Genomic DNA, 92,729 nt, shown 5'->3' on the forward strand with positions numbered 1-92,729 from the left:
AGCCGTGCGCGGTGGCGCGGAACGTCGGCTGGGCGTTCTCCCACACGGAGGCACCGGTGGTCGAGTAGCGGGCGTGACCTACGGCGATATGCCCCTGGAGGGAGCCGAGCGATGTCTCGTCGAAGACCTGGGACACGAGCCCCATGTCCTTGAAGACAAGGATCTGGGAGCCGTTGCTGACCGCGATCCCCGCGGATTCCTGACCCCGATGCTGGAGGGCGTAGAGCCCGAAGTAAGTGAGCTTGGCGACCTCTTCACCGGGAGCCCAGACACCGAAGACGCCGCAAGCGTCCTGGGGGCCTTTCTCGCCGGGGAGCAGATCATGACTGAGTCGACCGTCACCACGTGGCACGGCACCGAGTGTAGGCGAGATCGACCACTGGTCCGAATTCGCGGGGAGTGGGCTTGATTACTCCGCTCGCGCCACGAGGCCCTCGCCGGAGGCCGAGGTGAGCGTCAGGGAGGTCTGTTTCTGCTGGTAGGAGACCTTGCCGGAGAGGATTTGGGTGAGCTCCCGCTCGGTCTTCATGACCGGCCCCGAGCACACCATGCGTGTGGTCGCGAGGGGGCCTATCTCGATGGTGCCGTCCTTGACGGTGGCCTTGGCGTTGAAGGTGTTGCAGCCGAGGCTGCCGGTGACGGTGTTGTCCTTGGTGAGGGTGAGATGCGCCTTGGCCTCGGCGGGCAGGGACTCGGCGACCGAGTCGTCGCTCGTCCCGGACAGCAGGGTGTCGATCGTCCACCGGGTGCCCTTGAGGGCCGGGCCGGTCTCGGCGGTGCCCTCGCGGAGGGTGATGCGGTCGCCGTTCTTGCCGGTCAGGGTGAGGGTCTTGGTGCCGTCGCGCTCCGTTACGGCGGCCTTGAGGTTGCCGTAGAACACACCGACGAACTTCTCCTCGAACTCCCCGACGGCTCCCTCGCAGCCGATCTCCGTCTGTGCGAGGTCGGAGACCTTCACGGTGTCGCCCTCGATCTCGACGTCGGCACCGAAGCTGTTGCAGCCCACCGTGCCGCCGGACTCCCCGCCGCCGACGTCCGGCTCGGCGGCACCCGGCTTGAAGGTGACATGGGCGTTCTCCAGGTCGAAGGAGTCACCCTTGGGCAGGGCGTAGTCCTTGCCGTCGACGGTCACCTGCTGCGGCACCCATGGGGTGTCCGCGATGGTCGAGATGTCCTTGACTTCCCCTTCGTTGCCGACGGCGCCACTGCCGCTGCCGGACTCCGTGCCACAGGCGGCCAGGACGGCGGAGCCGGCCAGGGCCGCGGCGGCGTACGTCATGGTCTTCGTCGTCCGCTTCATGGCTCTTTGACGTACGGAACGTCCGACGGGTTCGGTCCCGTTATGACTCTGTTGTCATGTGCCTGTCCGTCAGCTGAGCAGCGGCAGCAACGACCCGAGATCCGCCCGCTCCCCGCTGGCGCTGACCTTGGCCTCATGGAGGGCAGCCTTCCACTCCGTCCGCCCGGTCGCGAGCCGGATCCAGGTGAGCGGGTCGGTCTCGACGACGTTCGGCGGCGTACCGCGGGTGTGCCGGGGCCCTTCCACACACTGCACGACCGCGTACGGCGGGATCCGCACCTCGGTCGAGCCGCCGGGCGCCTTGGCGGCGAGCGCGTCGGCGAGGAGGCGGGTGCAGGCGGCGAGCGCCTGACGGTCGTACGGGATGTCGAGGCCCGGGACGGCGGCGTTCAGGTCGTCGGTGTGGACGACGAGCTCGACGGTGCGGGTGACCAGGTAGTCGGCGAGCGGCAGGGCGCCCGCGTTGGTCTGGAGCAGCCGGGTGCCGGGGTGGGTGTCGAGCTGCTCGGCGAGGCCCTGCGCGATGTCGGCGAGGTAGGTGTCGAGGTCGGGGTGTTCCTGGACGAGACGCCGGGTGAAGTCGTCGATGGCCGAGGAACTGGCGGCGGTCGCGAACGGCCAGTCGAGGAGCACGGCGTCCTGCTTCGGCGGCTCCGGCAGATCGAGCGAGCGCCCGATGGCCGTGAGCGCCATGCCGATGTGCGCGACGAGTTCGCGTACGGTCCACCCACCGAGCCGGGTGGGGAGCGCGAGTTGCCCGGGCGTGAGGCCGCGCACGGCTTCCTGGACGTGCGCGAGCTGGGCGAGGACCGCGGTGCGGATCCTGGCGGGATCGTAGGTGCGGGCGCGCTTCTTGGCCGGGGGCATGACGGCGAGCCTAGGCCCTCCGGATGGCGGCAAGGGGCTCGGTTCCCGCCCTCGGTCAGGGCTGGGGAACGGCGTCCGTGCCGTCGTCGGGAGGGTTGGGCGAGGCGTTGACCGCGTCCGTGGGGGTGGGTGACACCGAGGGGGTGTCCGCGGGAATCGTCGGTGACTGCCGTTCCCAGCGTGCCGACACGAGCAGCACAGCGGCCACCACGGCCGCCAGGGCCAGCAACGCCACGGTCCGTCGGACGGGTCGGCTGACGGGCAGCCGGAACCGCACCTGCCGGGCCGGCGGTACGGCGGGCCGCAGGTCGGACAGCTCCACGGAGTCGGTCCGGGCCCGCAGCGCGTCGCGCAGCCGCTGTTCGAGGGGGTCCGGGGGCAGGCCGGAGCCGGGGTCCTGTTCGATCATCGGGGTGCCTCCGGGATCACGTGTTGCTTCGTCACGGGGCCTCCATCTGTCTGCGCAGCGCAGCCAGCGCCCGGCTCGCGGTGGACTTGACCGCACCGCAGGACAGCCCCAGGGTCTCGGCGATCTGAGCCTCGCTCAGATGGGACCAGTACCGCAGCACCAGCACCTCCCGCTGCCGCCGGGTCAGTCCGTGCAGCGCAGCGATCACCTCACTGTGCTCCTCACGCAGCAGCACGGGTTCCTCGGCCGAGGGTGCGTGGCCCTCACGCTCGGGCACATGGGCCCGTACCGTGCGGCGGCGGCGCAGCACCGAGCGCGAGGTGTTGACCACACTGGTCCGCAGGTAGGCGTCCGGATTGTCCAGCCCGGCCAGCCGCTCACCGTAGCGGCGGTAGAGCGCCGCGAACACGTCCTGCACCACATCCTCCGCCGTGGGAAGGTCGTCCACCAGCAGCAGCGCCAACCGGACCAGGTGCAGTCGGCGGTGGGCGTAGAGCTCATCGATACCCGGCCGCTCATCGGCGTCCGACTCACCGAGGCCCGCGTGGACCTCCGGTGAACCCGGCACCGACGGCAGTCCGCCCGCCGGGGTTTCCCCGCCCCGGTACGACACCCCCCGCACCAGCCGGCCCCACGTCCGGCGCAGGGCATCGCCCCAGACACGCACCGAGCAGCCCGCGGGTCTGCACCCGCCCGCCGGCACACCGTGGACCGGGATCAGAGCCGAGGCGGGTGCCGGAGCGGCCGGGATCGTCGCTGCTTTCATGGATCTCCTGGACATCAAGGTCTTCGCACCCCCGCCCGGACCGGAACCACCGGACGCGGGGGACGGTGGAGCTGCCGGGCCCCACACCCGGCGGCTCCACCTCGGGCCGGACCGCCGAACAACCGAAGCCGGTCAGCGGCCCACGCCCTCCGTTCCCTGCCCGTCAGTGCTTGACGGTGCCGAACTCGACATCCACATAGGAGTCGGGCTTCCCGAGGTCGTCGCCCCCCGGCACCGCCTCGACCGGGTCCCCGACGGGCTCCGGGTCCTCGAAGCAGCCGTCGCCGGGCTCCGCGTCGACCGGGTCCTCGCCGGTGAACTCGTAGTTCTTGGTGTCCTTGGCGCCCTTGGCGTCCTTGGCGTTCCCGGCGGGGGCGGTCTTCCCACCCGGCTCGGCGTCGACCGGGTCCTCGACCGGGTCCGGCTCCGCGCACACGATGACCTTGATCTTGTCCGCCTTCTCGGGGGCGGGACCGGAGTTGTCGGCGTGGGCGGTGAACGTGCCGCCGAGGGCGAGCGCGGCGGCGGCAGCGGTAGCTCCCAGAGCGAGACGCACTCGGCGCGAGAGGAGGCTGCTTCGGGCAGTCTGACCTTCAGACATGTGATTCCTCGAATCGTCGATCGTGACCGGTTCTGGCGGGCCACCGCCACAGGTGGCTTCCCGTGGCGAAGGCCTTGGCTGGAGGCGCCTCCACCCGGACAGACGTTCCGACCCCACCGAGGTTGCAGGTGGGACGAGACTTTTCTGATCGGGGCCCGGGCACGGCGAAGGCCCCGGCCGGATTCCGGACGGGGCCTTCACCTACGTACAACTGAACAGCTACGTACAACCGGACAGCTGCGTACAACCGGACAGCTTCGCCGTTACGCGAGCAGCGCCGGGATCGTCGCCTCGTGCGCCTCGCGCAGCTCCGCCAGGGAGAGCGCGAACTCGCCCTGGACGTCCACCGAGTCACCGTCGACGACACCGATGCGGGTGACGGGCAGACCCCGCGCCCCGCACATGTCGTTGAAGCGGACCTCCTCGGACCGCGGCACGGCGACGACCGCACGTCCCGCCGACTCCGAGAGGAGGAAGGTGAAGGCGTCGAGCCCGTCGGGGACGATGAGCCGCGCGCCCTTGCCGCCGAGCAGCGCCGACTCGACCACGGCCTGGATCAGACCGCCGTCGGACAGGTCGTGCGCCGAGTCGATCATGCCGTCGCGGGAGGCGGAGATCAGGATCTCGGCCAGCAGCCGCTCCCGCTCCAGGTCGACCTTCGGGGGCAGACCGCCCAGGTGGTCGTGGACGACCTGCGACCAGGCCGAGCCGCCGAACTCCTCGCGTGTGTCGCCGAGGAGGTAGAGCAGCTGGCCCTCCTCCTGGAAGGCGACCGGCGTGCGACGGGCGACGTCGTCGATGACGCCGAGGACCGCCACGACCGGCGTCGGGTGGATGGCGACCTCGCCCGTCTGGTTGTAGAGCGAGACGTTGCCGCCGGTCACCGGGGTGCCGAGCTGCCGGCAGGCGTCGGCCAGTCCGCGCACAGCCTCCGCGAACTGCCACATCACCGCCGGGTCCTCGGGCGAACCGAAGTTCAGGCAGTCGGAGACGGCGAGCGGCTTGGCGCCCGTCGTCGCCACATTGCGGTAGGCCTCGGACAGCGCCAGCTGCGCGCCCGTGTAGGGGTCGAGCTTCGCGTAACGGCCGTTGCCGTCGGTCGCGATGGCGACACCGAGGCCGGACGCCTCGTCGATGCGGATCATGCCCGAGTCCTCGGGCTGGGCCAGCACCGTGTTGCCCTGCACGAAGTGGTCGTACTGCGAGGTGATCCACTTCTTGGAGGCCTGGTTCGGGGAGGCGACCAGCTTCAGGACCTGGTCCTTCAGCTCCGCCGAAGTCGCCGGCCGCGCCAGCTTGCCGGCGTCGTCGGCCTGAAGGGCGTCCTGCCACTCCGGGCGCGCGTACGGCCGCTCGTACACCGGTCCGTCGTGCGCCACGGTCCGCGGGTCGACGTCGACGATCTTGCCGCCGTGCCAGAAGATCTCCAGGCGGTCGCCGTCGGTGACCTCACCGATCACCGTGGCGATGACATCCCACTTGTCGCAGATCTCCAGGAACCGGTCGACCTTCTCCGGCTCGACGACCGCACACATCCTTTCCTGCGACTCGCTCATGAGGATTTCCTCGGGCGAGAGCGTGGAGTCACGCAGCGGTACGTCGTCGAGTACGACGGTCATGCCGCCGGAGCCGTTGGACGCCAGCTCGGAGGTGGCGCAGGAGAGGCCCGCCGCACCCAGGTCCTGGATGCCGACGACCAGCTTCTCCTTGAACGCCTCCAGGGTGCACTCGATGAGCAGCTTCTCCTGGAAGGGGTCGCCGACCTGAACGGCCGGACGCTTCGACGGCTTGGCGTCGTCGAAGGTCTCACTCGCCAGGATCGACGCACCGCCGATGCCGTCACCGCCCGTACGGGCCCCGTACAGGATGACCTTGTTGCCCGTGCCGGACGCCTTCGCCAGGTGGATGTCCTCGTGCCGCATCACACCGATGGCACCGGCGTTGACCAGCGGATTGCCCTGGTAGCAGGAGTCGAAGACGACCTCGCCGCCGATGTTGGGCAGGCCCAGGCAGTTGCCGTAGCCGCCGATGCCCGCCACGACACCGGGCAGGACGCGCTTGGTGTCGGGGTGATCGGCCGCACCGAACCTCAACGGGTCCACGACCGCGACCGGCCGCGCCCCCATCGCGATGATGTCGCGCACGATGCCGCCGACACCGGTGGCCGCGCCCTGATAGGGCTCCACGTACGACGGGTGGTTGTGCGACTCGACCTTGAAGGTGACCGCATAGCCCTGGCCGACGTCGACGACACCGGCGTTCTCACCGATGCCCACGAGCAGCGCGTCGCTCTGCGGGGCCTTCTCGCCGAACTGGCGCAGGTGCACCTTCGACGACTTGTACGAGCAGTGCTCGGACCACATGACGGAGTACATGGCGAGCTCGGCGCCGGTGGGCCGGCGGCCGAGGATCTCCACCACCCGCTCGTACTCGTCCTTCTTCAGGCCGAGTTCGGCCCAGGGCAGCTCGACGTCGGGGGTCGCGGCCGCGTGCTCGACCGTGTCCAGAGGCGTCCGGCTCATGCGTTGACCAGCTTCTTGAGGATCGAGGTGAAGAAGGGGAGGCCGTCCGTGCGGCCCGACCCGATGAGGGGCTCGACGGCGTGCTCCGGGTGCGGCATGAGGCCTACGACGTTCCCGGCCTCGTTGGTGATGCCGGCGATGTCCCGCAGGGAGCCGTTGGGGTTGAAGTCCACGTAACGGAAGACGACCCGTCCTTCCGCCTCCAACTCGTCGAGGGTGTACTCGTCGGCGACGTACCGGCCGTCCATGTTCTTCAGCGGAATGTGGATCTCCTGACCGGCGGTGTAGTCGCCGGTCCAGGAGGTCTCCGCGTTCTCCACCCGCAGCTTCTGGTCACGGCAGATGAAGTGGAGGTGGTCGTTGCCGAGCATCCCGCCCGGGAGCAGATGGGCCTCGGTGAGGATCTGGAAGCCGTTGCAGATACCGAGAACCGGCAGCCCGGCCTTCGCCTGCTCGATGAGCGTCTCCATCACCGGCGAGAAGCGGGAGATGGCGCCGGCCCGCAGATAGTCGCCGTAGGAAAAGCCGCCGGGCAGCACCACGGCGTCGACCTGATGGAGGTCCTTGTCCTTGTGCCAGAGGGCGACGGGTTCGGCACCCGCGAGTCGGATCGCGCGCTGTGTGTCCCGGTCGTCGAGACTCCCCGGGAAAGTGACGACGCCAATACGAGCGGTCACTTCGCGGCCTCCGCGACTTCCTCCACCTTGACGGTGAAGTCCTCGATCACCGTGTTGGCGAGGAAGGATTCCGCAAGATCATGGATGCGGGCGAGCGTGGCCTCGTCGACCGGCCCGTCAACTTCCAGTTCGAATCGCTTTCCCTGACGTACATCGGAGATCCCGTCGAAACCCAGCCGCGGCAGTGCGCGCTGCACCGCCTGGCCCTGGGGGTCGAGGATCTCCGGCTTGAGCATGACGTCGACTACGACGCGTGCCACTGGCACTCCCGGTGTGTGGTGCTGAGCTGGTTCCTTCAGACTACCCGCACAAAATTTCTACGCGCGTCGACTTGTAGGAACCTACGTGACTGCTGTCACGATCCGGCATCGGGAGCCGCGTTCACGAAAATTTCCGGGAAAGATCCCTGATCTACACCCGATGCCTATTGCGCTCGGACACGCGGAAGGATTTAGTCGGGCTTCACATTGCATTGCTGGGCACTGTACAAATGAATTGGCAAGTGCCGCATGAAGGGACCGATATTCGTGGCGCAGAAGGTCGTGGTCACCCTCTTTGACGACATCGACGGTTCCGAAGCGGCGGAGACGATCGCCTTCGGACTCGACGGCAAGTCGTACGAGATCGACCTGAATCAAACCAATGCCAAGAAACTGCGTAAGGCGCTCGCGCCGTACGTGGAGGCCGGCCGCAAGCGGTCGCGATCCGGCAAGGCATACCGGCAGACCGAGGTCGCCCCCGACCCGGCGGCAGTCCGGGCCTGGGCCCAGGCCAACAAGATGGAGGTCCCGGCGCGCGGGCGAATCCCGAAGAAGGTCTACGAGGCGTTCGCCGCGGCACAGTGACATCCCGCGGCCGTTGTCCTCAGGCAGTGTCAGCGGGCCCTGAGGACAACCGACTTGCGCTGCACCCCTCCTGATCAGCTAGAGTCTGGAGCACGCCGCCGGGCAAGGCCGAAAAGGCCCAGCTCACGGAGTACATGCGGGTGTAGTTCAGTAGTAGAACATCCCCCTTCCAGGGGGAAGGCGCAGTGTGCAATTCCTGTCACCCGCTCTGCATCGCCGTCCCGACCACTCTTGTGGATCAGGTAGGCTGGTGCTCGCGCCGATCGGTGAGAGCCTGTCGGATGCAATGCGGACGTAGCTCAGTTGGTAGAGCGCAACCTTGCCAAGGTTGAGGTCGCGAGTTCGAGCCTCGTCGTCCGCTCTCTTTGGAAGCCCCTCGGTCGATCCGACCGGGGGGCTTTTTCGTGCCCCCGTCCGTCCTCGGGACCGTCTGACATTTGTCACGCCGAGCGATGACAGCGCGCACTGCTGTCGGGCCCCGGCCGACGGGACGCTTGAGTCATGGACACCAACGAACACGATCACGTGATCGAGGTCACCGACCTGAGGCGTGTGTACGGGGGCGGGTTCGAGGCGGTGCGCGGGGTCAGCTTCTCCGTGGCCCGCGGCGAACTCTTCGCGCTGCTCGGCACCAACGGGGCCGGCAAGACATCGACCGTCGAACTGCTGGAAGGGCTCGCCATGCCGGCCGGGGGCCGGGTGCGGGTGCTGGGCCATGATCCGTACGCCGATCGGGCCGCCGTACGACCGAGGACCGGGGTGATGTTGCAGGAGGGCGGCTTTCCGTCCGAGCTGACCGTCGCCGAGACCGCGCGGATGTGGGCCGCCTGCACGAGCCGGGCGCGGCCGGTGGGGGAAGTGCTGGAGCTGGTCGGGCTCGCGCGGCGGACCGACGTACGGGTGAAGCAGCTGTCCGGGGGTGAACGGCGGCGCCTGGATCTCGCGCTCGCGCTGCTCGGCAATCCCGAGGTGCTGTTCCTGGACGAGCCGTCGACCGGGATGGACGCCGAAGGGCGCCAGGACACCTGGGAGTTGGTGCGGTCGCTGCGTGAGACCGGTACGACCGTGCTGCTGACCACGCACTACCTGGAGGAGGCCGAGCAGCTCGCCGACCGGCTGGCGATCATGCACGAGGGCCGGATAGCGGCCGCCGGGACGCCCGACGAGGTGACCGCGTCCCAGCCGTCCCGGATCTCCTTCGAGCTGCCCACGGGGTACTTCGTCGGGGACCTGCCGCCGCTCGCGCAGCTGGGGGTGAGCGGGCACGAGGTGGACGGGCGCGTCGTCCGGCTGCGCACACAGGAGCTTCAGCGGACGGCCACCGGGCTGCTGATGTGGGCCGCGCAGACCCAGGTCGAACTGCACCGCCTCGATGTGCGCCCGGCCTCGCTGGAAGAGGCGTTTCTGAGGATCGCCCGGGCAGCGGCCGACGCTCCCGCCGCCGAGAAGGAGTACGCGTGAGTACGGTGACCACTCCCGCGGGGCGCATGGCCGCCCTCGCCCGCGCCGAACTGACGCTGTTCGGGCGCAGCAGGGCCACACTCTTCTCGGCCGTGTTCGTGCCGCTGGTGGTGCCGATCAGTGTGCGGTCGGCGTTTCCGGAGTCGGAGCTCGAGGACGTCGGGCTCACCGTCGGGCTGGTGATGCTGAACGCGGCGATCGGCTTCTCGCTGCTGTTCGCCGTGTACTCGGCGCTGGTCGGCGTCTTCACCGCCCGGCGCGAGGAACTCGTCCTCAAGCGGCTGCGCACGGGGGAGCTGCGGGACGCGGAGATCCTGGCGGGGGCCGCGACGCCGGCCGCGCTGACGGGTCTTGTGCAGTGCCTGCTGCTGGCGGTCGGCTGCACGCTCCTGCTCGACATCCCGGCGCCCAAGGCCGTGTATCTCGCCGTCCTGGGAGTGCTCTTGGGTCTGGTGATGTGCGCGGCACTCGCAGCCGTCACCGCCAGCTACTCACGGACCGCGGAGAGCGCGCAGGTCACCACGTTGCCGCTGCTGTTCATCTCGATGCTCGGCTCCGGCATCGCCGTCCCGCTGGAAGTGCTGCCCGACCGGCTGGCCTCCGTTCTGGAGCTGCTGCCGCTGACGCCGGTGATGAAGCTGGTGCAGGGCGGCTGGAACGGGGAACTCTCGGCGAGCGAGGCGCTCGCCTCCACGACGATCGCGCTGGCCTGGACCGTACTCGCGGTGTTTGCTGTACGGCGGTGGTTCCGGTGGGAGCCACGCCACTGACGGACGGGAGCGAGGGAATGCGCGGGCCGGAGAGCTGGTGGCGACGGAAGAGCACGCCGGCGAAGGTGGAGACGTATACGCAGTGGTCGTTCCACTCCTTCGCGGTGATCGAGGTCGCGACGGTCGGGGTGGCCGTGTTCGCCCGGGTGGAGGGCCGGCTCGCGGCGTGGGTGTTCGTGACGGTGTGCGTGCACGCCCTGATCGGCACGTTCACCGTCACCCGGTCGCTCGACTGGACGCGCGGGCGCCGCCCGCAGCCTCTGCGGCTGATGTGGGCGCTGGGCACGGTCACGGCGCTGATCGGGATCGGAGCGCTGTTCTTCGTCCATCGCGGCCACTCCGACTCCGACTCGGAATCCGCGGCAGCCGGCCTCTTCGCCACGGTGGTGATCTACGGCGTCGGCATCATCACGCTCGGCATCCGCGACCGGCGGCGTGTGCTGATGCTGGTGGCGGGTTTCACCGTGGGCACCGGTGTCGCGGCGCTCCTGCTCGGTGCCGACGGGACCGGTGCCCTGGCCGAGGCCTTCGCGGTCCTGGTCGGGTCCGGCTTCCTGTCCTTCGCGTCCGTCTTCTCCGTCTGGCTCCTCAACGCCGTCTACGCGCTCGACGACGCCCGCGAGACCCGCGCCCGGCTCGCCGTCGCCGAGGAGCGGCTGCGGTTCGGGCGGGATCTGCATGACGTGATGGGGCGGAATCTCGCGGTGATCGCGCTGAAGAGCGAGCTGGCCGTGCAGCTGTCGCGGCGCGGCCGGCCGGAGGCCGTGGAGCAGATGATCGAGGTGCAGCGGATCGCGCATGAGTCGCAGCGTGAGGTGCGGGATGTCGTACGGGGGTATCGGGAGGCCGATCTGTCGGTCGAACTCGCCGGTGCACAAGGGGTGTTGACCGCGGCCGGCATCGACTGCGAGGTGTCCGGCTCGACCGAGGGGCTGCCGGTCGACGTGCAGTCGGCGCTCGGCTGGGTGGTGCGTGAGGCGACGACGAATGTGCTGCGGCACGGGGACGCCGCACGGTGTGAGGTTTCGGTACGGGTGAGGGAGGGGCGGGTGGTACTGACCGTGGAGAACGACGGGGCTCGTGCGACGTCCGGCTCGGGTGGGTCGGGGCTGGCGGGGCTGCGGGAGCGGCTGACGGCGGTGGACGGGACGCTGGAGGCGGGAGTAGTCGGGGAGGGTGTGTTCCGGCTGGTGGCCGAGGTGCCGCTGAGGTCGGCCACGGCCTCGGATGCCTCGGCCGCGGCTTCGGAGGCGTCGGCCGTGCGTGGAGTCACCTCATGACCGTGCGGCTGTTGCTCGCCGACGACGAGCACCTCATCCGGGGTGCGCTGGCCGCGCTGCTCTCGCTGGAGGACGATCTCCTGATCGTCGCCGAGGCGGCCACCGGGCCGGAGGCGCTGGCGATGGCACGGGCGCACGCACCCGACGTCGCTGTACTCGATCTTCAGATGCCCGGCGCGGACGGTGTGAAGGTCGCCACATCGCTCCGGGCCGAACTGCCCGGCTGTCAGGTCCTGATCGTGACGAGTCATGGGCGGCCCGGGCATCTCAAGCGGGCCCTTGCTGCCGGTGTGCGCGGATTCGTCCCGAAGACGGTGAGCGCACGGCGGCTCGCGGAGGTCATCCGCACGGTGCACGCCGGAAACCGCTACGTCGACCCGGAGTTGGCCGCCGACGCGATCTCCGCGGGGGATTCGCCGCTGACCGCGCGTGAGGCCGAGGTGCTCGAACTCGCCGCCGACGGGGCGCCCGTATCGGAGATCGCGGAGCGGGCCGCGCTGTCGCAGGGGACCGTACGCAACTATCTGTCGTCGGCCGTCTCCAAGCTCGGGGCGGAGAACCGGCACGCGGCCGTGCGGCTCGCGCGTGAGCGGGGTTGGGTATAGTTGCTCTCGCGCCACGGCGCAGTGCGGACGTAGCTCAGTTGGTAGAGCGCAACCTTGCCAAGGTTGAGGTCGCGAGTTCGAACCTCGTCGTCCGCTCTGTATCGAGACCCCGGTCGGAACCGACCGGGGTCTCCTGCGTTCAGGCCCAGCTCGTGCCGGTCAGCCGCTCGTACGCCTCCACGTACTTGGCGCGGGTCGCCGCCACGACCTCCTGCGGCAGCGCGGGCGGGGGCTGCTCGCTCTTCCTGTCCCAGCCGGACTCCGGCCCGGTCAGCCAGTCACGGACGAACTGCTTGTCGTACGACGGCTGCGCGCGGCCCGGCTGCCACTGGTCGGCGGGCCAGAAGCGGGAGGAGTCCGGGGTGAGGACCTCGTCGGCGAGGACCAGCGTCTCCCCCTCGTAGCCGAACTCGAACTTCGTGTCGGCGAGGATGATCCCGCGGTCACGGGCGATGTCGCGGCCCCGGCCGTAGACGGCGAGGGTGGCCTGGCGCAGTTGGGCGGCGGTGTCGGCGCCGACCTGCCGGGCGACCTCCTCGTACGAGACGTTCTCGTCGTGCTCACCGACGGCCGCCTTGGTGGCCGGGGTGAAGATCGGGGCGGGGAGCTCGGAGCCGTCGCTCAGCCCCTCGGGGAGGGCGAGTCCGCAGACCGTACGCGACTCGTTGTACTCGGCGAGGCCCGAGCCGGTGAGGTAGCCGCGGGCCACGCTCTCGACGGGGACCATCCGGAGCGACTTGCAGATGAGGGTGCGGCCCTCCCACTCGGCGGGGGCGCCGGCGGGCAGGTCGGTGCTCAGGACGTGGTTGGGGATCAGGTCGGCGACCTGGTCGAACCACCACAGGGAGAGCTGGGTGAGGACCCGGCCCTTGTCGGGGATCTCCGTCGGCAGCACCCAGTCGTACGCGGAGATGCGGTCGCTGGCGACCATCACGAGGTCGCCCGCCTCGTTCTGGTACAGGTCGCGCACCTTGCCGGTGTGCAGGTGCACCAGACCCGGAACCTGGAGGGGCTCGGGCTTTTCAACGAATCCGGACACGGTTCCTCCCCGTGGTGATGTCCAAGTGAGCTGATTCTCCCGTATGTGGGGGTGGGCTCGGACATCGGGGTTCAGTCGCGTTTGCAGATGCGGTCCAGGAGGTTTGCTGTGGCCCGCTGGATACGGGGGTCCACGTGGCCTGGGCGGTCCAGGGACGGGGACCAGGCGAACGTTCCGGACGCGAAGACCAGGGAGCCGGACGGGGCTCGGTAGAGGGATGTCTCCTGGTGACGTACGGCGCCCTCGCTGTCGGTGTACGGCGAGTGGGCGAGCAGGATGCGGTTCTCGTGCTCGGGGAGCGGGGTGCGCGGGAAATAGCGGTCGGCCTCGCCCGCGACCAGGCCGTCGATCTCGTCGCCCTCGTGCGCGCCCGTCGCCTCCCACAGCCAGTGGTCGGCGTTGCGGACGATCAGGGGGTGCGGCTCGGGGACGCGGCCCGCGTACTGGATGCCGACCAGTTGCTGCTCGGGCCGGTCGATCTCGCGCCAGAGCACCGGCCTGCCCGGACCCCTCCGTTTTCGGCAGGTGAGCAGCCGGTCCGGGACGCCGGACGGGGACGGGCCCAACTCCACCTGCCAGTACATGGTGTTGGCGGAGAGGAAGACCAGGGAGGTGCCGTGCTCACGGGCGAGTTCCGTGGTGCGGCGCATCGCCTGCGACCAGTACTCGTCGTGGCCGGGGAAGACCAGGCCTCGGTAGCGGGCGGGATCGATCCGGCCGGCGTGCAGATCGCGGGTGTCGGCGTAGGCGAGGTCGTAGCCGTAGCGCTCGGCCCAGCGGATGAAGTCGTAGGCGTGGCCGACGTGCAGGGGGAGGCCCGCGCCCGCGTACGGGCGGTCGAAGGAGACCGTGGTCGCGGCGTCCGCCTCGCCCAGGAGACGGCCCTGCTCGTCCCAGGCGTGGTAGAGGCTGGCACCCGTGTGGCCGTCCTCGGGGTAGAGGTTGTAGGCCTGCCAGGTGATGTCGGGCAGGAGGAGCAGCAGGTCCGCGGGGTGGTTGTCGCGGACGGTGAACGGCACGTGGGAGCGGTAGCCGTCGGCGGTGGTGAGGACGGCGACATAGGCGCCGATGCTCCAGTACGACGGGATCTGCAACCGCCAGGACAGCCACCAGTGGTGACAGGAGACGGTCCGGTCGGCGGTGAGCGGGGGCGGCTGGACGATGCCGGACAGCCGGGGGCTGGTGGTGATCTTCGCTGCGCCGTCACCGCCGTAGTGGCCGATGCGGTAGACGTCGACGCTGAATTCCTGGGGCGGGTCGACGGTGATGTGGAAGTCGACGGCCTCGCCGGGGGCGACCGCGCCGGTGGAGACGAAGCCCTTGATCTGACGCTTGACGTCATCCGCGGAACGGGGGCCGCCGGTGCCGCTGCGCGGGGCGGGGACTCTCGGGGCGTCGGCGGTGGCGGACGTCGACTGCTGGACCGGGTCCACATACCAGGGGACGACCTGGCCGGTGTCGTCGAAGTAGGTCTCGCTGCCACGCAGCCACGGGACGGGGCCCTGGCCGAAGGGGTCCGTCACCGCATGCGCCAGTGCGCCTGACTCCCAGCGGCGGATCTGCTGCGACCCCATGCTTGCTCCCCTCCCTGGTGCCCCCGTGTTCGTTCGTTGTGTTCGTGCGCTGTGTTCGTGCGTCGCGTTCGTACTTCGTGTGCGTGGTCGTGTGCGTGTCTTATGTCGCCAGCCCTTGCCATGTGCGCGATCGGTCCCAGCACATCACATAACGCACGCACCCTGTCACTATTCGTTGCGAATTGGCCGAAAGTGGAATGAGGGCTTCCGGTGGGACTCGGGTCCCGCGTTCGGCCTGGGCCTCCGGTGGAAGGTCCGGTGGGGGTCCGTCAGACGAGGCGGACCGGCTTCTCCGGGCGTATCCCCGACTCCACCAGCCAGGCCTGCAGTGGGGCCGGGTCGCCGTCCTCGATCAGGCTGAGGACTCTGGGGGTCAGGTCGGCGGCCCGCTCTCCGTTGACGATCAGGGACGGGCCGTCGAGCCAGTCGAGGCCCGGGGTCGCCCCCGCGGTGTCCATCGCAGCGCAGCACACCATCGCCGTGACGTGGTCGGCGAGCAGCTCACGGGCGGTGCGGGGCGGCTGCAGCGGGAAGAGCGGGAGCGTGCCGTCGTCCCAGAGCGCGGTGTCGGGGCCCTGGCCGGCGGCGGACCCGCCCTTGCGCTCGGCGGGAGCCGCGGCTTCCTCCCGGGCCAGCTCGGCGGTGAGGCCCGCGGCGAGCGCCGAGCTGCGTTCGGTGCCGGTGTCGCTGTCGCTGTCGGTCGGGTCTTCCTGCCGTGCGGGGGCTACGGAGGCGGTGTCGCTGTTGGCCGGGTCCTGTTTCTGGGCGGAGGGGTCGGTGCCGTTGGCCGGGTTCTCGCCGTGGGCCGGGTCCTGGCGCCGTGCGAAGGCGTCGGTGTCGGTGTCGGTGTTCGGTGGGTCCGACAGGTGGTCGAGGACGCGGGCGAGGGTCGGGCCGGCTGCTGCGTGGGCGGAGTGGTCGGGGGAGCGGCGGACGCCGAGGGCGTCCAGGACGCGGTGGAGGCGGGCCGCGTCGATGCGCCATTTGCGGTCGACGACTTCCTCCGGGTACTCCTGCCAGTCCACCGGGGCCCAGTCCGGGCCGGGCTCGGCGGGGCCGCCGTGGAAGAGACGGGCGGCCAGCAGCGAGGACGCCTCGTCCACCGCGCCGGGCTCTTCGAGCAGGTCACAGGCGGGGCGCTCGCCCAGCCGTGAGGCGAAGCCCTCGGCCAGCCGGTCGCGGCGGGACAGCTCGGTGAGGGCGGCCACGACACCCGCGTCCAGCCGGGACGGCCAGCGACCCATCCGCCAGGCGGGCAACGCGACCCGGGTCAGCAGCCGGTCCCAGCCCGCGTACGCCAGGCCGACCTGTTCCTGCGCGACGATCCGGAGTCCGTAATCCACAGCCTGTGCACGCTCGGCGGCCGCGGCGGCCACACCCCGCTCCATCTCGGCCGCGTGTCCCCGGCAACTGCGCAGCAGTAGTCGGGCGACCCAGCCGACGCCCGCGAGCACCGTGCGGGACACCGGGCCCCGGTGGGGCGCCGAGGTGACGGCCACCGCGGCGTCCAGCCCTCGTACGAAACGGCGGGCCGCAGCTATGTCGGGGTGCGCCGATGGTCCCGTACCGGCGACGACCGGGGCGAGGACCGCGCGCAGTTCGCCGACGCGCATCCACCACAGGAACGGGGAGCCGATCACCAGGACCGGAGCGGCGGCGCTGCGGCGGTGGGCGTGCCTGCCCAGGCCCGCCAGCTCGTCGCCGTCCGCCGGTGGAGGCGGGCCGTGGGACGGGTGCGTACGGTCCTCGAGCCAGCTGTCGCAGTCGGGGGTGAGCGCTATGGCGGAGGGGGCCGGGACGTCGAGGCGGTCGGCGAGGTCGCGCACCATCCGGTACAGATCCGGCGCCGACTCCTCCGCGATCGGGACGGTGGGGCTCACGGCGGGGCGGGAACGGGCGACGACCAGCGCGATGCCGCCGGCGGCGAGCAGCACGAGCACGGCGATCGGGATCACGACCCAGCGGACGGTGTGCCAGCCCGCACCCACGAGATGGCCCGTGGAGCCGCCGGCCAGCAGCACCACCGCGAATGCCGCGGGCAGCAGCGCGACGGCCAGCGCCCGGCTGCGGATGTGCAGCACGGCGAGAGCCCGGGAGCGCGCGGACAGTGCGCCCGCCTCCCCACCCATACCGGTCACGACCGGACGTCACCCCCTCCCTGCTGTCCCGTACGGCGGCATGTGCGGCGTCCACCGTGACGGTGTCCGTCACCGTGGTCGCCACCGACCACCCTGGCGTTGCTCACTCCCCCACTGTGGCACCCACCACTGACATCGCAATGCCGGTGGGCCAAGTGCCGGAACGCTTGCGCCGCACCCTAGTTGGGGCCCCGGCCCTCGTCAGCCGTATGGGGACCCGGTCACTCGATGGAATGGCTTTGGGGAGAGGTGGATGACGGACGGCAAGGATCAGGCCCCGAATCCATAGACGGGTTCGGGGCCTGAGAGGTTGGCCGATGGCGGGGTTTGGGTGTTTTTGGCTGATGCCGGGGGGCCGGGCTGTGCGGTCGGGTCGCGGGGGCGGGACGGGGCGGGGCGGAGTGCGGGTCGGGGCGCGGGGCGGGTCCCGGGCCGGGCGCGGGTCGCCGGGCCCGGGTCGTCAGGGGCGGACCGGGCACAGGTCGTCAGGGGCGGACCGGGCACGGGTCGTCAGGCGTGGACCTGGTCCCGAGCCGGGCGCGGGTCGGCACGGGCCAGGGCGCGGGCCGGGTCGCGCTACGCGCCCGCCACCTTCGCCGCGATGTCCGTGCGGTGCTGGGAGCCGTCGAGGTGGATGCGGGAGACGGCCTCGTAGGCGCGGTCGCGGGCCTCGGTGAGGTCCTCGCCGGTTGCCGTGACGGACAGGACGCGGCCACCCGCGCTGACGATCGCGTCGCCGGCGCGCTTCGTCCCGGCGTGCAGGACGTAGGCGTGCGGGGCGTCCTGGGCGGCCACATCGGCGAGGCCGGTGATCGGGTCGCCGGTGCGCGGGGTGGCGGGGTAGTTGTGCGAGGCGATGACCACGGTGACCGCCGCGTCGTCGCTCCACCGCAGGGGCGGGAGGTCCTCAAGGGTGCCGTTCGCCGCCGCGAGCAGGACGCCGGCCAGCGGAGTCTTGAGGCGGGCGAGGACGACCTGCGTCTCGGGGTCGCCGAAACGGGCGTTGAACTCGATGACCCGTACGCCCCGGCCGGTGATCGCGAGACCGGCGTAGAGCAGACCGGAGAACGGAGTCCCGCGCCGCCGCATCTCGTCGACCGTGGGCTGAAGGACGGTCTCCATGACCTCCTCGACCAGCTTCGGGTCGGCCCAGGGCAGCGGGGAGTACGCGCCCATGCCGCCGGTGTTCGGGCCCTCGTCGCCGTCCAGGGCGCGCTTGAAGTCCTGGGCGGGCTGAAGCGGGAGGACCGTCGTGCCGTCGGTGATCGCGAAGAGGGAGACCTCGGGGCCGTCCAGGTACTCCTCGATGACGACGCGCTCACAGGCGTTGGCGTGGGCCGCGGCCGCCTCGATGTCGCCGGTGACGACGACGCCCTTGCCGGCCGCGAGCCCGTCGTCCTTGACGACGTACGGCGTGCCGAAGGCGTCGAGGGCCTCGTCGACCTCCGCGGGCGTGGTGCAGACGTACGACCGGGCCGTCGGAACACCGGCCCCCGCCATGACCTCCTTGGCGAAGGCCTTGGAACCCTCCAGCTGCGCCGCCTCCTTGGAGGGGCCGAAGACCGGGATCCCCGCCTCGCGCACGGCATCGGCGACCCCGGCGACAAGCGGCGCCTCCGGGCCTACGACGACCAGGTCGGCGCCGAGCTCGGTGGCCAGCGCGGATACGGCCGTGCCGTCCAGGGCGTCGACCTGGTGCAGCTCGGCGACCTCGGCGATGCCGGCGTTGCCGGGGGCGCAGTGCAGCGCCGTCACGTCGGGGTCGAGGGACAGGGAACGGCACAGGGCGTGTTCGCGGGCGCCGTTTCCGATGACGAGGACCTTCACAGGGCTCAGCCTATCCGGCGGTGAGCCGCGTGAATTGTGCGGGTTGCCGAGGGGACGGGGGGTGTCGCCTCGGAGCTTCCTCCGAGGCGTGGCCGTGAGCACTCCGTTTGAGGCGTGGCCCGGTCCACTCCGTCTGAGGCGTGGTCATGTCCACTCCGTCTGAGGCGTGGCCAGGTCCACTCGTCGCCTATTCGTTGGTGAACTCCTCCACCACCGTTGCGCCCAGCTCCTTCACGATGAGCTCGTGGCCGGAGAGCGCGGACTCGTCCAGGTCGGGGTCGTCGTCCTCGGGGGTGTCGTCCTCGGGGGATACCGGGGGCGGCTCCGGGGTGGCGGACGAGGGCCGGCGGGTCGGGGCGGAGGGAGCCGGGGGCGGTGTGGGTGTGGCGGGCGTGGCGGGCGCGGACTGGGGGGACGCCGGGCGCGGGGGCGTCGTACCGCCACCGCCGTAGCCGCTTCCGCCACCGCCGTAGCCGCTTCCACCGGCGCTGCCACCACCGCCGTAGCCACTGCCGCTGTTGAAGCCGGAAGGGCCGCCGGAATCGCCGGACGGTGGGGGTGCCGAGCCGCCGGACGGGTCGACGATGGCCTCGATCTTCCACTGCACGTTGAACTGCTCGGCCAGCGCCTGGCGCAGCACGTCCTCGCTGCCGCTGCTCGCGAAGTTGTCCCGCGCACCGGCGTTGACGAAGCCGAGTTGGAGGGTGGTGCCGTCGAAGCCGGCCACCTGGGCGTTCTGACTGAGCAGGATCCAGGTGAAACGGCGGCGGTTCTTGACGGCTTCGAGGATGTTCGGCCAGACCGTGCGGGGGTCGAGGCTGCCGGGCGGGGCGGATGCGGGGGCCGGTGGGGGTGGGGTGTACGGCTGTGCGGGGGTGGACGCGGGTGCGTCTGCGGGTGTGGGCGTGGATGCGGGTGGGGTGCTGGGGGTGGTGGGGGGCTGGCCGCCGCCCGCCGGGGCGGCAGTGGGCCAGCCGCCGGGGCGTCGGCCGCCGCCGGCGGGGGTGGCGGTGGGCCAGGCGCCGGGAGGGGTGGCCGCGGGGGGCGGGGGGGGCGGGGGGGCGGGGGCAGCTTGCTGGGGTTGCTGGGCCTGCTGCGGTTGCTGGGCGTGCTGCGATTGCTGGGGCTGCTGCGGCTGACCGGCACCGCTGGAAGGGGCGCCGGAAGCGGCGCCGGTCGGGCCGGTGGTCGCCGGCGGAACCGGCCCTGCCCCCGACTCCGACCCCGACGCCGGCCCCGACGCCGTACCGCCGTCAGGGCCGGTGACACCCATCGCACCCGGCCCAGGACCGCCGGAGCCCTGACCGGTTCCGACACCTGCACCGACACCTGGACTGGCTCCGGCTCCGGCACTGGCTCCGGCAGGAGCCCCCGAACCCCCCGCCCCCCGCACGGCGGCCCGAGCCGCAGCGGCCCCGCCCCCCGGAGGGACCGCAGCGCCCATGGCGCCGCTGCCGCCGGCATCGGCGTGGGCCTCGGGCCCAGGCACGTATCCCATGGCGGGCGCCGCGCCCCCCGCCGAGAAGTTCACGCCCCGCTCGATCCGGTCGAGGCGGGCCATCACGGACCGCTCGTCGCCGTAGGCGGCGGGCAGCATCACGCGTGCACAGATCAGTTCGAGCTGGAGTCGGGGGGAGGTGGCGCCCCGCATCTCGGTCAGGCCTTCGTTGACGAGGTCGGCGGCGCGGCTGAGTTCCGCGGCACCGAAGGTGCCGGCCTGGGCCTGCATACGCTCGAGCACATCGGCGGGGGCGTCGATGAGCCCCTTGTCCACCGCATCCGGAACGGCGGCGAGGATCACCAGATCCCGCAGCCGCTCCAGCAGATCGGCGACGAAGCGACGCGGGTCGTTGCCCCCCTCGATGATGTGGTCCACGACCTCGAAGGCGACGGCCCCGTCACCCGTGGCGAAGGCCTCGACGACGGAGTCGAGCAGCGAGCCCTCCGTGTAACCGAGCAGCGAGGTGGCCATGGCGTACGTCACACCGTCGGCACCGGCGCCGGCGAGCAGCTGGTCCATGACGGACATGGAGTCACGCACCGACCCGGCGCCGGCCCGCACTACGAGCGGCAGCACACCGTCCTCCACGGGGATGTTCTCCCGCCCGCACACCTCGCCGAGGTAGTCCCTCAGCGTCCCCGGCGGAACGAGCCGGAACGGGTAGTGGTGGGTCCGCGACCGGATGGTCCCGATGACCTTCTCGGGCTCGGTGGTGGCGAAGATGAACTTGAGATGCTCCGGCGGCTCCTCGACGACCTTGAGCAGCGCGTTGAAACCGGCCGACGTGACCATGTGGGCCTCGTCGATGATGTAGATCTTGTAGCGGCTTCCGGCGGGCCCGAAGAAGGCCTTTTCCCGCAGCTCACGGGCGTCGTCGACACCACCGTGCGAAGCGGCGTCGATCTCGATGACGTCGATCGATCCCGGGCCGTTCCTCGCCAGGTCCCGACAGGACTGGCACTCGCCGCACGGGGTGGGGGTGGGCCCCTGCTCGCAGTTCAGACACCGGGCGAGAATCCGCGCGCTGGTCGTCTTGCCGCACCCGCGCGGACCGCTGAACAGGTACGCGTGATTGACCCGGTTGTTCCGCAGCGCCTGCTGCAACGGGTCGGTTACATGCTCCTGCCCGATGACCTCGGCGAACGACTCCGGGCGATAGCGGCGGTACAGCGCAAGAGACGACACGCCTACGAGGTTATAGGCGCCCACTGACAACACGCCCCGCCCACCGACCCCGGCCCCCAGAACCTACGAGGCCCTACGACGCCCACCGGCCCCCGGGAACACAAGCGCCCCCCACGCACCCGCCAGAGCCAACCTACCCTTGCTGCCTTCCGGCCCTGGGGGAGTTCAGTCAGATAGCGCCGCGTGAGGGGCTGCGCCCACAGTACCCGATGCCGGCCAGGGGGAACGAGTTCGCTAGCACTCCTCAACGTCTTGTATTGTTTGCGGCGGAGGATTCGCCTAGAGGCCTAGGGCGCACGCTTGGAAAGCGTGTTGGGGGCAACCCCTCACGAGTTCGAATCTCGTATCCTCCGCCAGTGCCTCACCGGGCACTAACAAGGTGGCCCTGATCTGCGGAAACGTGGATCGGGGCTTCTTTGCTTGGTGCTGGCTCGTGCTGCGGCTCACCTGTCCGCAGGTCGCTACGCAAGACGCCTCGGTAACTGGCACTTGTCTAGCGGCTCAGCACGAGGAGCCAGCAGACATGGCACGTAGCCCTCTCCGCAGCCAGCAGCGCACCACCAGCACGACGACCGAGACAGCCGCACCCGCAGTCAGGGCGGTACGGGCTGTGAAGGGCTCTGAGGATGCCCGGCTTGCTCTGATCGATGAGCTTGAGCTGCACCTCAGCACGACCACCAACAAGCACGGACGGCCGTTCCAGCGCCGGACGATCAACGCGTACAAGTACGCAGCCACTCAGCTTCACCACTGGCTCACTGCCCAGACGGCCGGAGACTTCACTGAGGTCGACACAGCGACGCTCAACCGCTTCTTCCGCTGGTACTACCAGGAGCACGACGTACCCAAGTCTCAGGATGGCAAGGGCGGTTACACGGGAGGGACGAACACCGTGCAGCGCAACTTGCGTGCACTGTTCGTGTACTTGGCTGAGGAGTACGACCACAGCAACCCGTACGACGACCCCAAGCTTCAGCGGTACGCGACTCCCCCTCTCGGGAAGCCCAAGACTCTGTCGACTGACTTCGTGGCCGACATGCTCAAGGCCACTGGGAACGGCTCAGCGAAGGTGCGCGACTTCCAGACCGTGAGGGATCACGCCATCATCCGTGTCCTGACAGAGGGGTTGAGGTCTGACGAGTTGCTGAACCTTCGGGTACAGGACTTGGACCTTGCTCGGGGAACCCTGGTAGTCGTCCCGATCAAGATGGACAGGAACTCTCTGGACGGCCGAGTCATCCCGCTTCAGCCCAAGACCGTCAAGGCTCTCTCTCGGTGGCTCAGGGTCCGGGCAACCCACAAGCGAGCGAACACGGATGACTGGCTCTGGCTCGGCACACGGAACCGCTCACGACTCCTGTACGCAGGACTTCACAGCCTGGTGAAGAAGTGGGCGGAGGTAGCCGGTTACGACCCTTCCTCCGTGTCCCCTCACTCGTTCTGCCACACGTGGGCCGACGACCTCAAAGCGGCTGGAGTCTCGGGAGAGCACATCATGGCTATCCGTGGTTGGAAGTCTCCCGCCATGCTCCGCAGGTACGGCGCAGACATGGCCTCCACAAGGGCTGTAAACGCCGTACAGGGCTTGGGAGACAGGTACTGACCCCAGACAGTAGAGAGCCCCCGCCGAGTCATTCGGCGGGGGTTTCCGCTACCCACGGGAGAGCCTCTCCCTGGGACAATTAGAGGTGAGGGGAAGGAGCCAGAACACACGAGCCAGAGGAGACAGACATGGAAACAGGACCCGGGCAGCCGCACGACATGGACGCCATTGACGCCATGGGGCAGGACACAGCAGCGCGCAGCGAGGAAGGGGCGGAGAACATCGGAGACGCCATCCGTAAGGCTTTCCCCGCCCCAGAGAGCCGCACAGCAAGCTTCGGGCAGGGAGTAGCGGCCGGACGTGAGGCATCCGCTATTACGTAGCGGGTGAGATGCGTCACATACCCAACTAACAGTAGTAACTCGACCCCTCGAATTGCCCGATTCGGGGGGTCTACTCATTACCACATGTCCGACTGACTAGGAGACAATGGAGTCAGAGGGGAGGTTCACGCATTGGACCGAACCAAAGGATGAGTAATGAGCAGTATGAGAAAGACCAGGATCGAAGATCTACCGGTCTGGGATACAGACCTTACCTTGGCGGCGAAGTGCCTATGGCTGTGCCACTACAGCGAGGCAGATATTTCCGCCGAGACGGTACGCGGAATTTCCGCAATGATTCCGCAGCCGGATGCGTACGAATTTGAGCTTACGCAGGCCGGATGGATTACATCTGAGGGAAGAACGCTGCGTTCCGTCGTCCCCGTATTGGCGTAAGGAGTACCGGCGTGCCCGGAGAGAAAGATAGTCACATAGGCGAGAAAGGAAGACATGCCGGAAACAATCGAGACGCTGGTGAGTCTTGTACAAGACGAAGAGTTGAGCCTCAACGCAACGGTTCTACTGCTCTGGCTGAAGAGCCAGACAGAGAAAGGGCGTACAAGATTCACTCAGCCAGAACTCACAAGGATCATCAACGTGAAAAGAATCGAGACCCTACAGACTGCCGTCTTCGAACTCGAAGACACAGGACGTCTGAGTGTCGACAGAACCGTAAAACCGCACGACTACCAAACCATCTAGCAGAGGAAAGAAACTATGAACAACCCCAACGCATTCACTTTCGGAGCGCAGGAAAAGAGCTTTTGGCAGCGCGCTCTTGACCCTCAGTACCAAGCTGAGAAGAGAGCCAAGCAGGAAGCCATGGATGCGGAACAACAGCGCATGGTTCAGGTGCACCAACAGCGTCAGCGCAGAGAGGCCGTTCTGACACAGAGCGGTCCGGCCATCATTGAGATCGTCAAGGCATACGACGCATACGAGAGACCAACCCCAGCAAAGACCAGTGAGGTAGAGAGACAGTTTGCCGAGCACTTCCCCAATGCTGCGCCTGGTGAGTTCCGCAACGTACTGGAAGAGCTAAAGGGAATGGGCGTACTTCATGAGGTGACGTCATCCATCGGATTCATGGGAGCACGAGACACAAACCTCCACTACATGGGTGGATAGGGGAACGGATGAAAGACCCGAGTGAACTGAGTTTTCCGGCGCAAGCCGTCTATTCTGAGCTGGAACGAACCGGCGAGATCATGCCAAGAGAAGAGTTCTGCAAAGAATTCGATGATGACTATGACGAGATTCTCCGAGAACTAAGCAATGCAGGAAGAATGCCGGAACCGTCTTCGAGTTCTTGGAGAAACCCAAAGGGAGTTCTCTTCAAATCCGAGAACAGAAACACTCTCTACAGCCTTGAAGTCCATTAATGGCAAGAACTACACGCGACAACGACAAAGCCCCATTATCTCAATCGAGATAATGGGGCTTCGGAGGAGGAATGCGCGAAAGAACTATGCAGTGCACCGGATCGTAAACCAGAACCAGCAATCGAACTCAAACCCAAGCGAGAAGATTGCCGCAGTCAAAACCTTCGGACGTTGACCGTCCAGATACATTCACTATCTACAACAAGGGAGCCAACGGGCTCGATTGTTCAGAACTACCTTAAGGATACAGCAATGACAGACACAGTTAGAAAGGAACTCATCGAGTTCACCGACACCCGTCCGGGCTACGAAAACAGACCAGGACAATTCATCACGGTTCCCAAGCAGGTAATGAGAGATCCTAATCTCTCTGATGCCGAGAGAACCATCCTGCTATACCTCCACGACAGAGCAGGAAACCCCAACATCGAGCTATACAAGGAGAAAGACAAGCAGTGGTGCCGTATCGCTTTCCCTGAGTACCCGACCATTGCCGAGGACACCAACCGAGGTGTTCGCCAGACAAAGGAAATCGTAAAAAGCCTGCGCATCAAGGGATACCTAAAGATCTCCAAGCGCAAGACTTCCAAGGGAGAAAACAATCTCTACCAAATCCAGTTCCCAGCTTCCTACCAGGCGCTGAACAACGTCAACACCTTCACCCTCCTAGTAGCCACTGGCAAGAACCTTGTCAAGGATGAGATCACCGCAGAGGCAGGTGCGGATACTCGCACTCGGCCAAGTGCGGATACTCGCACATCCTCAAGTGCGGATACTCGCACTCTAAATAGCTCCATTGAAAGTAGCTCCATTGAAACAGGTACAAGTACGCTGCTGACGCAGCGAAGCGAAATGGATACAGATAGTAGTTCACCAGGAGAAGATCCGGCTTCTCCTCTGGCGAGTACTAATACCGCCTTCGGCGTAATGGGTATCCCTGGTGAAGTAGATAAGGAACTAGAAGAGATTAGCAAGAGTCTCCCCCTGGTTGACGTAGTCGACGCTCCCGCGTCTCCTACTCGTGGTTCTTTCATCGCAAAGAAGAGAATTGATCGAGTACCCGCCCCTTCCCAGACACTCACCTCTTCACAGCGTTCTGCCAAGCGGGCAGCGGCTCACAGAGCCGAGCAGACGGCCAAGCAGGAGCTTGTACAGGCCCGTAGGGAGCAGTTCCGTGCCGACTTGGCCGAGTTCCCCCAGGAAGCCAGCAAAGAGCCGCAGACGGCCACACAGAGCGTTCGCTCGGTGCAGCAGTAGCGCCGATTGGGTGGCTCTATACACTCCCCCTCCAATCCGGTATGATCACTCCGTTCACGGGGAGGGGGGTAAGGGGGGTGGGGTATTCGGTTAAGTGCAATAAGCCGAATACCCATTACTCAACTAATTAGCACCCCGCATAACCAATAGCCATATATCCCCAATCAAAATAGCCGGTAAATCGCAATTCAGAATAGTCGTGGATTCAATGGCATTTGAGGCTACTGAATCATGAATTCCATAGCTATTCAGCCCTGACACCTGCTTTTCTGGGTACTTCCGTAGGTATCTCGACTAGAAGGAGTTACTACTGTTGACCCCCTAAATGAAAGAGGCCGATACCTCCGAGTTTGGAGATACCGGCACTTCTCTTGACGAGTTACTGCTTTGGATAGTGCATCGTCATGACACGTCCAGTCTTGACGACCATCTTTCCTGCCTTGTACAGCGATAGAATCAAGCACTTGGTTCCTGACTGGTTCGTCCCTGGCTCGATGGACAGAATCTCTACTGTCTTCCCATTCCAGAGCCTCAGATGGTCACCTGCCTTCAACTTCCTCGCTGGCTTACGTGGTGGTGTGTTGATGTTGTTTACCTCCCTTCCTTTGAGGTACTTCCATCATCTCACTCACCACTGACAAACAGACATGAGTCATTCCGCTTACGGACACAGATAAGCGCCCGGCCCCGACAGGGGAGACGAGCGCTTATCTGGAACCTGTGGAAGACGAAATCGACAGATGATTAGGAAGTCTCGGGTCCCTCCTCAGAGTGATGCAAACCAGGGAGGCCCTGAAGCCCTACTGGGAACATCTTTTGCAACTCCTCTTCGTGCGAAGCCAGGTACTCGCGTGACAACCACTTGCCGCGCACCTTGTCTCCGTTGGTGAGGATCACTTGCAGGGTCATGCCGTCCCAGACAGGCGGCAGAGCATTCCTGTCCTCCGTTACTTCCCACTCAAGACCTCCGAAGGCGGGGAGATCCATGTCCGGCGCTTTATATCCTCTGGACATTGCGATGGGCGGAATTTCTAGATCCTGAGCAATCGCGCCATACCGCTTCGAGAGAAGGTCGCCGAGCAGCGTCGGGGCGCGCTTCAGGCGATACCTGGTCACCAGTTGTAGCTTGCGGACCTTAGCGGCCGTGGGGCTGAGGTTCTTTACGTGCACATCAAAGCCGACTCGGCCCACCCCGCGCGAGGCTTCTCGTACTGGGGCGGCCCCGAGCAACCCCCATTCATAGGTAAGGCGTACGCGTGGTCTCACTCTGCGGTAAGTCAAAGCAGACACGAGCATGTTGGTCCCCGTGAAAAGGGCACTGACGGATGCAACGATGATCGCGATCACTGGAAGCGACATGGGTCAAGGATGCCCAGCAGCAACCTCGTTGGACCGCAACTTGAGAAACATCAGCGGTTGGGCTCTGAGCGCCCATCAGAACCGCTGCGCGCCTCTCTGTGGGGCGTTGGGGATGCCGTCTGCCGAGGGCGCTTCCACACTCCCAAGCAGCGCTCAGAGTCCCTGTCGAGCCGGTTTCCTGTTGCGGCAACGCAACCCCCTTGTGCCCGGGGGTTGGTGCTAGCCAGCATCGGGCAGGGACACGACGCAGCAGACCAGGGAGGGAACCCTCATGAAGTTGACCAAGCTTGCGACTACCTGTGACCTCAAGGACTGCCCCACCATCTACGCCACGGACAGGGGCACGCTGCTCTTCCAGGGGGAGACTCCTGCCGACCACGGGCTAGAGATTCCTGCTCACGAAACCGTGGTTGAACTGCCCGTGGAACTGATCAGGAAGGCCATTGCTGATGGGCTCATCTAAGAGCCTCGCTGAACTCTTCGACACCTTCGAGCGGGAAGCGTTCCGGCTGGAGACCCTGGACGACTACAGCAACTCGGGGAACACGGACGCCTATCGGGCGTTCCTTGCTGGTGAGTCTCAGCCGGACGGCTACAACGATGGCTGGGTGGAGGAAATCCGCTCCCACACAAGCAAAGGCAAGCGCGTCTACCGGGTACACATCCTCTCCCGCCCTCTCACTCCGTATCTTCGGTTTGAGCTTGGGTGGGGTTACCGGAAGAACGCGATGGGTGGTGAGGAGTTCTTCATTCTCGACACCACCGACAAGCCCAACCAGATTGAGAGAGTGGGAGACTTCTGGCTCTTCGATTCCGTGAACGCTGCTGTCATGAACTACGACGACAACGGCACGTTCACAGGGTCTGAGATACTTCCGGACAGTCGGGCACAGGAGTTCATCGGCTACCGGGACAGAGCGCTCTCTCAGGCTGTTCCGTTCGCCGAATGGTGGGCAAAGTACGAGGAGTGAACAGAGGAGAGCTAGGCGCGGCGCTGCGGGCACTACGGCAGGCATCCGGCAAGGAAGCCAAGACCGTGGCCCGCAGCTCTCTCATGTCCACCAGCAAGCTCAGCAAGATCGAGACAGGCAAGGTTGCCCCTTCTCTTGCCGACGTAGAGAGCATCCTCACGGCTATCGGTGTCTCCGATGAGGTCAAGGCCGAGTACCTGGAAGTTGTCCGGGCAGCTACAACGGAAACCACAGCATGGCGTCTCGTCCGTCGTATGGGAGTCCATAAGGCTCAGCAGCAGACCAAGGCTCTTGAGTCTCAGATGACTCTGCTGCGCCTGTTCCAACCGGCCTTGATACCGGGACTCCTGCAAACCCCCGAGTACATCCGGGCGATTCTGTCGCGGCATGACCTCAGTGAGGACGTTCTCACCCGCACCACTACAGCCCGTCTCGAACGGCAACAGGTGCTCTACGACTCGACCAAAGAGCTTCACTTCGTCATCACTGAGAACGTCCTGCGTTGGCGCATCGTGTCCGGCACGAGGATGGCTGAGCAGATAGGCAGGCTCATTTCCCTGTCTCGTCTGCCCAACATTGACGTACGTGTGATTCCCTTTGCTGCGGAACAGAGAGACATTGCCAATCATGCGTTCGTGATCCGGGATGACAGGACAGTTACGGTCGAGACAGTTCACGCTGAGCTAGTGGTCACGGATCCAAGGGACGTTACCCAATACGTTCGGAAGTTCGAGGGGTTCGCCTCTGTGGCGCTCTCTGGCGATGACATGCGCTCGATGCTGCGAAGCGTGCAAGACGACTTCTTGCGCGAACAGGAAACTCGGTAGGTTGCGCTGCGCGGTGTCCCTAGCCTTCTGGGCAAGTGACAGAGGCCCCAGGGAGCGCACCGTGAAGACAACAGCGCCGGAGGATACAGAGACACCAGACGTGAAGGAATGGCGTTGGGCACGTTCCAAGGCTTGTGCGCCACTATCCCGGAAGATCCTCAGAAAGTGGCTGGCCGGTAGAGACGCCTCACAGTACGAAGAGGACGCTTCCCTACTCTTCATGGAGTTGTTCTCCAATGCTCTCCGCTTCTGTCCTCCCGGCAGGCAGATTCCCACTCGATGGATGCTCTATCAGGACAGGCTCAGGGTCGAGGTGGACGACGCGACAGCCGAAGAGCCGGTTATCAGGGCACAGGGGGATGATGCCGAGAGTGGTAGGGGTCTCATCCTGGTGACGCTCCTTGCCGACGAGTGGGGAGTTCGTCCCAGGGTCTTCAATGACGGGAACGGCAACTACATCGCCGGAAAGACCGTGTGGTTCGAGCTTCGCAAGTAAGGGCTACTACGCTACGCGGCTACTGCCTGAACCCCTGATAGCCCTAGGCACTCGAAAGACCGGGGTGCCCCGTTCGGATTTCCGAACAGTGAAGGTTGGGGGGTCTGGATTCAGCTCAACGAGCATTGCTAAACAAGTCGCCTAGGGCGTTCCGGGAAGCTTGACTTCCCGGAAGAGTCCAGGTCAAGCTGTGGGTACCGCAGCGCCTGGACGATACGCTTGGAAAGCGTGTTGGGGGCAACCCCTCACGAGTTCGAATCTCGTATCCTCCGCCAGTGCCTCACCGGGCACGATGTCGAAGGGCCCCGCTGCTTGCAGCGGGGCCCTTCGTCGTTGTCCGTCTCAGTTCGCCTCGGTCAGCTCCAAGATCGACTCCAAGCCATCCCGAGGATCTTGGCCACGGCCACATCTACGGCAGTCGTCTGCCGCGCGACCTCCTCCGCGCTCAGCCGTATCTACACGACCGCCTGTTGCCAACAACGCCCGGAGCACAGGCCACCGGGGCGCAGATGCGCGGATCTGGAGTGGGACAGGACACCTGTCCGGGAATCGCAGACCTAGCCGGTCGAGGGTGTAATAAATGCAGGTCAAGCAGGGGTTGTGCCGCTAACCCCCGTGTCCCTCATTCTCGCCGTGCCGTCGGAAAGCCCCGCGGGCCACAGAAGGGGTGGAGCACAGCGTGCGGTCCGTACGCTGGGACAAGAAGGACGCTTGACGCCCCTGGACACGCTCGTACTCGCCATGGTCGTCGTCCTTCTGACGCTGCTCGTGGCCCTGCTACTCGGCGGGCTGGTGCACCAGCCCCGACGCTGACCGGCCCCGGTCCAGGCCGCGATGACCGGCATGACGGCGATGATGTCTGTTTTCGTGGCTGTCACCCGCGCCAGCCAGAAGGACTCACCTTTCGGCCTTGTCCAGGGTTCCACCGACCCACCTGGGCAGACGAAGGCGTCGAGCGCCAGGAGGGACGAAGCCGAGCACGGCCCGGGGCCTGGGCATGGTTGGCGCGATCGTCCACAGGGCCGTGATCCATGCCAGCCATGGCGGTTACACCGTCACAGCGGAACTCTTCACCCACGCCCGCCCGGGAGGCCACCCGTGCTGATCGAGAAGCCGCAGCGGGGCTATAGGTGCAAATGCTGGACCGAGGACCTCCCGGGGCGTCATCCCTGCTCGCCCTGCGGCAGCCCGCCCATACGGTGTCCTGATCAGCGGTAGTCCACCCACAGCGGCGCGCGCCTCGCAGCGCGCCGCGAGCTACGGCCCATGGCCGAGGCACTAAGGAAACGGTGCGCATCGTAGGCGCCTGTCGCACAGGGTGGTCGCTGCCGTATCCGCTCCCGCGAAGAGACATCGGGCGGCGCCGCGGCCCCGAAGCACCGCCGCCCCGGCCGGGGAGCAGAGCGGCTGCTCAAGGCCCCGCCGACCTCCCCCATCGGAACCCGACCCGGTTCGGCAGCGGATGGCTCCACGACGGACATCGATCGTCGCCGGTAACGAGAACCATCTGTCACCCCCTCCCGTATCCACGGCGTCACGAGCCTCCTGCCCGAATGAAAGGGCTATGGTATCGATGGCGATAGTATCTCCGTGGATACTATCGCCATCGGGAGGCTTACGTGCGTCGTTTCATCGGGCGGGACCGCGAACTGAGCGTGCTCGACAACGCCTTGCAGGCTGTGCAGGAGGCCGCCGGGTCAGTGAAACCGGGGCAGTGCATCCTCATGCGGGGAAGGCGGCGGGTCGGCAAGTCCAGCCTCGTCGAGGAGTTCCTCCGGCGTACCGAGACGCCATACCTCTTCTTCACCGCGGCGGGTGGCACGGCGGAGGACGAACTGTCGGAGCTGCTCGACGCCGTCGCCAGATCCACCCTGCCGGAGCGGGGACTGTTCGCAGAGGAGACCCCAGGGCAGTGGAACGCGGCGTTCAGGCTGCTCGCGGAGATCCTTCCCGACGACAGCCCGAGCGTGGTCGTCATCGATGAGGTTCCGTATCTCATGGACCGCATCGATGCCTTCGAGGGAATGCTGCAGCGGGCATGGGACCGTCTGCTCAGCCGCAAGCCGGTCCTTCTCCTCCTGGTCGGCTCCGATCTGTCGATGATGGAGGCGCTGAACAGCTACGACCGTCCCTTTCACCAGCGCGGTCGGGAGATGGTCATGGGGCCCCTGAACCCGGCAGACATCGGCGAGATGCTCGGCCTGTCTGCGGCGGCCGCGTTCGACGCCGCCCTGATCACGGGTGGTCTCCCACTGATCTGTGCCGAGTGGCGGGCCGGAGCCGATGTGTGGGAGTTCCTCCGCGACTCGCTGGACAACCCGATCTCGGCGCTGCTGGTCTCCGCCGAGCGCTCACTGGCCGCGGAGTTTCCACCACAGGCGATGAGCAGGGAAGTCCTGCGGGCGATCGGGTCTGGGGAGCGAACCTTCACCAACATCGCTCGCGCAGCCGGCGGCATCGCCCACACCACTCTCACCCGCGCCACTGACGTCCTGACCGAGAAAAGGGTCGTGGCCGCTGAGCTGCCGCTCTCGATGAGGCCATCGAAGGAACGCCGCTACCGGGTGGCCGACTCCTACCTACGCTTCTGGCTCGCGTTTCTGGATCCACACATGGCGGAGATCGAGCGGATGCGGGGAGATCTCACGCTGAGTCGGATCAAGGAGCAGTGGACGAGCTGGCGGGGCCGAGCGATCGAGCCCCTGGTCCGGGAGTCCCTCGCCCGCCTATTGCCGGACGGGCTTCTGCCCGTCGCGCCGGCGATCGGCGGGTACTGGACTCGCAGCAACGACATCGAAATCGACTTGGTCGGCGCCGACCGGCAACCGGTGGCCAAGCAGTTGCTCTTCCTCGGCTCGGTCAAGTGGCTGGAGAACGCCGCGTTCGACAGCCACGACCTGGCCGCACTGCAGAAGCACCGGGCAGCGATCACCGACGAGCCGGTGCCGCTCGTCGCGGTCTCCCGCAGCGGGGTCGGTTGTTCCGGCCTGCAGGCGGTGTACGGGCCCGAAGAACTGCTCGGCGCCTGGCTCAGGGCGTGAGCGGGAACTGAACTCCGGTTTCCCGAACCCCCGGCCGAACAATTGGAAAGCGTGTTGGGGGCAACGTCTCACGAGCTCGAATCTCGTATCCGGAGATGCCTGGCCTTCACCCCATGATCTGATCACCGTCAACCAGTCCCGTGTTCGGGGGGCGTCCTCGTGAGCCGTCCTCGGCTATGCCTCAGCCCACCGAAACGTCCGGGGGCGGTACGCGGTCCGGACTGGGGACTGCATCACGCTGCCAGCCCCCCGCCGAGGGCGGCGGGAAGCAGGGCTGGAGGTGACGTTGGCGTGTATTCGTTCGCCAGCATTCGCCACCCCAAAACCATCGCTTGCGCTACTGGAGCGCCGGTTAACTTGCGGGAGTCCGATGCATCTCTCCCCGCGCACCCGCCTGAATCGGGCGGGTCCCAACGCTGTTGGGAACGTTGAGAGATGGGAGATCGGATCAGATGGAGCGATCGACACGGAGAAGACGGTGCCGCAGGCCAAGCCAGTTACCGGACTGGGTTCAGCTGGCGGCTCTGATTCTTACGGCGGTCAGTGCCATCGCGGGGTGTGTCGAGCACATTGTGTGATGCGCCAGAGGCAGTCCGGACGGCTGGTTGGGCGGCAAGCGGGCCCGGCCGTTACCTATTCGGCCGGACCCGCCTGTAGCCCCGCATGTGAGCCTGGCTTCGGGGTGTGGCCCGGAGCCAGGCCCTATGCGCACTCGGGGAGCCTTTCGGCCCCATGACGAGCAAACCCCAAGTCAACGGGAGCATCAAGCTTCCAAGACAGAATCATGATCCAGATCATGGCGAAAAACCCTGGTGAGACATGGCGTTGAGGGGTGGCGCGGGCCCCATCGGGCGTAGATCATTTAGAACTGCCTGATGAGCGGCGTGTGGAGGGTGGCGAATCCTGGCGATTGCTGCCAGCAGCCGCGATCACGGCTTCGGCTTCGTCTCGGGGAACCACAAGCGGGCGAGTTCGTTGGCGTCGCACCTCGCGTCCAACGTTCACCGCCCTACGCTCACCCCGTCCGACCTGCCCCGTGAGCCCCCACGGAAAGCGCGTTGGGGGGCACCCCCTCTCGATTTCGACACGTACACGCCAAGTGGTGAGTGTCATTGAGCGCCCGCACCATGGCCGTGCCGTCCCCCTCGTACGTCACCGTCGACAGAGAACCTGCCGCGACTTCCATGCGGAAGACCGTGTGAGGTGGGGCCTGGAGGGCCAGGCGGATCAGGGTTCTGAGGGGGACGACGTGGGAGACGATCAGGATCGTGGTGCCGGTGTGCCGGGCCAGGAGGGCGTCTCGTGCGGTGGTGACGCGGCGGGTGATGTCGTGCATGGTCTCGCCTGCGCCCGAGGGGGGACTCTCGGGTGAGGCGAACCAGGCGTTCAGGTCGTCCGGGTAGCGTTCGCGGACTTCGTTGAAGGTCAGGCCCTCCCAGGCGCCGAAGTCGGCTTCGCGCAGGTCTCGGTCGATCTGGACGTTCAGGCCGAGGCGGGCGGCGACGGGATGGGCGGTCTCCCGGCAGCGCCGCATCGGTGATGTGACGACGGCCGCGATGTCGTCGCGGTGGGCGAGGGCTTCTGCTGCCGCCTGGGCTTGGCGGCGTCCGGCCGGTGAGAGGCCCGGGTTGGAGCCTCCGCTGCCGGAGAGGCGCCGCTCGGGGGTGAGCAGGGTTTCGCCGTGCCGCAGCAGTACGAGCGTCGTCACGTCACTCACTTCGCGGGCTGCGCGAAGTGGTCTCGTACGGCGTCGGTCTGCTTTTCCATGACGTCGATGATGCCCTCGACGATCTTCAGGTCGGCGTCCTCGGCGATCTCCAGGACCCGGGACCAGTCGAAGAAGCTGCGGGCCGGGTCGTTGGTGATGGGGAACACGCGGATGGTGGCCTCGTAGCCGGCGACTCCGCTGGTGGGGGCGACGGCCCGGTAGGACTGGGTCCTGTTGATCTCGTCCCGGGCGGCGATCTCCTGCTGGACGACCTTGCCGCTGAGCGTGAGCTTGAAGTCGTAGCGGGCCGGGACCGTGTCGACCGAGGCTCCGTCCACCCACGTGACGTCCCTGTGGATGTCCAGGTCGCCGGGGGAGACCATGTCCAGGATCTGCATGGCGTCGCGGACGGTCGCCCACACGGTGTCCGGGTCGGACTCGAGGATCGTGGAGTGGTACATGGTGTGCTTGCGCTGGATCGTCGGCACGTGGTGCTCCTTCTTGTCGGTTTCTTCTGGTCGGTTTCTTCTAGTCGTTGGCGCGGGGGGTCTTGGTGACGAGGTGGTTGCCGAGGATCAGGTAGTCGATCTCGGTGCCCAGGAAGCAGTTCACGGCGTCGGTGGGGGTGCAGACGATGGGTTCGCCGGCGACGTTGAACGAGGTGTTGATCAGGCACGGGGTGCCGGTGAGTTCGGTGAACTTGCGGAGCAGCGCCGTGAGTCGTGGGGTTCCCTCGTCCGTCAGGGTCTGGACACGGGAGGTGCCGTCCACGTGTACGGCGCCGGGGATGCGGTCCCTGTACTCGTCGCGGACGGGGAAGACGAACGTCATGTACGGGGAACTGGTCTTGCGCCCCATGTCGAAGACCTTCGGGGCCTGCTCCTCCAGGACGAGGGGAGCGAACGGGCGGAAGGGTTCGCGGTGCTTGACCCGGGTGTTGATGATGTCCTTGATGTCGCTGAAGCCGGGGTTGGCGAGGATGCTGCGGTGCCCCAGCGCACGCGGCCCGTGTTCCATGCGGCCTTCGAACCAGCCGATGACGACCTTCTCCGTCAGTAGCCCTGCCACTTGGTCGATCAGCTTGTCGTCGTCCAGGCGTGTGACGACGACCTGGCCGGTGAAGTCTTCGAGGGCCTTCTCTGTCGCGGCCTCGTCGTACGCCGGGCCCGCATAGGGGGTGACGGGCTCGGAGGTGGCGGCGAGGATGTTCGCGGGGGTCGTGTCCGGGTGGTTCAGCCAGGCGTGGGCCGCGGCTCCGATGGTGATGCCGGTGTCCGAGGCGCCGAAGCTGACCTGCATGTCCTCGAAGCGGGAGCCTTCGAACATCGGGGTGTTGTTGAGGCAGTTCAGGGCGACTCCGCCTTCGAACAGCAGCCGGTCCAGATCCGTCCTCTTCGCCAGGTGGCGGACCTGGTGGGCGGTGGCGACGTTCAGCATCTGCTGTGCTGCGGCGGCGACGCGGGCCTTGTATTCGAGGGTGTCTTCGAAGGGTCCGAAGTACTCCTCGAACAGGGCGTCGTGACTGTGCAGGTTGTCGGTCCGAAGGGGCTCGGCGAAGGTGTAGCGGCCGTCGTCGTGCAGCGTCAGGAGCTTGTCGATGAACGGGTTCGGCGTCGGCGGGGTGGTGTATCCGGCCAGGCCCATCACCTTGTACTCGTCGTTGTTGGGGACGAAGCCGAGGAAGCGGGTGATGACGGAGAACAGGGTGCCGATGGAGTACTGGGCGCCGGTGACGGTGTCGTCGAAGACGGTGACCCGGCCGTCGCGGATCTCGCCCGTCAGGGTCGAGAAACGTTCGGCGCGGCCGTCGCTGACCAGGAACGCCGAGTCCTTCATACCTGCGAGGTAGTAGCCCGTCGTGGCGTGGGCCAAGTGGTGGGGAACGAAGCGGACCTTGGCCGGGTCGGGGCGGTGCCCGGTGCGGGCCTTGAAGTCCGCGAGGATCGCTTCGTGGCTGACGACCTGGTCGAACAGGTCCGCCATGTCACACATGAGGCGGGTCTTCGCGGCCTGCGGCATCGGCGAGGTACGGATGCCGTCCAGGATCTCGTTCAGGACCTGGGTGGACCAGTTCCAGGGGAAGGCGAACAGGTCGACCTCATCGAACGTGACGCCGGCTTCCCTGAGGCACCAGTCGATCGCGTTCGCGGGGAAGTCGGTGGTCTTCTTCTCCCGGTTGAGGCGTTCTTCCTCCACCGCGGCGACCAGGCGGCCGTCGATCAGAAGTGCGGCGGCGGCGTCATGGCCCAAGAGGTAATGCTTGTTGATGCCGGTCGCGCCGAGGCGTTCGGAGAAGAACTCCGACACCCGGCTGAAACCGTTGCACCCGAGAACAATCACGGCATTCTTTCCTGTTGTCGACTTTTGTGACCCGCTATGGCTCGTTACTGCCCGCTATTGCCTGCTGTGGCCCGTTGTTGGGCTACTTGGCGATCAGCAGGTCGCGGAGCTGCTCCCCGGCCGCGGGTGCCTGGCACAGGCCCGCGCCGGTGAATCCGGCCGCGTACAGGAAGCGGCGGGTGGGGTGTTCGCCGATGAAGGCGGTGTTGTTGGGGCCGGCGTCGAAATCGCCGCTCCACGCGCGATGCAGGCCGATGCCGTCCAGGGCGGGGAACAGAGCTCCGAGATGGCCGGCGATACGGCCGAGCCAGGTTTCGCGGGTCTCGCCGGCCTTGGGTACGCCCATGGCGAGGAGGATGCGGTCCTTCCATGAGCGGATCCGCAGACCGGACGCGGCGTGCATCGTCATCGGCATCTCGTGGTGCGGGGAGGGCGGGACGTCGGTGAACAGCATCTCGATCGTGTGGGGTCTCATCGGCAGGTCGACCGACGCCATGGATGCCACCTCGCCGGACCAGGGCCCCGCCGTACACACGATGCTGTCCGCCCTGACGCGGCCCTGCGGGGTGTGGACGGTGTTGTCGTCGTCGATGCCCGTGACCGGTGTGTGGGTGAAGAGCCGGGCGCCGTGGTTGCGGGCGGCGGCGGCGTAGCCGCGGACGATGTCGAGGCCGTCCACGTGGTACGCCTCGGGAGACCAGGCGGCGGCCAGGATGGCGCGTTCGTCGATCAGCGGGTTGAGCCCGGCCGCTTCGCGGGCGCTGATCAGGCCGACCTGGACGCCGGCGGCCTGCTGGGCCTGATGGCCGGCCTCGAAGTCGGCGATCTGCTGCTCGTCGGTGAACAGCGCCATGAACCCGAGCCGTTTCAGGGCGAGGGGGGCCGCGGTGTGGTGGGCGAAGTCGTGATACGCGGTCAGGCTGCGCACGGCCCTTTGCCCGGTGGACGGGTCGCCGGGGAAGTAGGTGCGGACCATGCCCGCCGTATGCGCGGATGCCCCGCCGCCGAGGCTTCCCCGTTCCAGCAGCACGGTGTTCACGCCGGCTTCGGCGAGGTGGTAGGCGGCGGAGGTTCCGATCACTCCCCCGCCGATGACGACGGCGTCGGCGTGGACAGGCAGGGCGCTCATGGCTACGCGCTCACCTCGGCGCCCTGCTGGCGCAGATGGTCTCCGGTCTCCCACGGGTACAGCTGGAGGTTCCAGCCGCCGAGGCAGTTGATGTAGAGGGCCATCTGGCTGGTGACGGCGTAGAAGTCGTCACGATCGAGGTCGTCCAGGACGGCGAGGAAGCGCTGGGTGAACGTCCACAGCTGCTCCAGGCCGCAGTAGCCCAGGAACTCGGCGGGGACTCCGACCAGGAGACGGGTCATGTGCACCAGGGAGTCCATGGGCATGCCCTGGACCGCGGCGCGGACGAGTCCGCCGTAGGCGGCGTAACCCAGGGGCCGCGTCTCGCCGTTGACGAACAGCAAGGTGGGCAGGACGGTGCCGAAGTTGCCTGCCTGGGAGGGGATGATGCCCTGGTGGAGGTCGTCCAGTTCGCCCGGGGGCGAGAGCCAGATCCTCTCGGTCTCCGCGACGATGTCGGCGATCAGGCGGCCGACGTCCGGGTTGGTGGCGTGGAGCATCGGAACGCGGTGGCCGCCCGGCTCGCCCGCGCGGCGGACCTCGGCGAGGATCTGCTTCTTCGTGGAGTAGACGGCGTCCCAGATCGCGGCCCCGGCTTCCAGCAGGGCGGGCAGGTCCGCCTCACGGATCCGGCCTACGGGGGTGGCGGGCATCGGCTCGGTCAGGGTGCCGTACTTGATGCCCAGGTGCTGAAGGCCGGAGCAGAACACGGTGCCGTCGGGGGCCTCGCGCCGGTCGGGGATACGGGTGGCGTGCGGGGTGTGCAGCAGCGTGGGTATCGGCGCCACGTGGTAGAGGTGTTCGCCCGCGATGAGGGCGTGGCCCTGGAGGCTCTGGTAGGGCAGGGACTCCCACAGTGCGTCGGCGAGCGCCGGGTTGCGGTCGTCCAGGTCTGCGGTGACCGTGATGCCGAGGTCGGGCCAGGAGATTTCGATCTGACGGCCAGGGAGCTTCTCAGACAAGGCTTTTCCAGTTCGTCGCTTCGGCTTGTCCGATGAGTTCATCTCCAACAGGCCTGTTCCAGACAGGCGTCAAAGGCATGAAACCTTGATCGACCTGAGTTCCGCAGTTCGTATGTTTCTACGGATCCGCAGCTCAGGCGGGCTTTTACGATCGACGTGAAGTCGAGTGCACAAAAGCAGAAAAGCCAACGAGGCCCCCGGGCAGCTGTGTTGAGATGCCAGACATCTCAAATCAACAGCCCAGGGGCCTCGTTCAGATTCCGCGGTGAAACGGGATTTCAGTAGTCGATGCGGTCGGACTTCGCCACCCACGCGTCGAACGGCGCCGTACGGTTCGGCATGTCCACCCGCTCGATGGCCATCGGCCACAGCTCCGAGGGCTGCTTTTCGAAGAGGTCGTAGAACCTGCGGTCGTCGAACCCGGCCACCGCGGCGTCGTCTCGATCAGCGGCGAAGATGATCCGGTCGACCCGCGCCCACAGCGCGGAGGAGAGACACATCGGGCACGGCTCGCACGAGGTGACCAGGACGCAGCCCTCGAGCGAGAAGGTGCCCAGCTTCCGGCAGGCGGCACGGATCGCGCTCACCTCGCCGTGGGCCGTCGGGTCCAGGTCCGAGGTGACCTTGTTGTTCCCGATCGCGACGATCTCGCCGTCCTTGGCGATCAGTGCGCCGAAGGGTCCGCCGCCGTTCCGCACGCTCTTGGTGGCCAGGCCGATGGCCTCGTCCATCCAGACGCGCTCGATCTCCTGGATGCTCGCTTCTTGGGTATGCGCGGTCACGGTCACTCCTCTTTGGGCAGACGGCGGGAACTCCCCGTTGCTGTTTGTGCGGAACAGCGCCAGTACACCCGCCGGGCCCCGTCGAGGGTCAGTCACCGAAACCATGAAGGAGTCGGCTGGTCGGCCGACGCCTCTCGTAGATTCGTATGAGGACTCAGTCCTCGCCGGCCTCGAAGGTGCGCAGCACATCGGCGGCCACGCTCACGGCAATGGTCGCGGGTTGCTTGCCGGTGATGTCGGCCAGCCCGATCGGGGTCTTGATCCGATCGATGGTGGCCTCGTCGTGACCACCCTCGGTGGACAGGCGCTTACGGAACCGCGCCCACTTGGCCGCCGAGCCGATCAGCCCGATGGAGCCGAGGTGATCGGTGCGCAGGGCGGCGTCGCACAGCGCGGCGTCCTCGGCGTGATCATGGGTCATGATCAGGACGTGCGTGCCGCGCGGCAGGTCCTCCAGGACCTCCTCGGGCAGCAGCGGCGTGTGATGGACGTGCACCTGCGCCACCGCGTCCGCCAGCACATCGAGCCGCTCCTCGGTGAGGATGTCGGAGCGGGTGTCGATCAGATGGAGGTCGAGGTCCTGACGTGCAAGGATGCGCGCCAGTTCCAGCCCGACATGGCCGACGCCGAAGATCGCCACCGCCCGTACCACCGGCAGCGGTTCGAGCAGCACCGAGACCGTGCCGCCGCAGCACTGCACGCCATGCCGGTTGCTCACCTTGTCGTTCAGGGCGAACTCCATCAGCTCCGGCTCCGGCTTGGCCGCGGCGATCATCTCCCGGGCCCGGTCGATCGCGACGGCCTCGACATTGCCGCCCCCGATCGAGCCCCACGTCTCGGTCAGCCCCACGACGAGTTTCGCACCGGCCTCACGCGGGGCATGGCCGCGCACGGTCGCGACGGTCACCAGCACGCCGGACTCCCGGCGTGCCCGCAACCGTGCGACCGCGGCGATCCATGTCATGTCAGACACCGCTCAGCGCTTCGGCGTCGGTCCTGACCTGGTCGGCAGCGCTCCTACGGGCCTCCTGGACCGCCCAGTACACCGCTTCCGGCGTCGCGGGCGAGGCCAGATCGACGCTGACCCCGCTCGGCCCGAACGCGGCGGCGGCCTGCCGCAGCGCCTCGCGCACCGAGAACGCCAGCATCAGCGGAGGCTCGCCCACGGCCTTGGAGCCGTAGACCGCGCCCTCCTCCGTGGCGTTCTCCAGCAGCGTGACGTTGAACTCCTCCGGCATCTCGGAGAAGCTCGGCAGCTTGTACGTGCTCGCCGCCTGGGTCTGAAGCCGTCCGCGGTGCGGACCGTCGCCGGTGTCCCAGCGCAGGTCCTCCAGCGTCAGCCAGCCCGCGCCCTGCACGAAGCCGCCCTCGACCTGACCGATGTCGATCATCGGGGAGAGGCTTTCGCCGACGTCATGCACGATGTCCACCCGCCGGATGCGGTACGCACCGGTGAAGCCGTCGACCTCCACCTCGGTCGCCGCGGCGCCGTAGGCGAAGTACTTGAACGGCGTGCCGCGGAAGGACTTCGCGTCCCAGTGCAGCCCCTCGGTCCGGTAGAACCCGGCGGCCGACAGCTGAACCCGCTGGAAGTACGCGGTGCGCACCAGGTCGTCCCAGGCCAGCTCCTTGTCGCCGCCCAGGACGCGCGCGACGCCCTCGACGATGCGGACGTCGGAGGCGTTGGCGCCCAGCTGGGAGGCGGCCACCTGGAGCAGCCGCCCGCGCAGCTGCTCGCAGGCGTTCTTGATGGCCCCGCCGTTGAGGTCCGCTCCCGAACTGGCCGCGGTCGCCGAGGTGTTGGGCACCTTGTCGGTTCGCGTCGGGGCGAGGCGGACCTTGTGCAGCGGGATGCCCAGGGTGGTCGCGGCCACCTGGATCATCTTGGTGTGCAGGCCCTGGCCCATCTCGGTGCCGCCGTGGTTGCTCAGGACGGAGCCGTCCTTGTAGATCAGCACCAGCGCGCCGCCCTGGTTGAAGGCGGTGAGGTTGAACGAGATACCGAACTTGATGCCGGTGATCGCGAGCGCCCGCTTGGTGTGCGGGTGCGCGGCGTTGAAGGCGGCGATCTCGCGCCCCCGGTCGGCGATGCCGGCGTTCTCCTGGACCTGCCGCCAGACGGTGGTGATCCGGTCGGCCTGGGCGACCGGCTGTCCGTACGGCGTCGTCTGGCCCTGGTCCGGCTGGTAGAAGTTGCGCTCGCGCAGCTCCATGGGGTCGAGGCCGAGCCGGGGCGCGACGCGGCCCAGGATGTCCTCGATCACCAGCATGCCCTGGGGTCCGCCGAAGCCGCGGAAGGCGGTGTTGGAGACCGTGTTGGTCTTGGCGATGCGACCGGCGACCCGCGCGTTGGGGATCCAGTACGTGTTGTCGATGTGGCACAGCGCCCGGGCGAGGACCGGCTCGGACAGGTCCAGGCTCCAGCCGCCGTCCGCGGTCAGCGTGGCGTCGAGGGCCTGGATACGGCCGTCGGCGTCGAAGCCGATCTTCCACGAGGCGTGGAACCCGTGCCGCTTGCCGGACATCGTCAGGTCCTGGGTCCGGTTGAGCCGGAACCGGACCGGGCGGCCGGTCAGCTTGGCGCCGAGCGCGGCGACGGCCGCGAACCCGTGCGGCTGCATCTCCTTGCCGCCGAAGCCGCCGCCCATCCGCAGACACTGCACGGTCACCTCGTGAGCGGGCACACCGAGCACATGGGAGACGATCTCCTGGGTCTCCGACGGGTGCTGGGTGCTGCTCTGGATGAAGATCTGCCCGTTCTCGTCGACCTGGGCGAGGGCCGCGTGGGTCTCCAGGTAGAAGTGCTCCTGGCCGGCGAACTGGAACTCGCCGGTGAACACATGCGCGGAGTCGGCGAAGCCGGCGCCGATGTCGCCGGTCTCCATCAGCGGCCTGGCACCGTGGTAGCTCTCGGCGGCCATGGCGTCCTGGAGAGTGATCAGCGCGGGCCGCTCGTCGAGCTCCACCTCGACGGCCGCAGCACCGAGCCGGGCCGCCTCCAGGGTCTCACCGAGCACCCAGGCGACCGCGTGGCCGTAGAACATGACCTCGTCGGGGAAGAGCGGCTCGTCGTGCTTCATGCCGGCGTCGTTGACGCCGGGCACGTCGGCACCGGTCAGCACACGGACCACGCCGGGGACGGCGAGCGCGGGCGCGGTGTCCAGCTTGGTGATCCGGCCGTGGGCCTTCATCACCTGCACCGGATGGGCGTGCAGCACGTCCTTGGTGCGGTGGACCAGGTCGTCGGTGTAGAGCGCGGCGCCGGTGACGTGCAGGACAGCGCTCTCGTGCGGCAACGAGACGCCGACGACGGGCTTCTCGGGTCGCTCGGACAAATGGCTCATGACGACACCGCCTCGGTGGTTTGCGCGTGCAGCTTCAGCAGGCTCTGGCCGAGCATCGCGGAGCGGTACTCGGCGCTGGCGCGGTGATCGTTCATCGGCGTGCCCTCGGCCCGCAGCAGCCGGGCCGCGGCCTCGACGGTCTCCACCGACCAGGGCCTGCCCTCCAGGGCCGTCTCGGTGGCGCGGGCGCGGATCGGGGTGGCGGCCACGCCGCCCAGGCCGATCCGTGCCTTGCGGACGATCCCGTACTCGATGTCGAGCGCGAAGGCGACCGCCACGCTGGAGATGTCGTCGAAGCGCCGCTTGGCGATCTTGTGGAAGGCCGCGACCGGCGACAGCGGCAGCGGGACGCGCACCGCGCGGATCAGCTCGCCGGGACGGCGCACGCTCTGCCGGTAGCCGGTGAAGTAGTCGGCCAGCGGGACCTCGCGCTCACCGTCGGCGTCGGCGAGCACCAGCGATGCGTCAAGGGCGAGCAGCACCGGCGGGCTGTCACCGATGGGCGAGCCGGTACCGAGGTTGCCGCCGAGGGTCGCGCCGTTGCGGATGAGCCGGGATGCGAACTGCGGGAACAGCTCCGCCAGCAGCGGGACGCTCCCGTCGAGGCGGCGTTCGATCTCGGTGAGCGTCAGCGCCGCCCCGATCTCGATGTGGTCCGACTCGACGCGCAGCTCCCTCAGTTCGGGCAGCCGGTCGATGGCGACCACGCAACCCTCGCGGCGGGAGCGGATGTTGACCTCGACGCCGTAGTCGGTGGAGCCCGCGACCACCACCGCGTCGGGCCGCTCACGCAGCACCCGGAGCGTTTCGGCCAGGGTGCTCCTGCGCAGGAACGTGCTGTCGTCCCGGGCGTATTCGGTGGCGACCGGTGCGGGCGGGGACTGCTCGCGGCGCCGCGCCAGCGGGTCCTCGTCGGTGGGTTCCCCTACGGCGAACGCGGCATCGCGAATGGGGCGGTAACCGGTGCAGCGGCACAGGTTTCCGCTCAGCGCGTGCAGGTCGAAACCGTTCGGACCGTGCTCGGCGTCGGCGGCTTCGGTCGCGTCGGCGCCGTCGGCCGGGGCCGCGTGCGCGCAGCGGCCCGGCCGGTAGTACTCCGCGGCCATGCTGCAGACGAATCCCGGTGTGCAGTAACCGCACTGGGAGCCGCCGCGGACCGCCATCTCCTCCTGCACCGGGTGCAGGGCGGGCGGCGTGCCGTCCTCGCCGACGGTGGCGAGGCCTTCGGAGGTGATGACCTCCTGGCCGTCGAGCGCCGCGGCCGGGACCAGGCAGGCGTTGACCGCCACCCAGTCGGTGGGCTTGTTCACCCCGGGTCGGGCCACCAGGACCGAACAGGCGCCGCATTCGCCCTCGGCGCAGCCCTCCTTGGTGCCGGTGAGGCCGCGCTCGCGCAGGAAATCCAGCACGGTGGTGTGGGGCGCAGCCGGTGAAATCGGTGTTTCTTTCCCGTTGACCGTGATCCGCGCCTCTGTCATGACAGCTCTTCGTTTCGATGCGTGACAGGTCGATTCATGATGTTCGCCAATTTCAGGCAGCTTTCTGTGTTCAGGCGCGCCACAGGAGAGGAGCGGGCGCAAAACGGCACGCAACAGAGACGTACCGGAAGGTGGTGACGGGAAACCCGGAATGTGCCACGGAAGGGCACATCAGAACGGCGTACTCAGCAGCCGTGCGCGATCCGACCCGGAACCCAGACCGTGCGCTGGGCGAGGCGACCGAGATCAGAGCTGGTGTTCATCCGCTGGTCGCCTCCTTTCGGTGATTATGGGTCGACGTTCACCGCAAATTAGTGGCCGGGGCGACCGGGGTCAAGGGGTCAGTCGCTGAGCTGCGCTTCTTTGCGCGCCGGCTGGCGCCGCAGACGCGTCGTGAGCGGCGGGACCGGGTGCGGGGTGGTCCGGGGCGCCCGTTCGAAGCGGCTCGGGAACGGATACTTCCGCTTCAGGAAGGCGCCGATGGCGACCTGGGCCGCCGGTCTGGCCGCCGGGGCGGTGTCCACGTCGTTGAGGCAGAAGAAGTCGATGTCCTCGCCGGCGGCGAGGCGGGCCAGGCGCCGCCGCATGTCGGGGGTGCCCAGTTGCACATAGCGGAAGCGGTAGTCGGCCGGGACGGCACGGCCGGTCGCGATCGCCCAGTGATGGTGGAGCGTGGACGCCGGGGCGACGTCGGAGGTGGAGCGGAAGCGTGAGTAGGCGGTCCGCTCCAGTTCCTCGATTCCGAGGCTCTCCATCTCCCGCATGACCGACAGCAGTTGGGGGTGCGGGGTGTGCAGCGACTTGTTGGTGATGTGTCGGCCGTGGAAGCGTCTGATCACCTCGCGGGCGTTCTTGCCCGCGGAGTTCGGCGCCGGCTCCAGCGGATGCGGGGCGCCCACGCCGAGTTTCAGCGGCGACAGGGGGATGCGGGCGATGCCGTTGCCGTGGAAGAAGTGCTCCGCCCGGACCGGGCGATTGATGAAGACGTCGTCGTTGAAGTAAAGGTAGTGCTCCGACAGGCCCGGTATGTGGTGCAGCCTGCTCTCTATCGCATGCGAGTTGAAGACGGGGAGCGCGTCGGCCGGGAGGATGTCCCGGTGGTCGATCACCGTGATGCCTTCCGCGTCCGGGTCCAGCCACGCGGGGATCTGGGAGTCGGTCACCAGATAGACGTGCCGGACGAAACCGGCGTACATCTCCAGCGAGCGAAGGGCGTATCTCAGCTCGTCGTGGCTGGTGTAGCGGGAGGCGCCGGTCTCGCGCGGGGCGATGCCGTTGTCGGAGAGCGCCTGATGGGCGCGGCGCTTCGAGGCCATCGCCGGGTCGTCGCCGTCGACCCAGGTGTACACGGCGTCCACGGGGAAGCGCACCTCGTCGATGCCCGGCTCGGCGAACGGCGCGAACGTCGGTACGTTGCGGTGGCGGACCGCGACCGCGGCAGGGCGCTGCGCCGCCGCCGGAAGCACTTCGGACACGGGGTTGCGGCGCGGAGCGACGAGCGCCGAGCCGTAGACGTCCGGCAACCGGCTGCCGGGCACGGTGAGCCAGGAGGGATCCTGGGCGGTGCCGAGGTCCCGGCCATGACGCCAGAACTCGATGTCGCACCCCGTTTCGAGGCCGGTGAGCACCTGCCCTCCCGGGCCGAGGCGGACCACGCCGGTGCGCAGTACCGCGGCCCGCCGCAGCGCCCGCGGCAGCTTCCCGTCGGTCCACAGCGCGGCGTTCGTCACGGCACCGTCCGGTCCGACGGCGCCGACGTACCCGACGGTGCCGGCGAAGCGCTGGGCGGCCCGGTCGAGGACCGCGTCACGGTATGTCTCCTCGACGCCGATGACCTTCCGCGCCGCACCCTGTCCGTGGTCGGCGGGGACCAGGAAGTACGGGACGCCGAGCCCCTCCAGCAGGGAGCACACCCGCTCGAGATCCGCTTCGACGGCGTCCACGGCCCTGTAGCCGGCGACTGTACGGCCGTACAGTCGCGTCGCTCCGAAAGCGACCCGGCGCAGTCCCGGAACAGCGGCCCGCAGGCGCCGTCGGGCCCGGACCGCGCGCAGCGACCGGAGCCGGGCGGCCAGCCAGAGCCCCAGCCGCACCAGAAGGTCCCGGACCGCTCGGATGCCCCCCGGCACCCCGAAACGGTGACGGATGTCGATGCCCCCCATGTTCATCCCCCGGCCCCCGCTACTTCTGCTTCTCGTACGGGCTCGGATAGGGGAAGTAGTCCTCCAGGAACTCGTTCATCCGGACGCCCACCTGCTCACGTTCCTCGGGCGGTACGTCGACGTCGTTGAGGCAGAAGAAGTCGAAGCGGCGGTTGCGGCGCAGGTCGCGCAGCCGGGCGTCGGCGTCCGGGCGGCTGATGTTGACGTACCGGAAGCTGTACTTCCCCGGGACTCCGCGGCCGGTCATCAGCGCGTACTGGTAGAGCAGCGGGGCCGTCAGGGCGATGTCCTGCGGCGCGCGGAAGCGGGACGCGGTGGTGCGGCGGATGTCCTCCGCGAAGAGCTCTTCGAGCGCTTGCAGCGTCTCTCGCTGCTGCGGCAGCGGGGTGTGCATGAAGTTGTTCGTCGTGATCCGCCCGAACTTCTCCAGCAGCAGCCGGCGGACGTTCTTGCTCGCGGAGTTGGTGGCCGTCTCCTCGGCGTGCGGCTTGCCGACGCCGATCTTGAGCGGGGACACCGGGATCTTCATCAGACCGCTGCCGTGGAAGAAGTGCTCGGGGGTGACCCGGCGGCCGACGAACACGTCGTCGTTGAAGTACAGGTAGTGGTCCGACAGGCCCGGGATGTGGTGCAGGCGGGTCTCGATCGCATGGGAGTTGAAGACCGGCAGGACACCCTCGGGGAAGATGTCGCGGTGGTCGACGACCGTGATCCCCGGGGCCCGGTCGTCGAGCCAGTGCGGCTTCTGCCCGTCGGTCACGAGGTAGATGTGCCGGACGAAGTCGGCGTACATCGCCAGCGAGCGCAGCGAGTACTTCAGCTCGTCATGGCTGGTGTAGCGGGAGGCGTTGGTCTCCTTGGCCAGGATCTCGGCGGTGCCGCGCTCCTGGTACCGGGCCCGCTTGGCGCGCATCTCCGGCTGCTCGCCGTCGACCCAGGTGTATACGACGTCGACGGGGAAGGTCACGTCGTTCACGGTCGGCAGGGTCAGCGGGACGAAGCTCGGCAGCTCCCGGTCGCCGACCTGCACCGTGGCCGGCTTCTGCTCGGACGCCGGGAGTACGTCCGTGATGCCGTTGTTCCGCGGCGCGATCAGGGAGTCGGCGAAGATGTCCTCGGATGCCTGCGGCTGCACCTTGGCCAGTCGGCGAGGCCCGTCGTCGGAGGCGAGGAGCTCTCCCCCGTCCTCCCAGAACTCGACGTCACAGGCGAGTTCCGGCCCGGCGAGCAGCTGGCCCGAGGGCCCGAGCTGGTTCTCCCCGATCCGCAGCGCGGGGGCCGTACGCAGCGGGGTCGGCAGTACGCCGTCCATGAACAGTGCGGGGTGCTTGAGCTTTCCGCCGGGCAGCGGTCTGCCGATGAACACCGCCTTCCCCGCGTTCTGCGCCTCGAGGGCGGCGAGGAAGCGCTCCCGGTCCACGGCGTTCATGCCGACCGTGTGGCGCGTACGGGAGGTCGGCACCAGGAAGTAGGGGATACCTTCCTGCTCCAGCGCGGCGACGACCAGGCCGAGGTTGGCGGCGGTTGCCTCAGCGGCCGTGAACCGGGTCACGACCCGTCCGTAGAGCTGCTGGCCGCGCACCCTCACCGGGCGGAGCTCCGGGTCCGTGACCGCTGCCATGCGGCGCCGTCGCATGGTGCGCAGCTGCCACACCCTTTCGGCGGCCTTCCGCTCGACCCGCGGACGCATCCGCCGGGCAAAGGAACGCACAGTCACGTTCTAGGCTCCTCTTCGTCAACCTCTGCATATCCCTGCGTTAACCAGACAGACACATGGGGCGGATGGTTGTAGAAGAGTTCTCCGAAAATTAATGGCCGAAGCACCACCCACACAACAGGTCAACAGCTGCACGTGGTAATGGGCCGGACCACGAAAGTGGCCCGGCCCTCTGGTGTTCGTCCGTCTGTGCCTCCGCCCCCTACTTCGGGTCGCGGTCGAAGGTCGCCCTGGACCAGAAGTAGCCGAGTACGGCCAGCCCGAGGCACCAGGCGACGGAGAGCCAGCCGTTGTGGCCGATCTCGGTGCCGAGGAGCAGACCGCGCAGGGTCTCGATGGTCGGAGTGAACGGCTGGTACTCGGCGATCGGCTGGAACCAGCCCGGCATCGCGTCGACGGGGACGAACGCGCTGGAGATGAGCGGCAGGAAGATCAGCGGCATCGCGTTGTTGCTGGCCGCCTCGGCGTTCGGGCTGACCAGGCCCATGCCGACCGCGATCCAGGTGAGCGCCAGGGCGAACAGGGCGATCAGTCCGAAGCCCGCGATCCATTCCAGGACGGTGGCGTCGGTGGAGCGGAAGCCGATGGCCACGCCGACGGCGCCGACGAAGACCACGCTCAGCAGGCACTGGAGCACGCTGCCGATGACATGTCCGATGAGGATGGAGCCGCGGTGGATCCGCATCGTACGGAAGCGGGCGATGATGCCCTCGGTCATGTCCATGGACACCGACACCGCGGTGCCGATCGTGGTGCCGCCGATGGTCATCAGCAGGATGCCCGGCACGAGGTAGGCGATGTACTCGGACCGGTCGGCTCCGCCGCCGCCGATGCCCGCGCTCATCACGTCGCCGAAGAGATAGACGAACAGCAGGAGCAGCATGATCGGGGTGAGCAGCAGGTTCAGGGTCATGGACGGGTAGCGCCGGGCGTGCAGCAGGTTGCGGCGCAGCATGGTGGCCGAGTTGCGCACGGCGAGGGAGATCCGGGTCGGGTGGGCGGGAGCCGTGGTGGCACTCATCGGACAGTCTCCTTGGGCTGGTTGGAGCCGGTCAGGGCGAAGAACACGTCGTCGAGGTCGGGGGTGTGCACGGTGAACTCGTCCGCCTCGATGGAGGCCGAGTCCAGCCAGTCGAGGATGGAGCGCAGTTCGCGCTGGCTGCCGTCGCTGGGCAAGTGCAGTGCCAGTGCCTCGTCGTCCCGGGTGGCCTCGCGCAGCGCGGAGGCGGCGGACCGGTAGGCGGCCGGGTCGGTGAAGCGGAGCCGGACGTGTCCGCCGGGGATGAGTCGCTTGAGCTCGTCGGCGCTTCCTTCGGCGGCGATCTTGCCGTCGTTGAGGACGGCGATGCGGTCGGCGAGTTCGTCGGCCTCCTCCAGGTACTGGGTGGTGAGGAAGACCGTGACACCACCGGTGACGAGTTCGCGGATGATCTGCCACATGTTGTGGCGCGAGCGCGGGTCGAGACCGGTGGTGGGCTCGTCCAGGAAGATGATCCGGGGACTGCCGACCAGCGTCATGGCGATGTCCAGACGCCGCTTCATGCCACCCGAGTAGGTGGAGGCGGGCTTCTTCGCGGCCTCGGTGAGGTCGAACCGCTCCAGCAGTTCGGCGGCGACCCGGCGCCCCTCGGACTTGGACAGCAGGTGCAGGTCGGCCATGAGGAGCATGTTCTCCTCGCCGGTGATCAGACCGTCCACGGCGGAGAACTGCCCGGTCACGCCGATCGCGGCACGCACCCCGTCCGCGGAGGTGGCGATGTCGTGGCCGGCGACCTGGGCCTGACCGCCGTCGGCGGTGATGAGCGTGGACAGGATCTTCACGGCGGTGGTCTTGCCGGCGCCGTTCGGCCCGAGCAGCGCGAACACCGAGCCGGCCGGGATGGTGAGGTCGATGCCGTCGAGGACGGTCTTGTCGCCGTACGACTTGCGCAGACCGACGGCGGAGACGGCGGCCGGAGAGGGGCGACCGTCACCCCGACTGGACGTGGGCATGACAGAAGAAGGCATGGGGCCCTCCCATTCGAAGGCTGGAGTGACTGGGGAAGTGGGGGGAGTAAGGGGATGGAGGCCGGGCTCCGGTGGGGTCAGGCCTTGGCGCGGCGGACGTCGATGTTGCCGTGCCGGGTGCGGGCGCGGATCTTGACGGTGTCCTCGGTCTCCTCCGGGGTCTGAGACGCGGTGAGCGTGTTGCGCACCTGGCCGGAGCCCGAGTTGACGTCGAGCCAGGCGGCCGTGCCCTCGCGGACGCCGACGTCGATGGCGCCGAAGTTGGTCTCCAGCTGGACGGTGCCGCGGGCCACTTCGTCCACCCGCAGGGTGCCGTGGGCGGTGGTGGCGGTGACCGAGTCCTCGGCGCGCCGGATCTCGATGTCGCCGTTGGCGCCGCTCACCCGCAGCTCGCCGGTCGCGGCGCCGACGGTCGTGGTGCCGTGCGAGTTCTTCAGGACGGCGGGGCCGTCGAGGAAAGCGACGCGCAGGCTGCCGGAGCTGGTGGTGATCTCGGCCGCGCCCTCGACCCGGTCCACGGTGATCGAGCCGTGCGACGCGGTCAGGTTCAGCGGGCCGGTCGTGTCGAAGCGGGCGTCGCCGGCCGAGATCTTCACGCGGACCTCGCCGAGCCGGCCCTCGCCGAGCACCTGGGCCCAGGCGCCGGTCATGTCGATGCGCGAGCCCGTGGGCAGTTCGACGCTCACATCGACGGTGCCGGTGCGGCCGAGGCCGAAGAGATTGCCCTTGGGCGTCCTGATGGTCAGTGCGCCGCCCGCGTAGGTGACCTGGGTCTGGTCGGTCGCCCGCACGTCCAGGTCCCGCTTCGGGTCGCGGGGCCGCACCTCGACGACCGTGTCGAGGCGGTCGCCCGCGGTGAACTGGATGGAACCGGCCTCCACGCTCGCGGTGACCGAGATCGGTTCGGGGGTGTCGAAAGTAGGCATGGCTGTCCCGTCCTCTTGGGTCTTCAGGGCGTCCCCGCTGGTGGGACGTGGTGTGGGTGCTGTGCTCAATCCTTCTGGGGCGCGGGCTGGGGGCGCGGCTAGCGCACCCAGCCCGTGAAGCTCTGTCCGACGGTCTGGGCCTTCTCCGTCGTACGCGGCCGGGTGCCGCCGTCGACCGCGGCCGACACGGCCCGCACCAGCCACGCGTTGACCGACAGGCCCTCGCGGCTCGCGGCCTCTTCGGCGCGGGCCTTGAGGTGGGCCGGCAGCCGCAGGTTGACGCGGGCGGTGCCGCCCTCGTCGCCTTCGGCCGGGACCGAGGTCCTGAACGGTTCGACGGGCACGTCCGGCTCCACGGAGGCACCACCGTCGGAGGGCGGCGGCGTCACCACGAAGTCGGGGTCGAGCCCGCGCAGCCGTACGTCGACCGAGCCGGGGGCGAGTTCACGGGTGATCTCGTCCATCGCGGCGGAGAGCACGTTGAGCATGGTCAGCCGGGTCGCCGACTCCAGGGGAGCGGTGAGCCGCTCGGCCAGCTCGCGGGCTTCGTCGCCGCCGGCTTCGGCGGCCACCGCGAGTTCGCGGCGGAGAGTGTCGACATACGGGGTGAGGTCCATGACGCCATCATGGCACCACTATGGCGACATGTGCAAGCTTCCATGGCGCTTCACGTCGAGCGAACCCACAAGGAAGGCTCTGAGCTGTGGAAACGCAAGGAGAAGACCCTGAGTCACTGTGGCGCCACGCCCGCCCGGGTGACATTCGGAGCCCCGAATGGCGCCACGCGGTGCCAGATAGCGCCAAGCGGCGCCACATGACACCACCCATCCGCCCCCTACTCCGACCTGAACTACCTCAAGGACCTCGGCGTCGACTTCGTCGAGGGCGAGAAGTCCGACGAGTGGTGCGAGCTCCCCGCAGTCGAGGCCGGCCAGACCACGCCCTGGTCGATGGAGGAGCGCTTCAGCTACGCCGGTTTCGCCCCCGTCGTCGAACGCCTCGCCGCCGCCGTGGAGAAGTCGAAGAAGCTCACGAAATAGCGCCGGGCCGCTTCCGGCGGAAAGCGGTCACGCCCCGATCCGCACCGTCGCCGACTCACTCACCTGATCGATCTCGGACACCCTGACCGTCACCTTCATCGTCCACGCCCCGGCCACCGGCAGGGTGAACGAACCGTTCCCCCAGTAGCCGCCCTTGTCCGTCAGCTCGGCGTCGAGCGGGCCGATGTCCTGGGCGGGGAGGGTGAAGGAGAGACGGAGTTCGGGAACGGTGGCCAGGCCGCCGTCGGCGCCGTAGACCACGGCCTCGACGGTGTTGTCGCCGGTGCGGCCCGGGTCGAGGGTGATCTGCACCTTGCCCTTCACACCCGCGGTGCCGACCTCGAAGGGGACGGTCGTGACGGACGCGGCGGGCAGCGCGCCCGCCGCTGGCGCCTGCGCCGCCTCGGTCTCCGCGCGGCCGGGCAGCGTCCCGGTGAGCACGGTCGTGATCAGCAACACCACGGCGGCGACGCCGACTTCGGCCAGCACGGACCGGCGCAGGGCTCGCTGATCCGGTGCGGCCGGCGGGGCGGGGGGCGGGGGTTCCGGCAGCGACGGGCCGCCGCCGACCGGCTCCGGCACCCGTTCCCATACGTCCTTCTCCGCCTCCAGGGTGACGGCCCGTGCCGTCCATCGCCGCGAGTAGCCCGCCGCCGCCAGCAGCAACGCGACCGCGACCAGCTTGGCGAGGAGGAGGCGACCGTACGAGGTGTCGGTGAAGGCGTTCCAGGAGCCCAGCCCGCGCCAGGACTGGTAGACGCCGGTGACGACCAGGACGGTCACGGAGGCGAAGGCGAGCCGGGAGAAGCGGGCGACCGTCAGGGCCGATACGGGTTGGCGCAGCGTCATGAGCAGGGCCACGAGCCCGCCCAGCCACACCGCCGTCGCCAGCAGATGCAGCGCGGACGAGGTGATCGCCACCGGCACCTGGATCCCGGCGGAGGCGTGCTCGGCCGCCGCCCAGGTCAGCGCGAGGCCGCCGGCGATCGCGGCTCCGGGCACCACCGGGATGCGCCTTCGCAGCAGGACCGCGGCGGCCGCCAGCAGCCCCACCCGCGCCAGCAGCAGCGCACCCGGCCTGCCGGTCATCGTCCGGCCCAGCGCGGAGGCGTCGAAGGCGGTCGCCGGTCCCGCACCCGTCTCGTACGGGGCGCGCAGCACCAGCAGGGCGAGGGTGGCGCCGAGCAGGGTCCACCAGGCCACCCACAGGGGCTTGGCCAGGCGCTCGGGGTGCGGCGGACGGCAGACCGCGACGAACACCGCCGTGCCGATGAGCAGGGCACCGGCGAGATAGGCGAGATAGCGGGCGATGTCCCAGAGCTTGCCGGTCACCGGGTCCTCGACCGGGCCGGTGTCCACCGTCGCGCTCGTCGCGGAGGGCTTGCCCACGGAGAAGGTGAAGGCGCCCGACACCGGATGGCTGTCCGCCGACACCACCCGCCACGCCACCGTGAACGTCCCGGTGGCCGACTTCGCGGGCAGGCTCACCCGTACCGCGTCCGAACCGCCGGCCACATGCTCCGCCTCGCCGAGGCGCAGCCGGTGGCCGGTGGGGTCCAGGATCCGAACGGAGTCGTCGAGCAGGCCCACGGACTCCGTGAAGGTCAGGGTGATGTCACCGGGGGCTGACTTGAGGACGGTTCCGTCGGCCGGGTCGGTGGAGCGGAGTGCGGCATGTGCCGACGCCGTTCCCGCACCGCCGAGGACGAGCAGGACCAGCACGGTGCATAGCAGCACCAGCCCTTGAACTCCTCGCCTTCGGACCAACTCGCATCTCCGTCTTCCGACTCTTCGGCCACTCCGATACTTACGTACACGACGGCCCCGGTGCTCACCAGGTCGGCCGGGCGGACACTCCTCCGTCCACGACCAGGTCGTGTCCCGTGATCCAGGACGCGAGGGGGGACGCCAGGAACACACAGGCGTCGCCGACGTCCTCCGGCCGCCCGAGCCGTCCGGCAGGCGCCGCACGTTCCCATCGCGCCACCCCGTCCGGCCAGTCCTCCGCGAGCCCCTCCCGCTCGATCAGCCCGGGCGAGACCGTGTTGACGCGGATCCCGAACGGCCCGTACTCCAGGGCCGCGGCCCGCGCATGCATGACCACACCCGCCTTGGACACGGAGTAGTGCGCGTGCAGCGGAGCCGGACGGTGGGCCTCGATGGAGGCGATGTGCGTCACACTCCCGCCCCCGGCCTCCCGCATGATCTCCGCGGCCGCCTGCGTACACGCGAACACACTCGACAGGTTGGTGTCCACGACCGCCCGCCACTCCTCGGACGTCATCCCGGGCAGCGGCTGCGTCGGCTGTACGCCCGCGTTGTTCACCAGCGCCGTCAGCACCCCGCCGGCCCACTCGGCGGCCTCGCGCACGACCCGCCGGCACTCGTCCGCGTCGGACAGATCGCCTTGCAGTACGACGGCCCGCCGGCCCAGCTCCTCGATCCGGTACCGCACCGCACGCGCCTCCTCCACCGCCGTACGGCAGTGCAGCGCGACCGCCGCGCCCTCCTCGGCGAACCGCAGTGCGATCCCGCGTCCGATGCCGCCGCCCGCGCCCGTGACCAGGGCGGTCTGTCCCTCGAGCAGAGTCATGGACGGCACAGTTCCACGATCCGGGCGGCCTCGGCCGGGTAGCGCGCCGTGAGGTCGGCCACGTCCCCGTGTTCGTAGTCCTGGTAGGTGAAGCCGGGCGCCATGGTGCAGCCGAAGAGGGCCCACGCACCGCCCGCGGCCACCCGTGCGCCCATCCATGTGCGGGCCGGGACGGTGAACTGGTGATGCTGTCCGCCGAGTATGTCCGGCCCCAGGACGACCGTCCGCGAGGTGCCGTCCGGGGCGAGCAGCAGCAACTGGAGCGGGTCGCCCCGATAGAAGTGCCAGACCTCGTCGGTGGGCAGCCGGTGCAGGGCCGAGAAGCCGTCCGGTGCGGCCGTCAGCAGGGCCACTATGGCCGTGCCCTCGGGCCGCCCGTCCGCCCGCTCGGGCCCGGCCCAGGTCTGCCGGAACAGCCCGCCCTCACGCGGGATGGGCTGAAGTCCGTAGTGGGCGATGAGGTCGTCAGGGGTCACCCGCGGAAGGCTACCTCCCGGGTGAGAAAGGCCAGTTGGGCGTGTTTCTCGGGCAGATACACATCAGGGAGGTCGATCTCGGGCAGCACGACGACGGGTCCTGCCGTGAACCCCTGCCTCAGGAAGCGGGCGACCGCCTTCTCGTTGCGCACATCGGGATCGACCACGACCCGGTGCCGGTCCAGACCGAGCAGCACGTACGAGACGAGGGCGCCGAGCAGCGCCGCGCTCCAGCCGGGCCGGGCGCCGTGCGTTCCGGCGGGCGCGAGCAGCACATGCACGCCGATGTCGCCGGGCTCGACCCGGTAGCACTCACCGACCCGGTCCGCCGCCGGCTCGTACGTCTGGAGCAGCGCGACCGGTTCGGCGTCGCACACCACCAGGAAGGCGTGGTGGGTGTCGAGCGTGTCCATGTGGGCGTAGGTCTCGGCCACTTGATCCCGGGTGAGGCCGTTCATGCCCCAGAAGGAGGCCCGCTCCTCACTCACCCAGCCGTGTACCACCCCGGCGTCGGCCTGCGCGTCGAGAGGCAGCACGCGGAGCGTTCCGAGGCCGGCGACCGGCTGTTCGTGGACCGCCTCCCGGGCGGGGGCGTGGGTGTCAGACATCGGTTTCCTTGTCGAGTCGGTCGAAGTCGGTGACGACCGGGACGAGATCGCCCCCGGTCCACAGCGGCAGCTGGTCACGGTGGTGGGCCGAGCCCGGCATCCCCCAGGCACCGAACGGCACGACCCAGAGGCTGTCCTCACGGCGGGCCAGATCCCACACATAGCGGGCGGCCGGCCCCCGCGCGGCCAGATCGGTGATGCCGGGCACGGCCGAGGTGCACAGCACACAGTCGTGATCGCCGGACAGGCCCGGTTCGTCGTACGAGGTGTCGGGCAGCGCCCGCCAAGGGGCCAGCCGGTGCGACTCCCCCCAGGTGCCCGGCTGCTGTGCGGCGACCTCCTCGACGGCCGCGCGGACGGTCGCGGGGCGGTCGATGCCGTACAACTCCTCCGCACGCAGCAGGTGTTCGAGCGCGAAGCCGATGCGCGGGACAAGCCCGAGCCAGGGGAGGAAGACCTCCGGGTAGGCCGGCGGGACGGCGAGTGCGGCGAACGCGGGGTGTTCGGCGAGGCGCCGCACGACGGCCGAGCGCACCGCCGCATAGGCGGCCGCCTCCGTGCTGTCCGCGTCCATCCGCCGGTCCCAGCCCAGCAGCCGGTCCCGCAGTGCGGCGGCCTCGGGGGTGAGGTCGTCGAGGGCGGCGAGGTGCTCCAACAGGGGTGCGGCGGAGCCGAGGTGGGTGTCCATGTGGATCGCGGGCATGTCCCCCGCCGTCCACCGCTCCTTCTCCTTGAGGAGGGCGGCGATGCGGTCGGCGCGGTGCGGCGGGGCGAACTCGACGCCGAGGGGCGTGGACGGGCCGCGCTGGTTCGCCATCACCGCCGTGCCGTCGGTGAGTTCGCCGTACGGCGTCTCGTGCCGGCCCCGCCACTCGTGACCGGGCTCCCAGGCGGGCACGAGGCGGATGCGGTTGGCCGGGTCGCGCAGCGGCACCCTCCCGGCCACCCGGTGCAGCAGTCCACCCTCGGTGTCGGCGGCCAGCACGACGTTCACGGGCTCGGCCCAGCGGTCGAAGGCACGGTCCACGTCGGCGACCCGGCGGGCCCGGAGGAGGGGGAGCAGGGCCTCGAAGCCGAGCTCCGCGGTGACCCGGGGCGGGTAGCGGAGGCTGACGGCGAGGGGGGTGGCGCCGTCGAGTCCGTCCAGGCCCTCGGGGCCGCCGATGATCACCGGGCCGCGTCCGGTCTCGATCACCTCGACCTCGACGGGTTCCTCGCCCGCGACCTCGACGGTCTCCGTGTGCCGGGTGGCACGGGTCCAGGTGCCGTCCGGGTCCAGGGCCTCGACACCCGCGCCGGTACGCCGCAGCCGCTCCCGGTAGAGGTCGTGATAGTCGGCCATCGCGTTGGTGATGGCCCAGGCGACCGTGCCGGCGTGGCCGAAGTGGGCGATGCCGGGGACGCCGGGGACGGCGAGGCCGACGACGTCGAACTCCGGGCAGGAGAGATGGATCTGCTGGTAGATGCCGGGATCCTCGATGAAGCGGTGCGGGTCGCCGGCGATGACGGCGGCACCGGTCGCGGTCCGCTCGCCGCCCACCAGCCAGCCGTTGCTGCCGGAGGTGCCGGGCCCGTCGGCGGCGAACAGTCCGATCGCGTCCTCGCCGAGATGCCGGGCGACCTGCTCGCGCCAGAGCTTGGCCGGGAAACCGGCGAACAGGATGTGGACGGCGATCCAGACGGCGAGCGGGGTCCAGGGCTCCCAGCGGCCGGGAGCGAGGCCCGTACGGGCGAACTCGGGCGCATGGCGGGCCCCTTCGACGAGCCCTTCGTTGACACCGTCGACGTAGGCCCGTACCCAGTCCGCCGTTTCGGAGTCCAACGCCTCGAAGCACCGTCTCGCGGTGTCGTCCAGCCGGGCCCGTCTCGCCAACAGGTCCCAGGGCAGGGCGCCGGCACCGAGGAAGGACGCGGAGGTGCCCTGGGCGCGGTGCCGTTCGACCTCCAGCTGCCATGCCCGGTCGCGTGCGGTGACGTGGCCCTGGGCACGGGCGAGTTCGCCCACCCGGTCCGCTCGCAGATGCGGGATTCCCCAGGCGTCGCGGTAGATCTCGGCGGTCACACTGTGCTCCCTCTAGATTTTAGGTTAGCCTTACCTAAGTAAGATCGTGTTGGAATCGTACGTGAGGGGTGGAGAGACGATGGGGCAGGGGCACGGCTGGGAGGGTGCGGTCCTCAAACTGCTGCGCGCGAAGGACTTCGTGTTCACCGTGACGGGCGCCGAGGACGTCACCCCGCACTACCGGCGGCTCCACCTCACCGACGGCGGCATGCTCGCCACAACCGGCGTCCACCCCACGATGTGGGTCCGCCTCTGGTTCGACAACGGGGGCAAGCCGCACCAGCGGGCGTACACCCTCGTCGACCCGGACTCCGCGACCGGCACCTTCAGCCTGGAGTTCGCCCTGCACGAGGGCACGGCCAGCGACTGGGCGCGGACCGCGAAGCCCGGCGACACCGTCGAGGCGACCGTCCACGGCACGGGGTTCGAGGAGCCGGCCCCTGCCCCGACCCATGTCTTCGCGATCGGCGACCCGGCCTCGCTGCCCGCCCTCAACTCCCTGCTCGGCGCCCTGGGTTCGGCCCCGGCCACCATCTGGTTCGAGGGCGGCGCCGACGACCTGCCCTGCCGCGCCGACCCGTCCCGGCACGAGCTCCGCCAGGTGCTGCGGCTGAACTCCGGCACGCACCTGGTCGAACGGGTGAAGGCGGACCTGCCCGAACTGATCGAGGGCACTGCCGACCCGTATGTCTGGATCGCGTGCGACACGGCGACGACGCGCAGGCTGAGCGCATACGTCCGCAAGGAACTCGGCGTGCCCAAGGAGCGGATGCACGCGCTGGGGTACTGGCGCGCGTCCTGAGCGCGCACGCGGCATCATCGACCCATGGACGTCACCCTGCATCTCGCCCAGGACCCCGAGGCCGACGCGCTCCTCGGCCGCAGCCCGCTCGCCGCGCTCACCGGCATGCTGCTGGACCAGCAGGTGCCGATGGAGTGGGCGTTCAAGGGCCCTGCGACGATCGCCCAGCGCATGGGCGCCGACGACCTCGACGCACACGACATCGCCGCCCGCGACCCGGAGGCCTTCGCCGCGCTGCTCTCCGAGAAGCCGGCGGTGCACCGCTACCCGGGGTCGATGGCCAAGCGCATCCAGCAGCTGTGCCAGTACCTCGTCGAGCACTACGACGGTGACGCCGAGGCCGTCTGGAAGGGCGTCGACAGCGGGACCGAGCTGCTCAAGCGACTCCAGGACCTGCCCGGGTTCGGCAAGCAGAAGGCCCAGATCTTCCTCGCCCTGCTGGGCAAGCAGCTCGGGGTGGCGCCGAAGGGGTGGCGGGAGGCCGCGGGGGCCTACGGCGAGGCGAAGTCCTTCCGCTCCGTCGCCGACATCACCGGCCCGGAGTCACTGGCCAAGGTCCGCGCGCACAAGCAGGAGATGAAGGCGGCGGCGAAGGCGGCGAAGGCCGCGGGGAAGTAGCCGCCGACACGGCCTCCAGGACCTCCGGGAAGCCCTCCCGGAAGTCCTACGGGAAGTCGTACGGAAATTAAGCCGGTTGGCCCACGCCAGGTGGCATTCGGGTCCCGTTCGGTCAAAGCATGAAACATGACCGAGGCACCGAGCGGTTCCCCCTGGGGTCCGGAGTACGACGACCGCCGGGTGCATGCCGCCGCGCGCGAGCCCCGCCCCGGTGGCGCCGAACCGCCGCTCGAAGGCCCCCTGCACGTCCTGTCCCGCACTGCCTGGCAGGCCGTACTGCTCACCGGCATCGCCTCCCTGGTCCTCGGCATCCTGATCCTGGTCTGGCCCGGCCAGTCCCTGCACGCCGCCGGAATCCTGTTCGGCCTCTACCTGCTGGTCAGCGGCGTACTCCAGCTGGCCTCCGCCTTCGGCACGCACCGGACGACATCCCTGCGCGTCCTGGCCTTCATCAGCGGCGCCCTGTCGATCCTGCTCGGCCTGTTCTGCTTCCGCGGCCCCATGCAGTCGATCCTGCTGCTCGCCCTGTGGATCGGCATCGGCTGGCTGATCCGCGGGATCACCCAGACCCTGGCCGCCGTCCACGACGCCTCGATGCCCGCACGCGGCTGGCAGATCTTCCTCGGCGTCCTCACCTTCGTCGCCGGCGTCGTGCTGATCGTCTCCCCCTTCGAGTCGGTCGCCGTCCTCACCCTGGTCGGCGGCTGGTGGCTGGTCGTGGTCGGTGTCGTCGAGATCGTCACGGCGATCGGTATCCGCGGCCGCGCGAGTCGGGTGCCACGCGAACTGTGAACGCCGTACGCGCCTGGTCGCGGGTCCTCGTCCTGCTGCTCGCCCTGCTGGTGCCGGGCGAGCACACGGCGCACGCGGTGGCGGTCACGGCGGAGAGCAGCGCGGCGGTCGTCGAGTGCGACGACACCGTCGTACGGTCGCCGGCCCGGGCCGGCCGGCCGCACGTCGTCCCCCTGCGCCCGGCACCCCGTCCGCGCACGCGGCTCGCCCCGCCGCCGCCCGCCCCGCAGCTCCCGGTGCCGTCAGGCACCCGGCCCGTCCTGCACACCCTCCGCACGGTGGTCCTGCGCTGCTGACACGAGCCGTGAACTCCCCGGCCCATCAGCACCCCTACAGCAAGGACGACACAGCCATGCCCAGCGACCCGTACGCGGTCCTGCGCGCCCTGCTGCGCGCCGAGGCCATCCGCAACACCCCCAAGCCCAAGCCCCAACCCCAGCAACAACCGCCCAAGCAGCCGGAGCACGGCTGACCGGACGGCGCCCCGCGCCCCGTCAGGGGCGCGGGGCTGTATCAATGTGCGGCTCCGCCGCGGGGGCGCGACAAGCCCCCACCGACCCGCAGCCGAACAACCCGCCCGTCCAACGGGGCTAAGCCGGGCGGGGGAAGTCGGCTGCGGTTCGGCAGTGCCCCGAAGGGGCGCGGGGAACTGCGCGACCAGCCACGATGGCGCCGCAGTCGACCGACGGCGCATCACCGCACTTCCAGCGGAGCGCTTAGCGTCGCCGCCGAGCCGTCCCGAAGACGGACCGGGTGACCTCACGCCCGATCTGCGTACCGATCGACCGGGCCAGCGACTTGAACATGCCGCTGCCGACGACCTGTTCGACGACAGAGCGCTCCTCTTTCGCCGCGCGTCCCTCTTCAGCCGCCTCGCGCTCCTCTTTCGCCCCCTTGCGCTCCTCTTTCGCCGCCTCGGGCGCCTCGCCCATCTCGTCCGGCCCCTTCGCCCCGCGGGGCGCCTGGAGCTTCTCGTAGGCCGACTCTCTGTCCACAGCCTGTGCGTAAGTTCCGTACAGCGCAGAAGCCTTGACCTCCTGGACCAGGGCCGCCGCCTCGACCGGCCCCATCAGCGACTCGGGCGCCCGCAACCGTGTCGCCGCGACCGGAGTCGGCGCACCCTTCTCGCTCAGGACGGTGACGACGGCCTCCCCGGTACCGAGACCGGTCAGCAGCTCCTCCAGGTCGTACGCCGAGTTCGGGAAGGTCTTCACCGTGGCCTTCAGCGCCTTCTGGTCGTCGGGGGTGAACGCCCGCAGCGCGTGCTGGACACGGTTGCCGAGCTGGGCGAGGACATCGGCGGGTACGTCCTTCGGGGTCTGCGTCACGAAGAACACCCCGACCCCTTTCGAGCGAATGAGCCGCACGGTCTGGGTGATGGCCTCCAGGAACGCCCTCGACGCGTCGTTGAAGAGCAGATGCGCCTCGTCGAAGAAGAAGACGAGCTTGGGCTTGTCGGCGTCACCGACCTCCGGGAGATCATGGAAGAGGTCGGCGAGCAGCCACATCAGGAACGTCGAGAACAGCTGCGGTCTGTCCTGCACGGCGGGCAGTTCGAGGACCGACACCATGCCCCGCCCGTCGTCGGCCGTCCGCAGGAACTCGGCCGTGTCGAACTCCGGCTCCCCGAAGAAGTCCCCCATGCCCTGCGCCTCGAAGGCGGTGAGGGAACGCAGGATCACGCCCGCGGTCGCCGTCGACAGCCCGCCGATGTTCCTGAGCTCGGCCTTTCCCTCGTCGGAGGTCAGGAAGGCGACGACCGCCCTGAGGTCCTTGAGGTCGATCAGCTCCAGGCCCTTCTGGTCGGCGAAGTGGAAGATCAGGCCGAGGGACTGCTCCTGGGTCTGGTTGAGCCGGAGCACCTTGGACAGCAGCACCGGGCCGAAGCTGGTGACGGTGGCCCGGACCGGGATGCCGTGCCCCATGCCGCCCAGGGCGTAGAACTCGGCGGGGAATCCGCTCGCCGCCCACTGCTGGTGCACCTCGGCGGCACGGGCCCGGACCTTGTCGTTCGACACGCCCGGCGCCGAGATCCCGGACACGTCCCCCTTGATGTCGGCGAGGAACACCGGCACGCCCTGCGCACTGAGCTGCTCGGCGATCAGCTGGAGGGTCTTCGTCTTGCCGGTGCCGGTGGCGCCCGCGACCAGGCCGTGCCGGTTGAGCATGGGCAGCGGGATGCGGATCTGCGCGTCGGGCAGGCACTTCCCGTCCCACATCAGGGCGCCCAGGTCGAGTGCGGGTCCGGTGAAGGCGTAGCCCGCGGCAATCTCCAGAGCCTGCTGGGGGAGGGCGGGAGCGCTCCCCCGTGTCTCGGGCGTGGTGGCCGCGCGCACGGTCTCGCTGTCACTCATATCGGACCCCTGCTTCCGTTTTGCACAGGTTTACGGCATCTTTTCCAGCGTCGCACTCCCTCTCCATGGCTGCGCCCGGAAGGTCTTGACCGGTAGGCTTTCCGTGTGATCTTCAAGCGCATCGGAAACGGCCGGCCGTACCCCGACCACGGCCGGGAAAGCACCCGGCAGTGGGCGGACGTCGCACCGCGCCCGGTCCGCCTCGATCAGCTCGTGACGACGAAGGGCCAGCTCGACCTGGAGACACTCCTGGCCGAGGACTCGACCTTCTACGGCGATCTGTTCGCGCACGTCGTCAAGTGGCAGGGCGACCTGTATCTGGAGGACGGTCTGCACCGCGCGGTCCGCGCGGCGCTCCAGCAGCGCCAAGTGCTGCACGCACGCGTCCTCGAACTGGACTAATGGCCAACCGGTGGCCCTAACGGGTTGAACTGCGTGCCGGCAATGATCATCTAGTAGGAATCACCGCCCGCGCACACTACGCTGCGCCCATGAGCATGCTGACTCCCCCCGGCATGGGCGGCCAGTACCGGATCAAGGGGGACAAATACCCCCGTATGCGGCGCCCCCGACGACGCGGCAGGCTCGCGGTCGGGGTCGTGGCCTCGGTCGCCGCCCTCGGACTGATCGGCTGGGGCACGATGCAGCTCATCGACGTCTTCACGGGCGGCGGCGAGCAGGCCTCGGCGGTCGGCGCGAGGTCGGACTGCTCGTCCAAGGCGAGCCCTTCACCGAGCGCGGCCGACCTGCCCGAGCCCGGCCAGGTCACCGTCAACGTGCTGAATGCCACGACCCGCAGCGGGCTGGCCAAGCAGACGGCGGACGAGCTGAAGAAGCGCGGCTTCAAGATCGGCAGCGTGGGCAACGCGACGGCGGCCTTCGACAAGAAGGTCACGGGCGCCGGGATACTGCTCGGCCCCGCCTCCTCGCTGAACACCTCACTGCCGGTGCTCGCCACCCAGCTCGGCACCGCCGAACGCCGCACGGCCGCGGGGCGCAAGGGCACCGACGTCGACCTGATCATCGGCAACGGTTTCAAGGCGCTGACCACGAAGAAGGACGCCGACAAGGCCCTGGCCGCACTGACCGGACCTCAGCCGACGCCCACTTCGTCGAAGTCGAAGAAGAACTGCTGAACCGCGCGTACGTCGTACCGCGCACCGCGCGCCTCGTGAAGAGGCCTACTCAGCGGCCCCGTACATCCGGTCCCCCGCGTCTCCCAGGCCGGGGACGATGTAGCCGTGCTCGTTGAGGCGCTCGTCGACCGACGCGGTCACGACCGTCACCGGCGTGCCCGCGAGCTCGCGCTCCATGAGCTCCACGCCCTCGGGGGCGGCGAGCAGGACCACGGCGGTCACGTCGTCGGCGCCGCGCTTGATCAGCTCCTGGATCGCCGCGACCAGGGTGCCGCCGGTGGCGAGCATCGGGTCGAGGACGTACACCTGGCGCCCTGAGAGGTCCTCCGGCATACGGGTGGCGTACGTGGAGGCCTGGAGGGTCTCCTCGTCGCGCACCATGCCCATGAAGCCCACCTCGGCGGTCGGCAGCAGCCGGACCATGCCGTCCAGCATGCCGAGGCCGGCCCGCAGGATCGGCACGACCAGCGGGCGCGGGTAGGACAGCTTGACGCCGGTGGTCGAGGCCACCGGGGTCGTGATGTCGACCTGCTCGGTGCGCACGTCGCGCGTGGCCTCGTAGGCGAGCAGGGTGACCAGCTCGTCGGCGAGCCGCCGGAAGGTCGCGGAGTCGGTGCGCTGGTCGCGCAGCGTGGTGAGCTTGTGGGCGACCAGGGGGTGGTCGACGACGTGGAGACGCATGGCCTAACAGTAACCGGGTCCAGCTAACCCTCGTGCTGGCATCAAACCGCCCATCAGAGGGAAAGTGGGAGGGACGTACGGGTGGGTACGGGGTGGTGAGCCATGACTGACCGTGAGGCACAGCGGGAGACCGATGCCGAGCGCAGGCGGCGCCGCGCGGTGTTCCTGCGCGAACTCGCCGAGGCCCGCGAACTGCGCGACCGCGTCCAGCCCCGGCGCGCCAAGGCGGCACGCCTGCGTCACGCGATGCGCATGCGCACATTCCGCTGGTAGTGCGACCCGCCTCAAACCCGCCCGCGTACCTCGGCGGTGCCCGAGCCGCGTACGATCCCGCTGGTGGACGATCAAAACGGGCGGACACAGGGTGCCGAAGACGTCCCCTGAACGCCTTGTTTCTGCCACGATTCCGAGTGGGCGGGGCTCGGAGCTCCGCACTCCCCGCCCACCAACCTCCGCCGGGGGGACCCCCAACCGGCACGCCTACGACCAGTGGGAGAGTCACGGTGTACTTCGCCGCACTGCTCGCGCGCACCGAAGACGGGTGGGAAGCGAGCGATACAGAGCTCGACGATGTGGAGACCCTGTCGGATCTCGCCGACCTGGCCCGGGAGTCCTCGACCGACGACGACACGGTGCTCGTCCTCATCGAGCAGGAGGACGCCTGGTTCGGCGTCGTCCGCGTCGACGGCGAGGACGACCCTCGCATCTACGTCTCGGACGCCGCCGCCGCTGCCCGCAGCAGCTACGGCGAGATCCTGCTCACCGACGAACTGCTCGGCCGGGATCCGGGTGACGACGACGTCGCCGACCTGGACTCCCTCGACCTCGACGGCACCGAGGACGGTGAGGCCGAGGACGACGCCGACGGCGACGGTGAGGACGACAGCCCCTCCGCCGAGGCCGTACCGCACGGCCCGGTCGGCGACATCAGGATCCTCGACGACCTGGGCGTCGGCGAGAAGGAGTTGCTGACCCTGTCGGACGACGCGCTCACCGAGATCGCCGACGCGCTCGGCGCCTCGGACATCCTGGAGGCCGTCCGCTGACCGGCGGGACCGGGGAGCGGGACCCGGGTCCGCCGGACCCGGTACGCGACCGTTGGCGGGCCGCGATGCGGCTCGCCCTGGACGAGGCCGCGCACGCCCCCAAGGGCGGGGACGTCCCCGTCGGCGCGGTGGTGCTGTCCCCGGACGGCAGAACCGTGCTCGCGGCCGGGCACAACGAACGCGAGGCCACGGGCGATCCGACGGCCCACGCCGAGGTCCTCGCCATCCGGCGGGCGGCCGCAGTGCTGGGCGGGTGGCGTCTCGCGGGCTGCACGCTCGTCGTGACCCTCGAGCCCTGCACGATGTGCGCGGGCGCGATCGTCCAGTCCCGCGTGGACCGCGTCGTGTACGGCGCCCGCGACGACAAGGCGGGCGCCGCCGGCTCCCTCTGGGACGTCGTACGCGACCGCCGGCTCAACCATCGGCCCGAGGTGATCGAGGGCGTGCTCGCCGAGGAGTGCGGCCGGATCCTCACCGACTTCTTCCGCGACCGCTGAGGCCGACTGCACCGCCCGGACCGGCCAATACCGATTTCAAACCAAGCCCCACCGTGCTGTAAGGTCTCCCTCGGTAGCGTGTCCGAGCGGCCGAAGGAGCTCGCCTCGAAAGCGAGTGTGGCGCAAGTCACCGAGGGTTCAAATCCCTCCGCTACCGCTGAAGAAGGGCCTCGTCGCAAGACGGGGCCCTTCCTGCGTCCGGGACCCGCGACGCCCGCGGACAAAGGGCCCTCACCTGCGGGCCGTTGCCCCCGAGAAAGGCGTGAAGGTTACACTCGCCGCCGGCAGCAGGGGGCCCTCAGGGCACAGCAGGCACAGAGGAGGCCGCCGTGGCGGTGAATTCGAAGAAGATCGCCGTCTATGTCCTCGTGGTCTTCGTGCTCTACGTGATCATCACGGACCCGGCGAAGGCCGCGGACTATGTCCAGATAGGCTTTGAGGGCATATCGGACGCCGCGAAGGCCCTCGGCGACTTCGCGTCGTGGGTCGCCAACGGAGGAGAGTCATGATCCGTCACCTGGTCCTCTTCAAGCTCAACGAGGGCGTCGAGCGCGATGACCCGCGCGTGGTGAAGGGCGCGGAGCTCTTCCGCGCACTCGACGGCAAGATCCCCGAGATCCGCTCCTGGGAACTGGGCTGGAACCTCAGCGACCGGCCCATCGCGTACGACTTCGCGATCAACTCGGCGTTCGAGGACCGCGAGGCCCTGCGGGCGTACGCGATGCACCCGGAGCACCAGGCGGGCGTCACCCTGTGGGGCGAGTTCGCCACGTGGGTGATCGCCGACTACGAATTCTGAGGCGCCCGCGGTTCTGCGCCACACCCCGTTCCGAACCACCGTCCGTTCGGAACCACCGTCTTCAGAAGCCCTCCGCCGTTCCGGCGGAGGGCTTCAGTGCGTCTTATGCACCCTTTTGTCGTCAACACGTGGTTATGCGGTGCTTGCATGCAATGCACATGTCTTGTGATGCTATGACAGCTTTTGACGGATGAGTTGACCTGCGTTGACGGAGGAAGAGGTGGCGTTGACCGTGTCGGCCAGTACCGCGCCGCCCCAGGACGAGGCTCCCGCTCAGGCCGAGACGCCGGCTCCCGCTCCTCCCGACGATCCCCCGCCCCCGGCCCCGGAAAGGCGCCGCGGCGCCGATACCCGGGCGCTCACCCAGGTGCTCTTCGGCGAGCTCAAGGAACTGGAACCGGGCACGCCGGAGCACAACCGGGTGCGTGGGGCGCTCATCGAGGCCAACCTCCCGCTCGTGCGCTATGCGGCCGCCCGCTTCCGCTCCCGCAACGAGCCCATGGAGGACGTCGTCCAGGTCGGCACCATCGGACTCATCAACGCCATCGACCGCTTCGACCCGGACCGGGGCGTGCAGTTCCCGACGTTCGCGATGCCGACGGTCGTCGGCGAGATCAAGCGGTACTTCCGCGACAACGTCCGCACGGTCCACGTACCGCGCCGGCTGCACGAGCTGTGGGTGCAGGTCAACAGCGCGACCGAGGACCTGACGACCGCCTTCGGGCGCACCCCGAGCACCGCCGAGATCGCCGAGCGGCTGCGCATCACGGAGGAGGAGGTGCTGGCCTGTATCGAGGCGGGACGGTCGTACCATGCCACCTCCCTGGAGGCGGCCCAGGAGGGCGACGGGCTCCCCGGACTCCTCGACCGGCTCGGCTACGAGGACCCGGCCCTGGACGGCGTAGAACACCGCGATCTCGTCCGGCATCTGCTGGTCCAACTCCCCGAACGCGAACAGCGGATCCTGCTGCTGCGCTACTACAGCAATCTCACACAGTCGCAAATCAGTGCGGAACTCGGCGTCTCCCAGATGCATGTGTCGCGGCTACTCGCGCGTAGCTTTCAGCGACTGCGCTCCGCGAACAGGATCGACGCGTAACCGCATAGAGGATCGATCCGTAACCGGCGAGAGCGAATCGCTCACCAGGGCGGATCCCGACAGTTCTGCGCCAAAAAACCGTCAGACCCCCTTTATCCAGGGCGGATTCAAGTCTCACATGTCGACATGTCACTACAGCGTGTTGCCGACATGTGACATTCTGCGGGAAGCGCGTTTGCCGGGGCTGCGGCTCCGGTATTCAGGTGAAGGCCGACGTTCCTCGATGGAGCGTTCGTCACGACCGTCCCGCGACCCAAAGGGGGTGGCATGTCCGCAGACAAGGGCAGCTCTAAGGTGCTCACGCTCACAAAGAGCGAGGCAGCGCCCGAGGCGCACGCCGCGCTCGGCCCCATCGCCGAGGTTGAGGTTCTGGAGCCCACGCCGGCTCCGGTGATCACCTCCTCGGAGACCATCGACACCCGCACCCTGTCCCGCTCCCTTTTCCTGCGGCTCGCCGCACTGGACGAGAACAGCCCCGAGCGCGCATACGTCCGGGACACCCTGATCGAGCTCAACCTCCCGCTCGTGCGGTACGCGGCGGCCCGCTTCCGCTCCCGCAACGAGCCGATGGAGGACATCGTCCAGGTCGGCACCATCGGCCTGATCAAGGCGATCGACCGCTTCGACTGCGAACGGGGCGTGGAGTTCCCGACGTTCGCGATGCCGACGGTCGTCGGCGAGATCAAGCGGTTCTTCCGCGACACGTCCTGGTCGGTCCGGGTTCCCAGGCGTCTGCAGGAGCTGCGGCTCGCCCTCACCAAGGCCAGCGACGAGCTCTCCCAGAAGCTCGACCGCTCTCCGACGGTCGCCGAACTCGCCGCGGTCCTGGGCGTCTCCGAGGAGGACGTCGTCGACGGCCTCGCGGTCGGCAACGCCTACACGGCCTCCTCCCTCGACTCCCCGGCCCCCGAGGACGACGGCGGCGAGGGCTCCCTGGCGGACCGCCTCGGCTACGAGGACAGCGCCCTGGAGGGCGTCGAGTACCGCGAGTCGCTCAAGCCGCTGCTCGCCAAACTGCCGCCCCGCGAGCGGCAGATCATCATGCTGCGCTTCTTCGCCAACATGACCCAGTCGCAGATCGGCGAGGAGGTCGGCATCTCCCAGATGCACGTCTCCCGGCTGCTGACCAGGACACTGGCGCAGCTGCGCGAGGGCCTCATCTCCGACTGACGCCCAAGAGCGTCGCGAGGCTTCCTATTTGACGGAGCGTCAGCCACCATGGCGCGATGCTTCGATCGACGCGGGCGACATGGACACATGGCCGCCGGCACGCCGCGATCGGCGCGTCGGCGGCCGTCGTCTGTCTGGGCGGGGTCCTGGCCGCGTGCGGGGCCGGAGGCGACGGCGACGGGTACGTGGCGACCGGTTCGGCGCCTCAGGCCCCCGGTGCGGCCGTGAAGCCGACCGGGGAGGTGAGCCTGGTTCCGCTCGACGGCGGGTCATCGGCGCCCTCCTCGGGTCCGGCCGACTCGCGGGACGCGACGGGAGGTTCGAACGCCCCCTCGCCCCCGGGCGGGATCACGCCGGACAGCCCCACCCCCACCCCCGCCACCGGGACCGGGGCGGGGCCGGAGACGCAGACCGAGGGCGCCAAGTCCCCCCGTACGCCCTCGGCTTCACCACCGTCGGCCGGCGGCAGCGGTCGTACGACACCCCCCGCCCCCGCCGCGCTCACCTGGTCCGAGCCGGAGCGGGAGGCCGCGGACGAGCGCTGGTGCGAGAAGGTGACGGTCCGCTTCCACAACTCCGGCGGAACCGCGGTGCGTTCGGGCACGGTGACCTTCGGGACGCACATCATCGGGGCGCTCGGAATCGACTGGGGGACCGTCGAGTCGGCCGAGAAGCTTCCGGCGCCGGTCAGGGCCGGGGCGCGGAAGGAAGAGAGCTGGACGGTGTGCGTCGACGCGTGGCGGGTGCCGCTGGGCATGCACATCGAGACGCGGGACGTGTCCGTCCAGTGGAAGTAGTCGTGCCCTCGTCGCTTACAGGTCGTGCCGTGCCTACTTCAGCGCGAGCCACGCGACGGCGGCCACGACCACCACCGCGACGACGACACCGATGATCAGGCCGATACGGGGGCCTGAGGAGGCCGCCGCCTGCTGCCGGCCCTGCGGGGCCTCGTCGACGAACGCGCGGAACATCTGGGTGTTGCCTGCGGGGTCGTGGTTGCCCTGGGGGCCCTGGGTGTTAGCCATGTCCCGAGACACTAGCGAATCGGCTGTGACCGCCCAAGTGGGGGCTGCGCACCCCGCACGGAACCTTTGCCACCTGCACATTTACGGCCGCAACCCTTGCCTTTGCCAAGTTTTTATGCCGGACCTACACCGTTTTATTTGCCTGTAGCAACCAACATCTCTATGGTTGCCCTAAGCAACGAATGCGGGAGGTGTGATGGCCGAGGAGGCGCAGTACGAGGAACTGGTGCGCCAGTTCAGTGCCTTCGGGGCCGTGAAGCGGGAGATGGGGCGGATTCTGCCGTCCGAGTGTCCCGGCGGTTCCGCCGCCGTGCTGACACTGCTCGGACGCTACGGCGACATGCGCATGAGCAGGCTCGCGGAGCTGCTCGCCGTGGACATGTCCGTGACCAGCCGCCATGTCGCGCACGTCGCCGAGCGTGGCTGGATCGAGCGCTCCCCGGACCCGGCGGACAAGCGCTCCCGCATCCTGCGCCTCACCCCGGTGGGCCAGGCACTGCTCGACGAGCTGTCCCGGCGGACCACCGAGCTGCTCGCCGACCGCCTGCACGACTGGTCGGACGACGAGGTCGGCCAGCTCACCCGGCTGATGGCCCGGCTCAGGGACAGCTTCGGCGACTGCCGGCCCGTACACCGGCCGCCGGCCCCGCCCGTGCTCGAAGAGACCACCCGTACACCCGCAAGCACATAAGAGAAGGAAGCCCATGGCAACGACCACACCAGCCGGTGTGCGGGCTCACGCCAAGCACGGGGGAGGCTCCCAAGGCTCTCCCGACGGCGTCCAGATGACACACCGGCAGATCATGGAGGCGCTCTCCGGTCTGCTGCTCGGTATGTTCGTGGCGATCCTGTCGTCCACGATCGTGTCGAACGCCCTCCCGGAGATCATCGGCGACCTCGGCGGCGGCCAGTCCGCCTACACCTGGGTCGTCACCTCCACCCTGCTGGCCATGACGGCGGCCACCCCCCTGTGGGGCAAGCTCGCCGACCTCTACAACAAGAAGGCGCTCGTCCAGCTGGCGCTCGTCATCTATGTGCTGGGATCGGCCGCCGCCGGGCTGTCGCAGAACCCCGCCATGCTGATCGCCTGCCGGGTCGTGCAGGGCATAGGCGTGGGCGGTCTGTCCGCCCTCGCGCAGATCGTGATGGCCGCGATGATCTCCCCGCGTGAGCGGGGACGCTACTCCGGCTACCTCGGTGCCACGTTCGCGGTCGCGACCGTCGGCGGCCCGCTGCTCGGCGGTGTCATCACCGACACCTCCTGGCTGGGCTGGCGCTGGTGCTTCTACGTCGGTGTCCCGTTCGCGGTCATCGCGCTGATCGTGCTGCAGAAGACCCTGAAGCTGCCCGTCGTGAAGCGGGACGTCAAGGTCGACTGGGCCGGTGCCTTCTTCATCTCCGCCGCGGTCTCACTGCTGCTGGTCTGGGTCACCTTCGCCGGTGACAAGTACGAGTGGCTGTCCTGGCAGACGTACGCGATGGTGGGCGGGTCCGTCCTCCTCGCGCTGATCTTCATCTTCGTCGAGACCAGGGCCAGCGAGCCGATCATCCCGCTGCGGCTGTTCCGCAACCGGACCATCACGCTGTCGTCGCTCGCGTCGATGTTCGTCGGTGTCGCGATGTTCTCCGGCACGGTGTTCTTCGCCCAGTACTTCCAGCTGGCCCGGGACCAGTCCCCGACCATGTCGGGTGTCATGACGATCCCGATGATCGGCGGACTGTTCATCTCCTCCACCGTCTCCGGGCAGCTCATCACCAAGACCGGCCGCTGGAAGGCCTGGCTGGTCGGCGGCGGTGTGCTGATCACCGCGGGCCTGGGCCTGCTGAGCACCATCCGCTACGACACGGACTACTGGAAGACCGCCGTCTTCATGGCGATGCTGGGTCTCGGCATCGGCATGATGATGCAGAACCTCGTGCTGTCCACGCAGAACCAGGTCGACCCGAAGGACCTCGGCTCGGCCAGCTCCACGGTCACCTTCTTCCGGTCCCTCGGCGGTGCGATGGGCGTCTCGGCGCTCGGTGCCGTCATGGCCAACCGGATCACCGACTACGCCCAGGACGGCCTCGCCGATCTCGGCCCCAAGTACGCCTCCGCCGCGGGTTCGGCCTCCAGCGACACCATCCCGGACATGGACGCGCTGCCCGCGCCGCTGCGCACGGTCATGGAGAGCGCGTACGGCCACGGCATCGCGGACGTCTTCCTGATCGCCGCCGCCATGGCCCTGCTCGCCTTCCTCATCACCCTGTTCATCAAGGAGGTCCCGCTGAAGACCAAGGGCGCGATGGCGCAGTCGGCCGGCGCGGAGGAGATCCCGGCCGCGGCGGCGGCACCCGGCGAGGAGAAGGTCCCGAGCTGGGCCGTCGCCGCCGACACCGAGGCCGGTCCCGAGGGCACGCAGAAGCTCGCGGCCGTCGCCACGGTGGCTCCGCCCCAGGAGGGTTCCGGCGGCATCCCGGTCCGCGGCCATGTCCGCGGCGCCGAGAGCGCGCCCGTCCCGCAGGCCGCCGTCACGCTGATCTCCCTCGCCGGGCGCCAACTGGGCCGCTCGGTCGCGCAGGGCGACGGCTCCTACGCGGTGGACGCGCCGGGCACGGGTTCGTACGTCCTGATCGCCTCCGCCGACGGGTTCCAGCCGCAGGCGTCCACGATCGTGGTGAACGGCGAGCCGCTGGCGTACGACATCCTGCTCAGCGGCACCAGCGGGCTGAACGGGGTGGTGCGGTCCGCCGGGACCACGCTGCCCGTCAAGGACGCGATGGTGATCGTCACCGATGTGCGCGGGGATCTGCTGGCCACCCAGACCACCGGTGAGAAGGGCGAGTTCGCCTTCACCGAGCTGGTGCCGGGTGCCGTGACCGTGGCGGTGAACGCCGCCGGCTACCGGCCGCGCGCCCTGCCCGTCGAGGTGGGCGGCACCGGGGTCACCCGGATCGAGGTCGACCTCGACTCGGGCGCCCAGGTCCAGGGTGTCGTGCGGGCGCCGCACGGTCCGCTGGCCGACGCCCGCGTGACGCTGGTCGACGCGGCGGGCAACGTGGTCGGCACGGCCACGACCGGCGCGGACGGGGCGTACGCCTTCACCGACCTCGACGGCGGCGAGTACACCGTCATCGCGACCGGCTACCCGCCGGTGGCGACGGCGCTGACCGTCACCGGGCGCGGAGCCGACGCCCACGACATCGAACTCGCCCACCCGGGCGAGTAGATGAACCCCGGCCCGTGACGGGCGCGCGCTCTGAGCGGAGGTGCGCGTTCGTCACGGGCCGGTTCTGTACGACCGGTTGTTTGCATGGCTTGCAGGGAGAAAACGGGATGGGACTGACCGCGAAGATCCGTACGCGGGACGGATGGGCCGTGTCGCACGCGGTCGTCACGGTGACCGACATGACCGGTGCGCAGGTGGTGCGTGCGGAGGCGGACGGCGAGGGTGTCGTCCGGGACACGACGGCGCTGGCGCCGGGGGCGTACACCGTCATCGTCACGGCCGTCGGCTACGCGCCCACCGCTTCGAGCGCCATCGTCACGGCGAGCGGCCGGGCCGAGGTGGGCACGGTGACGCTGGCGAGGCAGGGCGGCACCGAGCTGCCGCCGCCCGGGCCGTGGACCATCGACCCGGCGCACTCGTCCGTCGGCGCCGTCGCCCAGCACCTGGGGATCTCCAGCGTGCACGGCCGGTTCACCCGGTTCGCGGGCACGATCGAGGTCGCGCCCGACGACATCGCCAAGTCCCGGGTGGAGGCGGTGATCCGGGCCGCGTCCATCGACACGGGCAATGCCATGCGGGACGGCCATCTGAAGTCCGCGGACTTCCTGGACGTGGAGACGTTCCCCGAGATCATCTACCGTTCCACGGGCCTGACCGTGGCGGGTTCGGACCGCTGGACGGTCCACGGCGAGCTGAGCCTGCACGGTGTCGTACGACCCGTCGACCTCGACCTCGCCTATCTCGGCACCGGCGCGGACCCCTGGGGCGGCACCCGGGCGGCCTTCCGGGCCACGACACGGCTCCAGCGCGAGGACTTCGCCATGTACTACAACGAGGTGGTCCAGGCGGGCATCGCGGCGGTCGGTACGACGCTGAAGGTGGAACTGGACATCCAGGCCGTGCAGGGCGAGTCGCTGCCGCAGGCGTAAGCGCCCCTCAGGGGCGCGGGGAACTGCGCGACCAGCCACGACGAACCCGCAGACGAGTCACCGGCCTTCCAGCGGAGCGTCTAGGCTGCGCCCCATGGCACCGAACATCGCGACCAACACCGCCGTATCGCCGGCCGAGCTCCTTGAGTTCGTACGACCCCGCCATCGCGCCATCCTGCTGACCCGCCGGGCCGACGGCAGCCCTCAGGCCTCGCCGCTGACCTGCGGCGTCGACGACTCGGGCCGGATCGTCGTCTCCACCTACCCCGAGCGGGCCAAGACCCGCAACGCCAAGCGGGACCAGCGGGTCAGCCTGCTCGTGCTGAGCGACGACTGGGACGGGCCCTGGGTCCAGATCGACGGGACCGCCGAGGTGATCGACTCCCCCGACTCCGTCGAGCCGCTCGTCGAGTACTACCGCAACATCGCCGGTGAGCACCCGGACTGGGACGAGTACCGGCAGGCCATGGTCAAGCAGGGCAAGTCGATCATCCGGGTCACCCCGGAGCGGTGGGGGCCGGTGGCGACGGGCGGATTCCCGGCGCGGCTGGTCAGCGGGGAGTAGCGCTCACGCGGCGGTGGCGGCGACGCAGAATTCGTTGCCCTCCGAGTCGGCCATCGTGATGTGGTGGCCGTCGAACTCCTCCTCGACACTCCCGCCCGCCTTCACCAGCCGCTCGGCCTCGGCTCTGATCCGGGCCCAGCGCTCGTCGGAGTTTCCGTGCCCCGGTACCCGGATGTCCATGTGCAGTCGGTTCTTGGCCGTCTTCGGCTCGGGGACCTTGAGGATGGAGAGCCGGGGGCCGGCGCCGTCCGGATCGCAGAGCCACGCGCAGTCGTCCACGGACTCGTCCTCCGGGAGGTCGAAGCTCGCGAACCACTCCTCGCGGGTGGTGAAGGGAGCGGGCGGCGGCTCGTCGACATAGCCCAGGGCCGTCTTCCAGAACGCGGCGAGGAGCTGCGCGTCCGTGCAGTCGAGCGTCAGAGTGATTCGGGCTGCCATGAAAAAAACCGTACTGCGCGCCACTGACAACGGCGTCTACGCCCGCTCCTCGGCGGCCTTCACCATCGCCTCGATCCCGGCGATCAGCAGCTCCAGCGCGAACGCGAAGTCCCGCTCCCGCATCTCCTCGACGGTGTCACCGCCACGGGCCGCCATGATGTCCTCCGACTCCTGGATGACCTCGGCGGCCTCCGGTGCCTGCGTCACCGCGCTCATCGCGTGCCGGAAGTAGTCGTCCTGGGTCATGCCGGCATCCGCGCAGCGGGCGATGAAGTGACCCTCGATCGTGCCGTAGCCGTACACGAACTGGAAGACGGCCGAGATGGCCCCGGTCAGGCTCTGCGCGGGCAGCCCGGTCCTGCGGATGACGCGCTGGACGACCCGGGAGAACAACAGTGAGTTGGGGCCGATGTTCAGGAAGGTCCCGGCGAGCGGCGACAGCCAGGCGTGACGCACCAGCAGGCCCCGGTACTCCCGGGCCAGCGTCCGCAGTTGGTCGCGCCAGTCCTCGCCCTCGGCGTCCGGGTCGGGCAGCCGCAGCTCACCGAAGGCGGCGTCCAGGGCGAGTTCGAGGAGGTCGTCCTTGGTGTCGACGTACCAGTACACGGACATCGCCGTCACGTTCAGCTCCCCGGCCAGCCGGCGCATGGAGAACTTGCCCAGCCCCTCGGCATCCAGCAGCCGGACCGTCACCTCGGTGATCCGGTCGCGGTCGAGCCCGGAGGGCTGCCCGCCGCCACGCCCGCCACGGCGCGCTTTCCCGTCCAGCCAGACACTGGTTCGCGCCGAACGCTGGGCTGACTTAACCATGGCGCACCTTCCTCAGTCTTTCTTTGATGCCGGTCGAGCTGAGCGCCCCGTCAGGGGCGCGGGGAACTGCGCGATCAACCACAGACGGTCCGCAGACGCACCACCACCGGATGTCCCGAGCTAGTGGGCGACCACCACCTCCGAGTCTGCCCTTTCCGCACGTCGCAGCAACGCCGCCGCGACCACCCCGCCCAGCAACACGGCGAAGGCCCCCACCAACTGACTGGTCGCCAGTCCGGAGGAAAACGCATCGGTGATACGTTCCCTCTCCGCCTCGGACCCCGCCGAAGCCAACGCCGCCGGCAGCGAGGCCGCCGCCACCGGAATCAACGCGGCGAACCGTGAGTTGAGCACGGCTCCGAGCACCGCCACTCCGAGGCCGTTCCCGAACTCGGCGAGCGTGCCGTTGACACCGGCACCGACTCCCGCCTTCTCCCGGGGAATCGCACTCATGATGGCGTGCGCCATCGCCGGGTTGGCGACAGCACACCCCGCCCCGATGAGCAGCAGTCCGAGCAGCGTCCCGCCATAGCCGTCGGAGGCCAGCGTGGCGATGGACACCAGCCCCGCCGACATCAACACCATGCCCAGCAGGATGGACACCGGCGTCCCGAGCTTCGTCGTCCACTTCGCCGACAGCCCGGAGAAGTTCAGCGCCACCACGGACAGCGCGAGCGGCGCCGTACGAAGACCGGCCTCCAACGCGTCGTAACCCAGCACGAACTGCAAGTGCTGCGTCAGCAGGAACAGCGCACCGCCCATGCCGAAGGTGATCAGCACCGCCCCCGCGACCGCACCCGTGAACCGCCGGTCCCGGAAGAAGTGCATGTCGAGCATCGGATACGGAATCCGGCTCTCCCAGTACGCGAACACCCCCAGCACGACCACCGCGAGCGCGCCCGTGCCGAGCACCCGGCCCGACGTCCAGCCGTGCTCGGGTCCGGAGATGATCGCGAACACCAGCGCGGACATACCGATCGTGGACAGCAGCGCACCCAGCAGGTCGGGGCGGTCTCCCCGGGGGTTCTTCGACTCGGGGACCAGGGCGATCACGGCGACCAGGCCCAGCGCCGCGACCGGCAGGTTGATCAGGAAGATCGCGCCCCACCAGAAGTGGTTCAGCATGAACCCGCCCAGCAGCGGCCCCACGGCGAAGCCGAGCGCGTTGACGGCGCTCCAGATGCCGATCGCCTTGGGGTGCTCCTCCGGCGCGAAGATCTGCATGGCCACGGCGAGCGTCGTGGTCAGCAGCAGCGCACCGCCCACACCCATACCGGCCCGCGCGGCGATCAACTGCCCGGTGGAGTCGGCGAGTCCGGCCGCCAGCGACCCGATGCCGAACAGGGCCAGGCCCGCGATCAGCATCTTCTTACGGCCGTAGCGGTCGGCCGCGCTGCCCGCGCTCAGCAGCAGGCCCGACTGCACCAGCGAGTACGCGTTGATCATCCACTGGATGTCGGAGGTGGCGGCGTTCAGCTCCTCGGTGAGCGAGGGGATCGCCACGTTCAGCACGGTGTTGTCGAGCAGCACGGTGAGCTGGGCGAGACAGATGACGCCGAGGATCAGCCAGCGCTGGGGATGGCCCTGGGGGGACGTGGTCATGATGTACACCGTAGAACAGTCCCTATACGGTGTACAACGGAGATACGGAGAGACCCGGTGCGGAGGTACGACGGAGGGCGGTGGCCTGCGCCACCGCCCTCCGTCGATCGACGAACCGATCGGCGAACCGATCCGCGAACCGTCAGCTACTGCTGCTGCTCGCCTTCTGCGTCAGGTCGTAGAACGTCGCCGAACCGACCGTCACCTTCTTGAAGTTGGCTTCGATCCACTCAGTGATCTGCGCGGACGTACCACTGTCACTGCCGCCCATGCCACCGCCGCCCGAGCCGCTGGAGATGAAGTAGTGGATCTTGCCGTCGGCCACGTACTCCTTGAACTGGGCCAGCGTCGGGGACGGGTCGGTGCCGTTGAAGCCGCCGATCGCCATCACCGGGTCGCCGGTGGAGAGCTGGTAGCTCGCCGCGTTCTGGGCGCCGATGGCCGCGGCGGCCCAGGTGTAGTCCCCGGCGTTCGTCTCCAGCAGCTTCTTGGCCTCGTCGGAGACGGTGGCGCCGTTGAGCAGGCCGGCCGCGCCGCCACCGCCCATACCGCCCTCGCCCATCCCGCCGGCCATACCGCCCTGCTGGTTCTGGCCCTGGGTGTTGCCGTTCTGCCCCGGCATACCGCCGCCCGGGAAGCCGCCGGTGCCGCCGGTCGGGGGCTGGCCCATGCCGCCGCCCTGCTGACCCTGGCCCTGGGTGGTGCCGTTCTGCTGGCCACCGCCCGGGAAGCCGCCACCGCCGCCACCGGGACCGCCGCCCCGGCCGCCGCCGCCCATCATGCTCGCCCCGGCCGGACCGGCCGTGACGATGGAGCCGGTGTGGCCCTCCTGAAGCGTGCTGATGGTGTACGCCGTCGGACCGGCGACAGCCGCGACGAAGCTCAAGCCGACTGCCGCGAGCGCCAGTTGACGGCCCAGCCTGGCGACGAAGATCAGGCCGAGAGCGCCGGCCAGACCGCCGATCAGGACCAGCCACTTCAGCCAGGGAAGGTAGTCCGGGGTGCGGTTGAGCAGGACGTAACCCCACGCGGCACTCGCCACGACCGAGGCCGCGAGGGCGAGCGACGCCCACATGTCGCCGCGCTTCTCCCACAGGGTCGCCGCGCCCATGCCGATCACGGCCGCCATGTAGGGGGCGAGGGCCACCGTGTAGTACTGGTGGAAGATGCCCGCCATGTAGCTGAAGACGACCATGGTGATCAGCAGCGAGCCGCCCCAGACCAGGAACGAACCACGGGTCACGGACGTCCGCTTGAGCTTGCGCGTGGCCACCAGGCCGGCGATCAGCAGGATCAGGGCCGCCGGGAGCAGCCAGGAGATCTGGCTGCCGATCTCGGAGTTGAACATCCGGTCCCAGCCGGTCTCACCCCACTGGCTGCCGCCGCCGTTGCCGCCACCGCCGCCGCCGACGCTGCCGGTCTCCTCGCCGTTCAGCCGGCCGAGGCCGTTGTAGCCGAAGGTCAGCTCAAGGAAGGAGTTGTTCTGCGAACCGCCGATGTACGGGCGTGAGGACGCGGGCCACAGCTCGACGATCGCGACCCACCAGCCGCCGGAGACGACGATCGCGACCGTCGCCAGTGCCAGCTGCACGAACCGCTTCTTCACCTTCACCGGCGCGCAGACCGCGTACACGATCGCGAGCGGCGGCAGGATCAGGAAGGCCTGAAGCGTCTTGGCCAGGAACGCGAAGCCGATCGCGACTCCGGCCCACATCAGCCACTTGGTACGGCCGTCCTCCAGCGCTCGTACGACGAAGTAGCAGGCGACCGCCATCAGCAGCGCCAGCATCGCGTCCGGGTTGTTGAACCGGAACATCAGCGCCGCGACGGGGGTGAGCGCGAGCACCGCGCCCGCGATCAGACCGGCCGCGGGGCTGAACCGGCGGCGTACGGACGCATAGACGACGGCGACCGTGCCGACGCCCATGAGGGCCTCGGGGGCCAGGATCGCCCAGGAGCTGAGGCCGAAGATGCGGACCGACAGCTCCATCGGCCACAGCGAGGCCGGGGGCTTGTCGACGGTGATGGCGTTGGCCGAGTCGAGCGAGCCGAAGAAGAACGCCTTCCAGCTCTCACTGCCGGCCTGGACGGCCGCGGAGTAGAAGGAGTTGGCCCAGCCGGAGGCGCTCAGGTTGTAGAGGTAGAGCACGGTGGTGACGAGCAGCAGGCCGAGGAAGGCCGGGCGCGCCCAGCTGGGGTCCTCGGGGCGGCCCCGCCACAGTCTCCGGACGAACGGTTGCCTCGGCTCACCCGCCACGGGCGCCGGCGTCGGCGGAGCCGTGGGCTCCGTGACGGCCGAATCGGCTGTGTAATACGCGGTCATCGTCGGTCCCTCGGATCGGTGTCGGTGGGACGCACCGGCTGGAGCTGAATGGTCGCGTCCCTCCAGGAACGGTCCGCGGCTTCACCGGCGCGGAACTGGGTGGTGTCGTACGGGGAGTTCTGGGGAGTCATCTGACGCTGGGGCGCCGGGGCCGTCCGGTAGGTGGGCGAGGACGGGACGTGCGAGGCGACCATGGTCGACAGCTGGTCGTCGTCGCGCCGGTCCGGGAACACCCAGGCGCGGAAGAGCAGGAAGCGCAGCACCGTCGCCGCGAGGTTGGCGGCGACCAGGACCGCCAGCTCGGTGGTGTGGCCGGGGTCGCTGGACGCCGCGTTCAGCGCCGCGAGCGAACCGCTGGTGAGGATCAGGCCGATACCGAAGACGACCAGGCCCTGCGCCTGGTGCTTGACGGCACCGCCCCGGCCGCGCACCCCGAAGGTCAGACGCCGGTTGGCGGCCGTGTTGGCGATCGCGGAGACCAGCAGGGCGAGCGCGTTGGCGATCTGCGAGCCGCCGAACTGCCGGAAGACGGTGTAGAGGAGGAGGTAGAAGAGGGTCGACAGACCGCCGACGACACAGAAGCCGACGAGCTGGCGGGCCAGCCCCTTGGGTACGTCCTGGATGTCGCGGTCGCGCGGGTCGTCGCCGAACGGCCGGGCGAGCCGGTCCAGCGGCAGCGAACCGGTGGCCAGGGCCTTGCCCACCCGCCACACGCCCTTGAGGTCGTCGGTCGCCGTCTTCACGATGTGGACGGTGGAGTCGGGGTCGTCGACCCAGTCGACGGGCACTTCATGGATACGAAGGCCCGCGCGCTCGGCGAGCACCAGCATCTCGGTGTCGAAGAACCAGCCGGTGTCCTCGACGAGCGGCAGCAGTATCTGGGCCACATCCCGGCGGATCGCCTTGAACCCGCACTGGGCGTCGGAGAAGCGGGCCTGGAGCGAGCCGCGCAGGATGAGGTTGTACGTGCGGCTGATGAACTCACGCTTGGCGCCGCGCACGACGCGCGAACTCCGGCTGAGCCGGGAACCGATCGCGAGGTCGGAGTGACCCGAGATCAGCGGCGCCACCAGCGGAAGCAGCGCGTTGAGGTCGGTGGACAGGTCGACGTCCATGTACGCGAGGATCGGTGCGTCCGAGGCGGACCACACGGTCCTCAGGGCCCGGCCGCGGCCCTTCTGCTCCAGGCGGAAGGACCGCACCTCCGAAATCTCCGCCTCCAGCTGGGACGCCACGTGGGGTGTGGTGTCGATCGACGCGTTGTCGGCGATCGTGATGCGGAAGGCGTACGGGAAGGTCCGCTTGAGGTGCTGATGGAGTCTCAGCACACACGGCCGGAGGTCTTTCTCCTCGTTGTAGACGGGGATCACTACATCCAGGACAGGCGTACCGGCGTCTCCGGCCGGGAGGTGCTCCCGCGCCGGCAGGGAGCCGGGAGAAGAGTCGGTTCGCATGGAACCGACTTTCCTCAAGCCCGCTGTTGCGTCCGTGTGGTGGCACTGTGCTGTGCCTGTGAGTGCGATTGCCAGTTCGTTTCGGGGGCAGGCCGGGGCACCTGCGGCGCGAGGGCGGGCAGATGCACGGTGAAGACCGTGCGCCCGGGAACGCTGTCCACCGTCACGGCACCGCCGTGCGCGGTCGCCACGGCCTGCACGATCGCAAGGCCCAGACCGGTCGAACCGGAGGCACGGGACCGAGACGAGTCGCCGCGCGCGAACCGTTCGAAGACATGGGGCAGCAGATCGGGCGGGATGCCCTCGCCGTTGTCCTCGACGTCCACGCACATCCAGGGCCCGCGCCGCAGCACCCGTGCGGTGACGGTCGTACCGGGCGGGGTGTGCTTGCGTGCGTTGCCGAGCAGGTTGATGAGCACCTGCTGGAGCCGGGCCGCGTCGCCGGAGACGAGGGCGGGCTCGTCGGGCAGGTCCAGGCGCCAGTTGTGGTCCATGCCGGCCGCGCGGGCGTCGCTGATGGTGTCGACGACCAGCGGGATGAGGTCGGTCTGCTCGAACTGGAGCGGCCGTCCGGCGTCCAGGCGCGCGAGCAGCAGCAGGTCTTCGACGAGCAGGGTCATACGGCCGGCCTCGGACTCGATGCGTCCGAGGGCGTGCCGGGTGTCCGGCCCGACCTCTTCCCTGCCGCGTCTGGTCAGCTCGGCGTACCCCCGGATGGAGGCGAGCGGCGTTCTGAGCTCATGGCTGGCGTCCGCCACGAACTGCCGTACCCGCATCTCGCTCTGCTGGCGTGAGTGCAGGGCGCCGTGGACGTGGTTCAGCATCCGGTTCAGCGCCGCGCCCACCCGGCCGACCTCGGTGTGCGGGTCGGTCTCCGACTCGGGGACACGTTCGCTGAGGTTGACCTCGCCGGTGTGCAGGGGGAGTTCGGAGACCCGGGTCGCGGTGGCGGCGACCTTGCGCAGGGGGCGGGTGGCCACGCCGACGAGCACCGAGCTGGCGATACCGGCGGCGACGAGGCCGGCGCCGGTGACGCTCACCTCCACGAGGATGAGGGTGTTGACGGTGCTGGTGACGGTGTCGGTCGGCAGGGCGACGTAGTAGCCCGCAGCGCCGTCGATGCTGACGTACTGCACGCGGTAGTCACCGAGGTCGGGAAGGCTCACGGTGTGCGGCTTGCCGTCCTGGGAAACCCCGTTGAGCACGGTCATCTGGTCGTCGCTCAGCTCGACGGCATCCATGTCCTTGAGGTAGTCACCGTCGTCGGTCGAGCTCTGCTCGGCGATGACCGCTCGGGTGACCTTGCCGTTGGTGTCGACCTGGGCGGCGACGGTGTTCACCTGCGTCGGCCCCTTGGAGACGAACTCCGCGAGCCGGTCCGTCGTCGTGGCACGGATCACCCCCTGGTCGTCCGCGCCTGGCTCCGCACCGGGCTTCCTGGGCCCCGAGATGCGCTTGCTGGCCTCGTCGACCTGCCCGTCCAGCTCCTCGTACAGATGCGAACGCAGCGCGAGTGTCGTCACGGTCCCGATCACCGCGCACACCACCGCGATCAGCACGACCGACGCGACGACGAGCCGGGTCCGCAGGGTGCGCGGCTGTCCCGCCCGTCGCTTCTGCGGACGCGGCCGTCGTCGTCCGCTCATGAGGCGGCGGGCTTGATCAGGTAACCGGCACCACGCCGGGTGTGGATCATCGGCTCGCGCCCGGCGTCGATCTTCCGCCGCAGGTATGAGATGTACAGCTCGACGACGTTGGCCTGGCCGCCGAAGTCGTAGGACCAGACGCGGTCGAGGATCTGCGCCTTGCTGAGCACACGCCGAGGGTTGCGCATGAGGAACCGGAGCAGCTCGAACTCGGTGGCGGTGAGGTGGATGCCCTCCCCGGCCCGGCTGACCTCGTGACTGTCCTCGTCGAGGGTGAGGTCACCGACGACGAGTACGGAGTCGGAGCGGCGGTCGGCGGCACCGGAGCGCCGGATGAGGCCGCGCAGCCGGGCGACGACCTCCTCAAGGCTGAAGGGCTTGGTGACGTAGTCGTCACCGCCGGCGGTGAGACCGGCGATACGGTCCTCGACGGCGTCCTTGGCGGTGAGGAAGAGGACGGGAACGTCGGGCAGATCCCGCCGCAGCCGCCCGAGGACGGCGAGCCCGTCCATGTCGGGCAGCATCATGTCGAGAACGACGGCGTCCGGCCGGAACTCCCGCGCGGTCTGGACGGCGCCCTGGCCGTCTCCCGCGCTGCGGATCTGCCAGCCTTCATAGCGAAGGGCCATGGACAACAGCTCGGTGATCGACAGCTCGTCGTCCACCACAAGCACTCGGACGGGGCTCCCGTCCGGCCTCAGCAGTTCGGTGCGCCCCTGGGGCGAGGTCGTGGTCATAGCAGACACCTTGGCGACGCCCTCTGAGAGCACCCTTTCTGGAACCTGTGATTTTCCTGAGAAACGCACAGGCAGCTCTCAGGGGCCGCGGGCATCCGCCCGCCCCTCAGAACAGCCCGTCCTGGACACTCACCTCCGCCTTCTTGAACTCCCGCACAGGCACGGTGAGTTCCCCAGTCGCCACCGGCACCAGCTGCCACCCGGTCATCACCCGCGTGTCCAGTACGACGACCCGGCCGCCGTTCTCCAGATGGAGATCAGGCCCGGCAGCCGCGACCAACTGCCCGCTGATCACCCCGCCGACGACAAGTTCGCGCACCTCGCCGACGGCCGGGGCAAGCCCCGGGAGCCCGAACACCTCGGCGTGATCGACGGGCCGATACGGCTCGCGGGCCAGCGACTCCGGCCAGCCGCCCAGCGCCACGGCCCGCGCGTGCAGCTCGCCGAGTTCAGCCGCCCGCTCCGCCGCCGTCCCCGGCAGGTCGGACCGCACGGCACGCTTGTCGGCGTACGGAATCCGATCAGGCACCCGGAGTGCGGCGCGCAGCAGTTCCTCGGTGCGCCGCGCGGCCATGAGCGGCCCGAGCCCCAGCCAGCTGAAGCAGACGGCGCCCTGCTCCAGCAGCCGAGCGGACCCCCGCTCTTCGGCGGTGATGCCGACCTTCACCATCCCCGGCCCGAACCAGGCCAGATATACGTGGTACGGCCGCGGATCGTCGGCCATGGTGTCGGCGGCCACGGAGTGCGCCCGGTCCAGCCGCGCACACTCCTCGCACCGCGCCCCCGTACTCCGCCCCGATACGCCCGCCCGCACCGGACACGGATGCCCCCGCGCTCCCACACACTGCCGCACACCCCCGTCCGCGGCCCCGAAGGCCACCCGCTTCCCCCAGGTCAGCGCGGAGCGCCGACCGCCGTCCCACACCAGCTCAGGGCCGTCGGCCGACCACCGCAGCCCCGAGCATCTCCATGCCTGTGCCATCGCTCTTCGAGAGTAGAGGCCACCACTGACAATGCCGGTCCGGCGAGTTCGGCCCCCGCACAGCTCACGGCATCGGCAGCAGCATCAGCCCACGGAATCAGCGGCTGCGGCAGGCTCCGGTTCCCCGACCACCGCAACAGGCGTGGACACCTCGGCCGTACGCCGCCCCCGCCCCGCCAGCCGGCACCCCACGCACCCGGGGTGCCCCTGACGCACCGCCAGATCCCGTACCCGCATCCCCCACTGTTCCCGGGGCCTCCGGCCGGGCGGCTTGCCCCACCCGGCGAGATGCAGCGCCCAGGTCACGAGGACGCTCACGACCCCGATCCCGAGCCCGACGGCCAACAGCGCGGCCGACACCGTACACACCCCCACCCCGAGCACGACGGTCCCGACGGTCGCGACGCCGAATCCGGTCCACCCCGCGACCGTATGGCCCTCGTCATACTGATGTGTGCTCACGTACCTGCCTCCCTCTTGGCAGCGGACGTCCGCTGTGGGCAAGGATTCCCAATCCCTCACCACGTAAGAAGTTTAACGCCTTAATCTCTCACGAACTAAGGAAACAGGGAACCGCAATGCCAGCCAAGCCGCGCCCGGCCGCCACCCCGGCCCAGGCCCTGTCAGCGATGGACTCCCTGATCGCCACCCACCTGCTGGGCCAGCAGGAGATGGCCCAACGGCTGGGCCTGAACGTCACCGATCTCCTCTGCTTCGCCTGTGTCCTCAAGGCGGGCGACAACCTGCTCACCGCCGGGGACCTGGCGGAACACGCCCACGTCACGACCGGCGCGGCCACCGGCATCATCAACCGTCTGGAGCGCGCCGGCTTCATCACCCGCCGCCCCGACCCCACCGACCGCCGCCGAGTCCGCCTGGCCGCGGTCCCCTCGGCCGTGACCCGCGTCGAGGCCCTCTACGGCCCCTACTACGCCCGCCTGAACGACCTCTTCGCCGACTACTCGGCCGCCGAAATCGCCGTACTGACCGACTGGTTCACGCGCACGACCGGTCTGGCGCTGGAGTACATCGAGGAGTTGCGCGAACTCCACGGACCGGAATCGCGGCAGCGCCCGCGGGCGTGACGGGCGCAGGACGGGTAGGACGGGCAGGAGGGATACGGCAGGCCCGACCCCGTTGGTAGGGCTGGCTCCACCCCCGATACGGGAGGCTGTCTCCTCGTATCGAGGACCCGGTGACGGGATCGTTGACGCAGCTGATCACACCCACGATCAGCTGATCGTCGAAGCTCAACGGTCCTCGCCCGGAAGGAACTTCCCATGAAGTCGCTGCTCTCGCCGAAGCAGGAGCCGGCGTACGAGGCGCGCCGGGCCGAGCTGCCGTCGACCGGGGCGGACGGCGCGCCCACCGCCCCCGGCCCGCTCGCGTCCTTCGTCCGTTTCGTTGTGTGCGGGGGCGGTATCGGCGTCCTCTCCAGCGCGGCCGTACCGCTGGTGGCGACGGTCATGCCCTGGGCGCTGGCGAACGCGCTGATCACGGTCGCCTCGACCCTCCTCTGCACCGAGCTGCACGCCCTGTTCACCTTCGGCACCGGACGACGAGCCGGCCTGCGCCGCCATCTCCAGTCCGCGGGCTCGGCCACGGCCGCGTACGCGGTGACGTCCGCCGCGATACTCGTCCTCCACACGATCCAGTCCTCGCCGACGCTGCTCTGGGAACAGACCGTCTACCTGACCGCCGCCGGCCTCGCGGGAATCGGCCGCTTCCTGGTGCTGCGCCTGTTCGTCTTCAATACCGCTCGGTTCAATGCCGTTCGGCGGGATGCGGTTCCGGCGCAGCACCTGGTCCCGGCGACGAACCGGCGTATCGCTCCGACGAACCGGCGTATCGCTCCGCGTCCGTACTGCACGGCAGCCTGACCCTGTTGCTCGGGCAGCCCGACCCCGCGGAGCCGCAATGCAGCGGCCGTCGCGCGCGGGAAAGCTAGGATCCAGACCATGTCGCCGACCGTGAACGACGTGGACCGGTTCGAGGCCGCCAGGCCGCGCTTGGGGGCCATCGCCTACCGCCTCCTCGGCTCAGCGAGCGAGGCGGAGGACGCCGTGCAGGAGACGTTTCTGCGCTGGCAGGCCGCTGACGTCGGCCACATCGAGGTCCCCGAGGCCTGGCTGACGAAGGCCCTCACCAACCTGTGCCTCAACCAGCTCACCTCGGCCCGCGTCCGGCGCGAGACGTATGTGGGCCAATGGCTTCCCGAGCCGCTGCTCGCCGGAGACCCGATGCTCGGCCCGGCCGACACCGCCGAGCAGCGAGAATCGGTGTCGTTCGCGGTCCTCACCCTGCTGGAGCGGCTCTCACCCAACGAGCGGGCGGTGTACGTGCTGCGGGAGGCCTTCGACTACCCGCACCGGGAGATCGCCGAGATCCTCGACCTCACCGAGTCCGCCAGCCAGCAGATCTTCCACCGCGCCAAGAAGCACATCGCGGACGGACAGGCCCGCACGGAGATCGACGAGGCCGCCGCCCGGCGGATCGTCGAGGAGTTCCTCGCGGCCGCCACCAGCGGCCAAACCGAACAGCTCGTGCGGCTGCTCACCGATGACGCCGTCGCGATCGGCGACGGCGGCGGGAAGATCCCGGCCCGCGCCAAGGCGTTCGAAGGCGCCGTCGCGGTCGCGAAGTTCATGCGGGGCCTGTTCAAGCCCGGCGAGGCCAAGCGCGCCCTCGTCGGCGGCTCACCCGAGGTCTACGTCACGACGGCCAACGGCGACCCCGCCGTCGTGGCCGTCCTCGAAGGCCGGGTCGTCGGCGTCATGTGCCTGGAGGTCACGGCCGAGGGCATCGCCGGGTTCCGCAACCAGGTCAACCCCGACAAGCTCGACCGCGCGACCCGGCGGTGGGAGGAGGCCGCCGACCACGGGGAACCCCTGCTCAGGGCCTTCTGACCCTGATGTGAGGTGCTTCACATCCTGCTCCTGTCAGGAAACGACGGGCTGTCCGGTTCAAGAGGCGAACCCGCGGAAGAGCGAACCCGCGGAAGAACGGACAACGCGCAAGAGCGGACAACAGGGAGCAAGGACATGCAGCACCGCATCATCGTCCTCGGAGCCGGTTACTCCGGAGCCGTCGCCGCCGGGCGCCTCGCCAAGCGGCTGCACCGCGAGGACGTCGCCATCACCCTCGTCAACGCCGAGCCCGACTTCGTCGAGCGCGTCCGGATGCACCAACTGGCCGCCGGCCAGGACCTCAAGCCCCGGCCCTTCAGCGAGATGTTCGCGGGCACCGGCGTCGAGCTGAAGCTCGCGAGGGTGACCGCCGTCGACGTCGACCGCAGGGCCGTCACAGTCATCGACGTGGGCGCCACCGGGGAGCCGGACGCCCGGGAACCCGCAGAGTACGAGGAGCTGGAGTACGACACCCTCGTGTACGCCCTCGGCAGCGGCTGGAACAGCCACGGCGTCCCCGGCACCGACGAGTTCGCCGACCAGATCGCCAGTCGCCCCGGAGCGCTCCGGCTGCGCGAGCGCCTGGCCCGGCTGGACGCCGGACAGCCCGTGGTCGTGATCGGCGGCGGCCTCACCGGTCTGGAGGCGGCGACCGAGATCGCCGAGGCGCGCCCGGACCTCGACGTCGCCCTCGCCGCCCGCGGTGGCCTCGGCGACTGGCTCGCGCCCAAGGGCCGCGACCACCTGCGCAAGGTCTTCGACAAGCTCGGCATCACCGCGCACGAAAACGCCGCCGTCACAGAGGTCGAGGCCGACCGCGTCGCCACCGCCGACGGCAAGTCCATCCCGGCCGCGGTCACCGTGTGGACCGCCGGCTTCGCGGTCCACCCGATCGCGCGGGCCACCACGCTGGAGACCACCGCCACCGGCCAGATCGTGGTCGACGGGACCATGCGCTCGGTCTCGCACCCGGACGTGTACGCCGTCGGCGACGCGGCCATGGCGATGGGCCCCGGCGACAAGCCGCTGCGCATGTCGTGCGCCACGGGCACCCCCATGGCGTGGCAGGCCGCCGACGCCATCGCGGCACGCCTCACCGGCGGAAAGATCCCGAGCACACCGCTCCGCTACTTCAACCAGTGCATCTCACTGGGCCGCAAGGAAGGTCTGATCCAGTACGTCACCGCCGACGACCGCGCCGTCAAGGCAGCCCTGACGGGACGGCTCGCCGCCACCTACAAGGAACTGATCTGCAAGGGCGCGGCCTGGGGCGTCGCCAACCCGTCCCTCGGGATGCCGACCCGACGCCGCCACGTCGTGCAGGAACAGACCCGGACAGGCTCGGCCGTCAAGACGGCGGCCTGACCCACCCACCCGCCGTGCCGCCGTGCGCGGCGGGCCGGGTCGTGGTGGCGGCCCCGCCCACGCGGGCCTCGACACACTCCCGTTCGCCGTCGGCCGACGCCGGCCGGAAGCAGGCCCGGACGGTGCTGCCGGGGCGGGCCGCGGTCATCTCGGTGTAGACGTAGGTCTCCGTGTCGGCACTGTCCTCGATGCGCACGTCGTGGGTCGGGCCACCTGCCGTGACCTCCACCCGGTCGCCGATCCCGGCCCCCCACACCCGGGCCCAACTCGCCCCGCACTTCTCGCTGTAGCGCAGCTCCACGTGGGCGCCGGTGGCGGTGCGGTACGTGGTGAGGTTGTCCGGAGCGAAGCCGCAGACCATGCGCATCGGGTCCCGGCCCTCGCAGCCGGCCCCGTGGCATTGGGGGGCGAGAGAGTAAGGGACGGAGGCCGACAGTGGTTCGTCCTCCGGGGCCTCCCGGTCGGGCAGCAGGAAGAACACCAGCGCCACACCACCGACGAGCACGGTGTACGCCGACACCAGCACCATCGTGAGTCTGCCCCTACGACCGCGCGACCGCCCGGTGTCAGGCTGCTGGGCCGGTTCAAATGCCGGCGCCTGCGCGTCATCGGTGGTAGGGGCGGCAGGGGCGAGGACCGCCGCGCGTCCGCGCCATTCCGACTCGGCGATCTCCCACAGGGCCAGCACCCGGAGCACCCGCCCCTCCGGTTCGTTCGCGACCCGGCACAGTTCCTGGACGGCCTGACGAGGGGGCAGGCTCTTGCCGTTGAGATAGCGCTCCCACGAGGACTTGCTGTACGCCGTACGCTGCGACAGCGCCGCCAGGCTCAGCCCCGTACGGGCCCTCAACTCCCGCAGTGCCGCGGCCAGTCGGGCTTGTTCCGCGGTCACTGGGGCGCCACCTCCCGTAGGGCCTTCCAGGTGTGCGGTCCGATGACACCGTCCACGACCAGCCCGTCCCGCGTCTGGATACGTTCGACCGCGCGTTGCGTCTTCGGGCCGAAGACGCCGTCGATCTCCCCCGGCGAGATACCCGCCCGGCGCAACAGGCACTGCGCCTCGGCCACTTCAGGCCCCATGTAGGTGTACGCCAGGATGGTGTCCGTGGTGCGGCTCAGCCCCGCGTACCAGCGGCCCTCCCTCTGCTCCAGCCGGCAGGTGTAGATGACGGGTACCGAGGACTCCGACACGATGGCCGGCGTCGCCGCGACCGTGTCGGCACGCATCTCCGCGAGCTCGGCGCGGGCCTCCGCGAGCCGCACGGCCAGCAGAAGCGCCACGGAGACGGACAGCACCAGGGCCACCGTTCCCGCCGTGACGAGGCCGCGCAGGTGACGACCGTACGACTGCTGGCCCATGGGCGGGTGTACCCGCGTCACCGTGGGGACCTCCGAGCCACCGTCGGTGATCACACGTCCCTCCGCCCAGCGTTCGGCGGCGATCTCGTGCAGCACCAGCAGCCTGGTCGGACCATCACCCCCGATGCGGGCCATCGCCTCGACGGCCTCCCTGGGCGGCAGCGACCTGCCGTTCAGATACCGCTGCCACGACCTCGCGCTGTACCCGGTCTTCGCGGCCAGTTGACGCGCGCTCAGTTCACTGCGGTCCTTGACCCGCCGCAATCGCACGATCAACTGGTGGATATCCGGATGCAGTTCAGCGGGCAACTCTTTCCAACGCGACATGTCTCCCCCGACTCGCGCTGGGGACCGCTGGTCCGGCCCCCTCCCCCATGTTCCGGCCTCATTCTGCATCAGCCGTCACGGCCACCACGGAACGGCGCCCCCGCCCCGGCGTCCCAATTCAGCCATCACACCGAACCCACAGTCTCGTTGCGGAGCCGGCCGGTGCGGTCGGCTCCGACACCGGCACGTGCAGCGGCACCTTCCAGGTGCAGCAGGGCCGAGTCCCTGACGGCTGGCGCCCCTGACACGGGCAGCCCATCGGCCGGTCCCCGCCTCCTGCCGAGGCGGGGGCTTGCAGGGGCTCTTGCGGGCACGCGGGCTCCGGCCGGCCTGGAACGCGCCGCGCAACTCCTCAGCGCTCTCACCTGACCGGAACTGCGCCTCTCACTAGTCATACGACACATTGACCCCACAGCGCCCTCGCGGTTGCATGCTTGTGGCCCTCCGGTGGGGACCGGGGAGAAGGGCCATGTCTTGCATCAGGGGGAAAAATGAGGGGGAGCACGAATCGGAGCGCCACCAGACGTGTGCGGGCCGCCTTAGGCGCCACGGTCGTGGTCTGCGCGGTCACGGCGGTACTACCCGGAGCCGCGCCGGCCGAGCCCATGACCATGGCGAGCGCGGTGAGCGACAGCGGAGCCGGGGTCGAGCGGATCAGTGTCGCGGCCGACGGCACCCAGGGCGACGGCGATTCCGTCGGCGCCACGATCACGACCGAGGGCCGGCGCATCGCCTTCTCGTCGTTGGCGAAGAACCTCACAACTGGCTTCCCGATGACATACGAAAAGGTGTTCGTCCGCGACCAACGGACGAGCCAGACCACGCAGATGAGTACCAGCGCCCCTCCGATCCAACGCCCGGTGATCAGTGGTGACGGGCAATACGTAGCCCATTGGGGGCTGTTGCAACGAGACACGAAGACGTTCCTGTCCCAGGTGAGCTCGGAGAGCACGATCGGCATCAACTGCCCGGGCCTCAGTTGCAGCCAGCCGTCGCTGAGCACAGACGGCCGCTACATCGCCCAGGTCGCCACCTTCAACCGACCGCCGTCCGGACAGCGCATCGAGGTACGGGACTGGCGCGCCAACACCGCGGAGACCGTCTTCGTGTTCGACCACACCATCTCGGCCCGGCCGTCCATCAGCGGCGACGGCCGCTTTGTCGCCTACCAGGACGGCCAGGCGGAGGACGTCTTCGTGTGGGACCGGACCGACGACACCTCCTCCGGCCCGATCGAGGGCCCGTCCAAGGCGGCGACGCTCGTCCAGTTCAGCAAGGACGGCAGCAAGGTCGTCTACCTCTCGGGCTCCGACACCTACGTCCACGACGAGAGCTCGGGCACCGACCAACTGGTGCCGAACGTACGGGGCGTGGCCATCGATCCCACCGGCCGCTATCTGCTGTACGCCCCGCACGACACGACCGGACCATCACTCACGCTCCGCGACCTTCAGACCGGCACCGACGAAATCGTCTCGACCCAGCCCGCCTCAGCCGGAACCGACTCAGTCAGCGCCGGTGGCCGCGACGTGGTCTTCCATTCCACGGCCGACGACATCGTGCCCGACGACACCAACGGCAAGTCGGACGTCTTCATCCGCCGCTTCTACTGATCGCTCCGCCATGGGCGATACCGATTGACCCGCGAACGCCAAAGGCCCCGGATCGCTCCGGGGCCTTTGACCTGTGTGCACTCGGCAGGATTCGAACCTGCAACCTTCTGATCCGTAGGATCGGGCAACGTCTTGTGGAGGCACTCGGCCCTGGCCTGGCTGGATCGCCTAGGTTGGCGATCATCTGCCTCTGTGTGCCGTCGTTGCCGTCAGAGCTGCCGTCATCTCCGAACGGTGGCGCCATCGCCACGACGGCTTTCCGGCCCGCCCGCCTTAGCTCCAGCAACACCGACCCTGACGCCCTCCCCGACAGCAACCCGAGAACGGAACCGTCAAGCGAACTCGCACAACGCGTCAAGCATCAAGCGAAGTTACACAACGCGTCCATGTCGTGTCGGATCCCAGCTGATGCCTGACGATCTGGTCCCACGTGATGCTTGACGGTGGGCCTAGACAACATAGGGAGCCCCGTGGGGCTTGTTCGC

85 protein-coding genes, 6 tRNA genes and 1 other RNA gene (1 of these 92 only partly in view) are annotated in these 92,729 nt (G+C 68.9%); 42 read left to right on the forward strand and 50 right to left on the reverse strand.

Features of this window, described 5'->3' with window-relative positions:
* From purF to purS, 9 genes are all read right to left on the reverse strand, one after another.
* Positions 1-352: the beginning of an amidophosphoribosyltransferase gene (gene purF, locus ACIHFB_RS42795; RefSeq protein ID WP_210593702.1), read on the reverse strand. It extends 1,175 nt beyond the left edge of the window; only the first 352 of its 1,527 coding nucleotides appear in the window; it begins with the start codon at positions 350-352; the stop codon falls past the left edge of the window.
* Positions 353-409: 57 nt separating this feature from the next.
* A complete protein-coding gene (locus tag ACIHFB_RS42800) occupies positions 410-1,300 on the reverse strand; it encodes an META domain-containing protein (RefSeq protein WP_400129700.1) in 891 nt (296 codons plus the stop codon).
* A 69-nt stretch (positions 1,301-1,369) separates the two neighbouring features.
* Positions 1,370-2,167 carry a sterol carrier family protein gene (locus tag ACIHFB_RS42805; protein WP_365287295.1) on the reverse strand — a complete coding sequence of 266 codons (798 nt, stop codon included), beginning with the start codon at positions 2,165-2,167 and terminating at the stop codon, positions 1,370-1,372.
* 55 nt (positions 2,168-2,222) lie between these two features.
* Positions 2,223-2,576 carry a hypothetical protein gene (locus tag ACIHFB_RS42810; RefSeq protein ID WP_400129701.1) on the reverse strand — a complete coding sequence of 118 codons (354 nt, stop codon included), beginning with the start codon at positions 2,574-2,576 and terminating at the stop codon, positions 2,223-2,225.
* Positions 2,577-2,607: 31 nt separating this feature from the next.
* Entirely contained in the window at positions 2,608-3,342 is a 735-nt protein-coding gene (locus tag ACIHFB_RS42815; protein WP_400129702.1) for a SigE family RNA polymerase sigma factor, read from the reverse strand.
* 163 nt (positions 3,343-3,505) lie between these two features.
* The gene (locus tag ACIHFB_RS42820; protein WP_400129703.1) at positions 3,506-3,898 is read right to left on the reverse strand and encodes a hypothetical protein; all 393 of its coding nucleotides are present in this window, start codon (positions 3,896-3,898) and stop codon (positions 3,506-3,508) included.
* A 308-nt stretch (positions 3,899-4,206) separates the two neighbouring features.
* Positions 4,207-6,465: a phosphoribosylformylglycinamidine synthase subunit PurL gene (gene purL, locus ACIHFB_RS42825; RefSeq protein WP_365287287.1), complete on the reverse strand. Its 2,259-nt coding sequence runs from the start codon at positions 6,463-6,465 to the stop codon at positions 4,207-4,209.
* Positions 6,462-7,142, reverse strand: a complete 681-nt coding sequence (gene purQ / locus ACIHFB_RS42830; RefSeq protein WP_400129704.1) for a phosphoribosylformylglycinamidine synthase subunit PurQ — start codon at positions 7,140-7,142, stop codon at positions 6,462-6,464. The genes purL and purQ overlap by 4 nt, the downstream gene beginning before the upstream one ends.
* Positions 7,139-7,402 (reverse strand): phosphoribosylformylglycinamidine synthase subunit PurS, encoded by a 264-nt coding sequence (gene purS, locus ACIHFB_RS42835; protein ID WP_365287283.1) that lies wholly within the window; start codon positions 7,400-7,402, stop codon positions 7,139-7,141. The genes purQ and purS overlap by 4 nt, the downstream gene beginning before the upstream one ends.
* A 267-nt stretch (positions 7,403-7,669) precedes the next feature.
* Between purS and ACIHFB_RS42840 the strand changes: the two genes are divergently transcribed.
* From ACIHFB_RS42840 to ACIHFB_RS42875, 8 genes are all read left to right on the forward strand, one after another.
* Positions 7,670-7,987 (forward strand): Lsr2 family protein, encoded by a 318-nt coding sequence (locus ACIHFB_RS42840; RefSeq protein ID WP_365287281.1) that lies wholly within the window; start codon positions 7,670-7,672, stop codon positions 7,985-7,987.
* A 136-nt stretch (positions 7,988-8,123) separates the two neighbouring features.
* Positions 8,124-8,195, forward strand: a tRNA-Gly gene (locus tag ACIHFB_RS42845).
* Between the two features lie 80 nt (positions 8,196-8,275).
* Positions 8,276-8,348, forward strand: a tRNA-Gly gene (locus tag ACIHFB_RS42850).
* A gap of 140 nt (positions 8,349-8,488) precedes the next feature.
* On the forward strand, positions 8,489-9,448 hold the full coding sequence (locus ACIHFB_RS42855; protein ID WP_365287279.1) for an ABC transporter ATP-binding protein: 960 nt from the start codon (positions 8,489-8,491) through the stop codon (positions 9,446-9,448).
* Positions 9,449-9,474: 26 nt separating this feature from the next.
* A complete protein-coding gene (locus ACIHFB_RS42860) occupies positions 9,475-10,218 on the forward strand; it encodes an ABC transporter permease (RefSeq protein ID WP_400129730.1) in 744 nt (247 codons plus the stop codon).
* A 17-nt stretch (positions 10,219-10,235) separates the two neighbouring features.
* A complete protein-coding gene (locus ACIHFB_RS42865) occupies positions 10,236-11,498 on the forward strand; it encodes a sensor histidine kinase (RefSeq protein ID WP_400129731.1) in 1,263 nt (420 codons plus the stop codon).
* Positions 11,495-12,103 (forward strand): response regulator transcription factor, encoded by a 609-nt coding sequence (locus ACIHFB_RS42870; RefSeq protein ID WP_365287275.1) that lies wholly within the window; start codon positions 11,495-11,497, stop codon positions 12,101-12,103. Before ACIHFB_RS42865 ends, ACIHFB_RS42870 begins: the two co-directional genes overlap by 4 nt.
* A gap of 23 nt (positions 12,104-12,126) precedes the next feature.
* Positions 12,127-12,199, forward strand: a tRNA-Gly gene (locus ACIHFB_RS42875).
* A gap of 43 nt (positions 12,200-12,242) precedes the next feature.
* Here the strand turns inward: ACIHFB_RS42875 and ACIHFB_RS42880 are convergent.
* The 6 genes from ACIHFB_RS42880 to ffs form a co-directional block, all read right to left on the reverse strand.
* On the reverse strand, positions 12,243-13,142 hold the full coding sequence (locus tag ACIHFB_RS42880; protein WP_365287273.1) for a phosphoribosylaminoimidazolesuccinocarboxamide synthase: 900 nt from the start codon (positions 13,140-13,142) through the stop codon (positions 12,243-12,245).
* Between the two features lie 71 nt (positions 13,143-13,213).
* Positions 13,214-14,716, reverse strand: coding sequence for a N,N-dimethylformamidase beta subunit family domain-containing protein (locus ACIHFB_RS42885; RefSeq protein ID WP_365287271.1), 1,503 nt, complete (start codon positions 14,714-14,716; stop codon positions 13,214-13,216).
* Positions 14,717-14,985: 269 nt separating this feature from the next.
* Complete coding sequence (locus ACIHFB_RS42890) at positions 14,986-16,845, reverse strand: hypothetical protein (protein WP_365287414.1); 1,860 nt, start codon at positions 16,843-16,845, stop codon at positions 14,986-14,988.
* A 585-nt stretch (positions 16,846-17,430) separates the two neighbouring features.
* Positions 17,431-18,681 carry a phosphoribosylamine--glycine ligase gene (purD, locus tag ACIHFB_RS42895; RefSeq protein ID WP_365287269.1) on the reverse strand — a complete coding sequence of 417 codons (1,251 nt, stop codon included), beginning with the start codon at positions 18,679-18,681 and terminating at the stop codon, positions 17,431-17,433.
* Positions 18,682-18,868: 187 nt separating this feature from the next.
* Entirely contained in the window at positions 18,869-21,367 is a 2,499-nt protein-coding gene (locus ACIHFB_RS42900; protein ID WP_400129705.1) for a DNA polymerase III subunit gamma and tau, read from the reverse strand.
* 97 nt (positions 21,368-21,464) lie between these two features.
* An RNA gene (gene ffs / locus ACIHFB_RS42905) (signal recognition particle sRNA small type) lies at positions 21,465-21,563 on the reverse strand.
* A 72-nt stretch (positions 21,564-21,635) separates the two neighbouring features.
* Between ffs and ACIHFB_RS42910 the strand changes: the two genes are divergently transcribed.
* From ACIHFB_RS42910 to ACIHFB_RS42925, 4 genes are all read left to right on the forward strand, one after another.
* Positions 21,636-21,723: transfer RNA gene (locus ACIHFB_RS42910), tRNA-Ser, on the forward strand.
* Positions 21,724-21,890: 167 nt separating this feature from the next.
* Complete coding sequence (locus ACIHFB_RS42915; protein ID WP_365271178.1) at positions 21,891-22,970, forward strand: site-specific integrase; 1,080 nt, start codon at positions 21,891-21,893, stop codon at positions 22,968-22,970.
* Positions 22,971-24,010: 1,040 nt separating this feature from the next.
* The gene (locus ACIHFB_RS42920; protein ID WP_365271181.1) at positions 24,011-24,421 is read left to right on the forward strand and encodes a hypothetical protein; all 411 of its coding nucleotides are present in this window, start codon (positions 24,011-24,013) and stop codon (positions 24,419-24,421) included.
* A 506-nt stretch (positions 24,422-24,927) separates the two neighbouring features.
* Positions 24,928-25,932 carry a helix-turn-helix domain-containing protein gene (locus ACIHFB_RS42925; RefSeq protein ID WP_365271184.1) on the forward strand — a complete coding sequence of 335 codons (1,005 nt, stop codon included), beginning with the start codon at positions 24,928-24,930 and terminating at the stop codon, positions 25,930-25,932.
* Between the two features lie 744 nt (positions 25,933-26,676).
* On the opposite strand, the gene ACIHFB_RS42930 is transcribed toward ACIHFB_RS42925, so the two are convergent.
* On the reverse strand, positions 26,677-27,291 hold the full coding sequence (locus ACIHFB_RS42930; RefSeq protein WP_365271187.1) for a hypothetical protein: 615 nt from the start codon (positions 27,289-27,291) through the stop codon (positions 26,677-26,679).
* A 271-nt stretch (positions 27,292-27,562) separates the two neighbouring features.
* Between ACIHFB_RS42930 and ACIHFB_RS42935 the strand changes: the two genes are divergently transcribed.
* The 6 genes from ACIHFB_RS42935 (at position 27,563) to ACIHFB_RS42960 (ending at position 32,626) form a co-directional block, all read left to right on the forward strand.
* Positions 27,563-27,754: a hypothetical protein gene (locus ACIHFB_RS42935; RefSeq protein ID WP_365271190.1), complete on the forward strand. Its 192-nt coding sequence runs from the start codon at positions 27,563-27,565 to the stop codon at positions 27,752-27,754.
* Positions 27,741-28,262, forward strand: coding sequence for a DUF6879 family protein (locus tag ACIHFB_RS42940; RefSeq protein ID WP_400129706.1), 522 nt, complete (start codon positions 27,741-27,743; stop codon positions 28,260-28,262). Before ACIHFB_RS42935 ends, ACIHFB_RS42940 begins: the two co-directional genes overlap by 14 nt.
* Positions 28,259-29,089, forward strand: coding sequence for a helix-turn-helix transcriptional regulator (locus tag ACIHFB_RS42945; protein ID WP_365271192.1), 831 nt, complete (start codon positions 28,259-28,261; stop codon positions 29,087-29,089). The genes ACIHFB_RS42940 and ACIHFB_RS42945 overlap by 4 nt, the downstream gene beginning before the upstream one ends.
* A gap of 61 nt (positions 29,090-29,150) precedes the next feature.
* Entirely contained in the window at positions 29,151-29,585 is a 435-nt protein-coding gene (locus ACIHFB_RS42950) for an ATP-binding protein (protein ID WP_365271195.1), read from the forward strand.
* 170 nt (positions 29,586-29,755) lie between these two features.
* A tRNA-Ser gene (locus tag ACIHFB_RS42955) sits at positions 29,756-29,860 on the forward strand.
* A 1,344-nt stretch (positions 29,861-31,204) separates the two neighbouring features.
* Positions 31,205-32,626 (forward strand): DUF234 domain-containing protein, encoded by a 1,422-nt coding sequence (locus ACIHFB_RS42960; RefSeq protein ID WP_365271198.1) that lies wholly within the window; start codon positions 31,205-31,207, stop codon positions 32,624-32,626.
* A 1,015-nt stretch (positions 32,627-33,641) separates the two neighbouring features.
* On the opposite strand, the gene ACIHFB_RS42965 is transcribed toward ACIHFB_RS42960, so the two are convergent.
* The 20 genes from ACIHFB_RS42965 to ACIHFB_RS43060 form a co-directional block, all read right to left on the reverse strand.
* Positions 33,642-34,334 carry a histidine phosphatase family protein gene (locus ACIHFB_RS42965; protein WP_400129707.1) on the reverse strand — a complete coding sequence of 231 codons (693 nt, stop codon included), beginning with the start codon at positions 34,332-34,334 and terminating at the stop codon, positions 33,642-33,644.
* Between the two features lie 5 nt (positions 34,335-34,339).
* Positions 34,340-34,822: an SRPBCC family protein gene (locus tag ACIHFB_RS42970; protein WP_365271201.1), complete on the reverse strand. Its 483-nt coding sequence runs from the start codon at positions 34,820-34,822 to the stop codon at positions 34,340-34,342.
* Positions 34,823-34,862: 40 nt separating this feature from the next.
* Entirely contained in the window at positions 34,863-36,674 is a 1,812-nt protein-coding gene (locus ACIHFB_RS42975; protein WP_365271204.1) for a carbamoyltransferase C-terminal domain-containing protein, read from the reverse strand.
* Between the two features lie 82 nt (positions 36,675-36,756).
* Positions 36,757-37,803: an FAD-dependent oxidoreductase gene (locus ACIHFB_RS42980; RefSeq protein WP_365271207.1), complete on the reverse strand. Its 1,047-nt coding sequence runs from the start codon at positions 37,801-37,803 to the stop codon at positions 36,757-36,759.
* Between the two features lie 2 nt (positions 37,804-37,805).
* Positions 37,806-38,765, reverse strand: a complete 960-nt coding sequence (locus ACIHFB_RS42985) for a hypothetical protein (protein ID WP_365271209.1) — start codon at positions 38,763-38,765, stop codon at positions 37,806-37,808.
* Between the two features lie 278 nt (positions 38,766-39,043).
* Entirely contained in the window at positions 39,044-39,547 is a 504-nt protein-coding gene (locus ACIHFB_RS42990; RefSeq protein ID WP_400129708.1) for a nucleoside deaminase, read from the reverse strand.
* Positions 39,548-39,701: 154 nt separating this feature from the next.
* A complete protein-coding gene (gene xdhC, locus ACIHFB_RS42995) occupies positions 39,702-40,511 on the reverse strand; it encodes a xanthine dehydrogenase accessory protein XdhC (RefSeq protein ID WP_400129709.1) in 810 nt (269 codons plus the stop codon).
* 1 nt (position 40,512) lies between these two features.
* Complete coding sequence (gene xdhB, locus ACIHFB_RS43000) at positions 40,513-42,891, reverse strand: xanthine dehydrogenase molybdopterin binding subunit (protein WP_400129710.1); 2,379 nt, start codon at positions 42,889-42,891, stop codon at positions 40,513-40,515.
* A complete protein-coding gene (locus tag ACIHFB_RS43005; RefSeq protein ID WP_400129711.1) occupies positions 42,888-44,369 on the reverse strand; it encodes a xanthine dehydrogenase small subunit in 1,482 nt (493 codons plus the stop codon). Before ACIHFB_RS43005 ends, xdhB begins: the two co-directional genes overlap by 4 nt.
* A gap of 341 nt (positions 44,370-44,710) precedes the next feature.
* The gene (locus ACIHFB_RS43010) at positions 44,711-46,531 is read right to left on the reverse strand and encodes a stealth family protein (RefSeq protein WP_365271220.1); all 1,821 of its coding nucleotides are present in this window, start codon (positions 46,529-46,531) and stop codon (positions 44,711-44,713) included.
* 19 nt (positions 46,532-46,550) lie between these two features.
* A complete protein-coding gene (locus tag ACIHFB_RS43015; RefSeq protein WP_400129712.1) occupies positions 46,551-48,248 on the reverse strand; it encodes a stealth family protein in 1,698 nt (565 codons plus the stop codon).
* A gap of 202 nt (positions 48,249-48,450) precedes the next feature.
* Positions 48,451-49,269 carry an ABC transporter permease gene (locus tag ACIHFB_RS43020; protein ID WP_400129713.1) on the reverse strand — a complete coding sequence of 273 codons (819 nt, stop codon included), beginning with the start codon at positions 49,267-49,269 and terminating at the stop codon, positions 48,451-48,453.
* Positions 49,266-50,240 (reverse strand): ATP-binding cassette domain-containing protein, encoded by a 975-nt coding sequence (locus ACIHFB_RS43025; protein ID WP_365271228.1) that lies wholly within the window; start codon positions 50,238-50,240, stop codon positions 49,266-49,268. Before ACIHFB_RS43025 ends, ACIHFB_RS43020 begins: the two co-directional genes overlap by 4 nt.
* Before the next feature lie 92 nt (positions 50,241-50,332).
* Positions 50,333-51,181, reverse strand: coding sequence for a DUF4097 family beta strand repeat-containing protein (locus tag ACIHFB_RS43030; protein ID WP_365271231.1), 849 nt, complete (start codon positions 51,179-51,181; stop codon positions 50,333-50,335).
* Positions 51,182-51,279: 98 nt separating this feature from the next.
* Positions 51,280-51,798, reverse strand: a complete 519-nt coding sequence (locus tag ACIHFB_RS43035; protein WP_365271234.1) for a hypothetical protein — start codon at positions 51,796-51,798, stop codon at positions 51,280-51,282.
* Positions 51,799-52,248: 450 nt separating this feature from the next.
* Positions 52,249-53,958, reverse strand: coding sequence for a copper resistance CopC/CopD family protein (locus ACIHFB_RS43040; RefSeq protein ID WP_400129714.1), 1,710 nt, complete (start codon positions 53,956-53,958; stop codon positions 52,249-52,251).
* A gap of 94 nt (positions 53,959-54,052) precedes the next feature.
* Complete coding sequence (locus ACIHFB_RS43045; protein ID WP_365271240.1) at positions 54,053-54,814, reverse strand: SDR family NAD(P)-dependent oxidoreductase; 762 nt, start codon at positions 54,812-54,814, stop codon at positions 54,053-54,055.
* On the reverse strand, positions 54,811-55,290 hold the full coding sequence (locus tag ACIHFB_RS43050) for a cupin domain-containing protein (protein WP_365271242.1): 480 nt from the start codon (positions 55,288-55,290) through the stop codon (positions 54,811-54,813). The genes ACIHFB_RS43045 and ACIHFB_RS43050 overlap by 4 nt, the downstream gene beginning before the upstream one ends.
* The gene (locus ACIHFB_RS43055) at positions 55,287-55,898 is read right to left on the reverse strand and encodes a GNAT family N-acetyltransferase (RefSeq protein ID WP_400129715.1); all 612 of its coding nucleotides are present in this window, start codon (positions 55,896-55,898) and stop codon (positions 55,287-55,289) included. The genes ACIHFB_RS43050 and ACIHFB_RS43055 overlap by 4 nt, the downstream gene beginning before the upstream one ends.
* A complete protein-coding gene (locus tag ACIHFB_RS43060; protein ID WP_400129716.1) occupies positions 55,891-57,960 on the reverse strand; it encodes a penicillin acylase family protein in 2,070 nt (689 codons plus the stop codon). Before ACIHFB_RS43060 ends, ACIHFB_RS43055 begins: the two co-directional genes overlap by 8 nt.
* Positions 57,961-58,039: 79 nt before the next feature.
* Here ACIHFB_RS43060 and ACIHFB_RS43065 point away from each other — a divergent pair, with 79 nt between their 5' ends.
* The 4 genes from ACIHFB_RS43065 to ACIHFB_RS43080 all read left to right on the forward strand — a co-directional run bounded on the left by ACIHFB_RS43065 (position 58,040) and on the right by ACIHFB_RS43080 (position 60,468).
* Positions 58,040-58,762, forward strand: a complete 723-nt coding sequence (locus ACIHFB_RS43065) for a siderophore-interacting protein (RefSeq protein WP_400129717.1) — start codon at positions 58,040-58,042, stop codon at positions 58,760-58,762.
* A 24-nt stretch (positions 58,763-58,786) separates the two neighbouring features.
* Positions 58,787-59,380, forward strand: coding sequence for an HhH-GPD-type base excision DNA repair protein (locus ACIHFB_RS43070; protein ID WP_365271253.1), 594 nt, complete (start codon positions 58,787-58,789; stop codon positions 59,378-59,380).
* 126 nt (positions 59,381-59,506) lie between these two features.
* Positions 59,507-60,172 carry an HdeD family acid-resistance protein gene (locus ACIHFB_RS43075; RefSeq protein ID WP_365271256.1) on the forward strand — a complete coding sequence of 222 codons (666 nt, stop codon included), beginning with the start codon at positions 59,507-59,509 and terminating at the stop codon, positions 60,170-60,172.
* Positions 60,169-60,468: a hypothetical protein gene (locus ACIHFB_RS43080; RefSeq protein ID WP_365271259.1), complete on the forward strand. Its 300-nt coding sequence runs from the start codon at positions 60,169-60,171 to the stop codon at positions 60,466-60,468. The genes ACIHFB_RS43075 and ACIHFB_RS43080 overlap by 4 nt, the downstream gene beginning before the upstream one ends.
* Before the next feature lie 420 nt (positions 60,469-60,888).
* On the opposite strand, the gene ACIHFB_RS43085 is transcribed toward ACIHFB_RS43080, so the two are convergent.
* Entirely contained in the window at positions 60,889-62,526 is a 1,638-nt protein-coding gene (locus tag ACIHFB_RS43085; RefSeq protein ID WP_400129718.1) for a helicase HerA-like domain-containing protein, read from the reverse strand.
* Between the two features lie 105 nt (positions 62,527-62,631).
* Between ACIHFB_RS43085 and ACIHFB_RS43090 the strand changes: the two genes are divergently transcribed.
* Positions 62,632-62,928 carry a type II toxin-antitoxin system VapB family antitoxin gene (locus ACIHFB_RS43090; RefSeq protein ID WP_003999914.1) on the forward strand — a complete coding sequence of 99 codons (297 nt, stop codon included), beginning with the start codon at positions 62,632-62,634 and terminating at the stop codon, positions 62,926-62,928.
* Between the two features lie 89 nt (positions 62,929-63,017).
* A complete protein-coding gene (locus ACIHFB_RS43095) occupies positions 63,018-63,662 on the forward strand; it encodes a LytR C-terminal domain-containing protein (protein ID WP_365271265.1) in 645 nt (214 codons plus the stop codon).
* A 45-nt stretch (positions 63,663-63,707) separates the two neighbouring features.
* Here the strand turns inward: ACIHFB_RS43095 and upp are convergent, their stop codons facing one another.
* On the reverse strand, positions 63,708-64,343 hold the full coding sequence (upp, locus tag ACIHFB_RS43100) for a uracil phosphoribosyltransferase (protein ID WP_365271267.1): 636 nt from the start codon (positions 64,341-64,343) through the stop codon (positions 63,708-63,710).
* 102 nt (positions 64,344-64,445) lie between these two features.
* On the opposite strand from upp, the gene ACIHFB_RS43105 reads away from it, so the two are divergent.
* The 9 genes from ACIHFB_RS43105 (at position 64,446) to ACIHFB_RS43145 (ending at position 69,751) form a co-directional block, all read left to right on the forward strand.
* A complete protein-coding gene (locus ACIHFB_RS43105) occupies positions 64,446-64,616 on the forward strand; it encodes a hypothetical protein (RefSeq protein ID WP_365271270.1) in 171 nt (56 codons plus the stop codon).
* A 230-nt stretch (positions 64,617-64,846) separates the two neighbouring features.
* Complete coding sequence (locus tag ACIHFB_RS43110; RefSeq protein ID WP_365271273.1) at positions 64,847-65,389, forward strand: hypothetical protein; 543 nt, start codon at positions 64,847-64,849, stop codon at positions 65,387-65,389.
* 65 nt (positions 65,390-65,454) lie between these two features.
* Positions 65,455-65,886, forward strand: coding sequence for a tRNA adenosine(34) deaminase TadA (tadA, locus tag ACIHFB_RS43115; protein WP_400129719.1), 432 nt, complete (start codon positions 65,455-65,457; stop codon positions 65,884-65,886).
* A gap of 72 nt (positions 65,887-65,958) precedes the next feature.
* A tRNA-Ser gene (locus ACIHFB_RS43120) sits at positions 65,959-66,043 on the forward strand.
* Between the two features lie 172 nt (positions 66,044-66,215).
* Complete coding sequence (locus tag ACIHFB_RS43125) at positions 66,216-66,395, forward strand: hypothetical protein (protein WP_365271278.1); 180 nt, start codon at positions 66,216-66,218, stop codon at positions 66,393-66,395.
* On the forward strand, positions 66,392-66,685 hold the full coding sequence (locus ACIHFB_RS43130) for a Dabb family protein (RefSeq protein ID WP_365271280.1): 294 nt from the start codon (positions 66,392-66,394) through the stop codon (positions 66,683-66,685). Before ACIHFB_RS43125 ends, ACIHFB_RS43130 begins: the two co-directional genes overlap by 4 nt.
* A 226-nt stretch (positions 66,686-66,911) precedes the next feature.
* On the forward strand, positions 66,912-67,784 hold the full coding sequence (locus tag ACIHFB_RS43135) for an RNA polymerase sigma factor SigF (RefSeq protein ID WP_365273348.1): 873 nt from the start codon (positions 66,912-66,914) through the stop codon (positions 67,782-67,784).
* A 267-nt stretch (positions 67,785-68,051) separates the two neighbouring features.
* On the forward strand, positions 68,052-68,954 hold the full coding sequence (locus ACIHFB_RS43140) for an RNA polymerase sigma factor SigF (RefSeq protein WP_365271283.1): 903 nt from the start codon (positions 68,052-68,054) through the stop codon (positions 68,952-68,954).
* 56 nt (positions 68,955-69,010) lie between these two features.
* A complete protein-coding gene (locus ACIHFB_RS43145; RefSeq protein WP_365271286.1) occupies positions 69,011-69,751 on the forward strand; it encodes a hypothetical protein in 741 nt (246 codons plus the stop codon).
* 33 nt (positions 69,752-69,784) lie between these two features.
* On the opposite strand, the gene ACIHFB_RS43150 is transcribed toward ACIHFB_RS43145, so the two are convergent.
* Complete coding sequence (locus ACIHFB_RS43150; RefSeq protein ID WP_365271289.1) at positions 69,785-69,979, reverse strand: hypothetical protein; 195 nt, start codon at positions 69,977-69,979, stop codon at positions 69,785-69,787.
* A gap of 196 nt (positions 69,980-70,175) precedes the next feature.
* On the opposite strand from ACIHFB_RS43150, the gene ACIHFB_RS43155 reads away from it, so the two are divergent.
* The 4 genes from ACIHFB_RS43155 (at position 70,176) to ACIHFB_RS43170 (ending at position 74,682) form a co-directional block, all read left to right on the forward strand.
* Positions 70,176-70,670 (forward strand): MarR family transcriptional regulator, encoded by a 495-nt coding sequence (locus ACIHFB_RS43155; protein ID WP_365271292.1) that lies wholly within the window; start codon positions 70,176-70,178, stop codon positions 70,668-70,670.
* Between the two features lie 13 nt (positions 70,671-70,683).
* Positions 70,684-73,188 carry an MFS transporter gene (locus tag ACIHFB_RS43160; RefSeq protein WP_365271295.1) on the forward strand — a complete coding sequence of 835 codons (2,505 nt, stop codon included), beginning with the start codon at positions 70,684-70,686 and terminating at the stop codon, positions 73,186-73,188.
* Positions 73,189-73,295: 107 nt separating this feature from the next.
* Complete coding sequence (locus tag ACIHFB_RS43165; RefSeq protein ID WP_400129720.1) at positions 73,296-74,117, forward strand: YceI family protein; 822 nt, start codon at positions 73,296-73,298, stop codon at positions 74,115-74,117.
* 94 nt (positions 74,118-74,211) lie between these two features.
* Positions 74,212-74,682: a PPOX class F420-dependent oxidoreductase gene (locus tag ACIHFB_RS43170; protein ID WP_365271300.1), complete on the forward strand. Its 471-nt coding sequence runs from the start codon at positions 74,212-74,214 to the stop codon at positions 74,680-74,682.
* A 3-nt stretch (positions 74,683-74,685) separates the two neighbouring features.
* On the opposite strand, the gene ACIHFB_RS43175 is transcribed toward ACIHFB_RS43170, so the two are convergent.
* From ACIHFB_RS43175 to ACIHFB_RS43215, 9 genes are all read right to left on the reverse strand, one after another.
* On the reverse strand, positions 74,686-75,120 hold the full coding sequence (locus ACIHFB_RS43175; RefSeq protein ID WP_400129721.1) for a VOC family protein: 435 nt from the start codon (positions 75,118-75,120) through the stop codon (positions 74,686-74,688).
* Between the two features lie 36 nt (positions 75,121-75,156).
* Entirely contained in the window at positions 75,157-75,930 is a 774-nt protein-coding gene (locus ACIHFB_RS43180) for a TetR/AcrR family transcriptional regulator (RefSeq protein ID WP_400129722.1), read from the reverse strand.
* Positions 75,931-76,050: 120 nt separating this feature from the next.
* Positions 76,051-77,532: an MFS transporter gene (locus ACIHFB_RS43185; protein WP_365271308.1), complete on the reverse strand. Its 1,482-nt coding sequence runs from the start codon at positions 77,530-77,532 to the stop codon at positions 76,051-76,053.
* 142 nt (positions 77,533-77,674) lie between these two features.
* Positions 77,675-79,855 carry a glycosyltransferase family 39 protein gene (locus ACIHFB_RS43190; protein ID WP_400129724.1) on the reverse strand — a complete coding sequence of 727 codons (2,181 nt, stop codon included), beginning with the start codon at positions 79,853-79,855 and terminating at the stop codon, positions 77,675-77,677.
* A complete protein-coding gene (locus ACIHFB_RS43195; protein ID WP_365271314.1) occupies positions 79,852-81,309 on the reverse strand; it encodes a bifunctional glycosyltransferase family 2/GtrA family protein in 1,458 nt (485 codons plus the stop codon). The genes ACIHFB_RS43190 and ACIHFB_RS43195 overlap by 4 nt, the downstream gene beginning before the upstream one ends.
* Positions 81,310-81,323: 14 nt before the next feature.
* Positions 81,324-82,955: a HAMP domain-containing sensor histidine kinase gene (locus tag ACIHFB_RS43200; RefSeq protein WP_365271317.1), complete on the reverse strand. Its 1,632-nt coding sequence runs from the start codon at positions 82,953-82,955 to the stop codon at positions 81,324-81,326.
* Positions 82,952-83,692 (reverse strand): response regulator transcription factor, encoded by a 741-nt coding sequence (locus ACIHFB_RS43205; protein ID WP_199820922.1) that lies wholly within the window; start codon positions 83,690-83,692, stop codon positions 82,952-82,954. Before ACIHFB_RS43205 ends, ACIHFB_RS43200 begins: the two co-directional genes overlap by 4 nt.
* Before the next feature lie 106 nt (positions 83,693-83,798).
* Entirely contained in the window at positions 83,799-84,674 is an 876-nt protein-coding gene (locus tag ACIHFB_RS43210; protein WP_400129725.1) for a DUF2797 domain-containing protein, read from the reverse strand.
* Between the two features lie 84 nt (positions 84,675-84,758).
* Positions 84,759-85,136, reverse strand: coding sequence for an HGxxPAAW family protein (locus tag ACIHFB_RS43215; RefSeq protein WP_365271323.1), 378 nt, complete (start codon positions 85,134-85,136; stop codon positions 84,759-84,761).
* A 116-nt stretch (positions 85,137-85,252) separates the two neighbouring features.
* Here ACIHFB_RS43215 and ACIHFB_RS43220 point away from each other — a divergent pair, with 116 nt between their 5' ends.
* The 4 genes from ACIHFB_RS43220 (at position 85,253) to ACIHFB_RS43235 (ending at position 88,945) form a co-directional block, all read left to right on the forward strand.
* Complete coding sequence (locus tag ACIHFB_RS43220; protein WP_365271326.1) at positions 85,253-85,759, forward strand: MarR family transcriptional regulator; 507 nt, start codon at positions 85,253-85,255, stop codon at positions 85,757-85,759.
* A gap of 195 nt (positions 85,760-85,954) precedes the next feature.
* On the forward strand, positions 85,955-86,554 hold the full coding sequence (locus ACIHFB_RS43225) for a hypothetical protein (RefSeq protein ID WP_365271329.1): 600 nt from the start codon (positions 85,955-85,957) through the stop codon (positions 86,552-86,554).
* Positions 86,555-86,632: 78 nt separating this feature from the next.
* Complete coding sequence (gene sigJ / locus ACIHFB_RS43230) at positions 86,633-87,580, forward strand: RNA polymerase sigma factor SigJ (protein WP_365271332.1); 948 nt, start codon at positions 86,633-86,635, stop codon at positions 87,578-87,580.
* Positions 87,581-87,715: 135 nt separating this feature from the next.
* On the forward strand, positions 87,716-88,945 hold the full coding sequence (locus tag ACIHFB_RS43235; RefSeq protein ID WP_400129726.1) for an NAD(P)/FAD-dependent oxidoreductase: 1,230 nt from the start codon (positions 87,716-87,718) through the stop codon (positions 88,943-88,945).
* Here ACIHFB_RS43235 and ACIHFB_RS43240 read toward each other — a convergent pair.
* Both ACIHFB_RS43240 and ACIHFB_RS43245 read right to left on the reverse strand, forming a co-directional pair.
* On the reverse strand, positions 88,929-89,837 hold the full coding sequence (locus ACIHFB_RS43240; RefSeq protein WP_365271338.1) for a DUF2690 domain-containing protein: 909 nt from the start codon (positions 89,835-89,837) through the stop codon (positions 88,929-88,931). The two genes, ACIHFB_RS43235 and ACIHFB_RS43240, sit on opposite strands and share 17 nt — an antisense overlap.
* Positions 89,834-90,631 carry a peptidoglycan-binding protein gene (locus ACIHFB_RS43245; RefSeq protein ID WP_365271341.1) on the reverse strand — a complete coding sequence of 266 codons (798 nt, stop codon included), beginning with the start codon at positions 90,629-90,631 and terminating at the stop codon, positions 89,834-89,836. Before ACIHFB_RS43245 ends, ACIHFB_RS43240 begins: the two co-directional genes overlap by 4 nt.
* 527 nt (positions 90,632-91,158) lie before the next feature.
* Here ACIHFB_RS43245 and ACIHFB_RS43250 point away from each other — a divergent pair.
* The gene (locus ACIHFB_RS43250) at positions 91,159-92,244 is read left to right on the forward strand and encodes a hypothetical protein (RefSeq protein WP_400129728.1); all 1,086 of its coding nucleotides are present in this window, start codon (positions 91,159-91,161) and stop codon (positions 92,242-92,244) included.
* The last annotated feature ends 485 nt before the right edge of the window (positions 92,245-92,729 follow it).

This window comes from Streptomyces sp. NPDC051963, from assembly GCF_044593495.1.
In the GTDB taxonomy this organism is placed as follows: Bacteria; Actinomycetota; Actinomycetes; order Streptomycetales; family Streptomycetaceae; genus Streptomyces.

Coding starts and splice junctions, on each gene's coding strand:
- ACIHFB_RS42940 (WP_400129706.1), top strand. CDS start 27,741: ATGGGCTCATCTAAGAGCCTCGCTGAACTCTTCGACACCTTCGAGCGG.
- ACIHFB_RS43070 (WP_365271253.1), top strand. CDS start 58,787: ATGGACGTCACCCTGCATCTCGCCCAGGACCCCGAGGCCGACGCGCTC.
- ACIHFB_RS42915 (WP_365271178.1), top strand. CDS start 21,891: ATGGCACGTAGCCCTCTCCGCAGCCAGCAGCGCACCACCAGCACGACG.
- ACIHFB_RS43030 (WP_365271231.1), bottom strand. CDS start 51,181: ATGCCTACTTTCGACACCCCCGAACCGATCTCGGTCACCGCGAGCGTG.
- ACIHFB_RS43085 (WP_400129718.1), bottom strand. CDS start 62,526: ATGAGTGACAGCGAGACCGTGCGCGCGGCCACCACGCCCGAGACACGG.
- ACIHFB_RS43200 (WP_365271317.1), bottom strand. CDS start 82,955: ATGAGCGGACGACGACGGCCGCGTCCGCAGAAGCGACGGGCGGGACAG.
- ACIHFB_RS42815 (WP_400129702.1), bottom strand. CDS start 3,342: ATGAAAGCAGCGACGATCCCGGCCGCTCCGGCACCCGCCTCGGCTCTG.
- ACIHFB_RS43095 (WP_365271265.1), top strand. CDS start 63,018: ATGAGCATGCTGACTCCCCCCGGCATGGGCGGCCAGTACCGGATCAAG.
- ACIHFB_RS43035 (WP_365271234.1), bottom strand. CDS start 51,798: ATGGACCTCACCCCGTATGTCGACACTCTCCGCCGCGAACTCGCGGTG.
- ACIHFB_RS43210 (WP_400129725.1), bottom strand. CDS start 84,674: ATGGCACAGGCATGGAGATGCTCGGGGCTGCGGTGGTCGGCCGACGGC.
- ACIHFB_RS43205 (WP_199820922.1), bottom strand. CDS start 83,692: ATGACCACGACCTCGCCCCAGGGGCGCACCGAACTGCTGAGGCCGGAC.
- ACIHFB_RS43065 (WP_400129717.1), top strand. CDS start 58,040: ATGGGGCAGGGGCACGGCTGGGAGGGTGCGGTCCTCAAACTGCTGCGC.
- ACIHFB_RS42800 (WP_400129700.1), bottom strand. CDS start 1,300: ATGAAGCGGACGACGAAGACCATGACGTACGCCGCCGCGGCCCTGGCC.
- xdhB (WP_400129710.1), bottom strand. CDS start 42,891: ATGAGCCATTTGTCCGAGCGACCCGAGAAGCCCGTCGTCGGCGTCTCG.
- ACIHFB_RS42925 (WP_365271184.1), top strand. CDS start 24,928: ATGACAGACACAGTTAGAAAGGAACTCATCGAGTTCACCGACACCCGT.
- ACIHFB_RS43235 (WP_400129726.1), top strand. CDS start 87,716: ATGCAGCACCGCATCATCGTCCTCGGAGCCGGTTACTCCGGAGCCGTC.
- ACIHFB_RS43165 (WP_400129720.1), top strand. CDS start 73,296: ATGGGACTGACCGCGAAGATCCGTACGCGGGACGGATGGGCCGTGTCG.
- ACIHFB_RS43160 (WP_365271295.1), top strand. CDS start 70,684: ATGGCAACGACCACACCAGCCGGTGTGCGGGCTCACGCCAAGCACGGG.
- ACIHFB_RS43175 (WP_400129721.1), bottom strand. CDS start 75,120: ATGGCAGCCCGAATCACTCTGACGCTCGACTGCACGGACGCGCAGCTC.
- ACIHFB_RS42855 (WP_365287279.1), top strand. CDS start 8,489: ATGGACACCAACGAACACGATCACGTGATCGAGGTCACCGACCTGAGG.
- ACIHFB_RS42865 (WP_400129731.1), top strand. CDS start 10,236: ATGCGCGGGCCGGAGAGCTGGTGGCGACGGAAGAGCACGCCGGCGAAG.
- ACIHFB_RS43185 (WP_365271308.1), bottom strand. CDS start 77,532: ATGACCACGTCCCCCCAGGGCCATCCCCAGCGCTGGCTGATCCTCGGC.
- ACIHFB_RS43020 (WP_400129713.1), bottom strand. CDS start 49,269: ATGAGTGCCACCACGGCTCCCGCCCACCCGACCCGGATCTCCCTCGCC.
- ACIHFB_RS43155 (WP_365271292.1), top strand. CDS start 70,176: ATGGCCGAGGAGGCGCAGTACGAGGAACTGGTGCGCCAGTTCAGTGCC.
- ACIHFB_RS43010 (WP_365271220.1), bottom strand. CDS start 46,531: ATGGGGGGCATCGACATCCGTCACCGTTTCGGGGTGCCGGGGGGCATC.
- ACIHFB_RS43150 (WP_365271289.1), bottom strand. CDS start 69,979: ATGGCTAACACCCAGGGCCCCCAGGGCAACCACGACCCCGCAGGCAAC.
- ACIHFB_RS43170 (WP_365271300.1), top strand. CDS start 74,212: ATGGCACCGAACATCGCGACCAACACCGCCGTATCGCCGGCCGAGCTC.
- ACIHFB_RS43180 (WP_400129722.1), bottom strand. CDS start 75,930: ATGGTTAAGTCAGCCCAGCGTTCGGCGCGAACCAGTGTCTGGCTGGAC.
- ACIHFB_RS42920 (WP_365271181.1), top strand. CDS start 24,011: ATGAACAACCCCAACGCATTCACTTTCGGAGCGCAGGAAAAGAGCTTT.
- ACIHFB_RS42935 (WP_365271190.1), top strand. CDS start 27,563: ATGAAGTTGACCAAGCTTGCGACTACCTGTGACCTCAAGGACTGCCCC.
- ACIHFB_RS43220 (WP_365271326.1), top strand. CDS start 85,253: ATGCCAGCCAAGCCGCGCCCGGCCGCCACCCCGGCCCAGGCCCTGTCA.
- ACIHFB_RS43195 (WP_365271314.1), bottom strand. CDS start 81,309: ATGCGAACCGACTCTTCTCCCGGCTCCCTGCCGGCGCGGGAGCACCTC.
- ACIHFB_RS42885 (WP_365287271.1), bottom strand. CDS start 14,716: ATGGGGTCGCAGCAGATCCGCCGCTGGGAGTCAGGCGCACTGGCGCAT.
- ACIHFB_RS42810 (WP_400129701.1), bottom strand. CDS start 2,576: ATGATCGAACAGGACCCCGGCTCCGGCCTGCCCCCGGACCCCCTCGAA.
- ACIHFB_RS43140 (WP_365271283.1), top strand. CDS start 68,052: ATGTCCGCAGACAAGGGCAGCTCTAAGGTGCTCACGCTCACAAAGAGC.
- ACIHFB_RS43225 (WP_365271329.1), top strand. CDS start 85,955: ATGAAGTCGCTGCTCTCGCCGAAGCAGGAGCCGGCGTACGAGGCGCGC.
- purL (WP_365287287.1), bottom strand. CDS start 6,465: ATGAGCCGGACGCCTCTGGACACGGTCGAGCACGCGGCCGCGACCCCC.
- tadA (WP_400129719.1), top strand. CDS start 65,455: ATGCGGCTCGCCCTGGACGAGGCCGCGCACGCCCCCAAGGGCGGGGAC.
- ACIHFB_RS43105 (WP_365271270.1), top strand. CDS start 64,446: ATGACTGACCGTGAGGCACAGCGGGAGACCGATGCCGAGCGCAGGCGG.
- ACIHFB_RS42980 (WP_365271207.1), bottom strand. CDS start 37,803: ATGAGCGCCCTGCCTGTCCACGCCGACGCCGTCGTCATCGGCGGGGGA.
- upp (WP_365271267.1), bottom strand. CDS start 64,343: ATGCGTCTCCACGTCGTCGACCACCCCCTGGTCGCCCACAAGCTCACC.
- ACIHFB_RS42930 (WP_365271187.1), bottom strand. CDS start 27,291: ATGTCGCTTCCAGTGATCGCGATCATCGTTGCATCCGTCAGTGCCCTT.
- ACIHFB_RS42860 (WP_400129730.1), top strand. CDS start 9,475: ATGGCCGCCCTCGCCCGCGCCGAACTGACGCTGTTCGGGCGCAGCAGG.
- ACIHFB_RS43130 (WP_365271280.1), top strand. CDS start 66,392: ATGATCCGTCACCTGGTCCTCTTCAAGCTCAACGAGGGCGTCGAGCGC.
- sigJ (WP_365271332.1), top strand. CDS start 86,633: ATGTCGCCGACCGTGAACGACGTGGACCGGTTCGAGGCCGCCAGGCCG.
- ACIHFB_RS42805 (WP_365287295.1), bottom strand. CDS start 2,167: ATGCCCCCGGCCAAGAAGCGCGCCCGCACCTACGATCCCGCCAGGATC.
- ACIHFB_RS43145 (WP_365271286.1), top strand. CDS start 69,011: ATGCTTCGATCGACGCGGGCGACATGGACACATGGCCGCCGGCACGCC.
- ACIHFB_RS42890 (WP_365287414.1), bottom strand. CDS start 16,845: ATGGGTGGGGAGGCGGGCGCACTGTCCGCGCGCTCCCGGGCTCTCGCC.
- ACIHFB_RS43075 (WP_365271256.1), top strand. CDS start 59,507: ATGACCGAGGCACCGAGCGGTTCCCCCTGGGGTCCGGAGTACGACGAC.
- ACIHFB_RS43045 (WP_365271240.1), bottom strand. CDS start 54,814: ATGACTCTGCTCGAGGGACAGACCGCCCTGGTCACGGGCGCGGGCGGC.
- ACIHFB_RS43025 (WP_365271228.1), bottom strand. CDS start 50,240: ATGCCCACGTCCAGTCGGGGTGACGGTCGCCCCTCTCCGGCCGCCGTC.
- ACIHFB_RS43190 (WP_400129724.1), bottom strand. CDS start 79,855: ATGACCGCGTATTACACAGCCGATTCGGCCGTCACGGAGCCCACGGCT.
- ACIHFB_RS43245 (WP_365271341.1), bottom strand. CDS start 90,631: ATGTCGCGTTGGAAAGAGTTGCCCGCTGAACTGCATCCGGATATCCAC.
- xdhC (WP_400129709.1), bottom strand. CDS start 40,511: ATGACATGGATCGCCGCGGTCGCACGGTTGCGGGCACGCCGGGAGTCC.
- ACIHFB_RS43055 (WP_400129715.1), bottom strand. CDS start 55,898: ATGTCTGACACCCACGCCCCCGCCCGGGAGGCGGTCCACGAACAGCCG.
- ACIHFB_RS42870 (WP_365287275.1), top strand. CDS start 11,495: ATGACCGTGCGGCTGTTGCTCGCCGACGACGAGCACCTCATCCGGGGT.
- ACIHFB_RS43005 (WP_400129711.1), bottom strand. CDS start 44,369: ATGACAGAGGCGCGGATCACGGTCAACGGGAAAGAAACACCGATTTCA.